Annotated in this window: 93 protein-coding genes; 62 read left to right on the top strand and 31 right to left on the bottom strand. The window is 57.0% G+C overall.

All coding sequences use genetic code 11. The features are described from left to right. Positions 1-343: 343 nt before the first annotated feature. On the bottom strand, positions 344-1,483 hold the full coding sequence (gene queG, locus AC2CGP_RS20630; RefSeq protein WP_032715467.1) for a tRNA epoxyqueuosine(34) reductase QueG: 1,140 nt from the start codon (positions 1,481-1,483) through the stop codon (positions 344-346). Between the two features lie 13 nt (positions 1,484-1,496). Here queG and nnr point away from each other — a divergent pair, with 13 nt between their 5' ends. The 14 genes from nnr to rlmB all read left to right on the top strand — a co-directional run bounded on the left by nnr (position 1,497) and on the right by rlmB (position 17,458). Then, positions 1,497-3,008: a bifunctional ADP-dependent NAD(P)H-hydrate dehydratase/NAD(P)H-hydrate epimerase gene (gene nnr / locus AC2CGP_RS20625; RefSeq protein WP_161798753.1), complete on the top strand. Its 1,512-nt coding sequence runs from the start codon at positions 1,497-1,499 to the stop codon at positions 3,006-3,008. Continuing rightward, positions 3,001-3,462, top strand: a complete 462-nt coding sequence (gene tsaE, locus AC2CGP_RS20620) for a tRNA (adenosine(37)-N6)-threonylcarbamoyltransferase complex ATPase subunit type 1 TsaE (protein WP_015704166.1) — start codon at positions 3,001-3,003, stop codon at positions 3,460-3,462. The genes nnr and tsaE overlap by 8 nt, the downstream gene beginning before the upstream one ends. A gap of 16 nt (positions 3,463-3,478) precedes the next feature. Next, positions 3,479-4,828 (top strand): N-acetylmuramoyl-L-alanine amidase AmiB, encoded by a 1,350-nt coding sequence (gene amiB / locus AC2CGP_RS20615; protein WP_213759862.1) that lies wholly within the window; start codon positions 3,479-3,481, stop codon positions 4,826-4,828. A 10-nt stretch (positions 4,829-4,838) separates the two neighbouring features. After that, positions 4,839-6,701: a DNA mismatch repair endonuclease MutL gene (gene mutL, locus AC2CGP_RS20610; RefSeq protein ID WP_015704168.1), complete on the top strand. Its 1,863-nt coding sequence runs from the start codon at positions 4,839-4,841 to the stop codon at positions 6,699-6,701. Then, positions 6,694-7,644, top strand: a complete 951-nt coding sequence (miaA, locus tag AC2CGP_RS20605) for a tRNA (adenosine(37)-N6)-dimethylallyltransferase MiaA (protein ID WP_015704169.1) — start codon at positions 6,694-6,696, stop codon at positions 7,642-7,644. Before mutL ends, miaA begins: the two co-directional genes overlap by 8 nt. Before the next feature lie 92 nt (positions 7,645-7,736). Next, entirely contained in the window at positions 7,737-8,045 is a 309-nt protein-coding gene (gene hfq, locus AC2CGP_RS20600) for an RNA chaperone Hfq (RefSeq protein WP_015368633.1), read from the top strand. Between the two features lie 75 nt (positions 8,046-8,120). After that, positions 8,121-9,401: a ribosome rescue GTPase HflX gene (gene hflX / locus AC2CGP_RS20595; RefSeq protein ID WP_015368632.1), complete on the top strand. Its 1,281-nt coding sequence runs from the start codon at positions 8,121-8,123 to the stop codon at positions 9,399-9,401. A 58-nt stretch (positions 9,402-9,459) separates the two neighbouring features. Further along, a complete protein-coding gene (gene hflK / locus AC2CGP_RS20590; protein ID WP_015368631.1) occupies positions 9,460-10,722 on the top strand; it encodes an FtsH protease activity modulator HflK in 1,263 nt (420 codons plus the stop codon). 2 nt (positions 10,723-10,724) lie between these two features. Beyond that, entirely contained in the window at positions 10,725-11,729 is a 1,005-nt protein-coding gene (gene hflC / locus AC2CGP_RS20585) for a protease modulator HflC (protein ID WP_015368630.1), read from the top strand. A 198-nt stretch (positions 11,730-11,927) separates the two neighbouring features. After that, positions 11,928-12,125, top strand: a complete 198-nt coding sequence (locus tag AC2CGP_RS20580; protein WP_015368629.1) for a DUF2065 domain-containing protein — start codon at positions 11,928-11,930, stop codon at positions 12,123-12,125. A 103-nt stretch (positions 12,126-12,228) separates the two neighbouring features. After that, complete coding sequence (locus AC2CGP_RS20575; RefSeq protein WP_002885665.1) at positions 12,229-13,527, top strand: adenylosuccinate synthase; 1,299 nt, start codon at positions 12,229-12,231, stop codon at positions 13,525-13,527. Positions 13,528-13,677: 150 nt separating this feature from the next. Next, positions 13,678-14,112, top strand: a complete 435-nt coding sequence (nsrR, locus tag AC2CGP_RS20570; protein ID WP_015368627.1) for a nitric oxide-sensing transcriptional repressor NsrR — start codon at positions 13,678-13,680, stop codon at positions 14,110-14,112. Positions 14,113-14,203: 91 nt separating this feature from the next. Then, positions 14,204-16,645, top strand: a complete 2,442-nt coding sequence (gene rnr / locus AC2CGP_RS20565; RefSeq protein WP_045396877.1) for a ribonuclease R — start codon at positions 14,204-14,206, stop codon at positions 16,643-16,645. An 81-nt stretch (positions 16,646-16,726) separates the two neighbouring features. Then, positions 16,727-17,458 (top strand): 23S rRNA (guanosine(2251)-2'-O)-methyltransferase RlmB, encoded by a 732-nt coding sequence (rlmB, locus tag AC2CGP_RS20560; protein WP_213759864.1) that lies wholly within the window; start codon positions 16,727-16,729, stop codon positions 17,456-17,458. Positions 17,459-17,478: 20 nt separating this feature from the next. Here rlmB and AC2CGP_RS20555 read toward each other — a convergent pair whose 3' ends face one another. Beyond that, positions 17,479-18,774, bottom strand: a complete 1,296-nt coding sequence (locus AC2CGP_RS20555; RefSeq protein WP_015704175.1) for an MFS transporter — start codon at positions 18,772-18,774, stop codon at positions 17,479-17,481. A gap of 179 nt (positions 18,775-18,953) precedes the next feature. On the opposite strand from AC2CGP_RS20555, the gene AC2CGP_RS20550 reads away from it, so the two are divergent. Next, positions 18,954-20,591 (top strand): isovaleryl-CoA dehydrogenase, encoded by a 1,638-nt coding sequence (locus AC2CGP_RS20550; protein WP_213759865.1) that lies wholly within the window; start codon positions 18,954-18,956, stop codon positions 20,589-20,591. On the opposite strand, the gene yjfN is transcribed toward AC2CGP_RS20550, so the two are convergent. Continuing rightward, positions 20,582-20,857, bottom strand: coding sequence for a DUF1471 family protease activator YjfN (gene yjfN / locus AC2CGP_RS20545; RefSeq protein WP_020079815.1), 276 nt, complete (start codon positions 20,855-20,857; stop codon positions 20,582-20,584). The two genes, AC2CGP_RS20550 and yjfN, sit on opposite strands and share 10 nt — an antisense overlap. Before the next feature lie 140 nt (positions 20,858-20,997). After that, on the bottom strand, positions 20,998-21,306 hold the full coding sequence (gene bsmA / locus AC2CGP_RS20540; protein WP_015368621.1) for a biofilm peroxide resistance protein BsmA: 309 nt from the start codon (positions 21,304-21,306) through the stop codon (positions 20,998-21,000). 209 nt (positions 21,307-21,515) lie between these two features. On the opposite strand from bsmA, the gene yjfP reads away from it, so the two are divergent. Further along, positions 21,516-22,232 carry an esterase gene (gene yjfP / locus AC2CGP_RS20535; RefSeq protein ID WP_042895252.1) on the top strand — a complete coding sequence of 239 codons (717 nt, stop codon included), beginning with the start codon at positions 21,516-21,518 and terminating at the stop codon, positions 22,230-22,232. Here yjfP and ulaR read toward each other — a convergent pair. After that, positions 22,229-22,984, bottom strand: a complete 756-nt coding sequence (ulaR, locus tag AC2CGP_RS20530) for an HTH-type transcriptional regulator UlaR (protein ID WP_015368619.1) — start codon at positions 22,982-22,984, stop codon at positions 22,229-22,231. The two genes, yjfP and ulaR, sit on opposite strands and share 4 nt — an antisense overlap. A gap of 103 nt (positions 22,985-23,087) precedes the next feature. Continuing rightward, the gene (gene ulaG, locus AC2CGP_RS20525; protein WP_032709676.1) at positions 23,088-24,152 is read right to left on the bottom strand and encodes an L-ascorbate 6-phosphate lactonase; all 1,065 of its coding nucleotides are present in this window, start codon (positions 24,150-24,152) and stop codon (positions 23,088-23,090) included. 364 nt (positions 24,153-24,516) lie between these two features. Here ulaG and ulaA point away from each other — a divergent pair, with 364 nt between their 5' ends. Genes ulaA through AC2CGP_RS20495 form a run of 6 tightly spaced genes read left to right on the top strand, consistent with a single transcriptional unit; the run spans position 24,517 to position 28,931 of the window. Beyond that, complete coding sequence (ulaA, locus tag AC2CGP_RS20520) at positions 24,517-25,914, top strand: PTS ascorbate transporter subunit IIC (RefSeq protein ID WP_213759866.1); 1,398 nt, start codon at positions 24,517-24,519, stop codon at positions 25,912-25,914. A 15-nt stretch (positions 25,915-25,929) separates the two neighbouring features. After that, entirely contained in the window at positions 25,930-26,235 is a 306-nt protein-coding gene (gene ulaB, locus AC2CGP_RS20515; RefSeq protein WP_001577590.1) for a PTS ascorbate transporter subunit IIB, read from the top strand. 9 nt (positions 26,236-26,244) lie between these two features. Then, positions 26,245-26,712: a PTS ascorbate transporter subunit IIA gene (ulaC, locus tag AC2CGP_RS20510; RefSeq protein WP_015368614.1), complete on the top strand. Its 468-nt coding sequence runs from the start codon at positions 26,245-26,247 to the stop codon at positions 26,710-26,712. A 15-nt stretch (positions 26,713-26,727) separates the two neighbouring features. Then, a complete protein-coding gene (gene ulaD / locus AC2CGP_RS20505) occupies positions 26,728-27,381 on the top strand; it encodes a 3-keto-L-gulonate-6-phosphate decarboxylase UlaD (protein WP_015368613.1) in 654 nt (217 codons plus the stop codon). 9 nt (positions 27,382-27,390) lie between these two features. Further along, positions 27,391-28,245: an L-ribulose-5-phosphate 3-epimerase gene (locus AC2CGP_RS20500; RefSeq protein ID WP_015704177.1), complete on the top strand. Its 855-nt coding sequence runs from the start codon at positions 27,391-27,393 to the stop codon at positions 28,243-28,245. Next, on the top strand, positions 28,245-28,931 hold the full coding sequence (locus AC2CGP_RS20495; RefSeq protein ID WP_015704178.1) for an L-ribulose-5-phosphate 4-epimerase: 687 nt from the start codon (positions 28,245-28,247) through the stop codon (positions 28,929-28,931). The genes AC2CGP_RS20500 and AC2CGP_RS20495 overlap by 1 nt, the downstream gene beginning before the upstream one ends. A gap of 61 nt (positions 28,932-28,992) precedes the next feature. Here the strand turns inward: AC2CGP_RS20495 and AC2CGP_RS20490 are convergent, their stop codons facing one another. Beyond that, on the bottom strand, positions 28,993-30,186 hold the full coding sequence (locus tag AC2CGP_RS20490; RefSeq protein WP_213759867.1) for an MFS transporter: 1,194 nt from the start codon (positions 30,184-30,186) through the stop codon (positions 28,993-28,995). A gap of 147 nt (positions 30,187-30,333) precedes the next feature. Further along, positions 30,334-30,609: a YdgH/BhsA/McbA family protein gene (locus tag AC2CGP_RS20485; RefSeq protein WP_020079809.1), complete on the bottom strand. Its 276-nt coding sequence runs from the start codon at positions 30,607-30,609 to the stop codon at positions 30,334-30,336. Positions 30,610-30,948: 339 nt separating this feature from the next. Between AC2CGP_RS20485 and rpsF the strand changes: the two genes are divergently transcribed. From rpsF to AC2CGP_RS20460, 5 genes are all read left to right on the top strand, one after another. Continuing rightward, positions 30,949-31,344 carry a 30S ribosomal protein S6 gene (gene rpsF, locus AC2CGP_RS20480; protein ID WP_004098001.1) on the top strand — a complete coding sequence of 132 codons (396 nt, stop codon included), beginning with the start codon at positions 30,949-30,951 and terminating at the stop codon, positions 31,342-31,344. Positions 31,345-31,349: 5 nt separating this feature from the next. Continuing rightward, positions 31,350-31,664 carry a primosomal replication protein N gene (gene priB / locus AC2CGP_RS20475; protein WP_015704181.1) on the top strand — a complete coding sequence of 105 codons (315 nt, stop codon included), beginning with the start codon at positions 31,350-31,352 and terminating at the stop codon, positions 31,662-31,664. A gap of 4 nt (positions 31,665-31,668) precedes the next feature. Continuing rightward, on the top strand, positions 31,669-31,896 hold the full coding sequence (gene rpsR, locus AC2CGP_RS20470; protein ID WP_000135199.1) for a 30S ribosomal protein S18: 228 nt from the start codon (positions 31,669-31,671) through the stop codon (positions 31,894-31,896). Between the two features lie 41 nt (positions 31,897-31,937). Further along, complete coding sequence (gene rplI / locus AC2CGP_RS20465) at positions 31,938-32,387, top strand: 50S ribosomal protein L9 (RefSeq protein ID WP_015368607.1); 450 nt, start codon at positions 31,938-31,940, stop codon at positions 32,385-32,387. Positions 32,388-32,532: 145 nt separating this feature from the next. Then, positions 32,533-33,468, top strand: a complete 936-nt coding sequence (locus AC2CGP_RS20460) for a DMT family transporter (protein ID WP_020079808.1) — start codon at positions 32,533-32,535, stop codon at positions 33,466-33,468. Between the two features lie 32 nt (positions 33,469-33,500). Here the strand turns inward: AC2CGP_RS20460 and AC2CGP_RS20455 are convergent, their stop codons facing one another. Continuing rightward, a complete protein-coding gene (locus AC2CGP_RS20455) occupies positions 33,501-34,172 on the bottom strand; it encodes a LysM-like peptidoglycan-binding domain-containing protein (RefSeq protein WP_015368604.1) in 672 nt (223 codons plus the stop codon). A gap of 209 nt (positions 34,173-34,381) precedes the next feature. On the opposite strand from AC2CGP_RS20455, the gene bamJ reads away from it, so the two are divergent. Together bamJ and cycA are read left to right on the top strand one after the other, a co-directional pair. Then, on the top strand, positions 34,382-35,002 hold the full coding sequence (bamJ, locus tag AC2CGP_RS20450) for a BamJ family beta-barrel-assembly machinery protein (RefSeq protein WP_002886687.1): 621 nt from the start codon (positions 34,382-34,384) through the stop codon (positions 35,000-35,002). A 307-nt stretch (positions 35,003-35,309) separates the two neighbouring features. Next, positions 35,310-36,713, top strand: coding sequence for a D-serine/D-alanine/glycine transporter (cycA, locus tag AC2CGP_RS20445; protein ID WP_015368603.1), 1,404 nt, complete (start codon positions 35,310-35,312; stop codon positions 36,711-36,713). Positions 36,714-36,777: 64 nt separating this feature from the next. Here cycA and ytfE read toward each other — a convergent pair whose 3' ends face one another. The 4 genes from ytfE to AC2CGP_RS20425 form a co-directional block, all read right to left on the bottom strand. Then, positions 36,778-37,443, bottom strand: coding sequence for an iron-sulfur cluster repair protein YtfE (gene ytfE / locus AC2CGP_RS20440; protein WP_045396903.1), 666 nt, complete (start codon positions 37,441-37,443; stop codon positions 36,778-36,780). An 82-nt stretch (positions 37,444-37,525) separates the two neighbouring features. Next, positions 37,526-38,500: a DMT family transporter gene (locus tag AC2CGP_RS20435; protein ID WP_213759896.1), complete on the bottom strand. Its 975-nt coding sequence runs from the start codon at positions 38,498-38,500 to the stop codon at positions 37,526-37,528. Between the two features lie 76 nt (positions 38,501-38,576). Then, positions 38,577-39,401 carry an AraC family transcriptional regulator gene (locus AC2CGP_RS20430; RefSeq protein ID WP_045360334.1) on the bottom strand — a complete coding sequence of 275 codons (825 nt, stop codon included), beginning with the start codon at positions 39,399-39,401 and terminating at the stop codon, positions 38,577-38,579. A gap of 80 nt (positions 39,402-39,481) precedes the next feature. Continuing rightward, positions 39,482-40,330, bottom strand: coding sequence for an SDR family oxidoreductase (locus tag AC2CGP_RS20425; protein WP_100279283.1), 849 nt, complete (start codon positions 40,328-40,330; stop codon positions 39,482-39,484). A gap of 89 nt (positions 40,331-40,419) precedes the next feature. Between AC2CGP_RS20425 and AC2CGP_RS20420 the strand changes: the two genes are divergently transcribed. Then, a complete protein-coding gene (locus AC2CGP_RS20420; RefSeq protein WP_015704186.1) occupies positions 40,420-40,791 on the top strand; it encodes a winged helix-turn-helix transcriptional regulator in 372 nt (123 codons plus the stop codon). Between the two features lie 108 nt (positions 40,792-40,899). Here the strand turns inward: AC2CGP_RS20420 and AC2CGP_RS20415 are convergent, their stop codons facing one another. Continuing rightward, a complete protein-coding gene (locus AC2CGP_RS20415; protein WP_213759868.1) occupies positions 40,900-42,843 on the bottom strand; it encodes a bifunctional 2',3'-cyclic-nucleotide 2'-phosphodiesterase/3'-nucleotidase in 1,944 nt (647 codons plus the stop codon). Positions 42,844-43,034: 191 nt separating this feature from the next. Here AC2CGP_RS20415 and cysQ point away from each other — a divergent pair, with 191 nt between their 5' ends. Beyond that, a complete protein-coding gene (gene cysQ, locus AC2CGP_RS20410) occupies positions 43,035-43,778 on the top strand; it encodes a 3'(2'),5'-bisphosphate nucleotidase CysQ (RefSeq protein ID WP_032713537.1) in 744 nt (247 codons plus the stop codon). Here cysQ and AC2CGP_RS20405 read toward each other — a convergent pair. Beyond that, positions 43,768-44,325 (bottom strand): YtfJ family protein, encoded by a 558-nt coding sequence (locus AC2CGP_RS20405; RefSeq protein WP_015704190.1) that lies wholly within the window; start codon positions 44,323-44,325, stop codon positions 43,768-43,770. The two genes, cysQ and AC2CGP_RS20405, sit on opposite strands and share 11 nt — an antisense overlap. Positions 44,326-44,644: 319 nt before the next feature. Between AC2CGP_RS20405 and AC2CGP_RS20400 the strand changes: the two genes are divergently transcribed. After that, positions 44,645-44,851, top strand: a complete 207-nt coding sequence (locus AC2CGP_RS20400) for a DUF1107 domain-containing protein (protein WP_015368594.1) — start codon at positions 44,645-44,647, stop codon at positions 44,849-44,851. 63 nt (positions 44,852-44,914) lie between these two features. On the opposite strand, the gene paeA is transcribed toward AC2CGP_RS20400, so the two are convergent. Together paeA and msrA are read right to left on the bottom strand one after the other, a co-directional pair. Then, on the bottom strand, positions 44,915-46,267 hold the full coding sequence (paeA, locus tag AC2CGP_RS20395; RefSeq protein ID WP_015368593.1) for a polyamine export protein PaeA: 1,353 nt from the start codon (positions 46,265-46,267) through the stop codon (positions 44,915-44,917). A 181-nt stretch (positions 46,268-46,448) separates the two neighbouring features. Further along, complete coding sequence (msrA, locus tag AC2CGP_RS20390; protein ID WP_015368592.1) at positions 46,449-47,087, bottom strand: peptide-methionine (S)-S-oxide reductase MsrA; 639 nt, start codon at positions 47,085-47,087, stop codon at positions 46,449-46,451. A gap of 202 nt (positions 47,088-47,289) precedes the next feature. On the opposite strand from msrA, the gene tamA reads away from it, so the two are divergent. From tamA to AC2CGP_RS20375, 3 genes are read left to right on the top strand one after another with little or no spacing between them, the layout of a single operon-like run. Further along, positions 47,290-49,023 (top strand): autotransporter assembly complex protein TamA, encoded by a 1,734-nt coding sequence (gene tamA, locus AC2CGP_RS20385; protein WP_032706723.1) that lies wholly within the window; start codon positions 47,290-47,292, stop codon positions 49,021-49,023. After that, on the top strand, positions 49,020-52,796 hold the full coding sequence (gene tamB / locus AC2CGP_RS20380; RefSeq protein WP_032715481.1) for an autotransporter assembly complex protein TamB: 3,777 nt from the start codon (positions 49,020-49,022) through the stop codon (positions 52,794-52,796). The genes tamA and tamB overlap by 4 nt, the downstream gene beginning before the upstream one ends. 2 nt (positions 52,797-52,798) lie before the next feature. Further along, positions 52,799-53,140 carry a gamma-glutamylcyclotransferase family protein gene (locus AC2CGP_RS20375; RefSeq protein ID WP_015704194.1) on the top strand — a complete coding sequence of 114 codons (342 nt, stop codon included), beginning with the start codon at positions 52,799-52,801 and terminating at the stop codon, positions 53,138-53,140. A 115-nt stretch (positions 53,141-53,255) separates the two neighbouring features. Here the strand turns inward: AC2CGP_RS20375 and ppa are convergent, their stop codons facing one another. Further along, positions 53,256-53,786 carry an inorganic diphosphatase gene (gene ppa / locus AC2CGP_RS20370; protein ID WP_015368588.1) on the bottom strand — a complete coding sequence of 177 codons (531 nt, stop codon included), beginning with the start codon at positions 53,784-53,786 and terminating at the stop codon, positions 53,256-53,258. Between the two features lie 404 nt (positions 53,787-54,190). On the opposite strand from ppa, the gene ytfQ reads away from it, so the two are divergent. The 4 genes from ytfQ to yjfF all read left to right on the top strand — a co-directional run bounded on the left by ytfQ (position 54,191) and on the right by yjfF (position 58,774). Then, entirely contained in the window at positions 54,191-55,147 is a 957-nt protein-coding gene (gene ytfQ / locus AC2CGP_RS20365; protein WP_020079801.1) for a galactofuranose ABC transporter, galactofuranose-binding protein YtfQ, read from the top strand. 103 nt (positions 55,148-55,250) lie between these two features. Continuing rightward, complete coding sequence (gene ytfR, locus AC2CGP_RS20360) at positions 55,251-56,753, top strand: galactofuranose ABC transporter, ATP-binding protein YtfR (RefSeq protein ID WP_015704196.1); 1,503 nt, start codon at positions 55,251-55,253, stop codon at positions 56,751-56,753. A 10-nt stretch (positions 56,754-56,763) separates the two neighbouring features. Beyond that, positions 56,764-57,789 (top strand): galactofuranose ABC transporter, ATP-binding protein YtfT, encoded by a 1,026-nt coding sequence (gene ytfT / locus AC2CGP_RS20355; protein ID WP_484502449.1) that lies wholly within the window; start codon positions 56,764-56,766, stop codon positions 57,787-57,789. Continuing rightward, entirely contained in the window at positions 57,776-58,774 is a 999-nt protein-coding gene (gene yjfF / locus AC2CGP_RS20350) for a galactofuranose ABC transporter, permease protein YjfF (RefSeq protein ID WP_015368584.1), read from the top strand. The genes ytfT and yjfF overlap by 14 nt, the downstream gene beginning before the upstream one ends. A 42-nt stretch (positions 58,775-58,816) precedes the next feature. Here the strand turns inward: yjfF and fbp are convergent, their stop codons facing one another. Further along, positions 58,817-59,815: a class 1 fructose-bisphosphatase gene (gene fbp, locus AC2CGP_RS20345; RefSeq protein WP_015368583.1), complete on the bottom strand. Its 999-nt coding sequence runs from the start codon at positions 59,813-59,815 to the stop codon at positions 58,817-58,819. A gap of 174 nt (positions 59,816-59,989) precedes the next feature. On the opposite strand from fbp, the gene mpl reads away from it, so the two are divergent. Both mpl and AC2CGP_RS20335 read left to right on the top strand, forming a co-directional pair. Then, positions 59,990-61,363, top strand: a complete 1,374-nt coding sequence (gene mpl, locus AC2CGP_RS20340) for a UDP-N-acetylmuramate:L-alanyl-gamma-D-glutamyl-meso-diaminopimelate ligase (RefSeq protein ID WP_015368582.1) — start codon at positions 59,990-59,992, stop codon at positions 61,361-61,363. Between the two features lie 68 nt (positions 61,364-61,431). Then, on the top strand, positions 61,432-61,953 hold the full coding sequence (locus AC2CGP_RS20335) for a GNAT family N-acetyltransferase (protein ID WP_015368581.1): 522 nt from the start codon (positions 61,432-61,434) through the stop codon (positions 61,951-61,953). Positions 61,954-62,443: 490 nt separating this feature from the next. Here the strand turns inward: AC2CGP_RS20335 and yjgA are convergent, their stop codons facing one another. Next, positions 62,444-62,995 carry a ribosome biogenesis factor YjgA gene (yjgA, locus tag AC2CGP_RS20330; RefSeq protein WP_015704200.1) on the bottom strand — a complete coding sequence of 184 codons (552 nt, stop codon included), beginning with the start codon at positions 62,993-62,995 and terminating at the stop codon, positions 62,444-62,446. A 94-nt stretch (positions 62,996-63,089) separates the two neighbouring features. Here yjgA and pmbA point away from each other — a divergent pair, with 94 nt between their 5' ends. From pmbA to AC2CGP_RS20270, 12 genes are all read left to right on the top strand, one after another. Continuing rightward, a complete protein-coding gene (gene pmbA, locus AC2CGP_RS20325) occupies positions 63,090-64,442 on the top strand; it encodes a metalloprotease PmbA (protein WP_045360325.1) in 1,353 nt (450 codons plus the stop codon). Positions 64,443-64,506: 64 nt separating this feature from the next. Beyond that, positions 64,507-64,893, top strand: coding sequence for a cytochrome b562 (gene cybC, locus AC2CGP_RS20320; RefSeq protein WP_015368578.1), 387 nt, complete (start codon positions 64,507-64,509; stop codon positions 64,891-64,893). A gap of 289 nt (positions 64,894-65,182) precedes the next feature. After that, positions 65,183-65,521: a glycine dehydrogenase gene (locus tag AC2CGP_RS20315; protein ID WP_308953710.1), complete on the top strand. Its 339-nt coding sequence runs from the start codon at positions 65,183-65,185 to the stop codon at positions 65,519-65,521. 10 nt (positions 65,522-65,531) lie between these two features. Further along, on the top strand, positions 65,532-65,894 hold the full coding sequence (locus AC2CGP_RS20310; protein ID WP_015368576.1) for an SFCGS family glycine-rich protein: 363 nt from the start codon (positions 65,532-65,534) through the stop codon (positions 65,892-65,894). Between the two features lie 2 nt (positions 65,895-65,896). Next, entirely contained in the window at positions 65,897-66,196 is a 300-nt protein-coding gene (locus AC2CGP_RS20305) for a DUF4312 family protein (protein WP_015368575.1), read from the top strand. 21 nt (positions 66,197-66,217) lie between these two features. Then, a complete protein-coding gene (locus tag AC2CGP_RS20300; RefSeq protein ID WP_015368574.1) occupies positions 66,218-66,994 on the top strand; it encodes a DUF4311 domain-containing protein in 777 nt (258 codons plus the stop codon). 13 nt (positions 66,995-67,007) lie between these two features. Further along, the gene (locus AC2CGP_RS20295; RefSeq protein ID WP_015368573.1) at positions 67,008-67,652 is read left to right on the top strand and encodes a DUF4310 family protein; all 645 of its coding nucleotides are present in this window, start codon (positions 67,008-67,010) and stop codon (positions 67,650-67,652) included. A 112-nt stretch (positions 67,653-67,764) separates the two neighbouring features. After that, on the top strand, positions 67,765-68,898 hold the full coding sequence (locus AC2CGP_RS20290) for an amidohydrolase/deacetylase family metallohydrolase (RefSeq protein ID WP_046883308.1): 1,134 nt from the start codon (positions 67,765-67,767) through the stop codon (positions 68,896-68,898). Beyond that, complete coding sequence (locus AC2CGP_RS20285; RefSeq protein ID WP_015368571.1) at positions 68,882-70,000, top strand: DgaE family pyridoxal phosphate-dependent ammonia lyase; 1,119 nt, start codon at positions 68,882-68,884, stop codon at positions 69,998-70,000. Before AC2CGP_RS20290 ends, AC2CGP_RS20285 begins: the two co-directional genes overlap by 17 nt. Further along, entirely contained in the window at positions 69,997-70,737 is a 741-nt protein-coding gene (gene dagF, locus AC2CGP_RS20280; protein ID WP_015368570.1) for a 2-dehydro-3-deoxy-phosphogluconate aldolase, read from the top strand. The genes AC2CGP_RS20285 and dagF overlap by 4 nt, the downstream gene beginning before the upstream one ends. A 65-nt stretch (positions 70,738-70,802) precedes the next feature. Continuing rightward, a complete protein-coding gene (locus AC2CGP_RS20275; protein WP_015368569.1) occupies positions 70,803-71,954 on the top strand; it encodes a lactonase family protein in 1,152 nt (383 codons plus the stop codon). A gap of 22 nt (positions 71,955-71,976) precedes the next feature. Further along, positions 71,977-73,887: a BglG family transcription antiterminator gene (locus tag AC2CGP_RS20270; RefSeq protein WP_032715485.1), complete on the top strand. Its 1,911-nt coding sequence runs from the start codon at positions 71,977-71,979 to the stop codon at positions 73,885-73,887. A gap of 17 nt (positions 73,888-73,904) precedes the next feature. Here the strand turns inward: AC2CGP_RS20270 and nrdG are convergent, their stop codons facing one another. The 3 genes from nrdG to AC2CGP_RS20255 all read right to left on the bottom strand — a co-directional run bounded on the left by nrdG (position 73,905) and on the right by AC2CGP_RS20255 (position 77,916). Further along, on the bottom strand, positions 73,905-74,369 hold the full coding sequence (gene nrdG / locus AC2CGP_RS20265; RefSeq protein WP_015368567.1) for an anaerobic ribonucleoside-triphosphate reductase-activating protein: 465 nt from the start codon (positions 74,367-74,369) through the stop codon (positions 73,905-73,907). A 307-nt stretch (positions 74,370-74,676) separates the two neighbouring features. Then, complete coding sequence (gene nrdD, locus AC2CGP_RS20260; RefSeq protein WP_015368566.1) at positions 74,677-76,815, bottom strand: anaerobic ribonucleoside-triphosphate reductase; 2,139 nt, start codon at positions 76,813-76,815, stop codon at positions 74,677-74,679. Between the two features lie 357 nt (positions 76,816-77,172). After that, complete coding sequence (locus tag AC2CGP_RS20255) at positions 77,173-77,916, bottom strand: MurR/RpiR family transcriptional regulator (protein ID WP_015368565.1); 744 nt, start codon at positions 77,914-77,916, stop codon at positions 77,173-77,175. Positions 77,917-78,177: 261 nt separating this feature from the next. On the opposite strand from AC2CGP_RS20255, the gene AC2CGP_RS20250 reads away from it, so the two are divergent. From AC2CGP_RS20250 to celB, 3 genes are all read left to right on the top strand, one after another. Further along, positions 78,178-78,486 carry a PTS sugar transporter subunit IIB gene (locus AC2CGP_RS20250; RefSeq protein ID WP_020079792.1) on the top strand — a complete coding sequence of 103 codons (309 nt, stop codon included), beginning with the start codon at positions 78,178-78,180 and terminating at the stop codon, positions 78,484-78,486. 89 nt (positions 78,487-78,575) lie between these two features. Continuing rightward, positions 78,576-79,883, top strand: coding sequence for a 6-phospho-beta-glucosidase (locus AC2CGP_RS20245; protein WP_015368563.1), 1,308 nt, complete (start codon positions 78,576-78,578; stop codon positions 79,881-79,883). A 25-nt stretch (positions 79,884-79,908) separates the two neighbouring features. Further along, positions 79,909-81,261, top strand: coding sequence for a PTS cellobiose transporter subunit IIC (gene celB, locus AC2CGP_RS20240; protein WP_015368562.1), 1,353 nt, complete (start codon positions 79,909-79,911; stop codon positions 81,259-81,261). A 56-nt stretch (positions 81,262-81,317) separates the two neighbouring features. Here the strand turns inward: celB and treC are convergent, their stop codons facing one another. From treC to treR, 3 genes are all read right to left on the bottom strand, one after another. Then, positions 81,318-82,973, bottom strand: a complete 1,656-nt coding sequence (gene treC, locus AC2CGP_RS20235) for an alpha,alpha-phosphotrehalase (protein ID WP_213759871.1) — start codon at positions 82,971-82,973, stop codon at positions 81,318-81,320. A 51-nt stretch (positions 82,974-83,024) separates the two neighbouring features. Continuing rightward, a complete protein-coding gene (gene treB / locus AC2CGP_RS20230) occupies positions 83,025-84,443 on the bottom strand; it encodes a PTS trehalose transporter subunit IIBC (RefSeq protein ID WP_015368560.1) in 1,419 nt (472 codons plus the stop codon). Positions 84,444-84,573: 130 nt separating this feature from the next. Continuing rightward, on the bottom strand, positions 84,574-85,521 hold the full coding sequence (treR, locus tag AC2CGP_RS20225) for a trehalose operon repressor TreR (protein WP_045394704.1): 948 nt from the start codon (positions 85,519-85,521) through the stop codon (positions 84,574-84,576). Positions 85,522-85,702: 181 nt separating this feature from the next. On the opposite strand from treR, the gene mgtL reads away from it, so the two are divergent. From mgtL to AC2CGP_RS20210, 3 genes are all read left to right on the top strand, one after another. Then, positions 85,703-85,756, top strand: a complete 54-nt coding sequence (gene mgtL, locus AC2CGP_RS20220) for a mgtA regulatory leader peptide MgtL (protein WP_219995652.1) — start codon at positions 85,703-85,705, stop codon at positions 85,754-85,756. 146 nt (positions 85,757-85,902) lie between these two features. Further along, positions 85,903-88,611, top strand: coding sequence for a magnesium-translocating P-type ATPase (mgtA, locus tag AC2CGP_RS20215; protein ID WP_213759873.1), 2,709 nt, complete (start codon positions 85,903-85,905; stop codon positions 88,609-88,611). A 158-nt stretch (positions 88,612-88,769) separates the two neighbouring features. Then, complete coding sequence (locus AC2CGP_RS20210) at positions 88,770-91,163, top strand: beta-N-acetylhexosaminidase (RefSeq protein WP_213759874.1); 2,394 nt, start codon at positions 88,770-88,772, stop codon at positions 91,161-91,163. A 57-nt stretch (positions 91,164-91,220) separates the two neighbouring features. Here the strand turns inward: AC2CGP_RS20210 and ridA are convergent, their stop codons facing one another. The 4 genes from ridA to AC2CGP_RS20190 form a co-directional block, all read right to left on the bottom strand. After that, entirely contained in the window at positions 91,221-91,607 is a 387-nt protein-coding gene (ridA, locus tag AC2CGP_RS20205) for a Rid family detoxifying hydrolase (protein ID WP_213759876.1), read from the bottom strand. Between the two features lie 73 nt (positions 91,608-91,680). Then, complete coding sequence (pyrI, locus tag AC2CGP_RS20200; protein WP_015368555.1) at positions 91,681-92,142, bottom strand: aspartate carbamoyltransferase regulatory subunit; 462 nt, start codon at positions 92,140-92,142, stop codon at positions 91,681-91,683. Between the two features lie 13 nt (positions 92,143-92,155). Next, the gene (gene pyrB, locus AC2CGP_RS20195; RefSeq protein WP_047053946.1) at positions 92,156-93,091 is read right to left on the bottom strand and encodes an aspartate carbamoyltransferase; all 936 of its coding nucleotides are present in this window, start codon (positions 93,089-93,091) and stop codon (positions 92,156-92,158) included. A gap of 36 nt (positions 93,092-93,127) precedes the next feature. Next, positions 93,128-93,235 (bottom strand): pyrBI operon leader peptide, encoded by a 108-nt coding sequence (locus AC2CGP_RS20190; protein WP_020079785.1) that lies wholly within the window; start codon positions 93,233-93,235, stop codon positions 93,128-93,130. A gap of 191 nt (positions 93,236-93,426) precedes the next feature. Between AC2CGP_RS20190 and AC2CGP_RS20185 the strand changes: the two genes are divergently transcribed. Then, the gene (locus AC2CGP_RS20185) at positions 93,427-93,879 is read left to right on the top strand and encodes a YhcH/YjgK/YiaL family protein (protein ID WP_042894228.1); all 453 of its coding nucleotides are present in this window, start codon (positions 93,427-93,429) and stop codon (positions 93,877-93,879) included. Between the two features lie 56 nt (positions 93,880-93,935). On the opposite strand, the gene argF is transcribed toward AC2CGP_RS20185, so the two are convergent. Continuing rightward, the gene (gene argF, locus AC2CGP_RS20180; protein WP_015368551.1) at positions 93,936-94,940 is read right to left on the bottom strand and encodes an ornithine carbamoyltransferase; all 1,005 of its coding nucleotides are present in this window, start codon (positions 94,938-94,940) and stop codon (positions 93,936-93,938) included. 163 nt (positions 94,941-95,103) lie between these two features. Between argF and rraB the strand changes: the two genes are divergently transcribed. Both rraB and miaE read left to right on the top strand, forming a co-directional pair. After that, positions 95,104-95,529, top strand: coding sequence for a ribonuclease E inhibitor RraB (gene rraB, locus AC2CGP_RS20175; protein WP_015368550.1), 426 nt, complete (start codon positions 95,104-95,106; stop codon positions 95,527-95,529). Between the two features lie 71 nt (positions 95,530-95,600). Further along, complete coding sequence (gene miaE / locus AC2CGP_RS20170; RefSeq protein ID WP_032713561.1) at positions 95,601-96,365, top strand: tRNA isopentenyl-2-thiomethyl-A-37 hydroxylase MiaE; 765 nt, start codon at positions 95,601-95,603, stop codon at positions 96,363-96,365. Positions 96,366-96,455 lie beyond the last annotated feature (90 nt).

Here is a 96,455-nt window from a genome sequence, read left to right as displayed (position 1 = left end):
GGAATAGCTCAGTTGGTAGAGCACGACCTTGCCAAGGTCGGGGTCGCGAGTTCGAGTCTCGTTTCCCGCTCCAAATTTCTTCCTTTATCCAGTTTATCCACAGTGCGAAATCGCGCCGGGGATGATTTTCGTTGCCTATCTAAAAATACTGTAAACAGAGTTATCCACAGGCTGTCGTTTGGCTGATGGCGCGATAAATGCTTCACTTTGTAAATAATATTGTCGTATCTGATTGAAATTTAACATTTAAATTTCATTTCAAACTGTTAATTCTATCACTTGACGTACGTCTGCCCGTTGAAACGCAATGTGTTTTTGTTTTTATTCACAGCCTGTGAATGAATCAGGCGTCGCGCGGTAATCCTTTCTCGACCACCCTGACCAGGCGTAATTTCTGCGGCAACTGCACTTCGATAACGTTGGCGTTTCGCTTTTCGATCTGCTGCGCAACCGCCCATTCAATGTGTTCATCGAGAAGTGGGTGCTCACCTCGGCGACTTTCCAGCGCGACCAGATTGGCTTCATTCCACGGGGCATTACCGAGCGCGACGGCGATATTGCGTAACCAGCGTAAGTGACCGATACGGCGTATCGCCGATCCCTCAGTGACTTTCAGGAACCAGGCTTCGCTCCAGGCGAACAGCTCAATCAGCTGCGGCGCATGTAGCGCTTTACGCGGGCTGAAGTCCTCTTCATCGGTGAGCTGCGAAAAACGGTTCCACGGACATATCAACTGGCAATCATCGCAGCCGTAAATACGGTTGCCGATAAGCGGACGAAATTCTTCCGGGATGGCGCCTTCCAGCTCGATGGTCAGATAGGAGATGCAGCGTCGCGCGTCAACGGTATAGGGCTCGACGATGGCGCCGGTGGGGCAGATAGTCATACAGGCGACACAGCGTCCGCACTCTTCGGCAACCGGCTGGTCTACCGGTAGCGGAAGATCAATAAGCAGCTCGCCGAGGAAGAAAAACGATCCGGCGTCGCGGCTTAAGATAAGTGAGTGCTTACCTGTCCAGCCAAGGCCCGCTTTTTCAGCGATTGGCCGCTCCAGGATAGGCGCGGAATCGACAAACGGTCTAAAATTGAGCGAAGCACACTGTTCCTGAATCATCTCGCCGAGTTTTTTCAGGCGGTTACGTAGCAGCTTATGATAATCACGCCCCAGGGCATAACGGCTGACGTAACCCAGCGTGGGATCTTTCAGAGTGCTGGCGAAAGCAGCATTGGCGGGCAGGTAGTTCATGCGCACGCTAATCACGCGTAGCGTACCGGGCAGCAGTTCATGCGGCCGGGCGCGCATCATGCCGTGGCGAGCCATCCATTCCATTTCGCCATGGTATTGTTTATCCAGCCATGCCTGTAGTTTAGGTTCGCTGGCGCTGAGATCGGTATCGGTAATACCGACCTGCTGGAAGCCAAGCTCGGTGCCCCATTGTTTGATTTGTTGCGCTAACTGATTGAGATCGAGGGGCTGTGACATGATGGACCATACAATGACGAAAAACCCTGACAGTATACCACACATCGTATGGCCAGCGGAGACGCTGCGCCAGGCGGAAAGAGAGGCGGCGGATAGTCTCGGGCTGACGCTTTTTGAATTGATGCGCCGTGCCGGCGAGGCGGCGTTTCAACTGGCCCGAAGCCTTTATCCCGCCAGCCAGCACTGGTTGATTCTTTGCGGCCACGGCAATAACGGCGGCGACGGCTATGTCGTCGCGCGACTGGCGCAGGCGCAGGGCATCGCGGTAACGCTACTGGCGTTGGAAAGCGATAAGCCGCTGCCGGAAGAGGCGCAGGCCGCGCGGGAAGAGTGGCTCAATGCCGGCGGCGTCATCCACGCCGCCGATAGCGGCTGGCCGGATGATATCTCATTGATTATTGACGGGCTGCTCGGCACCGGCCTGCATAGCGCGCCGCGCGCTAACGTCGCCGGGCTGATTGAACTGGCGAATGCCTATCCCGCGCCGGTTATTGCGCTTGATATCCCCTCCGGGTTGAACGCGCAAACCGGCGCGACGCCTGGCGCGGTAATCCACGCCGCCCATACCCTGACGTTTATCGCGCTAAAACCCGGACTACTGACCGGCAACGCCCGCGACGTCGTCGGGCGCTTACATCATCATGCGCTCGGGCTGGAGCGCTGGCTTGCCGGGCAAAACACCGCTATTCGCCGTTTTTCCGCAGCGCAACTGGCAGGCTGGTTGCCGCCGCGTCGCCCGACGTCGCATAAAGGCTCGCATGGTCGGCTGGTGATTATCGGCGGCGATCGCGGCACCGCTGGCGCCATTCGTATGGCAGGTGAGGCCGCGCTGCGTGCCGGCGCGGGTTTAGTACGCGTGCTGACCAGGGCGGAAAATATCGCGGGCATTGTGACTGCCAGACCGGAATTGATGGTCCATGAGCTGAACGGTGACTCTCTTGCCGAGAGCCTGGAGTGGGCGGATGTCGTGGCGATTGGTCCCGGTCTTGGGCAAAGCGAATGGGGTAAAGCGGCGCTGCGGCAGGTAGAGAATTTTCGCAAACCGATGGTCTGGGATGCCGACGCGTTGAACCTGCTGGCAATCAATCCCGATAAACGTCACAATCGCGTGTTAACCCCGCATCCTGGCGAAGCCGCCCGTTTATTGAATATCAGCGTGGCAGAAGTTGAAAGCGATCGCTTACATTCTGTACAACGTCTGGTAAAACGGTATGGCGGCGTGGTGGTGCTAAAAGGCGCAGGAACCGTCGTGGCGAATAACGCGGGGGAAATCGGTATCATTGATGCCGGTAATCCCGGAATGGCCAGCGGTGGGATGGGCGATGTGCTCACCGGCATTATCGCCGCGCTGTTGGGACAGGGGCTGACCCCATATGATGCCGCTTGCGCAGGCTGCGTGGCGCACGGCGAAGCCGCAGACCGGCTGGCCGCCAGAGATGGCGCCCGCGGGATGCTGGCGACCGATCTTTTTTGCACGCTGAGGCGTGTTGTTAACCCGGATGTGATTGACCTAGACCATGATTAACCGTGTGATTCCTTTACCCGACGAGCAGGCGACATTAGACCTTGGCAACCGCGTAGCGCAGGCCTGTAGCGGCGCGACGGTTATCTATCTGTATGGCGATTTAGGCGCGGGTAAAACCACCTTCAGCCGCGGTTTTCTGCAGGCCCTTGGCCACCGCGGCAATGTCAAAAGCCCAACGTATACGCTGGTGGAGCCTTACACCCTCGACAATCTGATGGTGTATCACTTCGACCTCTACCGGCTGGCGGATCCTGAGGAGCTCGAATTTATGGGGATCCGCGATTACTTCGCTAACGATGCCATCTGCCTGGTAGAATGGCCGCAACAAGGTGCGGGTGTACTGCCTGACCCGGATGTCGAAATTCACCTGGATTATCAGGCGCAAGGGCGTGAGGCGCGCGTAACGGCGGTCTCTTCATTGGGTGAGTCTTTATTGGCGCGTTTAGCCATTTAGCCTAAAGGATGACGGGATGAAGTATCGTATAACCAGTTGGCTGGCCGCCGCTCTGATGCTGCTCGGCACTCAGGCATCCGCGGCAAGTTTATCCGATATCCAGGTCTCAAACGGCGATCGGCAGGCCCGCATCACGCTAAGTTTTGTCGGCGATCCTGAATATTCTTTCACCCCGCAAGGTAAGCGGGCGGTGGCGTTGGATATCAAACAAACCGGCGTACTTCAGGGGCTGCCGCTGCAGTTTAGCGGTAATAATCTGGTCAAGAGCATTCGTTCCGGCTCGCCTCAGGATACGCAATCGCTGCGTCTGTTGGTCGATCTGACGGAAGATGGTAAAACGCGGGCGGTGAAGCAGCAAAATGGCGCCAACTATACCGTCGTCTTTACCATTAACGCCGATGTGCCGCCGCCACCTCCTCCGCCAGTGATAGCGAAACGGGTCGAAGCGCCGGTAGTGGCGTCGCGTCCGAGCACGCCGCCGCGCAATCCGTTTAAAAACTCTGGCAGCGACAGAACCACGGTGGTGACCAGCAGTCAGCCGGCGATGACCAACAACCAGACCATCAGCCGTCCGGCGGCGCGTACCGTCTCTTCTGACGATAAAATTATTATCGCCATTGACGCCGGTCACGGCGGCCAGGATCCTGGCGCCATCGGACCGGGCGGCACCAAAGAGAAAAACGTCACGATTGCTATCGCCCATAAACTCCGGGCGTTGCTCAACGACGATCCGCAGTTTAAACCGGTGCTAACCCGCAACGGCGACTACTTCATCTCGGTTATGGGGCGTTCGGACGTGGCGCGCAAACAAAACGCCAATTTCCTTGTCTCTATTCATGCCGATGCGGCCCCGAACCGCGACGCGACCGGCGCATCGGTGTGGGTGCTCTCTAACCGCCGCGCGAATAGTGAGATGGCCGGCTGGCTAGAACAGCATGAGAAACAATCCGAACTTTTGGGCGGAGCGGGCGACGTGCTGGCAAATAGCCAGTCGGATCCTTATCTGAGCCAGGCGGTGCTGGATTTACAGTTCGGCCATTCCCAGCGCGTCGGTTATGATGTGGCGACGGATGTACTAAGCCAGCTGCAGCGGGTCGGTAATCTCCATAAACGCCGCCCGGAGCATGCCAGCCTTGGCGTACTGCGCTCGCCGGATATTCCGTCGATCCTCGTCGAAACTGGCTTTATCAGTAATAACGGCGAAGAGCGCCTGCTGGGTAGCGATGATTACCAACAGCAGATTGCAGAGGCGATTTATAAAGGGCTGCGTAACTATTATATGCAGCACCCGCTGCAATCAGCGCCGCGCGGCACGGCTGCGCAAACCGCCAGCGCCAGTTCGCCTAGCGGGACGTTGATTAACTAAGGAGAAGGTCATGCCGATTCAGGTTCTACCGCCGCAGCTCGCCAACCAGATTGCCGCTGGCGAGGTGGTGGAACGTCCGGCGTCGGTAGTGAAGGAGCTGGTTGAGAACAGCCTTGATGCCGGCGCAACCCGTATCGACATTGATATCGAACGCGGGGGCGCGAAGCTTATCCGTATTCGCGATAACGGCTGTGGGATCAAAAAAGATGAGCTGGCGCTGGCGCTGGCTCGTCACGCCACCAGTAAAATCGCCTCGCTGGATGACCTTGAGGCGATCATCAGCCTTGGCTTTCGCGGCGAAGCGTTGGCCAGTATCAGTTCCGTCGCCCGCCTGACGCTGACTTCGCGTACCGCGGAGCAGCACGAGGCATGGCAGGCTTATGCTGAAGGGCGCGACCAGGCAGTGACGGTGAAACCGGCGGCGCATCCGATAGGCACCACGCTGGAAGTCCTGGATCTGTTTTACAACACCCCCGCGCGGCGCAAGTTCATGCGTACCGAAAAAACCGAGTTTAATCATATTGATGAAATCGTCCGCCGCATCGCGCTGGCGCGTTTCGATGTAACGATTAATCTCAGCCATAACGGCAAAATGATGCGCCAGTATCGCGCAGTGGCGGAAGGCGGCCCGCGTGAACGCCGCCTCGGCTCGATTTGCGGCGCGGCGTTCCTGGAACACGCGTTGGCCATTGAGTGGCAGCATGGCGATCTGACGCTGCGCGGCTGGGTTGCCGATCCGTTGCATACCAATCCGGCATTAGCGGAAATCCAGTACTGCTACGTCAACGGGCGTATGATGCGCGACCGGCTGATCAACCATGCCATTCGCCAGGCCTGTGAAGACAAGCTGGGCGCTGACCAGCAGCCGGCGTTTGTGCTGTATCTGGAGATTGACCCGCATCAGGTTGATGTCAACGTGCATCCGGCGAAGCACGAAGTACGTTTCCATCAATCGCGGCTGGTGCATGATTTTATCTATCAAGGCGTACTGAGCGTGCTGCAGCAGCAACTGGATGCGCCGTTGGCGGAAGAAGACGAAGCGCCCGCGTCGCGGCCGGTGCCGGAAAATCGCGTAGCGGCGGGCGCTAACCATTTCGCTCGCCCATCGCCTGCCCGGGAACCGGCGGCGGGTTATGATACCCGCGCGCCGCGGGAACCTGCCGCCGGCGGCGGCTATAGCGCAGGCGGCGCCAACTGGCCCCACGCGCAGCCGGGCTATCAAAAACAGCAGGGGGCGCTTTACCGTCAACTGCTGCAAACCCCGGCGGCGGAAAAGCCACCCGTTGCGCCGGCGCCTGCGGAAAGCCTGGCAGCCCATAGCCAAAGCTTTGGCCGGGTGCTGACTATTATCGGCAGCGATTGCGCGCTGCTCGAGCGCGGCGGCACATTGGCGTTGCTGGCGCTGCCGGTGGCGGAGCGCTGGCTGCGTCAGGCGCAGCTAACGCCGGGCGCGGAAGCGGTTTGCGCGCAGCCGCTGCTGATCCCGCTGCGTCTTAAAGTGAGCGAAGCAGAACGTAAGGCGCTGGAAAAGGCGCAGCCGGCGCTGGCGCAATTGGGTATCGATTTACAAGCAGATGCTCAGCACGTGACGGTTCGCGCGGTGCCTTTACCCTTAAGACAACAAAATTTACAAATCTTGATTCCTGAACTGATAGGCTACCTGGCGCAGCTAACGGCATTCGACGTCGGCGACATTGCCCAGTGGACGGCGCGTAATCTGACGAGCGAGCACGCGCAGTGGAGTATGGCGCAGGCGATTTCCGTGCTGGCGGACGTTGAGCGCTTATGTCCGCAGCTGATTAAAGCGCCGCCGGGTGGTCTGTTACAACCTGTTGATTTACATTCGGCGATGACAGCCCTGAAAGATGAGTGATGTAACTGAGGCGAGCCTGCCTAAGGCAATTTTTTTAATGGGGCCGACGGCCTCCGGTAAAACCGCATTAGCTATCGCCTTGCGTAAAGTTTTGCCCGTAGAGTTGATTAGCGTCGATTCCGCCCTCATCTATCGAGGAATGGATATCGGCACGGCCAAACCCGATGCCGCGGAGCTTAGCGCTGCGCCGCATCGGTTGCTGGATATCCTTGATCCGGCAGAGTCGTACTCGGCGGCGGATTTTCGCCGCGATGCGTTGGCGGAAATGGCGGATATCGTCGCCGCCGGGCGCATCCCGCTGCTGGTCGGCGGAACAATGTTGTACTTCAAAGCGTTGTTGGAAGGGTTATCGCCGCTGCCTTCGGCGGATCCCGCAGTCAGGGCCAGAATTGAGCAACAAGCAGCAGAGCAGGGGTGGCACGCATTGCACCGGCAGTTACAGGACATCGATCCCGTGGCCGCCGCGCGTATTCATCCAAATGATCCGCAAAGACTTTCCCGAGCACTGGAAGTTTTTTTCATTTCGGGTAAAACTTTAACGGAACTGACGCAAACGTCAGGAGAGGCTCTGCCGTATCAGGTGCATCAGTTCGCCATCGCCCCGGCGAGCCGTGAACTGCTACATCAACGCATTGAGCAGCGTTTTCATCAGATGTTGGCTTCAGGTTTTGAAGCAGAAGTGCGGGCGCTATTTGCCCGTGGAGATTTGCATACGGATATGCCTTCCATTCGTTGTGTCGGATACCGCCAGATGTGGTCATACCTTGAAGGCGAGGTCCCGTATGATGAAATGGTTTATCGAGGTGTTTGCGCGACGAGACAGTTAGCTAAACGTCAGGTCACCTGGCTGCGTGGTTGGGAAGATGTTCACTGGTTAGACAGTGAGCAACCTGAACAAGCGCTCAACAAAGTATTACAGGTTGTTGGTGCTAGCCAGAACTGAACGTGTACAATTGAATGGTATCGTGCGTAATTTTTTTTAAGAATCGTAAGGTTCTGAGTACAAAACAAGCATACATATAAGGAAAAGAGAGAATGGCTAAGGGGCAATCTTTACAAGATCCGTTCCTGAACGCTTTGCGTCGGGAACGTGTTCCGGTTTCTATTTATTTGGTGAATGGTATTAAGCTGCAAGGGCAAATTGAGTCTTTCGATCAGTTCGTGATCCTGTTGAAGAACACGGTCAGCCAGATGGTCTATAAGCACGCAATTTCTACTGTTGTTCCGTCCCGTCCGGTGTCTCACCACAGCAATAATGCTGGCGGCGGTGCAAACAACTATCACCACGGTGGTAGCGCGCAAGGTTCTTCTGCGCCGCAGCAAGACAGCGACGACGCCGAATAAGGCTAATGCTGTTTTTCCACGTCGGGGAGCCAGGTTTTCTGCGTTCCCCGCTGGTATTTTATAAGGGGTTTACGCTTGTTTGACCGTTATGATGCCGGTGAGCAGGCGGTACTGGTACACATCTATTTTTCGCAAGACAAAGATATGGAGGATCTCCAGGAATTTGAATCCCTGGTCTCTTCCGCCGGTGTCGAAGCAATGCAGGTGATTACCGGTAGCCGTAAAGCACCGCACCCGAAGTATTTTGTTGGTGAAGGTAAGGCTGTTGAAATTGCGGAAGCCGTAAAAGCGACCGGCGCCTCGGTCGTGCTGTTCGATCATGCCTTGAGTCCGGCCCAGGAACGTAACCTGGAGCAGCTTTGCGAATGCCGGGTTATCGATCGCACCGGTCTGATTTTAGATATCTTTGCCCAGCGAGCGCGTACCCACGAAGGGAAACTGCAGGTTGAGCTGGCGCAGCTGCGCCATCTGGCCACCCGTCTGGTACGCGGCTGGACCCACCTTGAAAGGCAGAAGGGCGGGATTGGTTTGCGCGGACCGGGTGAAACCCAGCTCGAAACCGACCGTCGATTGCTGCGTAACCGTATTATGCAGATCCTGTCGCGACTGGAAAAAGTAGAAAAGCAGCGCGAGCAAGGTCGGCGGTCACGCGCTAAGGCCGATATCCCAACCGTCTCGCTGGTGGGATATACCAACGCTGGAAAATCAACGCTGTTCAACCAGATAACCGAAGCGGAAGTCTATGCCGCGGACCAACTGTTCGCCACCCTGGACCCAACGCTGCGCCGTATTAACGTCACCGACGTCGGCGAAACGGTACTGGCAGACACCGTAGGCTTTATTCGTCATCTGCCGCACGACCTGGTGGCGGCGTTTAAAGCGACGCTGCAGGAGACGCGTCAGGCGACGCTGCTGCTGCATGTGATTGACGCGGCGGATGTCCGCGTGCAGGAAAATATTGATGCAGTAAATACGGTCCTTGCTGAAATCGAGGCCGATGAAATTCCGTCATTGCTGGTGATGAACAAAATCGATGTGCTTGACGATTTTGAACCGCGCATCGATCGGGATGAAGAGAATAAACCGATTCGGGTCTGGCTCTCCGCCCAGACCGGAGTTGGCGTACCACTGCTTTTTCAGGCGTTAACAGAGCGTCTTTCCGGCGAAGTGGCGCAGCATACGCTGCGCTTACCGCCGCAGGAAGGTCGCCTGAGAAGCCGTTTCTATCAGCTTCAGGCGATAGAAAAAGAGTGGATGGAGGATGACGGCAGCGTAAGCCTGCAAGTGCGCATGCCCATCGTGGACTGGCGTCGCCTCTGCAAACAAGAGCCTGCGTTGGTCGACTACGTGGTTTGACCTGGCCTGAAGATATTAACCCCTGTGGGGATATCAAAAACAAATATGGAGCATATACATGGCGTGGAATCAGCCCGGTAATAACGGACAGGACCGCGACCCGTGGGGAAGCAGCAAGAATGGCGGCAACTCTGAGGGAAATGGCAACAAAGGCGGTCGCGATCAGGGGCCGCCCGATCTGGATGATATCTTCCGCAAGTTAAGCAAAAAACTTGGCGGTCTCGGCGGCGGTAAAGGCGGCCAGGGTGGCGGTAATGTGACGCAGGGGCCGCGCGGCCCGATGGGCGGGCGCATTGTCGGCATCGTTGCTGCAGCGGCGGTGATTATCTGGGCAGCCAGCGGTTTCTATACCATCAAGGAAGCGGAACGTGGTGTGGTGACACGCTTTGGCAAGTTCAGCCATCTGGTTGAGCCAGGTCTGAACTGGAAGCCAACCTTTGTCGATAATGTGCAAGCGGTGAACGTCGAGTCGGTTCGTGAGCTGGCCGCATCTGGTGTGATGCTGACTTCCGATGAGAACGTCGTGCGCGTTGAGATGAACGTACAGTACCGGGTGACCGATCCGGAGCGCTACCTGTTTAGCGTGACCAGCGCCGACGATAGTTTGCGTCAAGCCACCGACAGCGCCCTGCGCGGCGTCATCGGTAAGTACACCATGGACCGTATCCTGACCGAAGGTCGTACCGTTATCCGTAGCGATACCCAGCGCGAGCTGGAAGAGACCATTCGTCCGTACAACATGGGTATTACCCTGCTGGACGTCAACTTCCAGACGGCGCGTCCGCCGGAAGAGGTGAAGGCCGCGTTTGATGATGCCATTGCCGCGCGTGAGAACGAGCAGCAGTACATCCGCGAAGCGGAAGCTTATACCAACGAAGTTCAGCCGCGTGCGAACGGTCAGGCGCAGCGTATCCTCGAAGAGGCGCGTGCGTATAAAACCCAGACCGTACTGGAAGCACAGGGTGAAGTCGCTCGCTTTGCGAAGATCCTGCCGGAATATAAAGCCGCGCCGGAAATTACCCGCGAGCGTCTGTATATCGAAACCATGGAAAAAGTGCTGAGCCATACCCGCAAAGTGCTGGTTAATGACAGCAAGGGCGGCAACCTGATGGTGCTGCCGTTGGATCAGATGCTGAAAGGCGCCACTGGTGCGCCGGCAAAGAGCGATAGCAGTGGCGCAAGCGATCTGCTGCGCCTGCCGCCTGCGTCCAGCTCAAGCAGCGCCAGCACCTCATCAACCTCGAGTTCAACCGGGGGTACCATTATGGACCAACGCCGCGCCAACGCGCAGCGTAACGACTACCAGCGTCAGGGGGAATAACGATGCGTAAATCTGTTATCGCGATCATTGTCGTCGTGCTGGTAGTGCTCTACATGTCTGTCTTCGTGGTGAAAGAAGGCGAGCGTGGCATTACGCTGCGCTTTGGCAAAGTTCTGCGCGACGATGAGAACAAGCCGCTGGTGTATGCGCCGGGTCTGCACTTCAAGATCCCGTTTATTGAATCCGTGAAAATGCTGGATGCGCGTATCCAGACCATGGACAACCAGGCTGACCGCTTTGTTACTAAAGAGAAGAAAGACCTGATCGTCGACTCCTATATCAAGTGGCGCATCAGTGACTTCAGTCGTTACTATCTGGCGACCGGCGGCGGCGACGTCTCCCAGGCCGAAGTTCTGCTGAAGCGTAAGTTCTCTGACCGTCTGCGCTCTGAGATTGGTCGTCTGGACGTGAAAGACATCGTGACTGATTCCCGCGGTCGTTTGACCCTGGAAGTGCGTGATGCGCTGAACTCCGGTTCTGCAGGTACAGAAGATGAAGTCTCGACGCCGGCAGCCGATGACGCTATCGCTAAAGCGGCAGAACGGGTAGAAGCTGAAACTAACGGTAAGGTTCAGGTAATCAACCCGAACAGTATGGCGGCGCTGGGTATTGAAGTCGTTGACGTACGTATCAAGCAGATCAACCTGCCGGCTGAAGTGTCTGAAGCGATCTACAACCGTATGCGCGCCGAGCGTGAAGCGGTTGCTCGTCGCCATCGTTCACAAGGTCAGGAAGAAGCGGAAAAACTGCGCGCGACCGCGGACTATGAAGTGACCAAGACCCTGGCGGAAGCCGAGCGTCAAGGGCGTATTCTGCGCGGTGAAGGCGATGCCGAGTCGGCAAAACTGTTTGCCGATGCATTCAGTCAGGATCCGGGCTTCTATGCCTTTATCCGTAGCCTGCGCGCCTATGAGAAGAGCTTCCAGAGCAACCAGGACGTGATGGTCCTCAGCCCGGATAGCGATTTCTTCCGTTACATGAAGTCACCGGATTCTGTGCGTAAATAAGCCGGGTCAGTGTGAAATCAGAAGGCGCCTTGCAAGAGGCGCCTTTTTTCATGCCATAGATTGTGATTTTTCTCTCAGCTAGTGGTTTCATATTGCCTGTGAAATGCCGGAGAATGTGAAGAAAGAAAAGGGTTTTGCGGTAATACTCACCGGCGCCAAACTGGCGGCGGTTTTGTTTTTCTATAAGGGTCATCAATAATGAATGCAACAATTTGGCTGGCACTGGCGCTGGTTTTAGTTCTCGAAGGTCTTGGCCCACTGCTTTATCCCCGCGCCTGGCGCAAGATGGTAGCGACCATGAGCCAACTGCCGGATAATTTATTGCGTCGCTTTGGCGGCGGTCTTGTGGTAGCTGGTATCGTCATCTACTACATGTTGAGGAAATCGATTGGCTGATCAAAAAACAATCGTATTACCCTCATTTTGAGTGCAAAAAGTGCTGTAACTCTGAAAAAGCGATGGTAGAATCCATTTTTAAGCAAACGGTGATTTTGAAAAAATGGGTAACAACGTCGTCGTACTGGGCACCCAATGGGGTGACGAAGGTAAAGGGAAGATCGTCGATCTCCTGACTGAACGGGCTAAATATGTTGTGCGCTACCAGGGTGGCCATAACGCAGGCCATACTCTCGTAATCAACGGTGAAAAAACCGTCCTCCATCTTATTCCATCAGGTATTCTCCGTGAGAATGTAACCAGCATCATCGGTAACGGTGTTGTGCTGTCTCCGGCTGCGCTGATGAAAGAGATGAAAGGTCTGGAAGACCGTGGTATCCCTGTTCGTGAGCGTCTGCTGCTGTCCGAAGCCTGTCCGCTTATTCTCGACTATCACGTTGCGCTGGATGTTGCGCGTGAGAAAGCACGCGGTGCGAAAGCTATCGGTACAACCGGTCGCGGTATCGGCCCGGCTTACGAAGATAAAGTCGCCCGTCGCGGCCTGCGCGTTGGCGACCTGTTTGATAAAGCTACCTTCGCTGACAAACTGAAAGAAGTGATGGAATATCACAACTTCCAGTTGGTGAACTTCTATAAAGCAGAAGCGGTCGACTATCAAAAAGTGCTGGACGATGTGATGGCGATTGCCGACATCCTGACCAGCATGGTCGTTGACGTCTCCGATCTGCTGGATCAGGCGCGTCAGCGCGGCGACTTCGTGATGTTCGAAGGCGCGCAGGGCACGCTGCTGGATATCGACCACGGTACCTATCCGTATGTAACTTCCTCCAACACCACTGCTGGTGGCGTGGCGACCGGCTCCGGCCTGGGCCCGCGTTATGTGGATTACGTTCTGGGTATCATCAAAGCTTACTCTACTCGTGTAGGCGCGGGTCCGTTCCCGACCGAGCTGTTTGATGAAACCGGCGAGTTCCTGTGCAAGCAGGGTAACGAATTCGGCGCCACTACCGGCCGTCGTCGTCGTACCGGCTGGCTGGACGCTGTCGCGGTACGCCGCGCGGTGCAGATTAACTCCCTGTCCGGCTTCTGCCTGACCAAACTGGACGTCCTGGACGGCCTGAAAGAAGTGAAAATCTGCGTCGGCTACCGTATGCCGGACGGCCGTGAAGTGACCACCACTCCGCTGGCTGCCGACAACTGGGAAGGTATCGAGCCTATCTACGAAACCATGCCGGGTTGGTCCGAAACCACCTTCGGCGTGAAAGAGCGCAGCGGTCTGCCGCAGGCAGCGCTGAACTATATCCAGCGTATTGAAGAGCTGACCGGCGTGCCGGTTGATATCATCTCTACCGGTCCTGACCGTACTGAGACTATGATTCTGCGCGACCCGTTCGACGCGTAATCATCATCCAGGGGCGCCGTTCGGGCGCCCTTGTTTTTGCAGTTCGCCCGCCCCATTTCAAATAAATTAGCGGCCTGAGCGCTGGCTGGTTTATCATCAATAGAGTTAATACCCGCGGATTCACCGCTTTCCCCTTACCCTGAGGTTGATGTGCAGTTAACGAGTTTCACCGATTATGGATTACGTGCGCTGATTTATATGGCGTCGTTGCCGGATGACCGAATGACCAGTATTTCCGAGGTGACGGATGTCTATGGCGTTTCCCGTAATCATATGGTCAAAATAATCAATCAGTTAAGCCGTGCTGGCTACGTGACGGCCGTGCGGGGAAAGAATGGGGGGATTCGCCTTGGCAAGCCAGCTAAAATGATTCGCGTGGGTGATGTTGTGCGCGATCTTGAGCCGCTATCGCTGGTGAATTGCAGCAGCGAATTTTGCCACATTACTCCCGCTTGCCGCCTGAAACAGGCACTTGCCGAAGCCGCGCAAAGTTTCCTGAAGGAACTGGATAACTACACGCTGGCCGATTTGGTTGAAAAGAATCAACCGCTATATAAATTATTACTGGTGGAAGAAAAGCGCTGAGTGATTCGCGCCGCAGCGTAAAGAGAACTCACAAAGCGGCGGCGTGCGCCACCCAGAGACTTTCATCGGAGATGACAACGGAGGAACCGATATGTCACAAGATCCATTCCAGGAACGCGAAGCTGAGAAGTACGCGAATCCAATCCCGAGCCGGGAATTTATCCTCGAACATTTAACCAAACGCGAAAAACCGGCCAGCCGTGATGAGCTGGCGATTGAGTTAAATATCGAGGGCGAAGAACAAACCGAAGCGCTGCGTCGTCGCCTGCGTGCAATGGAACGTGACGGCCAGTTGGTCTTCACTCGTCGTCAGTGCTATGCGCTGCCGGAACGTCTCGATTTAGTCAAAGGCGTCGTTATTGGCCACCGCGACGGCTACGGCTTTTTACGCGTCGAAGGGCGCAAAGACGACCTGTATCTTTCATCTGAGCAGATGAAAATGTGTATCCATGGCGATCAGGTGCTGGCCCAGCCGTTGGGCGCCGATCGTAAGGGTCGTCGCGAAGCGCGCATCGTTCGCGTGCTGGTGCCGAAAACCAGCCAGATCGTCGGCCGTTATTTCACCGATGCCGGTGTAGGCTTCGTGGTGCCGGATGACAGCCGTCTTAGCTTCGATATCCTGATCCCGCCTGAAGAGATCATGGGCGCGCGTATGGGCTACGTGGTGGTGGTCGAGCTGACCCAGCGTCCAACCCGCCGTACCAAAGCGGTCGGCAAAATAGTTGAAGTGCTGGGCGACAACATGGGCACCGGCATGGCCGTTGATATGGCGCTGCGTACCCATGAGATCCCTTACGTCTGGCCGCCGGCGGTGGAAAAACAGGTCTCCGGCCTCAAAGAGCAAGTGCCAGAAGAGGCGAAAGCTGGGCGCGTCGATTTGCGCTCTCTGCCGCTGGTCACTATTGACGGCGAAGATGCCCGCGACTTCGATGACGCGGTGTATTGCGAGAAAAAACGCGGTGGCGGCTGGCGACTGTGGGTGGCTATCGCCGACGTGAGCTACTACGTGCGCCCCGGTACGCCGCTGGACGGCGAAGCGCGCAGCCGCGGGACGTCAGTCTACTTCCCTTCGCAGGTCGTACCGATGCTGCCAGAGGTGCTGTCCAACGGCCTGTGTTCGCTGAACCCACAGGTCGATCGCCTGTGTATGGTCTGCGAAATGACGATCTCGTCAAAAGGCCGCCTGACCGGCTTTAAATTCTATGAAGCGGTGATGAGCTCTCACGCCCGCCTGACCTATACCAAGGTGTGGCATATGCTGCAGGGCGATCAGGAGCTACGCGAGCACTATGCGCCGCTGGTGAAGCATATTGAAGAGCTGCATAACCTCTACAAGGTGCTGGATGGCGCCCGTGAAGAGCGCGGCGGTATCTCATTTGAAAGTGAAGAAGCTAAATTCATCTTCAATGCCGAGCGCCGTATCGAGCGTATTGAACAGACTCAGCGTAACGATGCGCACAAGCTGATTGAAGAGTGCATGATCCTGGCGAACATCTCCGCGGCGCGTTTCGTTGAGAAAGCGCAGGAGCCGGCGCTGTTCCGTATTCACGATAAACCAAGCACCGAAGCGATTACCGCCTTCCGTACCGTGCTGGCGGAACTGGGGCTGGAACTACCGGGCGGCAACAAGCCGGAGCCGCGCGATTACGCCGAGCTGTTGACTTCCATCGCCGATCGCCCGGATGCGGAAATGCTGCAGACGATGCTGCTGCGTTCCATGAAGCAGGCGGTCTACGATCCGGAAAACCGCGGCCACTTCGGCCTGGCGTTGCAGTCATACGCCCACTTCACCTCGCCGATCCGTCGTTATCCTGACCTGTCGCTGCATCGCGCTATTAAGTATTTACTGGCGAAAGAGCAGGGACATAAAGGCAATAGCACCGAGACCGGCGGCTGGCACTACAGCATGGAAGAGATGCTGCAGCTGGGCGAGCACTGCTCGATGACCGAGCGCCGCGCCGATGAAGCAACGCGTGAAGTGTCAGACTGGCTGAAGTGCGACTTCATGCAGGATCAGGTGGGCAACACCTTCTCCGGCGTGATCGCCAGCGTCACCGGCTTTGGCTTCTTCGTCCGCCTGAACGATCTGTTTATCGATGGTCTGGTACATGTCTCCTCGCTGGATAATGACTACTATCGCTTCGACCAGGTAGGGCAGCGGCTGATCGGCGAGTCCGGCGGCCAGACTTACCGCCTGGGCGACCGCGTGGAAGTGCGCGTCGAAGCGGTCAATATGGATGAGCGTAAGATTGATTTCAGCCTGATTTCCAGCGAACGCGGCCCGCGTAATGTCGGCAAAACCGCACGCGAAAAAGCGAAGAAGGGCGCGCCGGGTAAAAACGGCGGCGGCCGTCGTCGTCAGGTTGGCAAGCAGGTAAACTTCGAGCCGGATAGCGCCTTCCGTAAGGAAAAAGAGAAAGCTAAAGCCAAACCGAAAGGCGAAAAGAAAGCGAAAAAACCGTCGGCGAAAACGCAGAAAATCGCCGCGGCAACCAAAGCCAAGCGCGCGGCGAAAAAGAAGATCGCCGAGTGATTGACGTCCCTTCGCCCTGAAGTCTGCTGGCGCAGAACGGGGTGAAGGGAACGGATAACAGAACCTAAAACGAGTACATCAATGAGTGAAATGATTTACGGCATCCATGCGGTGCAGGCACTGCTGGAACGCGCCCCTGAGCGTTTTCAGGAAGTTTTTATTCTGAAAGGCCGTGCGGATAAGCGTCTGCTGCCGCTGATCCATGCCCTTGAAGCGCAGGGCGTGGTGATTCAGGTTGCCAGCCGCCAGTTCCTCGATGAGAAAAGCGAAGGCGCGGTGCATCAGGGCATCATTGCCCGCGTGAAGCCGGGACGTCAGTATCAGGAAAACGATCTGCCGGATCTGTTGGCGCAGTTCGATCAACCGTTCCTGCTGATCCTCGACGGCGTCACCGATCCGCACAACCTCGGCGCCTGCCTGCGTAGCGCCGACGCCGCCGGCGTGCATGCGGTGATCGTGCCGCGCGATCGTTCCGCTCAGCTCAACGCTACGGCGAAGAAAGTCGCCTGCGGCGCGGCGGAAAGCGTGCCGCTGATCCGCGTCACTAACCTGGCGCGGACCATGCGTCTGCTGCAGGAAGAAAACGTGTGGATCGTTGGTACCGCCGGCGAAGCCGACCATACGCTGTTCCAGAGCAAAATGACCGGCCCGATGGCGCTGGTGATGGGCGCGGAAGGCGAAGGTATGCGTCGCCTGACCCGCGAACATTGTGATGAACTGATCAGCATCCCGATGGCGGGTAGCGTCTCTTCGCTGAACGTCTCCGTCGCCACCGGTATCTGCCTGTTTGAAGCGGTGCGCCAGCGCAGCTAAGCCGCCGCTGGCGAGGTGGGTTAGTCGTCCAGCGCCCGTAAATGATCGTTCTTATTGAGCGTCATCAGCGCGGCAATACTGACGACGGCCGTCGCCATCACGTAGTACGCCGGAATATCCAGATTACCGGTCTGTTTAATCAGGCCGGTAATAATCAACCCGGCACAGCCGGAGAAGACAGCATTCGAAAGCGAATAGGCTAACCCCAGCCCGGTATAACGCACTCTGGTTGGGAACATCTCCGCCAGCATCGCCGGCCCAGGCCCGGCCAGAATCCCCACCAGGCCACCCGCAATCAGCACCACGATACCTTTCACCAGCAGCGTACTGCTTTCCGCCTGCAATATTTTCAGCAGCGGTAGCGCCAGTACCAGCAGCAATACCGCAGCCGCGACCATCACCCGCCGACGCCCCCACTTATCGCTGAGCATCCCGGCAGGCAAGATGGTGATGGCGAAGCCAATATTGGAGATCACCGCAATCAGCAGTGCCTGATTAAAACCGGTGTGCAGCGCGGACTGAAGGTATGAGGGCATGATCACCAGGTAGGTATAACCCGCCGCCGACCATACCATCAGCCGGCCAATGCCGGTGAGAATCGCTTTGAGCGTCTGGCGCAAACTGGCACGGGTTTCCGCGGGCGGCGTAGCCTGCTGCTGGCGTAAAAAGCCCGGCGTCTCTTCCATTTTAACGCGTAGCCACAGCGCGACGATGCCCATCGGTATGGCGAGGAAGAAGGGGATGCGCCAGCCCCAGTCATGCAGCGATTCGGGGCTAAGCGCGGCGGAAATCAGCGCGACCACGCCTGCGCCTGCCAGCAGCCCCAGCGCGACGGTAAAAGATTGCCATGCGCCATACAGACCACGCTTACCTTTAGGGGCGAACTCGGTCATCAGCGACACCGCCCCTCCGTATTCGCCGCCGGCAAACAATCCCTGAAGAATACGTAATCCGGTCAGAATAAGCGGCGCGGCAATACCGATGCTGGCGTAAACCGGCACCAGTCCGATTGCCGTGGTGGCGAGCGTCATCAGCACCAATACGATAATCAGCGTCGGCTTGCGGCCGATGCGGTCGCCGAGACGGCCAAAAACGATGGCGCCCAGCGGGCGAAAGAAGAACGCTATCGCGAAAGAGGCGTAAGTCAGAATCAGCCCGGTCAGCGGCGCTTCTCCAGTCATTTGGAAAAAATTTTTCGCAATTACGGTCGCCAGAAAGCCATAGACCGCGAACTCGTACCATTCAATAAAGTTACCGATAGAACCGGCGATCAGCGCGCGTTTTTGCGCTGCCGATGTTGTGCTGGCGGTGTGCATAGGAAGCCCCGACTGATACAAAACAGTAACGAATGAATAAATTATTCCATACATTTTTAATGAGAAAATTTTAAATTCTTATGCCTGTGATGGGCTTCACGAAGGCGGAGCGGTTTTTTTGTGAGCGTCTATGCGGCCGACCATACTTACTGTCAGAGCCATTGACGGAGGGAGACATCATGCACTGGCAAACGCATACCGTATTCAATCAACCGACGCCGTTGTGTAACAGTAATCTGTTTTTGTCCGATACCGCGCTTTGTGAGGCAGTGACGCGTGAAGGCGCCGGCTGGGATGGCGATCTGCTCGCCAGCATCGGCCAGCAGTTGGGCACGGCGGAATCGCTGGAGTTGGGGCGTCTGGCCAATAGTAATCCGCCGGAACTGCTACGCTACGACGCCACCGGCGCCCGATTGGATGACGTGCGGTTTCACCCCGCCTGGCATTTGCTAATGCAGGGACTGTGCGCCAACCGGGTGCATAATCTTGCCTGGCAGGAGGATGCCCGCGCGGGTTCGTTTGTTGCCCGTACTGCCCGCTTTATGCTGCATGCCCAGGTGGAGGCGGGAACGTTATGCCCGATAACCATGACCTTCGCCGCAACGCCGCTGCTACAGCGCGCGCTGCCCACCGTCTTTAGCGACTGGCTGCCGCCGTTGCTCAGCGACCGCTATGACCCGCATCTGGCGCCCGGCGATCAGAAGCGTGGGTTGCTGATTGGTATGGGAATGACCGAAAAACAGGGCGGTTCCGATGTGCTCAGTAATACCACCCGAGCGGAAAAAACGGCGGAAGGATTATATCGGCTGGTGGGGCATAAATGGTTCTTCTCGGTGCCGCAGAGCGATGCGCATTTGGTGTTAGGCCAGACGCCGGGCGGGCTCTCCTGTTTCTTTGTGCCGCGCTTTTTACCCGATGGCCAACGCAATGGCGTGCGTCTTGAGAGGCTGAAAGATAAATTAGGCAACCGCTCTAACGCCAGTAGCGAAGCCGAATTCTTTGACGCCTGCGGGTGGCTGATAGGCGAAGAAGGCGACGGCGTGCGGCAAATTCTCAAGATGGGCGCGCTGACCCGCTTCGACTGCGCCGCCGGCAGCCATGCCCTGATGCGCCGCGCTTACTCGGTGGCGCTGTATCATGCGCTGCAGCGTCAGGCGTTCGGCAAGAATCTGGCCGATCAGCCGATGATGCGTCAGGTGCTGGGCCAGATGGCGCTGCGTCTTGAAGGACAAACCGCTTTTCTGTTCCGTTTGGCTCGCGCCTGGGATCGGCGCGACGATGCGCATGAAGTGCTATGGGCCCGGTTATTTACCCCAGCCGCCAAATTTGCTATCTGTCGCGCCGGTATACCGTTTGTCGCCGAGGCGATGGAAGCGCTGGGCGGTATCGGTTATTGCGAAGAGAGCGAGCTCCCACGTTTATACCGTGAGATGCCGGTGAATAGTATCTGGGAAGGCTCCGGCAATATTATGTGTCTCGACGTGATGCGGGTACTTAGCAAGCAGCCTGCGGCGCTAGAAATGCTGGCGGCGGAGTGTGCGGAAGTCAAAGGGCAAAATCGCCATTACGATCGCGCGTGGCGACAGCTTCAGCAACTTTTACGGCGGCCGGTTGAGGCGCAGGGACGAGAAATAGCGCGTCTGGTGTATTGCCTGGGGGCGGGTGCGCAGATGCTGCGCTTTGCGTCGCCGCCGCTGGCCCAGGCATGGTGCCGAATGATGCTGGATACGCGAGGAAGTGTCCGCCTGGACGCTCAACTGCTTGACGATGCGCTGCTGCGAGCAATGGGGCGCGGACGACAGCCGTCTCAGGCGTAGAGAATGGCCTGCACCCGCCAGCTATCCGGCTGCGGCTCTTCATACATTTGAACGATTCGATACCAGGAAGCGCCCTGCTCATCGGCTTTTACAGCAATGGCGTGCTCGACATCCTGCTGACTGCCGGAGATATTATTGACGGAAATCAGACCAATTTCGTTCAGGCCGGTGACGCAATCCGCACTGGCGAATTCGGCTGACTGAGCGGAAGTATTGGCCGTCGCGGTGGTCAGCAACAGGCTGGGTAAGGTCAGTGATCGTTTCATCGTCAGCTCCATTTCACGTAATCCCGAGGGCAGTCCGTTTGCTAACGTTCTGCCAAAAAGGCTGGCCGAACGTTATTATGCGCAGGAGAACGTGAATGGACGCAAAGCAGTGTAAAGCTGATTAAAAACGCATCACGCTGCTATTTATGATACAGAATCGCTTGCGAATACCACTGGCCGGGAACCATGGTGTCATCGATCATGACGATGACGTAGTAATCCGCTTTGGCGGCTTCTGCTTTGGCTTTCAACGCGGTCTCGACATCCATCGGCGAACCGTACATCAGCACGCTGACGGTACCTATCTTTTGCAGGCCCTCAGTCTGATTGCGACGAATCTCCTGCGGATGATCGCTTGCCGGCGGCGGCGCCTCCGGCGTACCCTGCAGGACGCTACATCCGCTTAAGGCGAGAGCCAGTAACCACGGTGTAAACCTACGCATGACCATATCTCGTTTCCTGATAGTGATAGTGTAGTGGTAGCCTGAACATCATTTCTGGGGAATGTTCCCGAATTGTTATCTATCGCGCGATTTTCGAATGAAAATGTTATGAAAGCGTAACCGAGCTCTCAACATTATAATTCACGGCAAAAGCAGAATTTTGGTGGTTGCTTTTTGCGCATTGCGTGATGCCACTATAAAGAAGGAGACGATAAATGATAACACTCGAAATGCGCAATCTGGCGGGCGGTGAAGTGATTCACGCCTGTCCGGCTGGGATGGCGGAGAAACCGCTGCCGGTTATCGTCTTCTATCACGGTTTTACCTCTTCCAAACTGGTCTACAGCTACTTTGCCGTCGCGCTGGCCGAAGCCGGCTTCCGGGTGATTATGCCGGATGCCGCCGAACATGGCGCGCGTTTTCACGGCGATGATGCCGGGCGAATGCTGCGCTTTTGGCCGATCCTGCGACAAAACTTTGTTGAGTTTGCCGCACTGCGGGAAGCGATTATCGCTGAGGGGTGGCTGGAAGACGAGCGGCTGTCGGTGGCCGGCGCATCAATGGGCGGCATGACCGCGCTCGGCATCATGACTCATCATCCTGAACTTAAATGCGTGGCCTGCCTGATGGGCTCGGGCTATTTCAGCACCCTCGCACAGACGCTGTTTCCGTCGCCCGGATTCGATACGGCAAGCCTGGCGGAGTGGGACGTGACTCATCAACTGGCGGCGCTGGCCGACAAGCCGCTGCTGCTGTGGCACGGTGATGCCGATGATGTGGTTCCACCTGGTGACACTTTCCGTCTGCAGCAGGCGTTAACGCAGAGCGGCCTGGCAACTAACCTGACCTGCCACTGGCAAAAGGGCGTGCGTCACCGCATCACCCCGGAAGCGCTGCACGCGACTACCGCCTTTTTTCTGCGGCATCTTTAAACGCGGATAACCTGCACGCCCTGATCCTCAAGCTGCTTGAGGATCGTTTCATCGGCCTGTTTACCGGTAATGACCAGGTCGATTTGGCTGGCCTGGCTGAATAGCATTCCGGCGCGTTCGCCGACTTTGCTGCTATCGACCAGTACCGCCAGCTTGCCGACGACGTTCAGCATTTTCTGTTCGGCCATCGCGGTCAACATATCGGTTTTGTACAATCCCTCGGCGGTTAACCCTTTGCCGCTGGTGAACATCCAGTGGCCGGCATACAGACTATTTTCGCTACCCTGTGGACTGAGGGTGATGAAGTGGCTGTGGTTATATTGCCCCCCCATAATGATGACGCTGTCATGCTCCTGATCAATCAGATAGTTGGCCAGCGGCAGGTAGTTGGTGATGATCTGCACCGGTTTGCCGCATAGTTCGCGGCCGAGCAGGAAGGCGGTGGAGCCGCAGTTGATAACAATGCTTTCGCCCGGCGACACCAGCTGCGAGGCGGCGCGGGCAATCCGCACTTTCTCATCATGGTTTTGCGCCTGATGAATGTTCATTGGCGACCAACGTGGGCGCTGTTCGCTGATGGCTTCCGCGCCGTTACGGACTTTCTTCAGCTTACCGTTTTCATCCAGCTTATTAATATCGCGTCTTGCTGTCGCCGGAGAGATGCCGAGACGGGAAATTACCTGTTCAACGGTGACGAATCCCGTTTGCGCCAGCAAATCCAGTAAAATTTGATGTCTTTGCGCTTCAGTCATGAGCGAATCCGATTAAAAGTGACAAGCAAAGATGATATTTGAAATCAACGCTAAATACTAATGCGGAAAGGGAATTCCGGCGGGCGCGCCCGCCGGAATACGGTTACAAGAAGGATTTGAACGGCAGGTCCGGCTCAATGGTAAAGCAGTCGTCGAACCCGCGTGGGTAGTGGTACTCGAAATTGTCTTTATCCAGCGGCCAGGTAAATTTACCGCCGACCTGCCAGATAAACGGCTTGAAGCCGTATTTCAGACGATCTTTTTTCATCTCCCACAGTACGCGGATCTCTTGCGGGTCGGCCTGGAAGTTGGACCAGATATCGTGATGGAACGGGATAACCACTTTGGTATTCAGCGATTCCGCCATGCGCAGGATATCGGCGCTGGTCATTTTGTCGGTGATGCCGCGCGGGTTTTCCCCGTAGGAACCGAGGGCGACGTCAATCTGATGCTCGTTGCCGTGCTTCGCGTAGTAGTTGGAGTAGTGGGAGTCGCCGCTATGGTACAGGTTGCCGCCCGGCGTTTTGAACAGATAGTTGACCGCGCGCTGGTCCATGCCGTCCGGCAGCACGCCGGCGGCTTTTTGCTCGGCTGGCAGGGTAATGAGCGCAGTACGATCGAATGCGTCGAGCGCGTGGATCTCAATGTCTTTGATCTTCACCACATCGCCCGGTTTCATGACGATGCAGCGTTCTGCCGGCACGCCCCAACCAATCCACAGGTCAACGCAGGTTTTTGGCCCGATAAACGGCACATCGGCGGCGCAGTTTTGCATCACCGCGGCGGCGACGTTAACGTCGATATGATCGTTGTGATCGTGCGTCGCCAGCACGGCGTCAATTTGGCGGATGGCGAAAGGATCGAGCACGAATGGCGTAGTGCGCAGGTTCGGCTGTAGTTTTTTCACCCCGGCCATGCGCTGCATCTGGTGGCCGGTTTTCATCAGCGGATTACCGTGGCTCTGCTTACCGGTGCCGCACCAGAAATCGACGCAAATATTAGCGCCGCCTTCCGATTTAAGCCAAATACCGGTGCATCCCAGCCACCACATGGCAAAGGTGCCCGGCGCAACCTGCTCTTGTTCGATCTCTTCATTCAGCCAGCTGCCCCATTCCGGGAAAGTGCTCAAAATCCAGGATTCACGGGTGATGGTTTGCACTTTACTCATCTATCTCTTCCTCTTTTATTTCAAAAGTAATCAATTGGTGATTTGTTTTGATTGATATTGTCACTTTTTTTTCAGGAATGCAATCGGCTATTTTCGATAAAAAGCGCTGATATCGTTGCGCTAACGCGCTGATAAACCCTGAATTTAATATCATGGATGTATGTATATTGTTGATATTAGTGGTTTGTTTGGTTGTGATATGACGTGGTGGAAAATACACGTATAAAAAATGTGATTATTTGCGTGATGCGTCACATTTAATCAAATTCAATCTTGTTGTGATTGTTTTTGATTATTAGAGTGAGGGCGACGACAACTGCTGAGCGTCATGCGCGTTCAAAGCCTTCCTCTTCTGGAGTGTGTTATGGAGATCCTCTACAACATCTTTACCGTCTTCTTTAATCAGGTAATGACTAATGCCCCGCTGCTGCTGGGTATCGTGACCTGCCTTGGCTATATCTTGTTGCGTAAAAGCGTCAGCGTGATTATCAAAGGCACGATCAAAACCATCATAGGTTTCATGCTGTTACAAGCCGGCTCCGGCATTCTTACCAGCACCTTTAAGCCGGTGGTGGCGAAAATGTCAGAGGTTTATGGCATCAATGGCGCGATTTCCGACACCTACGCCTCAATGATGGCGACCATCGACCGGATGGGTGAAGCCTATAGCTGGGTGGGGTATGCGGTGCTGTTGGCGCTGGCGCTAAATATCTGTTACGTCCTGCTGCGCCGCATTACCGGCATCCGCACTATCATGCTGACTGGCCATATCATGTTTCAGCAGGCGGGGCTGATTGCGGTCTCTTTCTTCATCTTCGGCTACTCCATGTGGACGACCATTATCTGTACCGCGGTACTGGTCTCCCTGTACTGGGGGATCACCTCCAACATGATGTTCAAGCCGACTCAACTGGTTACCGACGGTTGCGGCTTCTCTATCGGGCACCAACAGCAGTTTGCCTCGTGGATTGCCTATAAAGTGGCGCCGTATCTGGGGAAAAAAGAGGAGAGCGTCGAAGACCTCAAGCTGCCGGGCTGGCTCAATATCTTCCACGACAACATCGTCTCTACCGCGATTGTGATGACCATTTTCTTTGGCGCCATTCTGCTCTCCTTTGGCATCGACGTTGTACAGGCGATGGCGGGCAAAACCCACTGGACGGTCTATATCCTGCAGACCGGTTTCTCCTTCGCCGTGGCTATTTTCATCATTACCCAGGGCGTGCGTATGTTCGTCGCCGAGTTGTCCGAAGCCTTTAATGGCATCTCTCAGCGCCTGATCCCCGGCGCCGTGCTGGCGATTGACTGCGCCGCTATCTATAGCTTCGCGCCGAATGCCGTGGTCTGGGGCTTTATGTGGGGCACCATCGGCCAACTGATTGCCGTGGGTATTCTCGTCGGCGTTGGTTCCTCCATCCTGATCATCCCGGGCTTTATCCCAATGTTCTTCTCTAACGCGACGATTGGCGTCTTTGCTAACCACTTCGGCGGCTGGCGCGCGGCGCTCAAAATCTGTCTGGTGATGGGCATGATTGAAATCTTCGGCTGCGTGTGGGCGGTGAAGTTGACCGGAATGAGCGCCTGGATGGGCATGGCGGATTGGTCAATCCTGGCGCCGCCGATGATGCAGGGCTTCGCCTCGATAGGGCTGGCGTTTATGGCCGTCATTATTCTGATTTCACTGGCTTATATGTTCTTCGCCGGCCGCGCGCTGCGCGCCGAGGAAGACGCGGAAAAACAACTGGCAGAAGCCTCTGCTTAATAAGGAGTTCTGATTATGACCGTACGTATTCTGGCTGTGTGTGGCAACGGGCAAGGTAGTTCCATGATCATGAAAATGAAGGTGGACCAGTTCCTGACGCAATCAAATATCGACCACACGGTGAACAGCTGCGCGGTAGGTGAGTATAAAAGCGAACTAAACGGCGCGGACATCATCATTGCCTCGACCCACATCGCCGGCGAAATCACCGTCACTGGCAATAAATACGTGGTTGGCGTGCGCAATATGCTGTCGCCTGCGGATTTCGGCCCAAAACTGCTTGAAGTGATTAAAGCCCACTTCCCGCAGGATGTGAAATAAGGAGCCGCCATGAAACTTCATGATTCTCTAGCGCAGAACCACTCCATACGCCTGCAGGCGGAGGCGGAAAGCTGGCAGGAGGCGGTGAAAATCGGCGTCGATCTGCTGGTGGCCGCCGACGTAGTGGAACCGCGTTACTACCAGGCGATCCTCGATGGCGTCGCGCAGCATGGCCCCTATTTTGTTATCGCGCCGGGGCTGGCGATGCCGCACGGCCGTCCGGAAGAGGGGGTTAAGAAAACCGGATTTGCGCTGGTAACCCTCAAAAAACCGCTAATTTTCAATCACGAAGATAACGACCCGGTCGACATTCTAATCACCATGGCGGCAGTTGACGCCACCACCCACCAGGAGGTGGGCATCATGCAGATCGTTAACCTGTTTGATGACGAAGCCAATTTCGACCGTTTACGCGCCTGCCGCACCGAGCAGGAAGTGCTGGATTTAATTGAAAACGCCACTGCGGCGGCTGTTTAAGAGGGAGTTGATACGATGTCTCAGTTACCAATGTTGCAGGTTGCGCTGGATAACCAAACCCTGTCTCACGCCTATGAGACCACCCGCCTGATCGCCGAAGAGGTGGACATCATTGAAGTCGGCACGATTCTCTGCGTCGGCGAAGGGGTGCGCGCGGTGCGCGATCTGAAAGCGCTGTACCCGCATAAAATCGTACTGGCGGATGCCAAAATCGCCGATGCCGGAAAAATCCTGTCGCGGATGTGCTTTGAAGCCAACGCCGACTGGGTGACCGTGATCTGCTGCGCCGATATCAACACCGCCAAGGGGGCGCTGGATGTCGCCAAAGAGTTCAACGGCGACGTGCAAATTGAGCTGACCGGCTTCTGGACCTGGGAGCAGGCGCAGGCGTGGCGCGATGCGGGCATTCAGCAGGTGGTCTATCACCGCAGCCGCGACGCGCAGGCCGCGGGCGTGGCGTGGAGCGAGGCGGATATCAGTGCGATTAAGCGTCTTTCCGATATGGGCTTCAAAGTCACCGTGACCGGCGGATTGGCGCTGGAAGACCTGCCGCTGTTCGCCGGTATTCCTATTCACGTCTTTATTGCCGGTCGCAGCATCCGCGATGCCGCCTCGCCGGTGGAAGCGGCTCGCCAGTTTAAACGCTCTATCGCCCAGCTGTGGGGTTAAGGAGCGGTTATGTTGTCGAAACAAATTCCGCTCGGTATCTATGAAAAAGCGCTCCCCGCCGGGGAGTGCTGGCTGGAGCGGTTACAGCTTGCGAAAGCGCTGGGTTTTGATTTTGTTGAAATGTCGCTTGATGAAACCGATGCCCGTCTCGCCCGGCTGGACTGGAGCCAGGAGCAGCGCCTGGCGCTGGTCAAGGCGGTAGCCGAAACCGGCGTCCGGGTACCATCGATGTGCCTTAGCGCCCATCGTCGTTTTCCGCTCGGCAGCGAAGATGACGCGGTGCGCAAGCAGGGGCTGGACATCATGCGTAAAGCCATTCAGCTGGCGCAGGATGTGGGGATTCGGGTGATCCAACTGGCGGGCTACGATGTTTATTATCAGCAGGCGAATGATGAAACGCGCCGCCGTTTTCGTGAAGGCCTGAAAGAGAGCGTCGAGATGGCCAGCCGGGCCCAGGTCACGCTGGCGATGGAAATCATGGACTATCCGCTGATGAACTCGATCAGTAAGGCGCTGGGTTATGCCCACTACCTGAACAATCCGTGGTTCCAGCTTTATCCGGATATTGGCAATTTATCGGCGTGGGATAACGACGTACAGATGGAATTGCAGGCCGGCATGGGGCATATCGTGGCGGTACATGTCAAAGATACGAAGCCCGGCGTCTTTAAAAACGTGCCGTTTGGTGAAGGGGTCGTCGATTTTGAACGTTGCTTCAAAACGCTCAAGCAGACGGGCTACTGCGGTCCGTATCTGATTGAGATGTGGAGCGAAACCACCGATGACCCGGCGGCGGAAGTCGCGAAAGCCCGTGACTGGGTGAAAGCGCGGATGGCCCGCGCGGGCCTGACGGAGGCGGCATAATGCAGCAGCTTAAACAGCAGGTATTTGCAGCTAATATGGATCTGCCGCGCTACGGGCTGGTGACCTTTACCTGGGGCAACGTCAGCGCAATCGACCGGCAACGTGGGCTGGTGGTGATTAAGCCCAGCGGCGTAGCCTACGAGTCAATGACCGTCGATGATATGGTGGTGGTCGATTTGCAGGGCAACGTGGTGGAAGGGCGCTGGCGTCCCTCTTCTGATACCGCTACCCACCTTGCGTTATACCGCCGTTATTCCGGCCTTGGCGGGGTGGTGCATACCCACTCGACGCACGCTACCGCCTGGGCGCAGGCGGGGCTGGCAATCCCGGCGCTCGGCACCACCCACGCGGACTACTTCTTCGGTGATATCCCCTGCACCCGGGCGCTCAGCGCACAGGAGGTGGAAGAGGCCTATGAGCTGAACACCGGGAAGGTGATTATCGAAACGCTGGGCGAGGCCAACCCGTTACATACGCCGGGAATTGTGGTGTATCAGCACGGACCTTTCTCCTGGGGGAAAGATGCCCACGAGGCGGTGCACAATGCGGTGGTGATGGAAGAAGTGGCGCGAATGGCGTGGATCGCCCGCGGCATTAATCCGCAGCTACAGCCCATCGACAGCTGGCTAATGGAGAAACATTTTCTGCGTAAACACGGGCCTGACGCCTACTACGGGCAGAAGTAAGCTACGCGCTCCGGGGCTTTCACCTCAGGGTGAAGCAACTGGTCTGGCCCCGGAGCCGTTTTTAACCCTGACGATAGGCCGATGGCATACAGCGCATGCCGATGAGCGTGACCACGCAAATCATCGCGCCGGCGTAAAACGTCGATGCGGCGCCGAAGGTTTCCCACAGTACTCCTGCGCCGGTACTGGCCAGCAGCAGCGCCAGGCCGCTCATCAGGTTAAACATGCCGAATGCCGTACCGCGTAGTTCCGGCGGCGCGGTATGCGCAACCATCGCCGCCAGTAGCCCCTGCGTCATCCCCATATGAATCCCCCACAGCGCGACGCCGATCAGCAGCGTGCTCCAGTGGCCGCTGAGCGCCAGCACGATATCGGCGAGGATCAGCACCAGCAGCCCCCATTGCAGCAGTTTGCTGTGGCTCATGCTGTCAGAGAGCTTACCGAACGGGTAAGCCGTGAGGCTGTAGACCAGGTTCATCGCGACCATCACCAGCGGAATAGTAAACAGCGGGATCTCCATCTGCTGGGCGCGCAGTACCAAAAAGGCTTCGCTGAAGCGGGCGAGGGTGAAAATGCTGCCAATCGCGACCACCCACCAGTAGGCGGCGGAGAGCTTTTTCAGGTTTTCGCGCTTCAGCGGATTGCTACGTTTGTGCGCGATGGCGGATTTCGGCTCCTGCAGGCCAAAGCCCAGTAGAGCAATGGATAGTACGGCGGGAATGACCGCCACCCAGAAGATAGCGTGAAAATCGTTGGCCCAGATGAACATCAGCAGCACCGCCAGCAGCGGGCCGAGAAAGGCGCCGACGGTATCCAGCGCCTGGCGTAACCCGTAGGCAGCGCCACGGATCTCCGGCGGTGTTACGTCGGCGACCAGCGCATCGCGCGGCGCTCCGCGGATACCTTTTCCGACGCGGTCGATCATGCGGGCGCTAAATACCACCCCGGCGCTCGGCGCGAGGGCAAACAGCGGTTTACTCAGCGCCCCCAGCCCGTAGCCAAGCAGCGCCAGCCCTTTGCGTTTGCCAACGTAGTCGCTAATGACGCCGGAGAAGACTTTGAGAATTAAGGCGGTGGCTTCGGCTAGCCCTTCGATAAGACCGATAATAATGACGCTGGCGCCGAGCGTGGTGGCCATAAACAGCGGAAGCAGGCTGTGGATCATCTCGGATGAGACATCCATTAGCAGGCTGACGCCGCCGAGCACCCAAACTCCTTTCGGGATGCGACCTAACGTCGCGAAACGCGGGACCATCAATCACTCCTGATTAACAAACGGTGAATTGATGATTAAATCAGGTTGCGATGACGCTGGTAAGTCAGTTTGGAAAATAATTCTCAATTGCGTTTACATCGGCTATCGCTTCGCCCCTCGTGAGGAGAGGCGAAGCATCGACCTGGGTTAGCGGTAAATAGCGGCGCTGGCATGAATAAGGCCATTGCTCTGCGGTTCGTGAATCAGGATTGGCTGGAAGTACTTCGCTCCCAGGGCATCGCTTTCCTGGTTCAGGGCCTGGTCGGCCTCTTGCTCGCTAGCCATATTATGGTTGATATAAATTACGCCCAGACTCTGCACATCGTCCATGTTGCGAGCCTGACGCCCATCGATTTTGATGGCTGCCAGCGCGTTGGCGCTAAGGAGTAGCGCAGCCATAACGGCGATGATAATGCTTTTCATAGAACGCTCCTTACTGACAGTACGGGTAAAACGCTGGACTCCTCTTGCTGGTGTCTGGCCATTGATTAAATTGTAATCGCTGGCGCGTCGCCTGATAGCGACCTTTTCTGATGCAGTTGTTCAAAAAAATGCCGCGTTCGTTATTGGTTAATTTTAAATCACCCACTTAGCCCAGCTTGGCGCTTAGTGCGAATTATTTGTGCAAATGCGCTTGTGTTCCTGGGGGGGCGCAATTAGAATGACGCGTCAATTTTTCAGCCGCCCTTTAACACGTTCCTTGCCTCCATGGGCCGCGGCTGACCCAGACAGGAGGCTGAATAATCCGTAAGGAGCAATTCGATGCGTCATTACGAAATCGTTTTTATGGTCCATCCTGACCAGAGCGAACAGGTTCCGGGCATGATCGAACGTTACACTGGTGCAATCACTGCAGCAGAAGGTACGATCCACCGTCTGGAAGACTGGGGCCGCCGTCAGCTGGCTTATCCGATCAACAAACTGCACAAAGCTCACTACGTTCTGCTGAACGTTGAAGCGCCGCAGGAAGCGATCGATGAGCTGGAAACTAACTTCCGCTTCAACGACGCCGTTATCCGCAGCATGGTAATGCGTACTAAGCACGCTGTTACCGAAGCATCTCCGATGGTTAAAGCGAAAGACGAGCGCCGTGAGCGTCGTGAAGATTTCGCTAACGAAACCGCAGATGATTCTGAAGCTGGGGATTCTGAAGAGTAATCCTGATGACCAACCGTCTGGTGTTGTCCGGCACCGTGTGCAGGATGCCCCTTCGAAAGGTCAGCCCGTCAGGAATTCCTCATTGCCAGTTCGTGCTTGAGCATCGTTCTGTGCAGGAGGAAGCCGGTTTTCACCGGCAGGCGTGGTGCCAAATGCCCGTTATTATTAGCGGACACGAGAACCAGGCCATTACTCACAGTATAACGGTCGGTAGCGCAGTCACCGTTCAAGGGTTCATTAGTTGCCATAAGGCAAAGAACGGCTTGAGTAAAATGGTTCTGCATGCCGAGCAGATTGAATTGATAGATTCTGGAGACTAGCCATATGGCACGTTATTTCCGTCGTCGCAAGTTCTGCCGTTTCACCGCGGAAGGCGTTCAAGAGATCGACTATAAAGATATCGCTACGCTGAAAAACTACATCACCGAAAGCGGTAAGATTGTCCCAAGCCGTATCACCGGTACCCGTGCAAAATATCAGCGTCAGCTGGCTCGCGCTATCAAACGCGCACGCTACCTGTCCCTGCTGCCGTACACTGATCGTCATCAGTAATCGGTCACGGTCCATTAATACGACTTTGAGAGGATAAGGTAATGCAAGTTATTCTGCTTGATAAAGTAGCAAACCTGGGTAGCCTGGGTGATCAGGTAAACGTTAAAGCGGGCTATGCTCGTAACTTCCTGGTACCACAGGGTAAAGCTGTTCCAGCTACCAAGAAAAACGTTGAGTTCTTCGAAGCGCGCCGCGCTGAACTGGAAGCCAAACTGGCTGACGTTCTGGCCGCTGCTAACGCACGTGCTGAAGCAATCAACGCACTGGGCACCGTTACCATCGCGTCCAAATCTGGCGACGAAGGTAAACTGTTCGGTTCCATCGGTACTCGCGACATCGCTGACGCTGTTTCTGCAGCTGGCGTTGCCGTTGCGAAGAGCGAAGTTCGCCTGCCGAACGGCGTTCTGCGCACCACCGGTGAGCACGAAGTAGACTTCCAGGTTCACAGCGAAGTCTTCGCTAAACTGGTTGTTAACGTTGTAGCTGAGTAATTTTTTACTCAACTCACGTCGATGCGCCGGCCTTGTGCCGGCGTTTTGCTTTTTAGCGCCAGCCTGATTTTTATCTGGTATGGTAGCTATTCTCTCCACTTTCTGGATGATAAAATAAAACACGATTTTATTTCCGGTAAAGTTAATGGACGCTTCCTTTCCGACCCCCTCGATTTTTGCCAATAAAAAAGTAGCTTATGTCTGCGCGACCCTATGCTGTCTGCTGTGGGGCAGTTCTTATCCGGCGATTAAAAACGGCTATGAGCTTCTGCACATCGCCACCGATGATGTTCCCTCAAAAATTGTTTTTGCCGGATATCGCTTCCTGTTTGCGGGCTTATTGTTGCTGCTGTTTGCGCTCGCGCAGCGCAAACCCATCGCCCGGCTCAATGGCCGCCAGTGCGGGCAGCTGGCGATGCTGGGGCTGACGCAGACCGCTATCCAGTACGCCTTCTTCTACGTTGGCCTGGCATTCACCACCGGAGTGAAGGGATCGATTATGAATGCCACCGGGACGTTCTTCAGCGTTCTGCTGGCGCATTTTATCTACCAGAATGACCGGCTCAGCTATAACAAAACTATCGGCTGTGTGCTGGGCTTCGTCGGCGTGATGTTGGTGAACTTCAACACCTCATTGGGCGATTTTAATTTTGTCTGGCAGGGCGATGGCTTTGTCGTGCTGGCGGCGTTCATCCTCTCGGCGGCGACGCTCTACGGCAAACGCATCTCGCAAACCGTCGACCCGACGGTGATGACCGGCTGGCAACTGGCCTTCGGCGGCCTGGTGCTGGTGGCGGGCGGGTATTTGACCGGCGGGGAGCTACGGATGCACAGCCTGACCGCAGCGATGATCCTTGGCTATTTAACTCTGCTGTCGTCGATAGCTTTCGCACTATGGAGCGTGCTGCTCAAGCACAACCGCGTCAGTATGATTGCGCCGTTTAACTTTGTTATCCCGGTGGCCGGGACGGTGCTGTCGGCGATCTTTCTTGGCGAGAATATTTTTGAGTGGAAGTACGCGATCGCACTGGTGTTGGTATGCGTAGGGATCCGCTGGGTGAACAAAAACCAGGCGCGTTAGGCCGGGTGTTCGACCCGACCTAAGCGAAGTGTTTATCGCGCGCGCACGAAGCTGCCGTTCGACTGGCGGGTGAACAGCACCTGCTGGCCGTTGCCGGTATCGATAGTGAGGCCGGTGACGACGCCGTTGGCGTTCTGGCGAATTTGCACCGTTTGTCCACTTTGCAAGGTGCTTAATGGTTTGCCGGCGCCTTCGACCTGCGCCATGGCATAGACGTCAGTGGCTGGCAGTCCGTGGTCGCGGAACAGCTGCGCCAGCGTTTTGCCGGATTCAATCCGGTAGGTGCGCCACTGCTGTTCAATGCCCGGAGCAGACTGCTGCTGCGCCGGTTGTTGATACGGCTGAGAAGAGGAAGCGGTTTGCGTCTGGTCTGGCTGTTCATCCTGAATGGCTTCAGGCGCCACAGGCGCAACCTGGTCGGCATCGCTGACCGTCGGTGTATTGGTGATTGGCGGAAGCGGCACGGCCTGATTGCCCGAACCTTGCGGCTGAGACTGGGACTGCAGATCGAGATTAGCTTCGCGGCTGGCCTGGGTCGGCGTGCTGTTATCGCCGGAGGGGAGCAGGAAACCAATAATGACCAGCAGGAAGCCGGCGATGATGCCGCGGCGATGCATGGGCGGTAGCGGATCCATGAGACGAAGTTGATCCGGGGCGTGCCAGATCTTCGCCAGGGTAGATGTCAATTCAAAGCGCCCGGGCATGGCTTTCCTCCTGCTCCGCATATTTTTATCCTGCTTATGAGTATAGACGGCTAACGTCCTGAAGGTAGAGGTTAACCTGATATCGCCTATTGTTTCTGTTTCGCTGAGATTTGTCATCATCCGCCGACAAAGTTTTACCCATTCCTCTATGGCTGTTATGCTTTCGAACGCTTTTCTCAAGATGTTTATCACCCAAAAAAGGAACAAAGATGGCAACCCCGACTTTTGACACTATCGAAGCGCAGGCAAGTTACGGTATCGGCTTGCAGGTTGGACAACAACTGAGCGAATCCGGCCTGCAGGGGCTGCTGCCGGAAGCGCTGGTTGCCGGCATTGCCGATGCGCTGGAAGGTAATCAGCCGCAGGTGCCGGTTGAAGCCGTACACCGCGCGCTGCGTGAAATCCATGAACGCGCTGACGCCGTGCGTCGCGAGCGCTTCCAGGCGATGGCCGCTGATGGCCAGAAATACCTCGATGAAAACCGTGAAAAAGAAGGCGTGAACAGCACTGAATCCGGCCTGCAGTTCCGCGTACTGACGCAGGGCGAAGGCCCGATCCCGGCGCGCACCGACCGCGTACGCGTTCACTACACCGGCAAACTTATCGACGGTACCGTGTTCGATAGCTCCGTGGCCCGCGGCGAACCGGCTGAATTCCCGGTGACCGGCGTGATCGGCGGCTGGATCGAAGCGCTGACTCTGATGCCGGTGGGTTCCAAATGGGAACTGACTATTCCGCACAACCTGGCTTATGGCGAGCGCGGCGCGGGTGCTTCTATCCCGCCATTCAGCACCCTCATCTTTGAAGTTGAGCTGCTGGACATTATTTAAGCACCAGGGGCTTCCTCTCCTGTCAGGGGGAGGAAGCCGATAAAAACAGTGTAAAATCCTTAAGTTATAAATTTATTGGAATTTTGTATTGCATATAAGTTCGTTGAGTGTATTTTTGTGAGCTGTTTCGCGTTACATTGGTGATATAACACTCACTTTAAACATAAAATTAACATTATATCTAAATCATAGTATTCATCCCTCCGATTCTTACCTAATATCGATAAACCCTCTTGCCAGGGTTGCGACAAATGACAGGCCAACAGAGCCTGAACAACACAGACAGGTACAACAGGAAGAAAATCACATGGTAGATCAGGTCAAAGTCGTTGCCGACGAGCAGGAGACGACTGAACAATCGCTACGGCGAAATCTCACTAACCGGCATATTCAGCTTATTGCTATCGGCGGGGCGATCGGCACCGGGCTGTTTATGGGGTCTGGCAAGACCATCAGTCTCGCCGGGCCATCCATTATTTTTGTTTATATGATCATCGGTTTTATGCTGTTTTTCGTCATGCGTGCAATGGGCGAATTACTGCTGTCGAACCTCGAATATAAATCATTCAGTGACTTCGCCTCCGACCTGTTAGGGCCGTGGGCGGGGTATTTTACCGGCTGGACCTACTGGTTCTGCTGGGTGGTCACCGGGATGGCGGACGTTGTCGCCATCACCGCCTACGCGCAGTTCTGGTTCCCCGGACTTTCTGACTGGGTCGCTTCGTTAGCGGTTATCCTGCTGCTGCTGGGCCTGAACCTTGCAACCGTGAAGATGTTTGGCGAAATGGAGTTCTGGTTCGCGATGATCAAAATCGTCGCTATCGTGGCGCTGATCGTGGTCGGCCTGGTGATGGTGATGATGCACTTTAAATCGCCGACCGGCGTCGAAGCCTCATTCGCGCATCTGTGGAATGACGGCGGCTGGTTCCCGAAAGGCCTCAGCGGTTTCTTTGCCGGCTTCCAGATAGCGGTATTCGCCTTCGTGGGGATTGAGCTGGTGGGTACTACCGCGGCGGAAACCAAAGACCCGGAAAAATCACTGCCGCGGGCGATCAACTCCATCCCGCTGCGTATCATTATGTTCTACGTCTTCGCGCTGATTGTGATTATGTCGGTGACGCCGTGGAGCTCCGTCGTGCCGAGCAAGAGCCCGTTCGTTGAGCTGTTTGTTCTGGTCGGCCTGCCGGCTGCCGCCAGCCTGATCAACTTCGTGGTACTGACTTCCGCCGCCTCTTCCGCTAACAGCGGAGTGTTCTCCACCAGCCGTATGCTGTTCGGTCTGGCGCAGGAAGGCCAGGCGCCGAAAATGTTCGCCAAGCTGTCGAAGCGCGCGGTGCCGGCGAAGGGCTTAACCTTCTCCTGCATGTGCCTGCTGGGCGGCGTGGTAATGCTGATGGTCAACCCGAGCGTGATTGCCGCGTTCACCATGATCACCACGGTGTCGGCGATTCTGTTCATGTTCGTCTGGACCATTATCCTCTGCTCTTATCTGGTCTATCGTAAAAAGCGTCCGCAGCTGCACGAGAAGTCCATCTATAAGATGCCGCTGGGTAAAGTGATGTGCTGGGTGTGCATGGCCTTCTTCGTCTTCGTACTGGTGCTGTTGACGCTGGAAGATGATACCCGCGAAGCGCTGATGGTCACCCCGCTGTGGTTTGTTCTGCTGGGCGCGGGCTGGCTGTTTGCCGGTAAAAAACGTCTGGCGAAATAAAAAAGGCCACCCGGAGTGGCCAATAAACTGACAATGTCGAGAGGGCGCCTGCGGGCGCCTTTTTTTATGATTTTCCGGCGAGGGCACGCGGGAACAGCACGTTATTTTCCAGACTGATGTGCTCCATCAGGTCGTCAATCATCTCGTTAATGCCGTTGTACATCGCTTTCCAGGTAGTGCAGGCTTCCGGCGGCGGCGTCACGTTATGGGTGATGTGCTTGATCACTTCCAGCAGTTCGCCCGCTTCGTCATGCTCGCTTTCCATTACGCTGATAGGACCACCGGCCTGAGCGCCCATGCCCTGCTTGATCATCGGGAACAGGATCTGCTCCTCTTTCATCATGTGGCTGGAGAGTTCCTGGTGCAGCATGGTCAGATATTTGGTTAGCCCTTTTGGCACGTTCGGTTTATCGGCGTGGACGCGTTCAACCTTGGTTGCCTGCAGGATCAATTCCGGCAGCTGTTCGCGGTGGCGATCATGATAGCGAACGATGATGTGGTCGATGATGTCGGCGAACGGCGCGGCGCGCCAGTCGCGCTCGACCGGTTGCTCGGCCAGTTTCGCCAGCTCGGCTTCAATCGCCGCAACATCCAGCGCTTTGCGCGTCGCCGCGCGCTCCAGGGTTTGTTTGCCGCCGCAGCAGTAATCCATATCGTATTGACGGAACAGTGCGGAGGCGCGCGGGATGCTCAGCGCCAGCTCGCCCAAAGGTTGGTCACGGAAAGCCATAGCAATTACCTCGTCATCAAAAATATAAGATGCATATTAAATGCATCTTATGTCGATGGGAATACCCCTTTGGGATACCAGGCTATTTTTTGGGCTCAACGCGCAGTTCCTGCAGGACCGGTTTATCCGGGCGGGCGCGAACCGCCGACACCACGCCGAGCACCAGCAGCAGGATACCGCTGAGCGTCAGCAGCGGCGGCAGGCTCTGGCGGAGAAGGAAGGTGTACAGCAAACCGGCCAGCGTCTCGAAGACGATCAGCGGCCCGAGGATCACCGTCGGCAGACGCTGGCTGGCAATATTCCAGCACAGCGCGCCCACCCACGAGCAGAGCACGGCAATCGCCAGCATCAGCGCGATGAATACAGCCGGGCGCGGGCCGAAGGGGAGCGGAAAGTTGAGGTGTTGGCCCTGCAGCCACCAGCAGGCGGCGATGTAACCGACCAGCGAGAGCGGCAGGGTGACCAACGCCTGCGCGGTGGCCCACATCATCGGCGGCTTATCCGGGTTTTCACGCAGCCAGCGGGCGTTGCGCAGGGCATACCACGCCCAGCAGACGACGGCGATCAGCGCGAGAACAATGCCCGAACCATAGCGCCACGGGCTGAAATCAGGAAGCCCGTGCTGCAGCTCCGCCACGTTGACGCACACCAGCCCCAGGGCAATACAGATTAGCGCCGGAAATAGCCGCCGCCACGGCAGCTTGCCATCGCGCTGGCTATAAAGCAGGTTGGCGCACACCGGCAGTACTACCGGCAGGGTGCCGATAATCATTGTCGATACCGGCGCGCCGGTGCGCTGAATGGCGCTGGCCAGACAGAAGTAATAGATCAGGTTTCCCATCATGGTCAGCGCCAGCGCGGTCCACCAGTCCTTGCCGTTCAGTTGGCGTAGACGCGCGCGGCCGAGCCACGCCAGCGGCAGAGCGATAAGTCCCAGCGCCAGATAGCGCCCCATCGACTGCAGCACCGCCGGATATTCCGGCACCAGCAACGGGCCGACGAAAATCAGCCCCCACATTAACCCCGCCAGCAGGGCATACAACACGCCGCTAATCATGATGACATCCATCTTCAGTTTGCTTGCGCCAAGTGTAGGAGGGTACGAGGGAAAGAATATTGTATGAGATTGCGCTTTAGCGCCCGGCGACCTGCTTTTGGTAACGCACCGGTGTGATGCCGTAGCGACGGGTGAAGGCACGGGTTAAATGTGACTGGTCGGTTAACCCGGCGGCGATGGCCACTTCGGCGGCAGGCATGCCGTGGGTCAGAAACGCCTTGGCGCGCCAAAGGCGAATCGCCATCAGCATCTGGTGCGGGGTAACGTGAAAGTGGGCTTTAAACTGGCGCTGGAAGTGATAGGGGCTGAGCGCTGCCACCTGCGCCAGTTCATCAAGGCTGACGGCGCGCATATAGTTATCGTGCAGGTAGTCGCGTACCCGATCGAAGCGGTGCGCCGCTTCCGGCGCCATTGGCGCATGGTGGGCCAGCGGGCGGAAGATATCAACCAGGTCGAGCAGTATCCCTTGCTGCGCCAGCGGATCGTCAGCGTGCCACAGGCCGTAAATCAGTTGGCCGATTTGCCGGGCACGCTGCGGCTCCTGGCGCACAACCTCGCTGAACCACCAGTGGCGAACACCGGTGAAGGCTTCCAGCCGATCCGGCTCCAGATAAATCATCCGGTAGCGCCAGCCTTCGGCGGTTTCCGCCTCGCCGGTATGGAGCTCATCCGGATTCATGGTGACGATGGAATTGGCTGAAGCGACGTGCTGGCTGCCGCGATAGCGAAAGCGTTCGGCGCCTTGTTCAATCACGCCGATGCCGAAGGCTTCGTGGGTATGCGGTTCAAAGGCATAACGAGAAATATGGGCGTGATAGAGCTCAACGCCGGGAAGTTGTTCGAGATGGCGAAAGCGCGCGCGGTCTTTTTCATCGCTAAATTGTGGTGGTACGCCCTGCATGCCGTGTCTCCCGACGATTCATCCCTTCAATATTAGAGATGAAGCGCCGGGACGCAACCGCAAAAACTGACAGGGAGCGGTTAAATGATGCCTTTTACGCTATCGGCAAGCGACGTGGTCGGGCGGCCAATCAGTTTGCTCAGAGTGCGGCTGTCGTCAAACAGTCCGCCTTTCGACGCGCCGGTATCGGAATCCGCCAGCATATCGGCAAGCCCGGACGGCAGGCCGACGTTTTTCAGCGCGGCGGCGAAATCGGCTTCGCTGAGGTTTTGATAAACCACATTTTTCCCGCTTTGCTTGCTCAGCTCTGCAGCCAGTTCGCTCAGGGTCCAGGCGTTGTCCCCCGCCAGTTCGTAAACTTTCCCGGCATGACCCTCACCGGCAATAACGTGAGCGGCGGCGGCGGCATAATCGGCACGGGTGGCGGAGGCGATTTTACCCTCCCCGGCGGCGCCGATAAACACGCCGTGTTCCAGCGCCGGCGGCGCGCTGGCCAGATAGTTTTCGGTATACCAGCCATTACGCAGCAGCGCGTAAGGAATACCGGAATCAGCCAGCATTTGTTCGGTTTCGATATGTTCACCGGCCAGGCCCAGCGGTGAGGTATCGGCATGCAACAGGCTGGTATAGGCGATAAATTTCACCCCAGCGGCTTTGGCGGCGTTAATGACGTTACGGTGCTGAACGGCTCGCTGGCCGACTTCGCTTGAGGAGATTAATAGCAGTTTATCAACCCCTTGCAACGCGGCGGTAAGGGCGGCTTCATCGCCGTACTCGGCCTGCCGCACAGTGACGCCCCGCTGGCTGAGCGCTTGCGCTTTCGCCGGGTTGCGGACAATCGCCACAATCTGGCTGGCGGGGACGGTTTTTAACAGATCATGCAGTACGTGCTGGCCAAGCTGGCCGGTGGCGCCGGTAATCGCGATCATAGGTCTTCTCCTTCGTGTTCATTGGCAGTTGTGGTAAGCTAACACCTTAACTAACTTTTAGTAAGTACGCACAAAAAGGTAAGTATAAAATGGCCGAACCGACGCTGAGCGACAAACTGCGCAACGGGAATCTGTTTGCTGAACAGTGCCCGTCGCGTGATGTGCTAAAACACGTGACCAGCCGCTGGGGCGTGTTGATTCTGGTGGCGCTACGCGAGGGGACCCACCGCTTTAGCGATCTGCGGCGCAAAATGGGCGGCGTCAGCGAAAAGATGCTGGCGCAGTCCTTACAGGCGCTGGAACAGGATGGCTTTATCGACCGTGTTTCATATCCGGTGGTGCCGCCGCATGTTGAATATAGCCTGACGCCGCTCGGCCTGCAGGTGAGCGAGAAGGTGGCGGCGCTGGCGGACTGGATCGAGCTGAATCTCCCCGCGGTGCTGGCTAACCACGGGGAGTGAAAATGTATCACTACCTGTAACCCCGGATAGCGGCTGGCGCCTTATCCGGGCTACCGGCCAGCTCCGCTTTGTAGCCCCGGTAAGCGCAGCGCCACCGGGGAACAGGCATTACTGACTCAAATCCAGCTGATAAATAGCGAAACCGATCTCATCGGTCGTTACCTGCCGCATCGGATACTGTGCTTTCTCTTTGATAAACGCCGCGGCTTTGTCGCCAGGCGAGGTCTCAAAGCGAATATCCAACGGCGTTTTGCTGTGGATCGGCGCCAGTCGCCAGTTGTTATCCGCCGCCGGATGGATCGCGCCATCTTTCTTCGACTGTGCGCCAATCCACGCCGCCAGCACCGAACGGTTTTCGTCCGGGGAGGCAAAAGCGATATGGCTGTCGCCGGTACCGGCGAATTTGCCGCCGTAGGCGCGATAGTTATTGGTGGCGACGAGGAAGGTGGCCTGCGGATCGATAGGCTTACCGTTAAAGGTCAGGTCTTTGATGCGTTCTGACTGCGGGTGAATCATCTGGCACTCGCCGTCGTAGCGCGCCGGTTGGCTGACGTCGATCTGGTAATTGACGCCGTCAATCACGTCGAAGTTATAGGTGCGGAACCCGTCCCAGTTAATCAGCGACTGTGGTTTGCTGCTGGCGGGGTCAATCTGGTTAAACTGCCCGGCGGAGCATTCGAGCCACTCCTTGACCTCTTTACCGCTTACCTTCATCACCACCAGCGTGTTCGGGTAGAGATAGAGGTCGGCGGCGTTACGGAAGGTGAGCTGGCCTTTTTCCACTTCGACAAAGCTTGCCGGATCGTTTTTACGCCCACCGACTTTAAACGGCGCGGCGGCGGAGAGTACCGGCAGTTTCGCCAGATCCGGATCGCCCTGAATGTAGTGTTCGACATAGGCCTTTTGCGCCATGTTGACCACCTGCACCGTCGGGTCGTCCTGCACCAGCGCCAGGTAGCTGTACATGTTGTCGGCGGACTTGCCGATAGGCTTGCTGACGAATTCGCGAGTGGCGTCGTGATCGGCTTTCAGCACCGCCACCATTTTACTATCTTCCGCCGCCAGTGATTTTTTCGCTACCGCGTCGTAAATAGGTCGCGCTTCGGCTTTAGCCTGCGTCACTTGCCATTTACCGCTGTCGTTATTCAGCACCAAATCGACCACCCCGAGATGATCGCCCCACATTCCCGGCATCACCGCCGGAATACCGTTTAGCGTACCTTTGGCGATATCCGCGCCTTTAATGGTGGCGAAGTCTTTACCGGGGAACACCGCGTGGGCGTGGCCGAACATAATGGCGTCAACGCCGGGTACCTGGCTTAAGTAGTAGACCGAGTTTTCTGCCATTGCCTGATAGGGGTCGGCGGAGAGGCCGGAATGTGCAACCACGACCACCACATCAGCGCCTTTCGCGCGCATCTCCGGTACATACTTACGCGCGGTTTCAGTGATGTCGTTGACCTTCACCTTGCCGTTGAGGTTAGCTTTATCCCAGGTCATGATCTGCGGCGGCACAAAACCGATATAGCCGATGCGCAGGGTATGGGATTGACCATCGCTATCCTGAACCTCGGTATCCTGAATCAGATAGGGCGTAAACATCGGTTTGCCGGTTTTGAGATCGATAATGTTGGCGTTAACGTAGGGGAATTTCGCCCCGGCCAGCGCCTTGTGCAGGAAGTCGAGACCGTAGTTGAATTCATGGTTGCCCAGGTTGCCGACGGCGTAATTCAGGGTGTTCATCGCCTTATAAACCGGATGCACATCCCCCTCTTTGAGTCCTTTTGCCGCCATATAGTCGCCCAGTGGGCTACCCTGAATAACATCGCCGTTATCCACCAGCACGCTGTTTTTCGCTTCCGCGCGGGCTTTTTCAATCAGGCTGGCGGTTCTGACCAGGCCGAATTTTTCCGTCGCGGCATCTTTGTAGTAATCGAAATCCATCATATTGCTGTGCAGATCGGTGGTTTCCATGATCCGCAGGTCGACCGTCGCCGCGTTGACGCTGGCCGCCACCAGCGTGGCCAGCAGCGTTGCGCTAAACTTAATCATCAGAGGCGTCCTTTTTTATGAGCAATGGCACAAAAGAAAATGTATTTACATTCTGTTGCTTACAGAATTGTGAATTCTGCCAGAAAAGCGTGAATGGAAACCGCTAGTGTTATCACAGATAGCGGAACTGGTGATGATGCGATATAAATAAAACAACGAGTTAACGCCACTGTAACCAGAAGAGGTGGAGAATGTTAGAACAAGTATGTCAGCTTGCACGGACCGCGGGCGATGCCATCATGGATGTCTACGATGGGAACCAGCCGATGGATGTGAGCAGCAAAAAGGATGATTCTCCGGTTACCGCGGCGGATATCGCCGCGCATAAAGTCATTGTCAGCGGCCTGCAGGCGCTGGATGCCACAATCCCGATCCTCTCTGAAGAGGATCCGCCGGCTTGGGAAGTGCGGCAGCACTGGCAGCGCTACTGGCTGGTCGATCCGCTGGACGGCACCAAAGAGTTTATCAAGCGCAACGGCGAATTCACCGTCAATATCGCGCTGATTGAAAACGGCAAACCGACGCTGGGCGTGGTGTACGCGCCGGTGATGAAAGTGATGTACAGCGCGCAAAATGGCAAGGCGTGGAAAGAAGAGTGCGGCGTGCGCAAGCAGATTCAGGTTCGCGATGCTCGCCCGCCGCTGGTGGTGATTAGCCGCTCCCATGGTAACGATCCGGAGCTGCAGGAGTATCTGGAGCAACTGGGCGAGCACCAGACCACCTCAATCGGTTCGTCGCTGAAATTCTGCCTGGTGGCGGAAGGCCAGGCGCAGCTCTATCCGCGCTTCGGGCCGACCAGCACCTGGGACACTGCCGCCGGTCATGCGGTCGCGGTAGCCGCCGGGGCGCACGTTCACGACTGGCAGGGTAAAACCCTCGACTACACGCCGCGTGAATCCTTCCTCAACCCCGGCTTCCGCGTCTCTATTTATTAAGCAGCTTATGCAGCAGGCCGACAACCTGCTGCACCTCTTGCTGGGTCAGCGCGCCGTCTTTTGCCCACTGAACACGCCCGTCTTTATCTAACACCACAATTGCCGAACTGCCTTCATCGAGCTGCCAGGCTTTGCGCGCGAGGCCGTTGCTGTCGACGATAAACTGCGACCACGGATAGAGCTGCTTATTGCTCTCAATACTGCTGCGCACGAACATCCCGGAGCCGGGGATAGCGTCGTCGGTATTGACGATGGTAGTGGTCTGATAGCGGTCGTGCGGCAGGCCAGCCGCCTTAATCGCCTCAATCAAATTGGCATTTTTCTCTTTTGCCGAGGTACGCCCGGCAATATGCTGGATGACGCGCACTTTTCCCGCCAGCTGCGAGCTATTCCAGTTTTTGTAGCTAAACTTATCGTTATTCAGTATTAGTTCTCCGCGATCGGCGATGCCTACCGGCGCGACGCGCTGACCGTCGACAAAATTATGCGCCGAAGCCATTAACGGCAACAGGAGGGCGGAAACCGCCAGCAACTTACGTAGGGTCATGAGATATCCTTTTTTATATGCAGGTGATCCGACCACTTGGTCTTGTTTAATGATAAGTGCGATTCGTCGCCATTACCCGCAAGCGTGATGCCAGTTTGCGTGCCAACGCACACATTCGATCAAAAACGGAAACTTATACTAACAACTACGTATGCCTGAAACGAAAATTCTGAATTATTGTCATCAAAGGGTAAAAAAACTTCTACAGACTGGGTGTCTTCGGAAATCTGGACTATAGTTTTAGGGCATTAAAATTTGCGCTCCCGATACGCGGGCTAACTGTGGCACCGCAGGAGCGTAACCCTGGCAGGAGACAACAATGAAAATTTTCCAACGCTACAATCCGCTGCAAGTGGCGAAGTACGTGAAGATCCTGTTTCGTGGACGGTTGTACATCAAGGACGTTGGCGCTTTTGAATTTGATAAGGGCAAAATCCTTATCCCGAAGGTTAAGGACAAGCTGCACTTCTCAGTGATGTCCGAGGTCAATCGTCAGGTTATGCGTCTGCAAACAGAGACCGCATAACGTGGTATGACGGCACGAAAAAAAACGGCTCCCATCGGGAGCCGTTGATGTTTTCAGGGCCGCTTACGCCGCGCCTTTCTCTTTTTTCGCCGCTTCTTCGATATCAGGCAGTTTCGGTACCAGTACCGTTGGTTTGTTGTCGATGCGGGTGACCAGCAGCTGGTCGATACGGTAGTTATCGATATCCACCACTTCAAACTTGTAACCGGAGAACTTCACCGCATCGGTGCGTTTCGGGATCTTACGCAGCATGAACATCATAAAGCCGCCGATGGTCTCGTAATTATCGGACTGCGGGAACTCATCGATATCCAGCACGCGCATCACGTCGTCGATCGGCGTCCCGCCGTCAATCAGCCAGGAGTTCTCATCGCGGGCGACGATTTGTTCTTCCAGCCCCTGGCCGACCAGGTCGCCCATCAGGGTAGTCATGACGTCGTTGAGGGTGATAATCCCTACCACCAGCGCGTATTCGTTCATGATCACCGCGAAGTCTTCGCCGGCGGTTTTAAAGCTTTCCAGCGCTTCAGAGAGCGTCAGGGTATCCGGCACGATCAGCGTATTGCGGATCTGCACGCCGCCGGTTAACACCAGACTCTGGTTTGCCAGTACGCGGTTCAGCAGGTCTTTGGAATCGACGTAGCCGATGATGTGATCGATATCCTCGTTACATACCAGGAACTTGGAGTGCGGATGTTCCGCCACTTTATTCTTCAGGCTCTGCTCGTCTTCGTGCAGATCGAACCAGATCACGTTTTCACGCGGCGTCATCGAAGAGGGGACGGTACGGGATTCCAGCTCAAAGACGTTTTCAATTAATTCGTGTTCCTGTTTACGCAGTACCCCGGCCAGCGCACCGGCTTCCACCACCGCGTAAATATCATCAGAGGTGATGTCGTCTTTACGCACCATTGGGATTTTAAACAGGCGGAAGATGTTGTTCGCCATGCCGTTAAACAGCCACACCAGCGGGCGGAAGACCAGTAAACAGAAGCGCATCGGGTTGATGATGCGCAAAGCCACGGCTTCTGGCGCAATCATACCGATGCGTTTCGGCGTCAGGTCAGCAAACAGGATGAACAGGCTGGTGACCAGGGTGAAGGAGAAAATAAAGCTCAGCTGCTCGGAAAGCTCCGGCGACATGTAGCGGCTCAGTACGCTGTGGAAAGCAGGCGAAAAGGCGGCATCGCCGACGATACCACCGAGAATGGCCACGGCGTTAAGGCCGATCTGCACGACGGTGAAGAAGGTGCCAGGGTTTTCCTGCATTTTGAGAACGCGCTGCGCGTTCACATTGCCTTCATCAGCCAGCAATTTGAGTTTGATTTTACGTGATGCGGCCAGTGAGATTTCAGAGATCGAAAAAAATGCACTGACGGCAATAAGGAAAAGTATTACTAAAATACTGTTTAACATATCTTTTCTGACCGTTGAGGCCAGATCCTCGGAAGGGAAGTGGATAACTCTTTTAATGTGGAATACATAAAAAACCGGTCCGAAGGCGCTGGACCGGCTATGACACAGCGTAGTATAGCGTAAATGTCTGTAAAGCCACCAGAGCGATAATTATTCTCGCCAGCGGCCTTACTCTTCAGGATTACGCCTGCGGGGGGAGGCAAACGCCAATCCCGCCGATACCGCAGTAGCCGTACGGATTTTTGTGCAGATACTGCTGATGATCGTCCTCGGCATAGTAGAACGGTTTCGCCGTGGCGATTTCGGTGGTGATCTCGCGGGTGTCGTTGGCGTCGCGCATCGCTGCCTGGTAACGCAGCATGCTGGCCTGCGCCGCTTCAAGCTGCTCTGGCGTCAGCGGGTAGATAGCTGAACGGTACTGCGTGCCGTGGTCGTTACCCTGCTGCATCCCTTGCGCCGGATCGTGGTTCTCCCAGAAAACCTGCAGCAGTTGTTCATAGCTGATGACCTGCGGGTCATACACCACACGCACCGCTTCCGCGTGCCCGGTGTCGCCGCTGCAGACTTCACGATAGGTTGGATTTGGCGTATAGCCGCCGGTATAGCCCGCCGCGGTGCTGTAGACCCCCGGCAATTGCCAGAACAGACGCTCGACGCCCCAGAAGCAGCCCATCGCGAACAGCGCGACCTCCATTCCTTCAGGAACATTGGTCATTGAGTGGCCGTTAACGGCGTGGAGCGTTGCTACCGGCATCGGCGTGTTGCGCCCCGGTAGTGCATCCGCCTGGGCGACAAGATGCGTTTTATCAAATAGACTCACGGTTGGCCTCGCAATTTGTGGTTAAGGTTGTAACGTCGCGTATCTTTTTAGACAATAAACACGCTCAATACGTCTAAATTTAAACATAAGAATTATTTGGGTTACCGTCACTTTTTCAACCCTTAGTTGTTAGGGTTTTGTTAAGCCGTGGAGCGGCACTTGCGTTTCCTTCGGGGGGAAACAAGGATATTCAGGAGAACACGTGCAACAAATCCGCCAGATATGCGTTACCAGCCTTTTGCTGGTCAGCGGGGTCGCCAGCGCAGCGAATGTGCGTTTGCAGGTTGAGGGGTTATCCGGGGAACTGGAAAAAAACGTCCGCGCCCAACTATCCACGATCCAGAGCGATGAGGTCACGCCGGACCGTCGCTTTCGCGCGCGCGTCGATGACGCCATCCGCGAGGGCCTGAAAGCGCTGGGTTATTATGAACCCACTATCGATTTCGATCTGCGTCCGCCGCCCAAAAAAGGGCGTCAGGTACTGATTGCCAAAGTAACTCCCGGCGAGCCGGTGCGCATTGGCGGTACCGAGGTTATCCTGCGCGGCGGCGCGCGCACCGACCACGATTATCTGGACCTGCTGAAAACGCGTCCGGCAATTGGCACGGTACTTAATCACAGCGATTATGACGGCTTCAAAAGCTCGCTCACCAAGGTGGCGCTGCGTAAAGGCTATTTCGATAGCGAGTTCAATAAAAGCCAGCTCGGCGTGTCGCTCGACCGCCATCAGGCTTTCTGGGATATAGATTACAACAGCGGCGAGCGCTACCGCTTTGGTCCGGTAAGTTTTACCGGTTCGCAGATCCGCGAAGAGTACCTGCAAAGCCTGGTGCCCTTTAAACAGGGTGATTATTACACCTCGCAGGATTTGGCGGAGCTGAACCGCCGCCTGGCGGCGACCGGCTGGTTTAACTCGGTGGTCGTCGCGCCGCAGTTTGATAAATCACGCAAAACCAAGGTGCTGCCTCTGCAGGGCGTCGTTTCGCCACGCAAAGAGAACACCGTGGAAACCGGGGTCGGCTATTCGACAGACGTCGGGCCGCGCGTGAAAGCAACGTGGAAAAAGCCGTGGATGAACTCCTACGGCCACAGCCTGAGCTCCAGCATCAGCCTCTCCGCGCCGGAACAGCAGTTCGATTTCAGCTACAAAGTCCCGCTGTTAAAAAGCCCGCTTGAGCAGTATTACCTGATGCAGGGCGGTTTTAAGCGTACCGACCTTAACGATACCAAGGCCGACTCCACCACCCTGGCGCTGTCGCGCTATTGGGAGATGTCGAGTGGCTGGCAGCGCGCGATTAATTTGCGCTGGAGTCTGGACCACTTTACCCAGGCGAACGTCACCAATACCACCATGCTGCTTTATCCCGGCGTCTCGGTAAACCGCACCCGCTCCCGCGGCGGCCTGATGCCGACCTGGGGCGATTCCCAGCGCTATTCGGTGGACTACTCCAACACCATGTGGGGCTCGGACATTAACTTTATCGTCATGCAGGCGCAGGACGTGTGGATCCGCACCCTCTATGACCGCCACCGCTTCGTGGTGCGCGGCAACCTTGGCTGGATTGAAGCCGATGACTTCAGCAAAGTTCCGCCGGACCTGCGTTTCTTCGCCGGTGGCGACCGCAGCATTCGTGGTTATAAATACAAGTCGATCTCGCCGAAAGACGACGACGGCAAGCTGATCGGTGCCTCAAAGCTGGCAACAGGCTCGCTGGAGTATCAATACAACGTCACCGGAAAATGGTGGGGGGCGATGTTTATTGACAGCGGCGAAGCGGTAAGCGACATCCGTAAAAGCGATTTTAAAACCGGCGCGGGCGTCGGCGTGCGCTGGCAATCGCCGGTCGGGCCGATCAAGCTGGATATCGCCAGACCTATCGGCGACAAAGAAGAACACGGTTTACAGTTTTATATCGGTCTGGGGCCTGAATTATGAGTTTATGGAAGAAGATAAGCCTCGGCGTATTACTCTTTTTAGTGTTGCTGATTGGTGCGGTTGGCTTTTTAGTCGGCACTACTACCGGTTTGCATCTGGTACTGAAAGCGGCGGACCGCTGGGTGCCGGGGCTGGAGATCGGCAAGGTTACCGGCGGCTGGCGTGACCTGACCTTACAGAACGTGCGCTTCGAACAGCCGGGCGTAGCGGTGACGGCCGGCCAGTTCCATCTCGGCGTCAAGCTGCGCTGCCTGTGGGATAGCAGCCTGTGCGTAAACGATATCTCGCTGCGTGATATCTACGTCGCTATCGATACCAAAAAGATGCCGCCTTCGGCGCCGGTAGAGGAAGAAGATTCCGGCCCGCTGAACCTCTCGACGCCATACCCCATTACCCTCAGCCGCGTGGCGCTGCATAACGTCAATGTCAAAATCGACGACACCGCCGTTTCGCTGCGCGATTTCTCCACCGGCCTGAACTGGCAGGAGAAAAACCTGACTCTGACGCCGACTTCGCTCCAGGGCTTGCTCATCGCCCTGCCGAAGGTGGCGAAAGTGGCGCAGGAGCAGGTGGTGGAGCCGAAAATTGACCATCCGAAACCGGAAGAGAAGCCGCTTGGCGAGACGATGAAAGATCTGTTCTCGCAGCCGGTGCTACCGGAGATGGTCGATGTGCATCTGCCGCTGAACCTTAATATTCAGGAGTTCCGCGGCGAACAGCTGCGCCTGACCGGCGACACCGATATGACCGTCTACAACCTGCTGCTGAAGGTGAGCAGCATCGACGGGCAGATGAAACTTGATGCGCTGGACGTCGATTCCGACCAGGGCAAGGTTACCGCTTCCGGCACCGCGCAACTGCAGGATAACTGGCCGGTCGACATCACCCTCGACAGCACGCTGAACATCGACCCGCTGAAAGGCGAGAAGGTAAAGCTGAAAGTTGGCGGCGAACTGCGTAAAAAACTGCAGGTCGGCGTTGATTTAGCCGGCTCGGTGGCCATGACCCTGCGCGCCGAAGCGCAGCTGGCGGAAGCCGGTCTGCCGCTGAATATGGAAGTGAAGAGTAAGCAGCTGTACTGGCCGTTTACCGGCGAGAAACAGTTCCAGGCGGATGATCTGCATCTGAAATTCAGCGGCAAAATGACCGACTACACCATGGCGTTTAGTACCGCGGTGAAAGGACAGTCGCTGCCGCCGGCTAAAATTACCCTTAATGCTAAAGGCAATGAACAGCAGGTGAACCTGGATAAGCTGACCGTAGCGGCGCTGGAGGGGAAAACCGAACTGAAAGCGTTGCTCGACTGGCAGCAGGCGATCAGCTGGCGCGGCGAATTGACCCTCGATGGCATTAATACCGCCAAAGAGGTGCCGGACTGGCCGTCGAAGCTGAACGGGATTATCAAAACCCAGGGTAGCCTGTATGGCAGCAGCTGGCAGATGGCGGTTCCCGAGCTGAAAATTACCGGCAACGTGAAACAGAATAAAGTGGATGTCCACGGTTCGCTGCAGGGTAACAGCTATATGCAGTGGAAAGTGCCGGGACTGCATCTGGCGCTTGGCCCAAACAGCGCCGATGTGAAAGGCGAGCTGGGGGTGAAAGACCTCAATCTCGACGCCACCATCGATGCGCCGCATCTCGATAACGCGTTGCCGGGGCTCGGCGGTACGGCGAAAGGTCTGCTGAAGGTGCGCGGCACCATCGATGCGCCGCAGCTGCTGGCGGATATCACCGCTCGCGCTTTACGCTGGCAGGAACTGACGGTAGCCCAGGTCAACGTCAAAGGCGATGTCAAATCCAGCGACCAGATTGGCGGTAATCTTGACGTACGCGTCGATCGTATCAGCCAGCCGGGCGTTAACATCAGCCTGGTGCAGCTGAATGCCAAAGGGACTGAGAAGCAGCACGATTTACAGCTGCGCGTACAGGGCGAGCCGGTGTCGGGCCAGTTGACGCTGGCGGGCAGCTTCGATCGTAAAGAGGAGCGCTGGAAGGGCACCCTGAGCAATACCCGTTTCCAGACGCCGGTAGGGCCGGTGGCGCTGACGCGCAACATTGCGCTGGATTACCGTAATCAAGAACAGAAAATCAGCATCGGGCCGCACTGCTGGAGCAACCCGAATGCCGAGTTGTGCGTACCGCAGACCATCGATGCCGGCGCCAGCGGGCGCGCGGTGGTCAATCTCAACCGTTTCGATCTGGCGATGCTGAAGCCGTTTATGCCGGAGGCGACCCAGGCAAGCGGCGTGTTTAGCGGTAACGCCGATGTGAGCTGGGACACCACCAAAGAGGGGCTGCCGCAGGGCAAAGTCACCCTCAGCGGGCGCAACGTCAAAGTCACCCAGACGGTCAACGACGCACCGCTGCCGGTGGCTTTCGATACGCTTAACCTCAGCGCCGACCTGCATAACAACCGGGCGCAGTTGGGCTGGCTGATACGCCTGACCAACAACGGCCAGCTTGATGGCCAGGTGGAGGTGACCGACCCGCAGGGGCGGCGTAACCTGGGCGGCAACGTCAACATTAGCAACTTCTCGCTGGCGATGATTAACCCGATCTTCGCTCGCGGCGAGAAAGCAGAAGGCAAGCTTAATGCTCGTTTGCGTCTGGGCGGCAACTTACAGAGCCCGCAACTGTTTGGTCAGATGCAGTTGAGCGGCGTTGATATCGACGGCAACTTTATGCCGTTTGATATGCAGCCGAGCCAGCTGGCGATGAACTTCAATGGAACGCGTTCGACCCTGCAGGGGACGGTGAATACCAAACAGGGGCAGATTGCGCTGAGCGGCAACGCCGACTGGACGCAAATCGACAACTGGCGCGCGCAGATTGCGGCGAAGGGTAGCCGGGTGCGCATTACCGTGCCGCCGATGGTCCGCCTGGATGTTTCTCCGGACGTGGTGTTTACCGCCACGCCAAGCCTGTTTAACCTCGATGGCCGCGTTGACGTACCTTGGGCGCGTATTGTGGTGAACGAGGTGCCGGAGAGTGCGGTGGGCGTCTCTTCTGATGAGGTGATGCTGGATAAAGATCTGAAGCCGATTAAGCCGCAGAGCGCCGGTATTCCGATCAACAGCAACCTGACGATTCACGTCGGCAACAACGTGCGTCTGGACGCTTTCGGCCTGAAAGCGCGTCTGACCGGCGATCTGAAAGTGGCGCAGGATAAGCAGGGGCTGGGGCTCAATGGCCAGATCAATATTCCGGAAGGTCGTTTCCACGCTTATGGTCAGGATCTGATCGTGCGTAAAGGCGAGCTGCTGTTCTCCGGGCCGCCGGATCAGCCGCTGCTCAATATCGAAGCGATTCGTAACCCGGAAGCCACCGAAGACGACGTGATCGCCGGCGTTCGCGTCACCGGTTCTGCCGATCAGCCGAAGGCCGAGATCTTCTCCGACCCGGCAATGTCGCAGCAGGAAGCGCTTTCTTATCTGTTACGCGGTCAGGGTTTAGGCAGCGAACAGAGCGATAGTGCGGCAATGACCTCAATGCTTATTGGAATGGGGGTTGCACAAAGTGGTCAGGTTGTGGGTAAAATCGGCGAGACGTTTGGCGTAAGCAATTTGGCGCTGGATACCCAGGGGGTAGGCGACTCCTCCCAGGTGGTGGTCAGCGGCTATGTGCTGCCAGGTCTTCAGGTAAAATACGGCGTCGGCATCTTCGACTCTTTGGCGACGCTTACCCTGCGTTATCGCCTGATGCCTAAGCTATATATGGAAGCGGTGTCTGGCGTAGACCAGGCTCTCGATTTGCTCTATCAGTTTGAGTTTTAGCAATGCGAATATTTGTTTACGGCAGTTTACGACGCAAACAAGGCAACAGCCACTGGATGACCAACGCCCAGTTGCTGGGCGCTCATAGTGTCGACGATTATCAGCTGTACAGCCTGGGCCACTATCCAGGCGCGGTGCCGGGCGAGGGCACAGTACATGGTGAAGTGTATCGTATCGACGCATCGACGCTGGCCGAGCTGGATGCGCTGCGCACCAAGGGCGGTGAATACGCGCGCCATCTGATCCAAACGCCTTACGGCAGCGCGTGGATGTATGTCTACCAGCGCTCCGTCGAGGGGTTTGCGCAGATTGAGAGCGGAAACTGGTTGGACAGAGACCAGTAATTGAAAACGGCAACGCCACCTTCGGGTGGCGTTGTTTTTTGGCCGTCTGAAACCAGAACAGGCCCATACAAAAACACCGCCCGGAGGCGGTGTTTTTTATGCTGGCTAAACAGAATTACTTCTGTTTAGCGCGCTCGAAGGAAGCAACGATTTCAGCTTTAGCCGCTTCAGCGTTGTCCCAACCGTCGACTTTAACCCACTTGCCTTTTTCCAGATCTTTGTAGTGCTCGAAGAAGTGAGTGATCTGGGCTTTCAGCAGTTCCGGCAGGTCGTTCACATCTTTGATGTGATCGTATTCTTTGCTCAGCTTGGTGTGCGGTACCGCAACCAGCTTGGCATCTTCACCGGATTCGTCGGTCATTTTCAGTACGCCAACCGGACGGCAGCGGATAACTGAGCCTGGTTGCAGCGGGTACGGAGTCGGGACCAGCACGTCAACCGGGTCGCCGTCCAGGGACAGGGTGTGGTTGATGTAGCCGTAGTTGCACGGATAGAACATCGCAGTGGACATGAAACGGTCAACGAACAGTGCGCCGCTCTCTTTGTCAACTTCGTATTTGATTGGGTCTGCGTTAGCTGGGATTTCGATAACGACGTAGATGTCTTCCGGCAGCTCTTTGCCCGCAGGTACGTTGAGTAAGCTCATGTCTGTTTCCTTTAAAAATGTTTGGCAAACAAGTGCCCGGTATTATAGCCAACTCACATCGAATGTCTTCGCTTCTTTTTGCCAGACTATGGGGGGAAGCGTCTGAATTTCTCCTCATCAGATAACCCTAAAATCCATAAAGATAGCTACATTCTGAATAATTTTGTGTAACCGTTTTCAATGTTGCGAGCGGCGGTTATCCAGAAGGCAAATTTTCGTCATTAGCGCAGGGCATGCCGTTGGGCGGGAAGCCTTATCGCCGCTCAGCTCAGACAAATCGCACCAATTAACATTTTATTTACTTTTTCGAAGTGTGATGTAACGCATTCAGTTACATAACGGATTGTCTATAGTTTGTTCGCAGGTGAGCATTTAACCAACAATAACCCTACGAGGAACATCTTATGTGGAAGCGCTTACTTCTCGTCACCGCGGTTTCGGCAGCTATGTCGTCTATGGCGATGGCCGCCAACCTGACCGTAGGATTTTCGCAGGTCGGCTCTGAATCGGGCTGGCGCGCGGCCGAAACGAATGTTGCTAAGGAAGAAGCGGCGAAGCGTGGCATCACCCTGAAGATTGCCGATGGTCAGCAAAAACAGGAAAACCAGATTAAAGCCGTGCGCTCATTCATTGCCCAGGGCGTGGACGCGATCTTTATCGCGCCGGTGGTGGCGACCGGCTGGGAGCCGGTGCTAAAAGAAGCGAAAGAGGCCAATATCCCGGTGTTCCTCCTCGACCGTTCGATCGACGTTAAAGATAAGTCGCTGTATATGACCACCGTCACCGCCAACAACGTGCTGGAAGGCCAACTGATTGGCGACTGGTTGGTGAAAACCGTCGATGGCAAGCCGTGTAACGTCGTGGAGCTCCAGGGCACCGTGGGCGCCAGCGTCGCTATCGATCGTAAGAAAGGCTTCGCCGAGGCGATTGCCAAAGCGTCCAACATCAAGATTATCCGCTCGCAGTCCGGCGACTTCACCCGCAGTAAGGGGAAAGAGGTGATGGAGAGCTTTATCAAAGCGGAGAATAACGGCAAGAACATCTGCATGGTCTACGCCCATAACGATGACATGGTCATCGGCGCGATTCAGGCCATCAAAGAGGCCGGGCTGAAGCCGGGCAAAGATATCCTCACCGGTTCTATCGACGGCGTGCCGGATATTTATAAAGCGATGATTGCCGGCGAGGCGAATGCCAGCGTCGAGCTGACGCCGAATATGGCCGGTCCGGCGTTTGATGCGCTGGAAAAATACAAAAAAGACGGCACCCTGCCTGAGAAGCTGACCATCACCAAATCGACCCTCTACCTGCCGGATACGGCAAAAGAAGAGTTAGAGAAGAAGAAAAATATGGGCTACTAAGCCTTCATGAAAATGCCGGGGGCGCTACGTTTGCCCGGCCTACATTGCGCTCTTTTGTAGGCCGGATAAGCGTAGCGCCATCCGGCGTGATGCAGGGGGAATCATGACCACCGACCAACATCAGGAAATCCTCCGCACCGAAGGATTAAGCAAATTCTTTCCCGGCGTCAAAGCGCTGGATAACGTTAATTTCAGCCTACGGCGCGGCGAAATCATGGCCCTGTTGGGCGAAAACGGCGCCGGAAAATCGACGCTGATAAAAGCGCTCACCGGTGTGTACCATGCCGAACGCGGGGCGATTTGGCTGGAAGGGCAGCAAATATCGCCGAAAAACACCGCCCACGCTCAGCAGTTGGGTATCGGCACCGTTTACCAGGAAGTTAACCTGCTGCCAAATATGTCGGTGGCGGATAACCTGTTTATTGGCCGCGAGCCGAAGCGCTTTGGTCTGCTGCGGCGCAAAGAGATGGAAAAACGCGCTACCGCGCTGATGGCCTCTTACGGCTTCTCGCTCGACGTGCGCGAACCGCTGAACCGTTTTTCGGTGGCGATGCAGCAAATCGTCGCCATCTGCCGGGCCATCGACCTGTCGGCGAAAGTATTAATCCTCGATGAACCGACCGCCAGCCTGGACACTCAGGAAGTGGAGATGCTGTTCACCCTGATGCGCCAGCTGCGCGATAACGGCGTCAGCCTGATTTTCGTGACCCACTTTCTCGACCAGGTCTATGCCGTCAGCGACCGTATTACCGTGCTGCGCAATGGCAGTTTCGTCGGCTGTCGGGAGACCCGCGAGCTGCCGCAAATCGACCTGGTCAAAATGATGCTGGGGCGCGAGCTGGACCATCAGGCGCTGCAGCGCGCCGGGCGCACGCTGCTTAGCGATAAGCCGGTGGCGGCATTTGAAGATTTTGGCAAGAAGGGCACGATTGCGCCGTTTACTCTGCAGGTGCGGCCAGGCGAGATCGTCGGCCTGGCCGGGCTGTTGGGATCCGGGCGCACCGAAACGGCGGAGGTCATTTTTGGCATCAAGCCTGCCGACAGCGGTAAAGCGTGGATCAAGGGCAAGCCGCAAACGCTGCGCTCGCCGCATCAGGCTTCCTGCCTCGGCATTGGCTTCTGTCCGGAAGATCGTAAAACCGACGGCATCATCGCCGCTGCTTCGGTGCGGGAAAATATCGTGCTGGCGCTGCAGGCGCAGCGCGGCTGGCTGCGGCCGATCCCGCGCCGTGAACAGCATGAGATCGCCGAACGCTTTATTCGCCAGCTAGGCATTCGCACTCCCAGCGCTGAACAACCGATCGAATTTCTCTCCGGCGGCAACCAGCAGAAGGTATTGCTGTCGCGCTGGCTGCTGACCAAACCCCAGTTCCTGATCCTCGATGAGCCGACGCGCGGTATCGATGTCGGCGCCCACGCCGAGATTATTCGCCTGATAGAAACCCTCTGCGCCGATGGCCTGGCGCTGCTGGTTATCTCCTCCGAACTGGAAGAGCTGGTGGGCTACGCCGACCGGGTGATCATCATGCGCGATCGCCAGCAGGTGGCGGAAATCCCGCTTGCCGAGCTATCGGTCCCGGCGATCATGAACGCGATTGCGGCATAAGGAGCCCAGCATGATGCCCAGAACCGTACCACAAAGCGGACAGCCAAAACGGCGCTTTAGCTGGCCGAAAGGGATGCCGCAAATTATCGCTCTCCTGCTGGTATTAGCGGTGGATAGCCTGGTGGCGCCGCATTTCTTCCAGGTGCTGCTGCAGGATGGGCGGCTGTTTGGCAGCCCGATTGACATTCTCAACCGCGCGGCGCCGGTGGCGCTGCTGGCGATTGGCATGACGCTGGTCATCGCCACCGGCGGCATCGATCTGTCGGTCGGTGCGGTAATGGCTATCGCCGGGGCGACCGCCGCCTCAATGACCGTCGCCGGGCACAGCCTGCCGGTGGTGCTGCTCGCCGCATTGGGCGCAGGCGCGCTGGCCGGCCTGTGGAACGGCATTCTGGTGGCCGTGCTGAAGATCCAGCCTTTTGTGGCCACGCTTATCCTGATGGTCGCCGGGCGCGGCGTCGCGCAGCTGATTACCTCCGGGCAGATAGTCACCTTTGATTCACCGGCGCTTTCCTGGCTCGGCAGCGGATCGCTGCTGTTGCTACCGACGCCGGTGATTATCGCCGTCGCAACGCTGCTGCTGTTCTGGCTGTTTACCCGCGAAACGGCGCTCGGCATGTTTATTGAGGCGGTGGGGATCAATATCCGTGCGGCAAAGAATGCCGGGGTGAATACCCGCATCGTGGTGATGCTGGCCTATGTACTAAGCGGTATTTGCGCGGCGATTGCCGGCATTATCGTCGCGGCGGATATCCGCGGCGCCGACGCCAACAACGCCGGATTGTGGCTGGAGCTGGACGCCATCCTGGCGGTGGTGATCGGCGGCGGTTCGCTGATGGGCGGGCGCTTCAATCTGCTGCTGTCGGTGGTGGGGGCATTGATTATCCAGGGGATGAACACCGGGATTTTACTCTCCGGTTTCCCGCCGGAGCTCAACCAGGTGGTGAAAGCGGTGGTGGTGCTGTGCGTACTGATCGTTCAGTCGCCGCGCTTTATCGGTCTACTGAAAGGGGTACGCGGCCGTGATAAAACGTAATTTACCTTTGATGATCACCCTCGCGGTATTCGTGCTGGGCTATCTCTACTGCCTGACCCAGTTTCCGGGTTTTGCTTCGACGCGGGTGATTTGCAATATCCTGACCGATAACGCTTTCCTTGGGATCATCGCCGTCGGCATGACCTTCGTGATCCTCAGCGGCGGTATCGATCTGTCGGTCGGGTCGGTGATTGCCTTCACCGGCGTGTTTCTTGCCAAAGCGATCGGCTTTTGGGGGATCTCGCCGCTGCTGGCCTTTCCGCTGGTACTGGCCATGGGCTGCGCCTTCGGCGCGTTTATGGGATTGCTGATCGATGCGCTGAAAATTCCGGCATTTATCATCACCCTCGCCGGTATGTTTTTCCTGCGCGGCGTGAGCTATCTGGTCTCGGAAGAGTCGATTCCTATTAACCATCCGCTGTATGACACTCTGTCCGGGCTGGCGTGGACCATCCCCGGCGGCGGCCGCCTGAGCGCGATGGGGCTGCTGATGCTGCTGGTGGTGGTGCTGGGAATTTTCCTCGCCCATCGTACCCGCTTTGGCAACCAGGTTTATGCTATCGGCGGCAACGCCACGTCGGCCAATTTGATGGGCATTTCGACGCGTAGCACCACCATTCGCATCTATATGTTGTCGACCGGTCTGGCGACGCTTGCCGGCATCGTCTTCTCTATCTACACCCAGGCGGGCTACGCGCTGGCGGGCGTCGGCGTGGAACTGGATGCTATCGCTTCGGTGGTGATAGGCGGCACGCTGCTTAGCGGTGGCGTCGGAACGGTACTGGGGACGCTGTTCGGCGTGGCGATTCAGGGGCTTATTCAGACCTACATCAACTTTGACGGTACGCTCAGTTCATGGTGGACGAAGATTGCCATCGGCATCCTGCTGTTTATCTTCATTGCGCTGCAGCGCGGGCTGACGGTGCTGTGGGAAAATCGCCAGAATGCGGCGGTGACTCGCGTGGGTGGGGCGGTGAATCGCTGACAGGGAACTCCCTTCCCGCAGGGCGGGAAGGGAAGGTAGAAATTAAGCGTCCGGGAACTCTTTAATGAAGTTCTCGACGTCTTCTACCATGTGGTCGTTGCCGACGAAGAACGAACGGCGCTGGTGCAGGCTTTCCGGGATGATATCGAGAATACGCTCTTTACCATCGCTGGCTTTGCCGCCCGCCTGTTCCGCCAGCATCGCCATCGGGTTGCATTCGTACAATAAACGCAGTTTCCCTTGCGGGTGGCTGGCGGTGCTCGGATACAGGTAGATGCCGCCTTTCAGCAGGTTACGGTGGAAGTCGGCCACCAGAGAACCGATATAGCGCGAGGTGTACGGGCGCTGGGTCTCTTTATCTTCTTCCTGACAGTACTTGATGTATTTCTTCACGCCCATCGGGAACTTGATGTAGTTACCTTCGTTGATGGAGTAGGTTTTGCCTTTCTCCGGGAAGCGCATCCGCTCCTGGCTCAGGCAGAAGACGCCGAGTGACGGGTCGTAGGTAAAGGCGTGCACGCCGCAGCCGGTGGTGTAGACCAGCATGGTGGAGGAGCCGTAAACCACATAACCCGCGGCAACCTGTTTGTTACCCGGCTGCAGGAAGTCTTCTTCGGTGACCGGCGTACCGACCGGCGTGACGCGGCGGTAGATAGAGAAGATAGTCCCCACGGAGACGTTAACGTCAATGTTGGAGGAGCCATCCAGCGGATCCATCAGCACAACGTATTTGGCGTGTTCGCACCCTTCGAAGACCACGATTTCATCTTCTTCTTCCGAGGCGATACCGGCGACGATATCACGTGCGCGCAGTGCAGCTTTTAATTTTTCATTCGCGAACAGGTCCAGCTTCTGCTGAACTTCACCCTGAACGTTTTCCGCACCGCTGGCACCCAGGATATCGACCAGACCGGCCTTATTGATATCGCGGTGGATGATCTTGGCGCCCAATTTTATTGCCGACAACAAAGCAGTCAGCTCACCGGTAGCGTGGGAGAACTCGTGCTGCTTTTCGACAATAAATTCACCTAACGTTTTCATAACTCGTTCCCTGCATTTTTATGTTGAGTAAAACGAACGCAACAATCTTAACAAATAATAAAAAAACTGCGCACAGGTGAATCGCGCCAGCAAATGCAGATTTGCCTGAAATGCATTTCTCAGGGGGCCTACATATGGGTAAAATGCGGGTCAGATTAATGAGGGAAGTAACGAATGCGCATTCATATTTTAGGAATCTGTGGCACGTTTATGGGGGGGCTGGCAATGCTGGCACGTTCCCTCGGGCATCAAGTAACCGGCTCGGATGCTAACGTTTATCCGCCAATGAGCACCCTGCTGGAAAACCAGGGCATCGATCTGATTCAGGGCTATGACGCCAGCCAACTGGACCCGCAGCCGGATCTGGTGATTATCGGCAACGCTATGACCCGCGGTAATCCGTGCGTCGAAGCGGTACTGGAAAACAACATTCCGTACATGTCCGGCCCGCAGTGGCTGCACGACTTTGTTCTGCGCGACCGCTGGGTGCTGGCCGTCGCCGGTACTCACGGTAAAACCACCACCGCCGGCATGGCGACGTGGATCCTCGAAGCCTGCGGCTATAAGCCGGGCTTCGTTATCGGCGGCGTACCGGGGAACTTCGATGTTTCCGCACGCCTGGGCGACAGCCCGTTCTTCGTGATTGAAGCCGACGAATATGACTGCGCCTTCTTCGACAAGCGTTCCAAGTTCGTTCACTACTGCCCGCGCACGCTGATCCTCAATAACCTTGAGTTTGACCATGCGGATATCTTTGACGACCTGAAAGCGATTCAGAAACAGTTCCACCACCTGGTGCGCATCGTGCCGGGCAAAGGCAAAATTATTCTGCCGGAGAGCGACATCAACCTGAAGCAGGTGATGGCGATGGGCTGCTGGAGCGAACAGGAGCTGGTGGGCGAACAGGGCCACTGGCAGGCGAAGAAACTCAACGCCGATGCCTCGCAGTGGGAAGTCCTGCTCGACGGCGAAAAAGTCGGCGAAGTGAACTGGGCGCTGGTCGGCGAGCATAATATGCACAACGGCCTGATGGCGATTGCCGCGGCGCGTCATGTCGGCGTGGTGCCGGCGGATGCCGCTAACGCGCTGGGCAGCTTTATCAACGCCCGACGTCGCCTTGAACTACGCGGCGAAGCCAACGGCGTGACCGTTTACGACGATTTTGCCCACCATCCGACGGCCATTCTCGCGACGCTGCAGGCGCTGCGCGGCAAAGTCGGCGGCACCGCGCGTATTCTGGCGGTGCTGGAGCCGCGTTCCAACACCATGAAAATGGGTGTCTGCAAAGACGATCTGGCGCCGTCTCTCGGCCGCGCCGATGAAGTCTTCCTGTTACAGCCGCAGCATATCCCGTGGCAGGTGGCGGAAGTGGCGGAAGCCTGCGTACAGCCGGCGCACTGGAGCGCCGACGTCGATACGCTGGTGGACATGATCGTGAAAACCGCGCATCCGGGTGACCATATTCTGGTGATGAGCAACGGCGGCTTCGGCGGCATTCATCAGAAGCTGCTGGATAAACTGGCGCAAAAAGCGGTCGCGGCAGAATAAGCGCGAACGCCTCCGGTTACTGCCCTCCGCGTGAGGGCAGTTTTGTTTTTGCCACCAGGGATTGTGTGATGCTGACCTGTGAAAGAGTACTTTCTACCGACTCGCCCCATTTCGCCACGCTTGACGCGCTGTACGCCCGCGCCTTTCCGTGGCACGAACAGCGCGAAAGCGACGCCAAACTTCAGGCGCTGAGCAACCCGCACTATGCGTTGGAAGCGTGGTTTGATGACGGGGGATTTATTGGCCTGAGCGGCTGCTGGCAGTTTGCCGGTTATAGCTATATCGAACATCTGGCGATTGACGACACCCTGCGTTCGCGCGGTTATGGCAAACAGCTGCTGGCGCAGATCCTGACGCGCGCGCCGCTGACCATTCTGGAAATCGATCCGCTCACCAGCGAAATCGCCCATAAACGGCTGCGCTTTTATCAGTCGATGGGATTCCATGCCAATGCCTGGGCGCACCGCCATCCGACCTATCATCAAGGGATCGACGATCATGAACTGCTGGTGTTGAGCTATCCGCAGCCGATCGATGCGGCGCAGTATCAGCAGTTTGCCCGCGATTTAGGGCGAGAGGTGATGGGGTAAGGTTTGCGCTGCGCTGACCGGAGCTAGCCACCGGATACCGGACAGTAGATATAGTTATCGGTTTGCAACTGTTTTGGTCCGGGAAAAACCGTTGTTTTGTATTAATTCAGAGCAGATTGCGCTCCCGATATTTCTTCTGCGTTATGTCTCTCATGGCGCAGGGAGCGCACAGAGGGCGGCCAGTCGCCGCCGCCCTCTGTACTCCCGGGCTCTGGCCGCCAAAATCGCCACTTCGTGGTGCCTTCGACTTATCCCTGCAGGCTTCGGGTCGGGCCGAGGTAGCGTCCGTGCAAAACACGGCCCTCAGCCCGCATCCATGCGGGCTGCCCCGGCCTTCCGGGAACGTCTCAGCGATTTTGAGGCCACCACGACCGGCAGTTTCAGTAGCTATGGGGACAGAGGTAAAGATCTTCTGCTCGAAATGGCATGGACCGTAGCCCGGATAAGGCGCAACGCGCCGCCATCCGGGAGATGGCGGTTAGCGTGGGGACTAGCCTTCGTTTTCGGCCAGTTCGCGCAGATACTGGAAGATCAGGCGCGCGGATTTCGGCGGCTTGTTGCCTTCTTTCTCTTTCTTGGCATTGCGAATCAGTGAGCGCAGCTGCTGACGGTCAGCGTCTGGCCACAGGTTCAATACTTCTGCGACCGCATCATCGCCATTATCAATCAGGCGATCGCGGATTTGTTCAAGCTTATGGAACAGCGCAACCTGCTGGTTGTGACGGTTCTTCAGCTTATCCAGCGCCTGGCGAATCGGATCGACGTCGCGGTTACGCAGCATTTTACCAATCAGCTGCAGCTGGCGGCGGCGCCCTTCTTTCTTGATACGCTGGGCGAGTTCAATGGCGTCGCGCAGGTCGGTATCGAGCGGCAGCTTATCCAGCGCGTTCTTACCAAGGTCTACCATTTCCGCGCCAAGACGCTTCAGTTCTTCCGCATCGCGCTTAATTTCACTCTTGCTGACCCAGATAATTTCATCATCTTCATCTTCAACGTCATCACCGGGCACGTCGTCGAGCCAGTCTTCGGGCTGCTTTGTCATCTCAGGCTCCTTAAAAAAGAGGCTAATGTTACCAGTTAAGGCGCGCACTGAAAAACGGTTCTCTGTTAGACTTCAGTTAACTCCTTCTTACATTATGGCATTAGCAATGAAAGTCATCTCTCAAGTTGCACAGCAGCGTAAGACGCTGGAAGAAGCCGTTAGTACGGCACTGGAACTGGCGGCAGGCAAATCCGACGGTGCGGAAGTCTCCGTCAGCAAGACCACCGGCATCGGCGTCAGCACCCGCTACGGTGAGGTGGAGAATGTTGAATTCAATAGCGACGGCGCGCTGGGCATCACCGTTTATCATCAAAACCGTAAAGGCAGCGCCTCGTCGACCGACCTGAGCCCGGACGCTATCGCCCGTACCGTGCAGGCGGCGCTGGATATCGCGCGTTACACCTCGCCGGACCCGTTTGCCGGCGTGGCGGATAAAGAACTGCTGGCCTTTGACGCCCCGGATCTGGACCTGTTCCATCCGGCGGAGGTCTCTCCGGATGAAGCCATCGAGCTGGCCGCCCGCGCCGAGCAGGCCGCCCTGCAGGCCGACAAACGCATTACCAATACCGAAGGCGGCAGCTTCAACAGCCACTATGGAATTAAAGTTTTCGGTAACAGCTATGGCATGCTCCAGAGCTACTGTTCGACTCGCCACTCGCTCTCCAGCTGCGTGATTGCCGAAGAAAACGGCGATATGGAACGCGACTATGCCTACACCATTGGCCGCGCTCTTGGCGACTTACAGACCCCGGAGTGGGTCGGCAACGAATGCGCCCGTCGCACTTTGTCGCGCCTGGCGCCGCGTAAGCTGTCGACGATGAAAGCGCCGGTTATCTTCGCCAACGAAGTGGCCACCGGGCTGTTTGGCCACCTGGTCGGGGCGATTGCCGGCGGCGCGGTCTACCGTAAATCGACCTTCCTGCTCGACTCCCTCGGCAAACAGATCCTGCCGGAGTGGCTGACCATCGAAGAACACCCGCATCTGCTGAAGGGGCTGGCCTCCACGCCGTTCGACAGCGAAGGCGTGCGCACCGAACGTCGCGACATCATCAAAGACGGCGTGCTGACCCAGTGGCTGCTGACTAACTACTCCGCGCGCAAGTTGGGTATGAAAAGCACCGGCCACGCCGGCGGTATCCATAACTGGCGCATCAACGGCCGCGGCCTGAGTTTTGCAAAGATGCTTAAAGAGATGGGCACCGGGCTTGTGGTCACCGAATTGATGGGGCAGGGTGTCAGTGGCGTGACCGGCGACTACTCGCGCGGCGCATCCGGTTTCTGGGTAGAAAACGGCGAGATTCAGTATCCGGTCAGTGAGATCACCATCGCCGGAAATCTGAAAGAAATGTGGCGTAATATTGTCACCGTCGGCGACGATATCGAAACGCGCAGCAATATTCAGTGTGGTTCCGTGCTGCTGCCGGAGATGAAAATCGCCGGTCAATGACCTGTGTGCCGGGCGCGTCCTGCCGCGCCCGCTTGATATCTTCATAATAAAAAGGAAGTGAGCAATGCGTAAAAAACTGTTAGCGATGCTGGCCGTCTCTGCTTTTGCGCTCGGTTCGGCATCGGCGTTCGCCGACCTTGGCGAAGACATGGACACCCTTGCGGAAAACCTGCAGGTGGTACAAAAAACCTCTGACATTGGCGAGCTGAAAGCGGCGCTGAATAAGATGCGCACCGCTGCGGTTGACGCGCAGAAAGAGACGCCGCCAAAACTGGAAGGCAAAGCGGCCGATAGCCCGGAGATGAAAGATTTCCGCCACGGTCTGGAAACGCTGGTCGGCCAGATCGACGGCGCGCTGAAGTTAGCTGACGCTGGTAAGCTGAAAGAGGCGCAGGCTGCCGCGGAGGACTTCAAAACTACCCGCAATACTTACCATAAGAAGTATCGCTAATCGCCATTTTCGGGAGGCGTCAGCCGATGTCTCCCGCCTAAAAGCCTACCTGTATCACATTTTTCCCTTTTCTTTTTCCGGTCTTTCTGCGGTCGTTTTCCGCTAAACCTCGCTCATTGTTGTGATGCGCATCACGTCATATCGCCTGTTTTTACATTTATCCGGCGAATATGTGGAGTCGATCACCTAAGCCTTCTCCCTTTCCACTTCGAAGTGGAAAACAACTCGCTACAAACTCCTGACCCCCGGCGCTACTTTGGATTCCAGAGACATCAGCGGGGTAACACAAGTGAATAACGGAGCGGTAATAAACGACGTAGGGGAGCAGGCGGCGCAGACCGAACGCCTGGCTGACAAGATGTTACAGCAGGTATTCGCCCTGTTAAGCCATCACGACATCGTCCCTAACGACGTTCAGGAGCAAATGCTGACTTCCCACGTGCGGGCCATGGCCCACCGGTCAATCAGCGGCGAACCGCTACCGGAAGTGGATGCCAGTCTGTTCGAAGAAATTTCTGAAGATTCAATGATGCTGGCCCGCGAAGTGGTCGCACAGTTCGGCAACCTGCCTGATGAAGAGGCCTGGTTGTTGTCCGTCCACTTCGAAGTCGCAAAAGAAAACCTGTAAGGAGCAAAACATGGAACAAATCACCGTAGTTATTGGCGACCGTCTGGGTAAAGGACAAAAAGTCGCGGCAGGCGCAGAAAAAGCCGGCGCACGTGCAGTGGTCGTCCCTGGCGTTGCTGCAGATATGAAACTTGGCGACATGATGAAAGCGGAAAACGCCTCTTTCGGCATCTCCTTCTGCGGTAGCGGCGGCGCAGGCGCCATCACCGCACAGACCAAGTACGGTTACAAAGCAAAATACGGCATGCGTTCTATTGAAGAGGGCGTCACCGCCATCAACGAAGGCTGCAACGTGCTGGGCTTCGGCTTCATGGATAAAGAAGAGCTGGGCGAGCGCCTGGTTGAAGCCTGGAAAAAGAAATACGGCGCATAAGTATGAAAGAGCAATTCACCACCACGGTGAGGGTTGCAGGCAAAGGCGAAAGCAAATCACGGGCCTTCGCCGATGCCCTTAACCATGTGCAGGCTGCGGTGATGAAATCATCATCGCGCATCCTACTGCGTATTGAGCCACAGGACGTGACGGTTGTTCATGCGCGCGAAGCGGTACGAAAAGAGGCGTTTCTGTTCATCTTTTTGCGCCGTGAACGACGGACCTACAGCGTGGAGCTGGACGTCACCGTCAACGTGACCGCCATCGATCTCGATAAAGTGGATTTCGTCACGCAAACCTGATTGTTACCAAAGGGTCAGACTATGTTCCTGATAATTTTAATAAAATCGCTCATCATCGGCGGCCTGGTCGGCGTCGGCGTGGGCGCCGGAGCGGCACGCATGTTTCACGCGCCCACCACGCAAGGGATGGGGGCGTTTCGTACCTTGGGCGAGCTGAATTCCTGCGAAGGCGATCCGGCTTCTCACTTCTCTTTTGGTCTCGGCTTCTTCTTTAACGCCTGGGCCTCTTCCGTTGCAGCAGGCTCCTTCACCCAGGACGTTGACCACCGCATTATCCCGAACTGGGGCGCGGCGGCGTTGATGGTGAAAAATCGTAACGTTGGCGAAACGCTACACGATCCGAAAAAAATGGCCATTGCCTGCGGCATCATCGGCATGATCGTCGTCGCCTTCCTTAACCTGACCGCCTCTTCCGTACCGGAAGCGCTGCAGGTCACCGCCGTTAAGGTATTGGTTCCGGCGGCAAACCTGCTGGTGAACACCGTGATGCCGGTGATTTTCTGGCTGGCGGCTATCGATGCCGGTAAGAAATCAGGCTTCTGGGCGACGATTTTCGGCGGCGCGGCGCAGCTGATTATGGGGAACGCCGTACCGGGTCTGGTACTGGGGATCCTGATCGGTAAAGGCGTAGAAGAGAGCGGCTGGAACCGGGTAACCAAAGTGATGATGATTGCCATTGTCGCGTTGTTCGTCCTCAGCGGCTTCTTCCGCGGCTTCGACATGAAGATGCTCGAATCCTTCCATCTGACCGTGCCGAACTGGCTGGACATGATCCACAACTCACTCAGCGGCAAGTAACGGGAGCCTGATAATGGAACAGAATAAAGGTTTTTGGTATGCCGACTGGTCGTTCCCGATCTTCGTTGGCCTACTCTCCTCCGGCGTCTTCGCCGGGACGCACATGTACTATCTGTACGGCATCGGCGCCTTTAACGAAGTGGCCTTCGTGGCGATGTTGAAGGCAGGGATTGATACCGGCGCGTACGGCGCGGTGGCGGCATTCGGCGCAAGCTTCCTGTTCGCCCGCATCATCGAAGGTTCGCTGGTGGGGATTCTGGATATCGGCGGCGCCATTCAGACCGGTATCGGCCTCGGCGTACCGGCGCTGCTGCTCGGCGCGGGCTTTGTCTTCCCGGTGGCGAACTTCGCCGCGTCGCTGGCAACCGGCCTGATCCTCGGCCTGGCAGTCGGCTACATCATCATTCTGGCGCGTAAGTTCACCATCAACCAGAGCGACTCCACCTACGGCGCCGACGTGATGATGGGGGCCGGTAACGCCTCCGGCCGCTTCCTCGGCCCCTTGATCATCCTCAGTGCGATGACGGCGTCTATTCCTATCGGGATTGGTTCTTTGGTTGGCGCACTGCTGTTCTACATCTGGCAGAAACCGATCACCGGCGGCGCCATCCTCGGCGCGATGATCCTCGGTTCCATCTTCCCGATTGCGATTAGCTAATCGCCCGATGGCGCCGCGCTTATCGGGCCTGCAAGTCAGCGCGATTTGTAGGCCGGATAAGGCGGTACGCCGCCATCCGGCAACAGATTCACTCTTTCATCAGGAGATAGCTATGTTTGATTTACTCCTGCGCCGTGCGCGCCTCGTCGACGATACCCTGACTGATATCGCCATCCAGGACGGGAAAATCGCGGCGCTGGGCGAGATTAGCGCGCCCTCCCGTAAAACCATCGAGCTGAACGGCAAGGTTTACGTCAGCGCTGGCTGGATTGACTCTCACGTTCACTGCTACCCGAATTCACCAATTTATCACGATGAGCCGGATAGCGTCGGCATCGCCACCGGCGTCACCACCGTGATTGATGCCGGCAGCACCGGCGCCGACGACGTCGATGACTTCTATCAACTGACCCGTAAAGCGGCGACGGAAGTTTATGCGTTGCTCAATATCTCCCGCGTCGGGCTGATTGCGCAGAATGAGCTGGCGAATATGGCTAATATCGACGCCGCCGCGGTGAAGCAGGCGGTGCAACGTCATCCTGATTTTATCGTCGGCCTGAAGGCGCGGATGAGCAGCAGCGTCGTCGGCGAAAACGGCATTACGCCGCTGGCGCGCGCCAAAGCCATTCAGCAGGAAAACGGCGATCTGCCGTTGATGGTGCACATCGGCAATAACCCGCCGAACCTCGATGAAATCGCCGATCTGCTGAGCAGTGGCGACATCATTACCCACTGCTATAACGGCAAGCCGAACCGTATTCTTAATCCTGCCGGCGAGCTGCGCAGCTCCATTACTCGCGCTCTGCAGCGCGGCGTGCGCCTCGATGTCGGCCACGGTACCGCCAGTTTCAGCTTTGAAGTGGCGCGGCGGGCGATTGCGATGGGCATTCTGCCGCACACCATTAGCTCCGATATTTACTGCCGTAACCGTATCGACGGCCCGGTGCGCTCGCTGGCGCTGGTGATGTCGAAATTCCTCGCCATCGGCATGACCCTGCCGCAGGTCATTGACTGCGTGACCGTCAGCGCCGCCGAGGGGCTGCGCCTGACGCGTAAAGGGCGCCTGGAAGTGGGCTTCGATGCCGATTTAACGCTATTTAACCTGCAGCATCAGCCCACGTTGCTGGTGGATGCCGAAAAAGAGAGCCTGCAGGCTGACAACATTCTGGTGCCGCTGGCCGCGATTCGCGCGGGCAAGGGCTATCTGACCGAACAAGGGAGCGCGGAACATGCCTTCGATTTTTGAGAAATACCATTTAAAACAAGTTATTAACACTTCTGGCCGAATGACGGCGCTGGGCGTTTCCACGCCGCGCCCGGAAGTGGTTGAAGCCGCGATGGCCGGTATGAACCAGTACTTTGAAATGAAAGACCTGGTGAATAAAACCGGCGAGTACATCGCCAAACTGCTGGATGTGGAAGGGGCGACCGTTGTCTCCTGCGCGTCGGCGGGGATTGCCCAGTCGGTCGCGGCGGTGCTGGTGAAAGACAGCGACTGGCTGCTGGAAAACCTGCACGTTACCCCGATTGAAAATAACGAAATCGTGTTGCCGAAGGGCCACAACGTCAACTTCGGCGCGCCGGTTGGCACCATGGTGGCGCTGGGCGGCGGTAAGCTGGTGGAAGCGGGCTACGCCAACGAATGTTCTGCCCAACAGCTGGCGGCGGCGATCACTCCGCGCACCGCGGCGATTCTGTACATCAAATCCCACCACTGTGTGCAAAAAAGCATGCTTAACGTCGCGCAGGCCGCGGAAGTGGCGCGCCAGCATAACTTGCCGCTGATCGTCGATGCGGCGGCGGAAGAAGATTTGCAGTGCTACTACCGCATGGGCGCCGACCTGGTTATCTACAGCGGCGCGAAAGCGATTGAAGGGCCGACCAGCGGGCTGGTCATCGGCAAAACGCAGTACGTTGAGTGGGTTAAGCGCCAGTCGATGGGGATTGGCCGGGCGATGAAAGTGGGTAAAGAGGGCATTCTCGGGCTGACCTGCGCCATTGAACACTACCTGACGGCGACCAAAGAGAGCGGCCAGCAGATGGTGGACAAGATGACGCCGTTTATCGAACAGCTCAACACTCTCAACGGCGTGACCGCGCGGGTGGTGTGGGATAGCGCGGGCCGTGATATCGCCCGCGCCGAAATTAAATTTGATGAAGCGACCACCGGCGTGAATACCGGCGATCTGGTTAACGCCCTGAAGCAGGGCGAATACGCCATTTACTTCCGCGGCTATAAAGCGAATGAAGGCATTATCGAAGCCGATGTCCGCAGCGTGAACGCGCAGCAGCTGGAGGTGGTCGCTCGCCGCATCGCAGAAGTTCTGAATAAGGAGAAAAAAGCATGAAACTGACCCCAAACTTTTACCGTGACCGCGTGTGCCTGAACGTACTGGCGGGCAGCAAAGACAACGCCCGTGAAATTTACGAGGCGGCGGAAGGTCACGTACTGGTCGGCGTGCTCTCCAAAAACTATCCGGACGTCGCCAGCGCGGTGGCCGATATGCGTGAATACGCGAAGCTGATTGATAACGCGCTCTCCGTCGGGCTGGGCGCAGGCGATCCAAACCAGTCGGCGATGGTGAGCGAGATTTCTCGCCAGGTGCAGCCGCAGCACGTCAACCAGGTCTTCACCGGCGTGGCTACCAGCCGCGCGCTGCTCGGGCAGAATGAGACCGTGGTGAATGGCCTGGTCTCGCCGACCGGCACGCCGGGAATGGTGAAGATCTCAACCGGCCCGCTGAGCAGCGGCGCGGCGGATGGGATTGTTCCGCTGGAAACCGCCATCGCGCTGTTAAAAGATATGGGCGGCAGCTCTATCAAATACTTCCCGATGGGCGGCCTGAAGCACCGCGCCGAGTTTGAAGCCGTCGCCAAAGCCTGCGCCGCGCACGATTTCTGGCTGGAACCGACCGGCGGTATCGATCTGGAAAACTACAGCGAGATCCTGAAAATCGCCCTGGATGCCGGCGTGAGTAAAATCATCCCGCATATTTACAGCTCGATTATCGATAAAGCCAGCGGCAACACCCGCCCGGCCGATGTGCGCCAGTTGCTGGAGATGACCAAACAGTTAGTGAAGTAGTGCCTTGCCCCTCACCCTCAAAGGGTGAGGGGCAACTTATCCCACCGAACCATCAAGGAGTTACTATGCCAACCGCTCGTCACCTGCTTGTTGCTTCACTGTCTTTGCTTGCCGCCGGCGCCGCCGCGCAAACCCACTACGCCTGGATTGGTACCTATAATCCTAATGGCGAAGGTCTGTATCGCTTTACCGTCGATGCCAAAACCGGCGCTCTGCGCGATAAGGCGCTGGTGAGCTCGTTGCCGAACGTCGCGCAGTTAACCGTATCGCGCGATGGCAAAACGCTGTATGCCGCCAGTGAAGTCGAAAAAGGCGTGGTGCAGGCGTGGCGAATTGACAAGAACGGCGAGCTGACGGAACTCAACCAGGTTGCCTCCGGCGGCGCCGGGCCGGTGTATCTCTCCCTGACGCCGGATGGTAAATATCTGTTGGTGGCCAACTATGTTAGCGGCAGCACCGCCGTGCTACCGGTGAAAGAAGATGGTAGCCTGGGCGAGGCGGTGGATGTGCATCAGGATGAAGGTCCGGCCGGCGCCGAACGTCCGGCGGCGGCCGTCGAGGGCAGCTTTGCCATTAGCGATCACAATGGCCCTCACGCCCATATGATCGCCGCGGATCCCAGTGGGAAGTTTGTTTACTCCACCGATCTCGGGCTGGATCGGATCTATCAGTACCGGCTGGATAGCGCCAGCGGTAAGCTGACGCCGAACGATCCGCCGTTTATCGCCGCCTCATCGCCGGGAGCCGGCCCGCGCCACTTCGTCTTTACGCCAAAGGGCGACGGTCTGTGGCTGATTAACGAAGAAGCGTCGACGCTGACCTTCTATCATCTTGATAAGCAAAGCGGCCTGCTGCGCGAAGGCAAAACCGTCTCCGCGCTGCCGAAAGAGTATAAGGGCACCAGCTTTGCCGCGGGCCTGGTGTTGAGCAACGATGGCAAACAGCTATATGTCGCCAACCGCCTGCATAACAGCATTGCCCACTTTAGCGTGCTGGCTGACGGCAGCCTGAGCCACCAGGAGGATATCTGGACCCGTGGGGATTACCCCCGTACGCTGACGCTGGATAATCAGGGGCAGTGGCTGTACGTCATGAACCAGCGTAGCGATAATATTACCCGTTTTAGCGTGGCGCCGAAGGATGGCAAATTAACCTTTGCCCCAGACTACACGCCGGTCGGTAGCCCATCGCAGATGGTGATATCCGCCCAACCCTGAGCCGTAACAACAAGGAACTGACATGCGATTTCCCAACCAACGCTTAGCGCAACTCTTCACCCTGCTGCGAAATGAAACGCTGCCGCAGGATGAACTGGCGCAGCGGCTGTCGGTTTCTACCCGTACCGTGCGCGCCGATATCACCGCGCTGAATGCGCTGTTGGCGCAGTATGGCGCGCAGTTTACGCTCAACCGCGGTAGCGGTTATCAACTGAAGATTGACGACCGATCGCGTTTTCAGGCGCTGGAGGAGACGGCGCCGAAGACGCAGCACGTGCCGCGTACCGCCCAGGAGCGCATCCACTTTTTGCTGGTGCGTTTCCTGACCTCGGCGTTCTCCATCAAGCTGGAAGATCTGGCCGATGAGTGGTTCGTCAGCCGCGCCACGCTGCAAAATGATATGGTCGAGGTGCGCGAGCGCTTCCAGCGTTATCAGTTGACTCTTGAAACCCGCCCGCGCCACGGCATGAAGCTGTTCGGCAGCGAGGTATCGATTCGCGCCTGCCTGACCGATTTACTGTGGGAGCTGACGCTGCAGGGCGGCATTAATCCGCTGATTAGCGCCGAGGCGCTGGAAGCGGATGTTCCTGCGCAACTGGAACCGGTGCTGCAGGAGACGCTCACCCGGCATCATATTCGCCTCACCGATGTCGGCGAGCGCTTTATCTGCCTGTACGGCGCGGTTGTGGTACGCCGCGTGAGTGAAGGCTACCCGCTGGCCGATTTTAGCGCCGAAGATGTGGCGCAAAACGTCCGCGACGCGGCGCGCGATTTGGCGGGGGAGCTACAGCGGTTGGCCGGAAAACCCTTCTCGCCCGCCGAGGAAGAGTGGCTGTGCGTGCATATCGCCGCCCGTCAGGTACAGGATGTTGATCCCGAAACCATCAGCGCCGACGATGACGAAGCGCTGGTCAATTACATTCTGCGTTACATCAACAGTCAGTATAACTACAACCTGCTGGACGACGCCCAGCTGCACGCCGATCTGCTGACCCACATTAAAACCATGATCACCCGCGTGCGCTATCAGATAATGATCCCCAATCCGCTGCTCGATAACATCAAACAGCACTATCCGATGGCATGGGATATGACACTCGCCGCGGTATCGAGCTGGGGCAAATACACGCCTTATACCATCAGCGAAAACGAAATCGGCTTTCTGGTGCTGCATATTGGCGTCGGGCTGGAACGCCACTACAACATCGGCTACCAGCGCCAGCCGCACGTACTGCTGGTGTGCGATACCAGTAATGCGATGGTGCGGATGATCGAAGCGATCCTGCAGCGTAAATATCCGCAGTTGGCGATCGCCGCTACCATTTCCCAGCGTGAATATGAGCAGCGGGAGGCGATCGATGAGGATTTTGTCATCTCAACGGTACGGATCGGCGAAAAAGACAAACCGGTGGTGACCATCGCGCCGTTCCCCACCGATTACCAGTTAGATCAGATTGGCAAGCTGGTGCTGGTGGATCGCACCCGTCCGTGGATGTTGAATAAATACTTCGATGCCGCCCACTTCCGGGTGATCGATAAGCCGATAGATCAGCAAACGCTGTTCGCCGAGCTGTGTCAGCAGCTGCAGCAGGAAGGCTTCGTCGATGCGGAGTTTCATGATTCGGTGGTCGAGCGTGAAGCGATTGTCAGCACCATGCTGGGCGACGGTATTGCGCTGCCGCACGCCCTCGGCCTGTTAGCGAAAAAGACGGTGGTCTATACCGTGATCGCCCCGCAGGGTATCGCCTGGGGCGACGAAACCGCCCATATCATCTTCCTGCTCGCTATCAGCAAGAGCGAGTATGAAGAGGCGATGGCGATCTACGATATTTTCGTGACTTTCCTGCGCGAGCGCGCCATGAGCCGCCTTGCCGCGACCCGTAGCTTCGATGAGTTTAAAACGGTGGCGATGGAGTGCGTCAGCCGGTTTTGAGAGGCTGACGGAGGGGATTAACGCAAATGATGCACGACCTGGTTGCTGCTGCCGCGCCAGATAAGCGCCGGGTCTTTTAAATCCTGCACAAACTTACCGTCGACCAGCACGTTAATCAGGTTCACGACTTCCATCTGCTCGGCGTTCAGTTCGTCAATCTTATAGCCCGTCCAGACCCAGATATCTTTACCGGGGCATTCGGCGCGTACGCGCTGCACCAGATTGAGGATCTCCGCGACGTTTTGCGGATGCAGCGGATCGCCGCCGGAGAGTGAAAGCCCCTGGCGTTTAATGCGGGTATCGTTGAGGTCGGCAATGATGCGGTCGGCCATCCCGGTTGTGAACGGCATACCGGAATTTACCCGCCAGGTGCTTTTGTTGTAGCAGCCGGGGCACTCGTGGACGCATCCGGAGACAAACAGGGTGCAGCGGGTGCCGGGGCCGTTGACGATGTCGACGGGGTAATACTGGTGATAATTCATTGTTTCCTCTTCTCATTTGCCGCTGCAGCGTTGTTGGCTGCGCTCGCTCGCCCGGGTCACTTACTCCAGTAAGCTTCCCGGGACTTACTCGTTTGCCGCCTTGCTACAACGCCAACTGATTTGAGGAAACCCACCAGGCTGTCTGGGATTCCTTCGTTTGCCGCCTTGCTCTGACATTAATTGCTTTGCGAAAACGAAGGAGTGCGGCCATTTCCCGGCGTCGCTGCGCTCGGCCGGGCTACGACAGTAGTAGTGGTAGCCCGGATAAGGCGCTGCGCGCCGCTATCCGGGAAAAGCGCATTGGTCTTTAACCAATCTGCCCATTGCCCAGGTGCTTCACGCGGCGCTTCACTTCTTCCTGCTTGCCGGCGTTGAACGGACGCGCGTCCGGGCTGCCGAGATAACCGCATACCCGGCGGGTCACCGATACGCGGGCGGCGTCGTGATTGCCGCATTTCGGGCAGGTAAAGCCCTTGCTGGTGCACTCGAACTCGCCGGTATATCCGCACTCGTAGCATTCATCGATCGGCGTATTGGTGCCGTAATACGGTACGTGCTGATAGCTGTAATCCCACACGTCTTCCAGCGCCTTGAGGTTATGCTGGATATTCGGATATTCGCCGTAGCAAATGAAGCCGCCGTTGGCCAGCGGCGGATACGGCGCTTCAAAATCGATCTTGTCGTACGGGTTAACCTTCTTCTCGACGTCGAGATGGAAGCTATTGGTGTAGTAGCCTTTTTCGGTCACGCCCGGTACCACGCCGAATTCGGCGGTATCGAGGCGGCAGAAGCGATCGCACAGGTTTTCGCTCGGCGTGCTGTACAGGCTGAAGCCGTAGCCGGTCTCTTCCTTCCATTGTTCAACGGCGTCGCGCAGACGCTGAACGATGGCGATGCCTTTTTCACGCAGCGCTTCGCTATCGTACATATGCTGATTGTTGTACAGCGCGTTGATGGTCTCGTGAATCCCGATGTAGCCCAGGGAAATGGACGCGCGGCCATTCTTGAAAATTTCCGCGACGTCATCGTCGGCTTTCAGACGCACGCCGCAGGCGCCTTCCATATACAGAATTGGCGCGACGCGGGCTTTCACCCCTTCCAGACGGGCGATACGGGTCATCAGCGCTTTGCGCGCCAGCAGCAGGCGTTCGTCCAGCAGCGCCCAGAAGGCGGCTTCGTCGCCTTTCGCTTCCAGCGCGATACGTGGCAGGTTCAGGCTGATAACGCCGAGGTTGTTGCGCCCATCGTGTACCTGTTCGCCGTTCTCGTTTTCCCACACGCCGAGGAAACTGCGGCAGCCCATCGGCGTTTTAAACGACCCGGTGACTTTCACTACCTGATCGTAGTTGAGAATATCCGGGTACATGCGCTTGCTGGCGCACTCTAAGGCCAGCTGTTTGATGTCATAGTTCGCATCGCCGAACTTATGGTTCAGGCCGTCGCGAATGGCGAAGACCAGTTTCGGGAATACCGCCGTTTTGCGGTTTTTGCCGAGGCCGGCGATGCGGTTGCGCAGAATCGACTGCTGGATCAGGCGCGACTCCCAGCTGGTGCCGAGGCCAAAACCAAAGGTGACGAACGGCGTCTGGCCGTTGGCGGTATGCAGCGTGTTGACCTCATACTCCAGCGACTGGAACGCGTCGTAGCACTCTTTTTCGGTCCGCGTACGGGCATAGCCTTCGGCATCCGGGATCTGCCACTCTTCGGCAATTTTACGATGCTTTTTGAAGCTCTCGGTGACGAACGGCGCCAGCACTTCATCGATACGGTTAATGGTGGTGCCGCCGTAAATATGGCTGGCGACCTGGGCGATAATCTGCGCCGTGACCGCGGTGGCGGTAGAGATAGACTTCGGCGGCTCAATTTCGGCATTGCCCATTTTAAAGCCGTGAGTCAGCATGCCTTTCAGGTCGATCAGCATGCAGTTGAACATCGGGAAGAACGGCGAATAGTCGAGATCGTGGTAGTGGATCTCGCCGCGCTCGTGCGCCTGCACCACATCGCGAGGCAGCAGGTGCTGACGGGCATAGTGTTTGGCCACGATACCGGCCAGCAGATCGCGCTGGGTCGGGATCACTTTACTGTCTTTGTTGGCGTTCTCGTTGAGCAGCGATGAGTTGGTTTGCTCGACCAGACCACGAATTTCCTGGTTCAGACGGCCGCGCTTTTCACGCTCGATATCGCGATCGTGGCGATATTCGATATAGGCGCGCGCCAGCTGTTTCCACGGGCCGGACATCAACTGGTTTTCCACGGCGGTCTGGATGTCGTTGATATCGACCTGCGCGCGGCCCTGCATTTGCTGGCTAACGACTTCTGCGACGGTGGCGCAATAGTCTGCGTCATCGACTCCCGCTGCTTTAGCTGCACGCAGAATTGCTTCTTTAATGCGCTCTGACTTGAACGGCACTTTACAGCCATCACGTTTCATCACATGCGGTGTCATGATCACTCCATATATAGAACAGGTTATCCACAGAGGCGGAAGGTCTCCCAAAAGCGCGCCACGCTACGACTAGCGGCGTTTGCCTTCGGATCCGGCCCTTTTTATCCACATCTCATCACCGCCCAACAACGACAAGATATGGTGACATAATAGACGATTAATACAATATGTAGGGCTGAGGCGCATTTTAAGTTCTATATGTAGTGATTTGCATCAAAGATGTTTGCGATTTTATTGACCCAGAACAAGGTAAAAAGGTGAGAGTACGGATGATGGGCGCTAGCGTGAAATGTAAATTTAGGCGCTTAAAATATAAGCAAAAATGGGGCCCGATCGCGAAGGGAACGGGCAGAATATTCAGGCAATCAATGTATCGTTAAGCAGATCGACAAGCAGCAGCAGGGCGTAGCGGGCATGCTGCGGGTTGACGGGCAGGGGAAGCACGGCGCTGGCCATATCCGCCAGCGCGTGCTGTTCCGGGCTCAGAGCGATAATCGTCACCCCTTGCGTACGCGCCTGCAGCGTCGCGCTTTGTAATACGGCATTGGCATCGGCGGTGGCCAGCACCAGCAGCAGGTGATCGTCATTAAGGGTACTGGCAGTCATTCGCATCAGCGCCGCATCCTGGCAGAGATTAATCGCGATACCGGATGGCAGCAACTGGTGCTGAAGCAGCGCCGCCAGCGCCACGTCCTGGGCGCCGAGGGCGAAGCAATGCACCGCGCGGGCGCTCAGCAGGCGCGATTTGCACTTCTCCACCGCCGCTTCGGCGGTGTGGCCGAGCTGACGGGTTAGCGTATCGCCGAGGCTGCTAAGTTTGTCGCGCCAGGCGACGGGCAGGGCGGCGCTATCCGGCGTGAGCCAGCTGGCGCGCCGTTCGCTGGCCTGCGCCAGCTGTTTGCGTAAATCACGAATATCATCACAGCCCACTGAACGGGCGAAGCGGGTGATGGTGGCCGGGCTGACCCCCGCGCTGGCGGCCAGTTCGTCAATCGAGGCGCTGGCGGTAAAGCTAAGATTTTCCAGAATAAAGGCGGCGACGCGCGACTCCTGAGCGCTAAAGCGGACCAATCCGTCCTGTAGTTGACCTACGATATCCATCCTGATGTTCCCTTTGGCAGTACCCGGAATTGAAAATATTTTTCACTTAGTGAATAGCCGTTTTTATAGCACCTGCGCAGAATATTTCCTATGTCTGGCGTCGATGTTTCGCAATGGCATGAGGAAATAATGCGCAAAAATTGAGCCTCGATCACATCGGTGAAAATTATTTTCATATAGCCTTCACTATCACACAATATTAACAATATAGTCGCATAGGTCGTGAAGGCTGAAGCGATAAACACGCAAAGGGGAAGCGCAATGCCACGAATCGTACTCTGTTGTGCCGCAGGCATGTCGACCAGCATGCTGGTGAACAAAATGAAAGCGGAAGCCCAGCAGCGCGCGCTGGCGCTGGAAATCTATGCCGTAGCGGTGGCGGAATTTGAACGCGAACTGCCGAACGCCGACGTCATTCTGCTCGGGCCGCAGGTCAAATACGAAGCCGGCCGCCTGACCGCGCTGGCGGCGCCGCAGGGTAAAGCGGTGGCGGTGATCGATATGGCCGACTACGGCATGATGCGCGGCGCAGCGGTGCTGGATAAAGCGCTGGCCCTGCTCGAACGCTAATTTTCTAATCCCATTTTTATCACCCTCACGTGCGGTCCTGGCGATCGCGCGCGGCGATCTGCATGCCGAAAATGCGAATAGAGGTCACTATGCAAGCACTGAAAATCGCCGTTATCGGCGGCGGCAGCAGCTACACGCCGGAGCTTATTGAAGGGATTATCGTTCGTTATGAACAGCTTCCGGTCACCGAACTGGCGCTGGTGGATGTCGAATCCGGCAGGGAAAAGGTTGAGATCATTGCCGCGCTGGCCCGGCGGATGTTGAAACATAAAGGGCTGGAGCAGGTGGCGGTCAGCGTCCACTTTACGCTCGATGAGGCGATCCGCGGCGCCAGCTTTGTGCTGACGCAGCTACGCGTCGGGCAGCTGGCGGCGCGCGCCGCGGATGAACGGCTGGGTCTCAAATATCATCTATTGGGCCAGGAGACCACCGGCGTCGGCGGGTTCGCCAAGGCGCTACGGACGATCCCGGTGATCCTCGAAGTTGCGCGCAAAGTGGAACAGCTGGCGCCGGAAGCGTTCATTCTTAACTTTACCAACCCGGCGGGGATCGTCACCGAGGCGGTCAGCCGCTACAGCACGGCGAAGATCATCGGCCTGTGCAACGTGCCGATCAACATGCAGCACATGATCGTCGGGATGTTAGGCGCCCAGGAGTCCGAAGTGAAATTGCGCTTTGCCGGGCTCAACCATATGGTCTGGGTGCATAAGGTGCTACAGGGGCGCGAGGATGTCACCGGCAAAGTGATCGATATGCTCTGCGACGGTAAGGCGCTGTCGATGAACAACATTAAAGAACTGCCGTGGCCGGCGGAATTCCTCCGCGCGCTAAAGGCGATTCCGTGCCCTTATCATCGTTATTTCTGGCTGACGCCGGCGATGCTGGCGGAAGAGATCGCCGCAGCGAAAACCAAAGGCACCCGCGCCGAGCAGGTGATGAAGGTCGAGCAGGAGCTGTTTACGCTGTACGCCGACCCGCAGCTGGAAGAAAAACCAGAGCAGCTGAGCTTTCGCGGCGGCGCTTACTACTCGGAAGTGGCCGTTGAGCTTATCAATGCGATTCACAACAACCTGGGCGCGGAGATGGTGGTAAACACCCGCAACAACGGCGCGATTCACGGCCTTGATGATGATGCGGTGGTGGAAACCAACAGCATTATTGATGCGCAAGGGGCACGGCCGCTGGCGTTCGGCCCGCTGCCGCCGGCGATGAACGGCCTGACGCAGCAGGTGAAGGCCTTTGAAAGGCTGACGATTGAAGCCGCGGTACACGGCTGCCGCGAGAGCGCGCTGTTGGCGCTGGTGGCTAACCCGTTGGTCGGTAACGTCACCGATGCCCAGGCGCTGCTGGATGAAGTGTTAACGATAAACCGTCAATGGCTGACGCAATTTAACTGACCGCTATTTCCCTCGGGAGCACACCATGTCGAATACAAGCTGGATTGAACGTTACGTCATGCCCGCGGCGCTGAAAATCGCCGGGCAAAAGCACGTCCTGTCGGTACGCGATGGCATCATTCTGAATATGCCGTTTATGCTGATTGGCTCGTTTTTCCTGATTTTCGCCTACCTGCCGATCCCCGGCTATGCCGACATGATGAGCGGCCTGTTTGGCGAGGTCTGGCGTGATAAAATGCTGTACCCGGTGAAAGCGACCTACGACATTATGGCGCTGATTTCCAGCTTCGGCATCGCTTATCGGCTGGCGGAGAAGTACCGCACCATCGACCCGCTGAGCTCCGGGGCGATGTCGCTGGTGGCCTTTGTGATGACTATCCCGCAGAACACCCTCTTTACCCCGGTACACGGCGCGGCGGAGGTGATTAAAGGGGTGATCCCGGTGAGCATGGTCGGCAGCCAGGGGCTGTTTGTCGCTATTGTCATTTCGCTGCTGTCGACGGAGATTTATCGTTTGGTCGCCAGCCGCAATCTCGTTATCCGCATGCCGGACGGCGTGCCGCCGGCAGTGGCGAAATCGTTCCTCGCCCTGATCCCCGGCTTCTGTGTTCTGGCGGTGGTGCTGGCGCTGCGCCTGGCGGTTGAGGCCTCGCCGTTCGGCGACATCAACAGCATGATCGCCACTTTGATCGGTATTCCGATGCATCACGTCGGCGGTACGCTGCCGGGGATGATTATTTCGGTGATAGTGATCGGTATTTTGTGGACGCTGGGCCTGCACGGCGACGCGATTGTGCTGGTATTTATCCAGCCGGTGTGGCTGTCGAATATGTCAGAGAACCTGACGGCCTTTCAGAACGGCCAGCCGATCCCGCATATCATTACCCAGCAATTTTACGATCTGTGGATTGCGCCCGGCGGCACCGGCGCGCTGCTGGGGCTGGTGATATTTATGTTGCTGCGCAGCCGTAGTCAGCAGATGAAACAGCTGGGGAAAATTGCCGCGCCGGGAGCGTTGTTTAACATCAGCGAGCCGATGGTGTTCGGCATCCCGCTGGTGATGAACCCGTACTTCTTCCTGCCGTTTATTTTAACGCCGGTGCTGCTGGTGATCGTGTCCTATACCGCAATGGCGACCGGGCTGGTTGCGCCGCCGGCCGGAATCGCGCTGCCGTTCACTACGCCGATCTTCATCAGCGGCTATCTGGCGACCGGCGGCCATATTTCCGGCACCATACTGCAGGTCGTGAATTTAACTATTTCGCTGGTGATTTACTATCCGTTCTTCCGCGCCTGGGATCGGCTGAAGGCCAAAGAGGAGCACGCCTCAGCGCAGCCGCAGGAGAGCGTTATCCTTCCTGACGCTGACCGCGCGTAATCTCCAGCCCCACGAACCGGTAGCCCCGGTGAGCGTAGCGCCATCGGGGAAAAGCTTTATGCCTGCAACCACCATACCGCTTCGAACGGCCGCAGCGTCATTGCCGCCGGGCGGTTGGACGTCTCCGCATAGTTGCCAATCAGCGCCCGCCAGTCGCCAGACATCTCCGGCGGCTGCCACGGCTGGAACTCACGGCTCAGGTTGGCGGCCACCACCAGCGTCTGCCCCTGCCACTGGCGGCGATAACACCACAGCGACGGATGGTCCGGCAGCAGATCCTGATAATCCCCCCAGGTCAGCACCGGCGTGGTTTTTCGCAGCGCGATCAGCTGCTGATAGGTGTAAAACACCGATTCCGGATCCGCCAGCGCCGCCTCGACGTTAATCTCGCGATAGTTATTACCCAACGCGATCCAGGGTTCTCCATCGCTGAAGCCGCCGTTCTCGCCATCGTGCCACGGCATCGGCGTGCGGCTATTGTCGCGCGATTTGCTGGCCAGAATCGCCAGCAGTTCATCCGGGCTTTGTCCCTGCGCCGCGCGCTCGATAAACATGTTATGGCTTTCCACGTCGCGATAATCGCTAATGCTGCTGAAATGCGGGTTGGTCATGCCAATCTCTTCGCCCTGATAGATATAGGGCGTGCCCTGCATGCCGTGCAGTACCATCGCCAGCATCTTCGCCGCCGGCACCCGGTACTCGCCCTCGTCGCCGAAGCGCGACACGATGCGCGGCTGATCGTGATTACACCAGAACAGCGCATTCCACGCCCGGTTATGCATCCCTTGCTGCCAGTGGCGGAATAGCGCTTTCAGCGCCACGTAGTCCGGACGGGCGAGGGTCCATTTTTCACCGCCGGGATAATCGACTTTTAAGTGATGAAAATTAAACGTCATCGACAGTTCGCAGCCGTCCAGCGCGGCGTACTGTTGGCAGTGTTCAAGTGAAGTGGAAGACATTTCGCCCACGGTCATCAGGCCACGAGGGGTAAAGACATCGCGGCTCATTTCCTGCAGGAACTCGTGAACCCGCGGGCCATCGGTGTAGAAGCGGCGTCCATCGCCAACGGTATCGGAGGGGAAGTCCTGCTCCTTGGAGATAAGATTGATGACATCGAGGCGCAGGCCATCAACGCCGCGATCGGCCCAGAACTCGCAGACTTTTTTCAGCTCGGCGCGTACCGTCGGGTTTTCCCAGTTGAGATCCGCCTGCTCGGTGGCGAAAAGATGCAAATAATACTGTTCGCTTTCCGCATGCCATTGCCAGGCGTTACCGCCGAATTTCGAACGCCAGTTATTCGGCAATGCTCCCGGCTCGCCGTCGCGCCAGATATAGAACTGGCGATACGGGCTCGCCTTATTTAACGACTGGCGGAACCATTCGTGTTCCGTCGAGGTATGGTTAAACACCATATCCAGCACGATGCGGATACCGCGCGCTTTCGCTCCGGCGACCAGTTGGTCGAAATCCTCCAGCGTGCCGTATGAGGGATCGATAGCGGTATAATTCGCCACATCATAGCCGTTGTCCACCTGTGGCGAGACGTAGAACGGCGTCAGCCAGATAGCGTTGACGCCGAGCTTTTGCAGGTAGTCGAGACGGGCGGTGACGCCGCGTAAATCGCCGGTACCGCTGCCGGTGGTGTCCTGAAAACTCTTCGGGTAGATTTGATAAATAACGCCGTTTTGCCACCAGCGGGGAAGGGTATTCATATTACGTTCCTGCGAATAAAGGGGGCGCAAGCGGCGCCCCGAAAGAAGACGTTAGATAATCTGCAAGGTGCCCTGACGGTACTTGCGTTGATAAACCACGGTGGTGAGGATAATCGGCACTACCACGGCGATGGCCATCGCCGTGGCATAGACCTGCCAGTAGCTTGGCTGAATCGACAGGATGCCCGGCAGGCCGCCGACGCCGATGCCATTCGCCAGCACGCCGTTCAGGCCGCACAGCAGGCCCGCGAGGCCGGATCCGACCATCGCGCACAGCATCGGGAAGCGGTACTTCAGGTTGATGCCGTACATCGCCGGTTCGGTGACCCCGAGATAGGCGGAGATCGCCGCGGGTACCGAGATTTCGCGTTCATTCTGTTTACGGCTGGCAATAATAATGCCGACCACCGCCGACGCCTGAGCAATATTCGACAGCGCAATCAGCGGCCATACCGGCGTGCCGCCCATGCTTTGAATCATCTGCATATCGATAGCGAGGGTGGTCTGATGTACGCCGGTTATTACCAGCGGCGCATAGAGGAAGCCGAACAGCGCGGCGCCGATCGGCGCGAAGCTGCCTGTTAACAAGTGGCGCACCGCGAAGGCCACGCCGTCGCCAATCAGACGACCAAACGGGCCGATAAAAGCGTGAGCGAGGAACACCGCCAGAATCAACGAGCACACCGGCACCACCACCAGATAGAGGTAGTCAGGCACGATGCGCTTGAGACGTGTTTCGATAAAGCCCAGTGCCAACCCCGCCAGCAGAGCCGGGATCACCTGCGCCTGATAGCCGACTTTCGCAATGGTAAACAGGCCGAAGTTCCACACTTCCGGCACCTGCTGGCCGAGCAGGTAGGCGTTCATCAACTGTGGAGAGACCAGCGTGACGCCAAGCACGATCCCGAGGATCGGCGTGCCGCCCATTTTCTTCACCGCTGACCAGCAGATCCCCACCGGCAGATAGAAGAAGATAGCCTCGCCAATCAGCCACAAGAAGTCATAAATCGTTTTCAACGACGGGTGCATTTGCGCCAGCGTCTGGCCGTTGCTCATTGGCAGATCGCCGATGACGTTACGGAAACCGAGGATCAGACCGCCGCTGATCAGCGCCGGCAGAAGCGGGAAAAAGATCTCGGCAAAGTGCGAGATCAACCGTTCATGCCACTTCATATTTTGCCGCGCGGCCTGTTTGGCCTGCTCTTTGTCGGCGGACGCCTGACCGGTGGTGGCCAGCAGCGCCTTATAGTAATCGCCGACTTCGGTGCCGATGACCACCTGGAACTGCCCGGCGTTAGTGAAGCATCCCTTCACCATGCGCAACTGCTCAATCTCTTTCGGTTTGGCGATGGCCGGATCGTTCAGCACAAAGCGCAAACGGGTAATACAGTGGCTGACGGTGGCAATGTTGCCGCGCCCGCCCACCAGTTCGATCAGTTTATCGATGTCCTGCTGGTTTACTTTGCTCATGATGAAGCCTCAAAAACAGAGGGGAGAGATGCCGTTTTTACCTTGCATGCATCCTAACCGTTCCGTTGGCAATGCAAAATGGGAACGTTCCCGAAACTCGGCGAAGATCACATAAATCGCCCGAACGAGATTAATTCAGGGCAGCGGGAATGACGATTTGGCGGGGTTCGGCGTGGCCGGCGATCTGGTCGATCAGCTGCTGTGCCGCCTGGCGTCCGGCTTCGGCGTAGCCGGGATCGACGGTGAGGATCTCCGGATGCAGAAACTTCATCAGCGGCGTGCTGCCGACGCTGGCGAGTTGTAGCGTGTCGATACGCTGTTCCTGTAGATATTTACTGGCGCCGAGAGCGAGAGTATCGGTGGCGCAGACCAGCGCGCGGGTCTCGGGCGTCAGCACGCTGGCGACGCTTTCATAACCCTGCTTCATCGCCAGCCCCGGCAGGGCAGCGGTTGGCGTGAGCTTCTTTTGCGCGCAGAAATCGAGATACGCCTGATGACGGCGTTCCCCGGTGGTGACGTCGCTGTGCGGCACGCCGAGGAAGCTTATATGCCGGTGCCCGCGCTCATAGAGACGCTGCATCAGTAACTTGATCGCGCCATGATCGTCATAACACACCGAAGCGAAGCCGGGAGCGTCGCGCGCCAGCAGCACCAGCGTTTCGCGCCACGGCGCGAGCATCTCCTCGCGAATACCGGTAAAGCCGAACAGTACCACGCCGTCGATATTGCGCCGGGCGAGCATGCCCAGATGTTCTTCCACCAGCGCCGGAGAAAACTGGCTCTCCATCATGATCGGATCGTAGCCCTGCTGATAAAAGGCGGGCAGCATGGTCTGCACCGCTAAATTTTCCGACAGCGAATCCAGACGGGTGACGATAATCGCCACCACCTTATCGCTCTGACCACGCATGGCGCGGGCGGAGCGGGAAGGGGAGAAACCGTGCTGCTGCATCACCGCTTCCACCCGTTCGCGGGTGCGCTCGCTGACGCCGCTTTCGTTATTCAGCACGCGCGACACCGTCGATTTTCCGACGCCGCTTAAGCGGGCGATATCTTTGATTGTTAGCCGGTTTTGCATACGAGGTTCTCGCCATCGTCCGATTTGAGTGAGTCTAATGCTACTCAACGAATCCTCAATGAGCAAAGACTGGTTGATGTCTGGTTTAGTTGCCGGGCGGTATGATAGCCATAATAGCCACAAATAGTTTCCTGGTCGCGGTATACTCCGCGCCGTCTTGAGTCACTTACCGGAGAATTTTATGGACCCCGATCCCACTCCTCATCCTCGATGGATCAACCTTTCTTTCCGGTAAGCCTGTTTAGCACTGCTTTACCGGAAAGCGTAAAGCAGTGACGTCCACGATGTCCCTGCCCTATAAAAATAATGCCTGACAGGTAAGGCTTTGCCGCGCCTGTTGGCAACGCTGCGTTCGCTCGCGCGAGCGCGGAGGGACTGTTTATGCTGAAAAATTTTACCCGGCAGCTGTTCGCGCAGCTTAGCCGCCATTTACCACATCGTTTGATCCAGCGCGATCCGCTGCCCGATGCCCGCAATCTGGCCAGCGCGCCGCTCCCGGATTCACTCGGCAAGCGCTGCCTGGACGTGGCGGCCATGGATGAGCAGGAGATCTGGCGCGCGTTCGATAGCCACCCTGAAGGGCTGAACGACGTCGAAGTGGCGGCGAAAATCGCCCTGCACGGCGATAACCAAATCCCGGCGCAGAAGCCGTCGCCGTGGTGGGTTCATCTGTGGACCTGCTATCGCAACCCGTTCAACCTGCTGTTGACGGTGCTCGGCATCGTCTCCTATTCCACTGAAGATTTGTTCGCTGCGGGCGTTATCGCGCTGATGGTCGGCATCTCGACGCTGCTTAACTTCATCCAGGAAGCGCGCTCGACCAAAGCGGCGGATGCGCTGAAGGCGATGGTCAGCAATACCGCCACGGTGCTGCGGGTCATCAACGAACAGGGCGAGAGCCGCTGGCTCGAACTACCCATCGACCAACTGGTGCCGGGCGATATTGTCAGGCTATCGGCGGGAGATATGATCCCGGCTGACCTGCGCATCATTGTGGCGCGCGACCTGTTTGTCGCTCAGGCCTCGCTGACCGGCGAATCGCTGCCGGTTGAAAAAGTCGCGCGCACCCGCGATCCGCTACAAACCAATCCGCTGGAATGCGACACCCTGTGCTTTATGGGGACCAACGTGGTGAGTGGCTCGGCGCAGGCTATCGTCTACGCCACCGGCGGCAACACCTGGTTCGGCCAGCTTGCCGGGCGCGTCAGCGAGCAGGAAAGCGAGCCGAACGCCTTTCAGAAAGGCATCAGCCGGGTCAGCATGCTGCTGATCCGCTTTATGCTGGTGATGGCGCCGGTGGTGCTGCTGATCAACGGCTACACCAAAGGCGACTGGTGGGAAGCGGCGCTGTTCGCGCTGTCGGTGGCGGTCGGCCTGACGCCGGAGATGTTGCCGATGATCGTCACCTCGACGCTGGCGCGCGGGGCGGTGAAGCTGTCAAAACAAAAAGTGATCGTCAAACACCTCGACGCCATTCAAAACTTTGGCGCGATGGATATCCTCTGCACCGATAAAACCGGCACCCTGACCCAGGATAAAATCGTGCTGGAGAACCACACTGATGTTTCCGGTAAATCCAGTGAGAGAGTCCTGCACACCGCCTGGCTCAATAGCCATTACCAGACCGGGCTGAAAAACCTGCTCGACACCGCGGTGCTGGAAGGGGTAGAGCTGGATGCCGCCCGCGGTCTCGCGGAACGCTGGCAGAAGGTGGATGAGATCCCGTTCGACTTCGAACGTCGCCGCATGTCGGTGGTGGTGAAAGAGCAGAACGAGGCGCATCAGCTGATCTGTAAAGGGGCGCTGCAGGAGATCCTCAACGTCTCGACTCAGGTGCGCTACAACGGTGAAATCGTACCGCTGGACGACACCATGCTGCGCCGTATCCGCCGGGTGACCGATACCCTGAACCGTCAGGGGCTGCGGGTGGTGGCGGTGGCGACCAAATACCTGCCGGCGCGGGAAGGCGACTATCAGCGTGCGGATGAATCCGACCTGATCCTCGAAGGCTACATCGCCTTCCTCGATCCGCCGAAAGAGACCACCGCCCCGGCGCTGAAAGCGTTAAAGGCCAGCGGCATTACGGTAAAAATCCTCACCGGCGACAGCGAACTGGTGGCGGCGAAAGTGTGTCATGAAGTGGGGCTGGATGCGGGCGAAGTGGTGATTGGCAGCCAGATTGAAGCCATGAGCGACGACGAACTGGCAGCGCTGGCGAAACGCACCACGCTGTTCGCGCGCCTGGCGCCGCTGCATAAAGAGCGCATCGTGACGCTGCTGAAACGCGAAGGTCACGTGGTGGGCTTTATGGGTGACGGTATTAACGACGCCCCGGCGCTACGCGCGGCGGATATTGGCATTTCCGTTGACGGGGCGGTGGATATAGCCCGCGAGGCGGCGGATATCATTCTGCTGGAAAAAAGCCTGATGGTACTGGAGGAGGGGGTTATCGAAGGCCGCCGCACCTTCGCCAACATGCTCAAGTACATCAAAATGACCGCCAGCTCCAACTTCGGCAATGTCTTCAGCGTGCTGGTGGCCAGCGCCTTCCTGCCGTTCCTGCCGATGCTGCCGCTGCACCTGTTGATTCAGAACCTGCTGTACGATGTCTCCCAGGTGGCGATTCCGTTTGATAACGTCGACGATGAGCAGATCCGTAAACCGCAGCGCTGGAATCCGGCCGATCTCGGGCGTTTTATGGTCTTCTTCGGGCCAATCAGCTCGATTTTCGATATCCTCACCTTTGGCCTGATGTGGTGGGTGTTCCACGCCAACAGCGTCGAGATGCAGACCCTGTTCCAGTCCGGCTGGTTTATTGAAGGGCTGCTGTCGCAGACGCTAATTGTGCATATGATTCGTACCCGCCGCATTCCGTTCGTCCAGAGCCGCGCCGCGTGGCCGCTGTTCGCGATGACGCTGCTGGTGATGGCGGTGGGGATCGCGCTGCCGTTCTCGCCGCTGGCGGGCTACCTGCAGCTGCAGGCGCTGCCGCTCAGCTATTTCCCATGGCTGGTGGCGATTCTGGCGGGTTACATGGTGTTGACCCAGACCGTTAAAGGCTTCTACAGCCGCCGCTACGGCTGGCAGTAGCGGTTTCGCCCCTTTGCCGTTCGGCAGAGGGGCTTACCGGTATTTCTCTTAAATCTCATCAAGTTGTGAAGCCCGTCATCGCCATGTATTGACGCAATTTTGTGCGCATGTTAACCCAATGTTTTGCTTTTTTTGGCCCGTCATAAAAAGGAACATTGATGATTAACACCGTGCGTTACAGTCTGCTGACCAGCGGAATATTACTGAGCAGCATGGCGCTTGCCGCTCCGGCAGGCGATCTGCCGCTGATGCCGTGGCCCGCCCATGTGGAGCGCCCGCAGGCGCAGGGGGCGTTGGCGCTAAATAATCAGCTGACGATCAACGTCAGCGGCGACGATCTGGGCGAGGCGACAACTCGCTGGCGTGAACGTCTTGCGCGGCAAACCGGCTGGACGCTACAGCCGCAGACGGCGCCGGCAAAAAGCCCAACCATTAACGTGATCGTCAATAAGAAAGTGCCTTTCCTGCCGCAGCCTGATAGCGACGAAAGCTATCAGCTAACCGTTAACGCCGAAGGCGCGACCCTGAAAGCCAATACGCGTTTTGGCGCGCTGCGCGGCATGGAAACGCTGCTACAGCTGGTACAAAACGGCCCTGACGGCACCACCATTCCTTATGTCGCCATTGACGATGCGCCGCGCTTCCCGTGGCGTGGACTGCTGCTGGATTCCGCCCGTCACTTTATGCCGCTGTCGGCGATCAAGCGGCAGATTGATGGTATGGCGGCGGCGAAGCTTAACGTACTGCACTGGCATCTGACCGACGATCAGGGCTGGCGCTTCGCCTCCAGCCGCTATCCGAAGCTGCAGCAGCAGGCCAGCGACGGCCTGTTTTATACCCAGGCGCAGATGAAAGACATTGTGCGCTATGCCGCCGAACGCGGTATTCGCGTGGTGCCGGAAATCGATATGCCGGGCCACGCCTCGGCGATCGCCGTGGCTTATCCGGAGCTGATGAGCGCGCCGGGGCCTTACGCGATGGAGCGCCACTGGGGTGTGCTGAAACCGGTTCTCGACCCAACAAAAGAGGCCACCTACGCGTTTGCCGAGGCGATGGTCAGCGAACTGGCGGCTATCTTCCCCGATCCGTATCTGCATATCGGCGGTGATGAAGTCGATGATAGCCAGTGGCGCGCCAATCCGGCCATTCAGAAATTCCTCAAAGAGAAGGGGCTGGCGGACAGCCACGCGCTACAGGCGTACTTCAACCGGCGCCTGGAGACGTTACTCGAAAAACATCACCGGCAGATGGTCGGCTGGGATGAAATCTACCACCCTGATTTACCGAAGAGCATTCTGATTCAGTCCTGGCAGGGGCAGGACGCATTAGGCGACGTCGCCAAACACGGCTATCGCGGCATTCTCTCCACCGGTTTTTACCTCGACCAGCCGCAGTACACCGCCTATCACTATCGTAATGAGATTATCCCGCAGGGGCTTAACGGTGTGGATACGATTACCGATAACGACAGCGCCCAGAGCTGGCAGTTTTCGATGCCGCGCCTGAAGGGCAGCGCGGTTGAGGGCAGCTTTACGCTGGTAAAAGGCGATAGCGGCTGGCGTGGATTTATTGATTTTAAAGGGAAATCACGGCGTGCCGTGCAGGAGATTGAATGGCTCGGCGACAATCAGGTCACGTTCCGCGTCGATACCTGGATGGGCGAGACCCGCCCGGTGCTAACCATTAACGACGACAAGCTCGCAGGCTACTTCCTGCTTGGCAACACCCGTTATCCCATTGACGGTAAGCGGCTGGATGCCGTACCGCAGGGCATTCAGCCGACGCTGCCCGACGCGCAGCAACAGAAGAATCTGCTCGGCGGCGAGGCGGCGCTGTGGGCGGAAAACGTCGCCGCGCCGGTCATCGATATCAAGCTGTGGCCGCGGGCTTTTGCGGTGGCGGAGCGGCTGTGGTCGGCCGAAGACGTCAAAGACAGCGACAATATGTATCAGCGCCTGCAGGCGATGGACAGTTGGTCAACGGTCTCCGTCGGCCTGCAGCAGCACACTCAGCAGCTGGAGCAGTTCACCCGCCTGGCGAACAGCAGGCATACGCTGGCGTTGCAGATCCTCGCCGAGGCGCTGGAGCCGGCGCATTACTACACCCGTCAACATCTCAAGTTCCAGGCGAACAATTACCATCAATTTGAACCGCTGAACCGGCTGGCCGATGCGCTGCCGGCGGAGAGCGACACCGTACGCAGCCTGAACCAGTGGGCGGAGCGGCTGATCAGCGATGCCGAGGATACTGAGAGCGCCGATGCGCTGCGCCACGTCTTTACCCGCTGGCAGAACAACAGCGGCGATGCGCTGGCGCTGACCGACAATAACTATCAGCTGGCGACGATTAAACCGGTGGTGCAGCAGGTTGATAAGCTGGCGAGCCTCGGGCTGCGCTTGACCGATCTGGTGGCGCGGCAGGGAACGCTGGACGATAAAGAGTACGCCTCAATCCAGGCGCAGCTGGATACGGCGGCGAAAACCCAGGATGAGCTGGTGATTGCGGCGGTCTATCCGCTGGAGAAACTGCTGCGGGCAACGAAGATAAAATAGGGCATTTCCCTCACCCCGTGGATGACGCAAGCGCCTGGGGTGAGGGCAGAGAAGCGCTTAGCGACGGATCGCGATAGCTTCAATCTCAATCTTCACGTCTTTCGGCAGACGCGCGACTTCTACGCAGGAACGCGCCGGGAAAGTGGCGTTATGCTCGGTGAAGAACGCTTCATACGCGGCATTCACGGTGGCGAAATCGTTCAGATCTTTCACGAAAACGGTGGTTTTCACGATATCGCCCACTTTCAGGCCAGCGGCTTCAACGATAGCTTTTACGTTGTCCAGGGACTGACGCGCCTGCGCGGCGACATCTTCCGGCACGCTGCCGGTTTTCGGGTCTACTGGGATCTGGCCGGAAGTGATGATCATGCCACCCAGATCAACACCTTGTACATATGGGCCGATAGCTGCTGGTGCCTTTTCCGTCGCAATAGTTTTGCTCATAATATCTCCAGATGAACTGCAGTAATTAGGTCGTAGCCATTATAGGGAGGGCCGGTATTAATACCAACCGCAATTAGTTGGCCAGCACCACATAATGGGAAAACTCTTTTTCACAGTATTTGCATTTGAGTGCGATGTCATCGGCGCGTTTTTTCACTGCGAAACTCGACGAAACCGGCTCAGCGTGACTGATGCAGTTGCTGTTCGGGCAGACCAGCACGCTATTGATGCGCTCCGGCAGGCTCGGGCGGGATTTACCCACCACTTCGTAATCATCAATACGGTTAACCGTTGCGTCCGGCGCATACAGCGCCAACTGATTGACCTGCTCATCGGTCAGGAAGGTGTTCTCGATTTTAATCAAATCTTTACGGCCCATCTCGCCGGACGGCAGGTTCAGGCCGATGGTGATGCGCTGGTCGGTTTCGGTCAGCTTGAACAGGGTCAACAACTTGAAGCCGACCTGGGCCGGGATATGGTCGATCACGGTGCCGCGTTTAATGGCTTCTACTTGCAGTTTATTGTCGTGTGTCATCTCTCATTCCCCCTTATTGTGCCAGCTCGCTATTCAATACCAGTGCCAGTAACGCCTGGCGGGCGAAGATGCCGTTGCCGGCCTGCTGGAAGTACCAGGCGTGCGGCGTTTTATCGACGTCGGTGGTGATTTCATCAACGCGCGGCAGCGGGTGCAGCACCTTCATGTTGACGCGGGCGCCTTCGAGATCCGCGGCGCGCAGCACGAACTGTGCCTTCACGTTGGCGTATTCCGATGGGTCCAGGCGCTCTTTCTGCACGCGAGTCATATACAGAATATCGACCTCTGCCATCACTTCGTCGATGGCGCTATGCAGGCTCCAGGCGATGCCTTTTTCATCCAGCATATCGAGAATGTACTGCGGCATCGCCAGCGCGTCCGGGGCGATGAAGTAGAAGCGGTTGCCGTTGAATTTGGCCAGCGCCTGGGTCAGCGAATGTACGGTACGGCCATATTTCAGGTCGCCGACCATCGCGATATTGAGGTTCTCAAGGCGGCCCTGAGTTTCCTGAATGGTGAACAGGTCGAGCAGGGTTTGCGTTGGATGCTGATTGGCGCCGTCGCCGGCGTTGAGAATCGGTACGTTGCCGGAGAATTCGGTTGCCAGACGCGCGGCGCCCTCTTGCGGATGGCGCATTACGATAGCGTCGACGTAGGTGCTGATAACCGAAATGGTGTCGGCCAGGGTTTCGCCTTTCTTGCCGAGCGAGGTGTTGCTGCTGTCGGAGAAGCCAACCACGCTGGCGCCGAGGCGATGCATGGAGGTTTCAAAAGAGAGGCGAGTACGGGTGGAGGCTTCAAAGAAACAGCTGGCGATAACCTTATGCTTCAGCAGCTCGGGTTGCGGATTGGCTTTCAGCTTTGCGGCCGTCGCCAGCACCAGTTCGAGGTCTTCGCGGCTGAGATCGTTTATGGAAATGATATGTTTTTGATATAGCGGGTTAGCCATGCTTATCTCCTGACGCCTGAGCAAAAAAAAAGCCCCTTAAATAAGGGGCTTCGAGAATTCATTGAGCAACGGAAAGAAAAACGCCAGGCCAGCGCCTGCTTTCAGACGCGGTAAGACACAGCAATGTCGTACGCAATTGACCATATTTCCTCCCGGCAAAACGGCTGGCATTATACGCAGCTTTGATGAGCAATCAAGCGATTAATCCACAATCAGGGAAACGTTTGCCTGCGAAGGCTGCGCCAGCGCAAAAAACCGCGATAAAAATGTGGTCTGGCAGTGGTAAGCAGCGTATAAAACAAAAATGAAAAGCTGTTTTATATTTGAGGGCTACTATGATTATCGGCAATATTCATCATCTGCAATCCTGGCTGCCGGACGCGCTGCGTCAGGCGATTGAGCATGTTAAAGCCCACGTTAGTGCGTCGACGCCGCTCGGCAAACACGACATCGACGGCAATAATCTGTTCTATCTGATTTCTGAAGACAGCACCGAAGCACAGGCCGAGCGTCGCGCCGAGTATCACGCCCGCTATCTGGATATTCAAATTGTACTTCGCGGTCAGGAAGGGATGACCTTCAGCACCTTACCCGCAGGCGAGCCGCAGATTGACTGGCTGGCGGACAAAGACATCGCCTTCCTCGCCGAGGGCGCGCAGGAGAAAACCGTTATCCTTAACGAGGGCGATTTTGTGGTGTTTTATCCAGGCGAAGTGCATAAACCGCTCTGTGCGGTCGGGGCGCCGGCGAAGGTGCGCAAAGCGGTGGTGAAGGTGTTGATGGCTTAAAACGGTTAGCCCGGATACGCGTAGCGCGCTATCCGGGAACCTACCGTGATTAATGGTTATTTTCCAAGCGTCGCCACCATCACCGCTTTGATGGTGTGCATACGGTTTTCCGCCTGATCGAAGACGATGCTCGCTGGGGATTCAAAGACTTCATCGGTCACTTCCATACCGCCGTGCAGTCCATACTCCGCCGCCATCTGTTTGCCGAGAATGGTCTGGTCATCGTGGAACGCGGGCAGACAATGCAGGAATTTCACCTGCGGGTTGCCGGTTAATTGCAGCATGGCTTTATTCACCTGATAGCCGCGCAGCAGGGCGATACGCTCCGCCCATTTCTCTTTCGCCTCGCCCATCGATACCCACACGTCGGTATAAATGAAATCGGCGCCTTTTACGCCCGCGGCGATATCTTCCGTCAGGGTAATATTGCCGCCGTGCTTTTTCGCCAGCGCAGTGCATTCCGCCACTAAACCCTCTTCCGGCCAGCAGGCTTTCGGCGCCACCAGGCGCAGGTCCAGCCCGGTCAGCGCGGCGGCTTCCAGCATGGAGTTACCCATGTTGTTACGCGCGTCGCCGGCGTAGACCAGCGTCATTTCATTAAATGCCTTACCCGGCAGGTGCTCTTGCATGGTCAGCAGGTCGGCCAGGAGCTGCGTCGGGTGGAATTCATCGGTCAGGCCGTTCCACACCGGCACGCCGGCATACTCCGCCAGGGTTTCCACCAGCTCCTGGCCGTAGCCGCGGTACTGAATACCGTCATACATGCGGCCCAGCACGCGGGCGGTATCTTTCATGGATTCTTTGTGGCCGATTTGGCTTCCGCTGGAACCGAGATAGGTCACGCGGGCGCCCTGGTCGTAAGCGGCAACTTCGAAAGAGCATCGTGTGCGGGTTGAGTCTTTTTCGAAGATGAGCGCGATGTTTTTGCCCTTCAGTTTCTGGGCCTCGATACCGTTTTTCTTATCGGCTTTTAATTGCGCGGCCAGGTCGACAAGGCCGGTAATTTCTGCAGCAGTAAAATCCAGTAATCTCAAGAAATGCTTCTGATATAACGCGGACATAATTCCCTCACCTGGCAAACGCCACTATTGAATTAAAATTCACTTTATATGTATGAATATTCATTTGCAACCCCGAGTTAGAAATCTTTTACACAGAAGGTGGAGGCAATCACGGCGGTATGTGACAATAGGAGTATCTGCCGCACATTATGAGGAACGAGCCATGGCAAACCCGGAACTACTGGAAGAACAGCGTGAGGAAACGCGTCTGATTATCGAAGAGCTGCTGGAAGATGGCAGCGATCCGGACGCGCTGTATACCATTGAGCATCATCTCTCTGCCGACGATTTCGAAACGTTGGAAAAAGTGGCGGTAGAGGCCTTCAAGATGGGTTATGAAGTCACCGAGCCGGAAGAGCTGGAAGTCGAAGAAGGCGAAGTGGTGATCTGCTGCGATATCCTGAGCGAAAGCGCGCTCAACGCCGATCTGATCGATGCCCAGGTTGAACAGCTGATGAACCTGGCGGAAAAATTCAACGTCGAGTACGACGGTTGGGGTACCTACTACGAAGACCCGAACGGCGAAGACGATGACGGCGAAGATGACGAAGATTTAATTGACGAAGACGATAACGGCGTACGCCACTAAGTCGTCAACGGATACGGCGGCGTCTGCCGCCGTATATACCCGTCCTGATTAGGGTATAGCCTGGAGCTTCAATGGATTACCCGCAAATACTTTCCCCGATTTTAGCATTCCTGCACTGCCCAACGCCGCAGGCGTGGATTGACGAAGCCCGTAAACCGGAAAACCTGCCGCTGCTGTTGACCGACCATATGGTATGCGAGCTGAAAGCGGCGCAAAACGCCATGCTGCTGGTACGCCGCTACGTCGCCGATAAAGATGGCGCCGACGAGCTACTGGAATGCCTGAAACCGTACGAAGACTTTACCTATCGCCGTGGGCCGGAGCCGGATTTTGTCGCTCTGCATAAACGGATCAACAAAAGCGCCATGCCGCGAACCAACGACCCGTGGGGCAGCCAGTTGCTCGACAGCATGATTCTGCTTATCAAAGAGGAGCTGCACCACTTCTGGCAGGTGCGTGAGATCATGCTGGCGCGGGATATCCCTTACGTCAAAATCACCGCCAGCAACTATGCCCGCGGTATGCGCCGGGAGGTGCGATCCCATGAGCCGGTGATGCTAATCGATAAGCTGATTTGCGGCGCTTATATCGAAGCGCGCTCCTGCGAGCGATTTGCCGCGCTGGCACCGTGGCTGGATGATGATCTACAGAAGTTTTATCTGTCGTTGCTGCGCTCCGAGGCCCGGCATTATCAGGACTACCTGGATCTGGCGCAGATGATAGCGGGGGGAGATATCAGCGAGCGCGTACGCCAGCTTGGCGAGGCGGAAGCGGCATTGATCCTCCGCCCGGAGCCCGAGTTCCGCTTCCACAGCGGCGTGCCGACGGCGTTGTAGCCCGCGGTATTCGGCCCCTGTAGCCACTAACACCGGCAGTTTCAGTAATCCTGGGGAGAGGGAGAGCGTTGAGAGCTTTAGCTCGCAATA

The organism is Klebsiella sp. SYXHC3 (assembly GCF_057196925.1).
The sequence above is the reverse complement of the archived record's forward strand: the minus strand, read 5'-3'. Positions and strand labels throughout refer to the sequence as shown.

What these genes read in the sequence shown, in the direction of transcription:
- queG (WP_032715467.1), bottom strand. Translation starts at nt 1,483, where the DNA reads ATGTCACAGCCCCTCGATCTCAATCAGTTAGCGCAACAAATCAAACAA.
- nnr (WP_161798753.1), top strand. Translation starts at nt 1,497, where the DNA reads ATGACGAAAAACCCTGACAGTATACCACACATCGTATGGCCAGCGGAG.
- tsaE (WP_015704166.1), top strand. Translation starts at nt 3,001, where the DNA reads ATGATTAACCGTGTGATTCCTTTACCCGACGAGCAGGCGACATTAGAC.
- amiB (WP_213759862.1), top strand. Translation starts at nt 3,479, where the DNA reads ATGAAGTATCGTATAACCAGTTGGCTGGCCGCCGCTCTGATGCTGCTC.
- mutL (WP_015704168.1), top strand. Translation starts at nt 4,839, where the DNA reads ATGCCGATTCAGGTTCTACCGCCGCAGCTCGCCAACCAGATTGCCGCT.
- miaA (WP_015704169.1), top strand. Translation starts at nt 6,694, where the DNA reads ATGAGTGATGTAACTGAGGCGAGCCTGCCTAAGGCAATTTTTTTAATG.
- hfq (WP_015368633.1), top strand. Translation starts at nt 7,737, where the DNA reads ATGGCTAAGGGGCAATCTTTACAAGATCCGTTCCTGAACGCTTTGCGT.
- hflK (WP_015368631.1), top strand. Translation starts at nt 9,460, where the DNA reads ATGGCGTGGAATCAGCCCGGTAATAACGGACAGGACCGCGACCCGTGG.
- hflC (WP_015368630.1), top strand. Translation starts at nt 10,725, where the DNA reads ATGCGTAAATCTGTTATCGCGATCATTGTCGTCGTGCTGGTAGTGCTC.
- AC2CGP_RS20580 (WP_015368629.1), top strand. Translation starts at nt 11,928, where the DNA reads ATGAATGCAACAATTTGGCTGGCACTGGCGCTGGTTTTAGTTCTCGAA.
- AC2CGP_RS20575 (WP_002885665.1), top strand. Translation starts at nt 12,229, where the DNA reads ATGGGTAACAACGTCGTCGTACTGGGCACCCAATGGGGTGACGAAGGT.
- rnr (WP_045396877.1), top strand. Translation starts at nt 14,204, where the DNA reads ATGTCACAAGATCCATTCCAGGAACGCGAAGCTGAGAAGTACGCGAAT.
- rlmB (WP_213759864.1), top strand. Translation starts at nt 16,727, where the DNA reads ATGAGTGAAATGATTTACGGCATCCATGCGGTGCAGGCACTGCTGGAA.
- AC2CGP_RS20555 (WP_015704175.1), bottom strand. Translation starts at nt 18,774, where the DNA reads ATGCACACCGCCAGCACAACATCGGCAGCGCAAAAACGCGCGCTGATC.
- AC2CGP_RS20550 (WP_213759865.1), top strand. Translation starts at nt 18,954, where the DNA reads ATGCACTGGCAAACGCATACCGTATTCAATCAACCGACGCCGTTGTGT.
- yjfN (WP_020079815.1), bottom strand. Translation starts at nt 20,857, where the DNA reads ATGAAACGATCACTGACCTTACCCAGCCTGTTGCTGACCACCGCGACG.
- bsmA (WP_015368621.1), bottom strand. Translation starts at nt 21,306, where the DNA reads ATGGTCATGCGTAGGTTTACACCGTGGTTACTGGCTCTCGCCTTAAGC.
- yjfP (WP_042895252.1), top strand. Translation starts at nt 21,516, where the DNA reads ATGATAACACTCGAAATGCGCAATCTGGCGGGCGGTGAAGTGATTCAC.
- ulaR (WP_015368619.1), bottom strand. Translation starts at nt 22,984, where the DNA reads ATGACTGAAGCGCAAAGACATCAAATTTTACTGGATTTGCTGGCGCAA.
- ulaG (WP_032709676.1), bottom strand. Translation starts at nt 24,152, where the DNA reads ATGAGTAAAGTGCAAACCATCACCCGTGAATCCTGGATTTTGAGCACT.
- ulaA (WP_213759866.1), top strand. Translation starts at nt 24,517, where the DNA reads ATGGAGATCCTCTACAACATCTTTACCGTCTTCTTTAATCAGGTAATG.
- ulaB (WP_001577590.1), top strand. Translation starts at nt 25,930, where the DNA reads ATGACCGTACGTATTCTGGCTGTGTGTGGCAACGGGCAAGGTAGTTCC.
- ulaC (WP_015368614.1), top strand. Translation starts at nt 26,245, where the DNA reads ATGAAACTTCATGATTCTCTAGCGCAGAACCACTCCATACGCCTGCAG.
- ulaD (WP_015368613.1), top strand. Translation starts at nt 26,728, where the DNA reads ATGTCTCAGTTACCAATGTTGCAGGTTGCGCTGGATAACCAAACCCTG.
- AC2CGP_RS20500 (WP_015704177.1), top strand. Translation starts at nt 27,391, where the DNA reads ATGTTGTCGAAACAAATTCCGCTCGGTATCTATGAAAAAGCGCTCCCC.
- AC2CGP_RS20495 (WP_015704178.1), top strand. Translation starts at nt 28,245, where the DNA reads ATGCAGCAGCTTAAACAGCAGGTATTTGCAGCTAATATGGATCTGCCG.
- AC2CGP_RS20490 (WP_213759867.1), bottom strand. Translation starts at nt 30,186, where the DNA reads ATGGTCCCGCGTTTCGCGACGTTAGGTCGCATCCCGAAAGGAGTTTGG.
- AC2CGP_RS20485 (WP_020079809.1), bottom strand. Translation starts at nt 30,609, where the DNA reads ATGAAAAGCATTATCATCGCCGTTATGGCTGCGCTACTCCTTAGCGCC.
- rpsF (WP_004098001.1), top strand. Translation starts at nt 30,949, where the DNA reads ATGCGTCATTACGAAATCGTTTTTATGGTCCATCCTGACCAGAGCGAA.
- priB (WP_015704181.1), top strand. Translation starts at nt 31,350, where the DNA reads ATGACCAACCGTCTGGTGTTGTCCGGCACCGTGTGCAGGATGCCCCTT.
- rpsR (WP_000135199.1), top strand. Translation starts at nt 31,669, where the DNA reads ATGGCACGTTATTTCCGTCGTCGCAAGTTCTGCCGTTTCACCGCGGAA.
- rplI (WP_015368607.1), top strand. Translation starts at nt 31,938, where the DNA reads ATGCAAGTTATTCTGCTTGATAAAGTAGCAAACCTGGGTAGCCTGGGT.
- AC2CGP_RS20460 (WP_020079808.1), top strand. Translation starts at nt 32,533, where the DNA reads ATGGACGCTTCCTTTCCGACCCCCTCGATTTTTGCCAATAAAAAAGTA.
- AC2CGP_RS20455 (WP_015368604.1), bottom strand. Translation starts at nt 34,172, where the DNA reads ATGCCCGGGCGCTTTGAATTGACATCTACCCTGGCGAAGATCTGGCAC.
- bamJ (WP_002886687.1), top strand. Translation starts at nt 34,382, where the DNA reads ATGGCAACCCCGACTTTTGACACTATCGAAGCGCAGGCAAGTTACGGT.
- cycA (WP_015368603.1), top strand. Translation starts at nt 35,310, where the DNA reads ATGGTAGATCAGGTCAAAGTCGTTGCCGACGAGCAGGAGACGACTGAA.
- ytfE (WP_045396903.1), bottom strand. Translation starts at nt 37,443, where the DNA reads ATGGCTTTCCGTGACCAACCTTTGGGCGAGCTGGCGCTGAGCATCCCG.
- AC2CGP_RS20435 (WP_213759896.1), bottom strand. Translation starts at nt 38,500, where the DNA reads ATGATTAGCGGCGTGTTGTATGCCCTGCTGGCGGGGTTAATGTGGGGG.
- AC2CGP_RS20430 (WP_045360334.1), bottom strand. Translation starts at nt 39,401, where the DNA reads ATGCAGGGCGTACCACCACAATTTAGCGATGAAAAAGACCGCGCGCGC.
- AC2CGP_RS20425 (WP_100279283.1), bottom strand. Translation starts at nt 40,330, where the DNA reads ATGATCGCGATTACCGGCGCCACCGGCCAGCTTGGCCAGCACGTACTG.
- AC2CGP_RS20420 (WP_015704186.1), top strand. Translation starts at nt 40,420, where the DNA reads ATGGCCGAACCGACGCTGAGCGACAAACTGCGCAACGGGAATCTGTTT.
- AC2CGP_RS20415 (WP_213759868.1), bottom strand. Translation starts at nt 42,843, where the DNA reads ATGATTAAGTTTAGCGCAACGCTGCTGGCCACGCTGGTGGCGGCCAGC.
- cysQ (WP_032713537.1), top strand. Translation starts at nt 43,035, where the DNA reads ATGTTAGAACAAGTATGTCAGCTTGCACGGACCGCGGGCGATGCCATC.
- AC2CGP_RS20405 (WP_015704190.1), bottom strand. Translation starts at nt 44,325, where the DNA reads ATGACCCTACGTAAGTTGCTGGCGGTTTCCGCCCTCCTGTTGCCGTTA.
- AC2CGP_RS20400 (WP_015368594.1), top strand. Translation starts at nt 44,645, where the DNA reads ATGAAAATTTTCCAACGCTACAATCCGCTGCAAGTGGCGAAGTACGTG.
- paeA (WP_015368593.1), bottom strand. Translation starts at nt 46,267, where the DNA reads ATGTTAAACAGTATTTTAGTAATACTTTTCCTTATTGCCGTCAGTGCA.
- tamB (WP_032715481.1), top strand. Translation starts at nt 49,020, where the DNA reads ATGAGTTTATGGAAGAAGATAAGCCTCGGCGTATTACTCTTTTTAGTG.
- AC2CGP_RS20375 (WP_015704194.1), top strand. Translation starts at nt 52,799, where the DNA reads ATGCGAATATTTGTTTACGGCAGTTTACGACGCAAACAAGGCAACAGC.
- ppa (WP_015368588.1), bottom strand. Translation starts at nt 53,786, where the DNA reads ATGAGCTTACTCAACGTACCTGCGGGCAAAGAGCTGCCGGAAGACATC.
- ytfQ (WP_020079801.1), top strand. Translation starts at nt 54,191, where the DNA reads ATGTGGAAGCGCTTACTTCTCGTCACCGCGGTTTCGGCAGCTATGTCG.
- ytfR (WP_015704196.1), top strand. Translation starts at nt 55,251, where the DNA reads ATGACCACCGACCAACATCAGGAAATCCTCCGCACCGAAGGATTAAGC.
- ytfT (WP_484502449.1), top strand. Translation starts at nt 56,764, where the DNA reads ATGATGCCCAGAACCGTACCACAAAGCGGACAGCCAAAACGGCGCTTT.
- fbp (WP_015368583.1), bottom strand. Translation starts at nt 59,815, where the DNA reads ATGAAAACGTTAGGTGAATTTATTGTCGAAAAGCAGCACGAGTTCTCC.
- mpl (WP_015368582.1), top strand. Translation starts at nt 59,990, where the DNA reads ATGCGCATTCATATTTTAGGAATCTGTGGCACGTTTATGGGGGGGCTG.
- AC2CGP_RS20335 (WP_015368581.1), top strand. Translation starts at nt 61,432, where the DNA reads ATGCTGACCTGTGAAAGAGTACTTTCTACCGACTCGCCCCATTTCGCC.
- yjgA (WP_015704200.1), bottom strand. Translation starts at nt 62,995, where the DNA reads ATGACAAAGCAGCCCGAAGACTGGCTCGACGACGTGCCCGGTGATGAC.
- pmbA (WP_045360325.1), top strand. Translation starts at nt 63,090, where the DNA reads ATGGCATTAGCAATGAAAGTCATCTCTCAAGTTGCACAGCAGCGTAAG.
- cybC (WP_015368578.1), top strand. Translation starts at nt 64,507, where the DNA reads ATGCGTAAAAAACTGTTAGCGATGCTGGCCGTCTCTGCTTTTGCGCTC.
- AC2CGP_RS20310 (WP_015368576.1), top strand. Translation starts at nt 65,532, where the DNA reads ATGGAACAAATCACCGTAGTTATTGGCGACCGTCTGGGTAAAGGACAA.
- AC2CGP_RS20305 (WP_015368575.1), top strand. Translation starts at nt 65,897, where the DNA reads ATGAAAGAGCAATTCACCACCACGGTGAGGGTTGCAGGCAAAGGCGAA.
- AC2CGP_RS20300 (WP_015368574.1), top strand. Translation starts at nt 66,218, where the DNA reads ATGTTCCTGATAATTTTAATAAAATCGCTCATCATCGGCGGCCTGGTC.
- AC2CGP_RS20295 (WP_015368573.1), top strand. Translation starts at nt 67,008, where the DNA reads ATGGAACAGAATAAAGGTTTTTGGTATGCCGACTGGTCGTTCCCGATC.
- AC2CGP_RS20290 (WP_046883308.1), top strand. Translation starts at nt 67,765, where the DNA reads ATGTTTGATTTACTCCTGCGCCGTGCGCGCCTCGTCGACGATACCCTG.
- AC2CGP_RS20285 (WP_015368571.1), top strand. Translation starts at nt 68,882, where the DNA reads ATGCCTTCGATTTTTGAGAAATACCATTTAAAACAAGTTATTAACACT.
- dagF (WP_015368570.1), top strand. Translation starts at nt 69,997, where the DNA reads ATGAAACTGACCCCAAACTTTTACCGTGACCGCGTGTGCCTGAACGTA.
- AC2CGP_RS20275 (WP_015368569.1), top strand. Translation starts at nt 70,803, where the DNA reads ATGCCAACCGCTCGTCACCTGCTTGTTGCTTCACTGTCTTTGCTTGCC.
- AC2CGP_RS20270 (WP_032715485.1), top strand. Translation starts at nt 71,977, where the DNA reads ATGCGATTTCCCAACCAACGCTTAGCGCAACTCTTCACCCTGCTGCGA.
- nrdG (WP_015368567.1), bottom strand. Translation starts at nt 74,369, where the DNA reads ATGAATTATCACCAGTATTACCCCGTCGACATCGTCAACGGCCCCGGC.
- nrdD (WP_015368566.1), bottom strand. Translation starts at nt 76,815, where the DNA reads ATGACACCGCATGTGATGAAACGTGATGGCTGTAAAGTGCCGTTCAAG.
- AC2CGP_RS20255 (WP_015368565.1), bottom strand. Translation starts at nt 77,916, where the DNA reads ATGGATATCGTAGGTCAACTACAGGACGGATTGGTCCGCTTTAGCGCT.
- AC2CGP_RS20250 (WP_020079792.1), top strand. Translation starts at nt 78,178, where the DNA reads ATGCCACGAATCGTACTCTGTTGTGCCGCAGGCATGTCGACCAGCATG.
- AC2CGP_RS20245 (WP_015368563.1), top strand. Translation starts at nt 78,576, where the DNA reads ATGCAAGCACTGAAAATCGCCGTTATCGGCGGCGGCAGCAGCTACACG.
- celB (WP_015368562.1), top strand. Translation starts at nt 79,909, where the DNA reads ATGTCGAATACAAGCTGGATTGAACGTTACGTCATGCCCGCGGCGCTG.
- treC (WP_213759871.1), bottom strand. Translation starts at nt 82,973, where the DNA reads ATGAATACCCTTCCCCGCTGGTGGCAAAACGGCGTTATTTATCAAATC.
- treB (WP_015368560.1), bottom strand. Translation starts at nt 84,443, where the DNA reads ATGAGCAAAGTAAACCAGCAGGACATCGATAAACTGATCGAACTGGTG.
- treR (WP_045394704.1), bottom strand. Translation starts at nt 85,521, where the DNA reads ATGCAAAACCGGCTAACAATCAAAGATATCGCCCGCTTAAGCGGCGTC.
- mgtA (WP_213759873.1), top strand. Translation starts at nt 85,903, where the DNA reads ATGCTGAAAAATTTTACCCGGCAGCTGTTCGCGCAGCTTAGCCGCCAT.
- AC2CGP_RS20210 (WP_213759874.1), top strand. Translation starts at nt 88,770, where the DNA reads ATGATTAACACCGTGCGTTACAGTCTGCTGACCAGCGGAATATTACTG.
- ridA (WP_213759876.1), bottom strand. Translation starts at nt 91,607, where the DNA reads ATGAGCAAAACTATTGCGACGGAAAAGGCACCAGCAGCTATCGGCCCA.
- pyrI (WP_015368555.1), bottom strand. Translation starts at nt 92,142, where the DNA reads ATGACACACGACAATAAACTGCAAGTAGAAGCCATTAAACGCGGCACC.
- pyrB (WP_047053946.1), bottom strand. Translation starts at nt 93,091, where the DNA reads ATGGCTAACCCGCTATATCAAAAACATATCATTTCCATAAACGATCTC.
- AC2CGP_RS20190 (WP_020079785.1), bottom strand. Translation starts at nt 93,235, where the DNA reads ATGGTCAATTGCGTACGACATTGCTGTGTCTTACCGCGTCTGAAAGCA.
- AC2CGP_RS20185 (WP_042894228.1), top strand. Translation starts at nt 93,427, where the DNA reads ATGATTATCGGCAATATTCATCATCTGCAATCCTGGCTGCCGGACGCG.
- argF (WP_015368551.1), bottom strand. Translation starts at nt 94,940, where the DNA reads ATGTCCGCGTTATATCAGAAGCATTTCTTGAGATTACTGGATTTTACT.
- rraB (WP_015368550.1), top strand. Translation starts at nt 95,104, where the DNA reads ATGGCAAACCCGGAACTACTGGAAGAACAGCGTGAGGAAACGCGTCTG.
- miaE (WP_032713561.1), top strand. Translation starts at nt 95,601, where the DNA reads ATGGATTACCCGCAAATACTTTCCCCGATTTTAGCATTCCTGCACTGC.